Annotated in this window: 99 protein-coding genes and 4 pseudogenes; 64 read left to right on the top strand and 39 right to left on the bottom strand. The window is 73.5% G+C overall.

The genetic code is table 11. The features are described 5' to 3' along the window. Window positions 1-204 (bottom strand): annotated as a pseudogene (locus tag VIG76_RS12340) (preprotein translocase subunit SecY); the annotation flags it as partial. A gap of 2 nt (window positions 205-206) precedes the next feature. Between VIG76_RS12340 and VIG76_RS12335 the strand changes: the two are divergent. The 5 genes and pseudogenes from VIG76_RS12335 to trmD all read left to right on the top strand — a co-directional run. Beyond that, a pseudogene (locus VIG76_RS12335) lies at window positions 207-317 on the top strand (NAD-dependent epimerase/dehydratase family protein); the annotation flags it as partial. 205 nt (window positions 318-522) lie between these two features. Beyond that, the gene (gene rpsP, locus VIG76_RS12330; RefSeq protein WP_331954546.1) at window positions 523-993 is read left to right on the top strand and encodes a 30S ribosomal protein S16; all 471 of its coding nucleotides are present in this window, start codon (window positions 523-525) and stop codon (window positions 991-993) included. Further along, window positions 993-1,229 (top strand): RNA-binding protein, encoded by a 237-nt coding sequence (locus VIG76_RS12325; RefSeq protein WP_331954544.1) that lies wholly within the window; start codon window positions 993-995, stop codon window positions 1,227-1,229. The genes rpsP and VIG76_RS12325 overlap by 1 nt, the downstream gene beginning before the upstream one ends. Beyond that, a complete protein-coding gene (gene rimM, locus VIG76_RS12320) occupies window positions 1,230-1,889 on the top strand; it encodes a ribosome maturation factor RimM (protein ID WP_331954542.1) in 660 nt (219 codons plus the stop codon). It abuts the gene before it with no gap. Window positions 1,890-1,891: 2 nt separating this feature from the next. Further along, a complete protein-coding gene (trmD, locus tag VIG76_RS12315; protein ID WP_331954540.1) occupies window positions 1,892-2,575 on the top strand; it encodes a tRNA (guanosine(37)-N1)-methyltransferase TrmD in 684 nt (227 codons plus the stop codon). 123 nt (window positions 2,576-2,698) lie between these two features. Here the strand turns inward: trmD and map are convergent, their stop codons facing one another. Continuing rightward, window positions 2,699-3,466 carry a type I methionyl aminopeptidase gene (gene map / locus VIG76_RS12310; protein WP_331954538.1) on the bottom strand — a complete coding sequence of 256 codons (768 nt, stop codon included), beginning with the start codon at window positions 3,464-3,466 and terminating at the stop codon, window positions 2,699-2,701. Between the two features lie 106 nt (window positions 3,467-3,572). On the opposite strand from map, the gene VIG76_RS12305 reads away from it, so the two are divergent. The 6 genes from VIG76_RS12305 to VIG76_RS12280 all read left to right on the top strand — a co-directional run bounded on the left by VIG76_RS12305 (window position 3,573) and on the right by VIG76_RS12280 (window position 7,824). Continuing rightward, window positions 3,573-4,070: a hypothetical protein gene (locus VIG76_RS12305; protein WP_331954536.1), complete on the top strand. Its 498-nt coding sequence runs from the start codon at window positions 3,573-3,575 to the stop codon at window positions 4,068-4,070. A 150-nt stretch (window positions 4,071-4,220) separates the two neighbouring features. Further along, window positions 4,221-4,571: a 50S ribosomal protein L19 gene (gene rplS, locus VIG76_RS12300; RefSeq protein WP_331954534.1), complete on the top strand. Its 351-nt coding sequence runs from the start codon at window positions 4,221-4,223 to the stop codon at window positions 4,569-4,571. Between the two features lie 106 nt (window positions 4,572-4,677). Continuing rightward, a complete protein-coding gene (gene lepB / locus VIG76_RS12295; RefSeq protein ID WP_414640644.1) occupies window positions 4,678-5,421 on the top strand; it encodes a signal peptidase I in 744 nt (247 codons plus the stop codon). After that, window positions 5,418-6,119, top strand: a complete 702-nt coding sequence (locus VIG76_RS12290) for a ribonuclease HII (protein ID WP_331954532.1) — start codon at window positions 5,418-5,420, stop codon at window positions 6,117-6,119. Before lepB ends, VIG76_RS12290 begins: the two co-directional genes overlap by 4 nt. Before the next feature lie 11 nt (window positions 6,120-6,130). Continuing rightward, window positions 6,131-6,454, top strand: a complete 324-nt coding sequence (locus tag VIG76_RS12285; protein WP_297344813.1) for a DUF2469 domain-containing protein — start codon at window positions 6,131-6,133, stop codon at window positions 6,452-6,454. A 149-nt stretch (window positions 6,455-6,603) separates the two neighbouring features. After that, on the top strand, window positions 6,604-7,824 hold the full coding sequence (locus VIG76_RS12280) for an MFS transporter (protein WP_331954528.1): 1,221 nt from the start codon (window positions 6,604-6,606) through the stop codon (window positions 7,822-7,824). Window positions 7,825-7,873: 49 nt separating this feature from the next. Here VIG76_RS12280 and VIG76_RS12275 read toward each other — a convergent pair whose 3' ends face one another. Beyond that, complete coding sequence (locus tag VIG76_RS12275) at window positions 7,874-8,692, bottom strand: hypothetical protein (protein WP_331954526.1); 819 nt, start codon at window positions 8,690-8,692, stop codon at window positions 7,874-7,876. A gap of 177 nt (window positions 8,693-8,869) precedes the next feature. Here VIG76_RS12275 and VIG76_RS12270 point away from each other — a divergent pair, with 177 nt between their 5' ends. The 6 genes from VIG76_RS12270 to VIG76_RS12245 all read left to right on the top strand — a co-directional run bounded on the left by VIG76_RS12270 (window position 8,870) and on the right by VIG76_RS12245 (window position 15,762). Beyond that, complete coding sequence (locus tag VIG76_RS12270) at window positions 8,870-9,229, top strand: YraN family protein (protein ID WP_331954524.1); 360 nt, start codon at window positions 8,870-8,872, stop codon at window positions 9,227-9,229. Continuing rightward, window positions 9,226-10,764, top strand: a complete 1,539-nt coding sequence (locus VIG76_RS12265; protein ID WP_331954522.1) for a YifB family Mg chelatase-like AAA ATPase — start codon at window positions 9,226-9,228, stop codon at window positions 10,762-10,764. The genes VIG76_RS12270 and VIG76_RS12265 overlap by 4 nt, the downstream gene beginning before the upstream one ends. Further along, window positions 10,761-11,942 (top strand): DNA-processing protein DprA, encoded by a 1,182-nt coding sequence (gene dprA, locus VIG76_RS12260; RefSeq protein WP_331954520.1) that lies wholly within the window; start codon window positions 10,761-10,763, stop codon window positions 11,940-11,942. The genes VIG76_RS12265 and dprA overlap by 4 nt, the downstream gene beginning before the upstream one ends. Before the next feature lie 91 nt (window positions 11,943-12,033). Further along, complete coding sequence (locus tag VIG76_RS12255; protein ID WP_331954518.1) at window positions 12,034-13,938, top strand: serine/threonine-protein kinase; 1,905 nt, start codon at window positions 12,034-12,036, stop codon at window positions 13,936-13,938. A gap of 31 nt (window positions 13,939-13,969) precedes the next feature. Beyond that, window positions 13,970-14,812 (top strand): metallophosphoesterase, encoded by an 843-nt coding sequence (locus VIG76_RS12250; RefSeq protein WP_331954516.1) that lies wholly within the window; start codon window positions 13,970-13,972, stop codon window positions 14,810-14,812. 20 nt (window positions 14,813-14,832) lie between these two features. Continuing rightward, a complete protein-coding gene (locus tag VIG76_RS12245; protein ID WP_331954514.1) occupies window positions 14,833-15,762 on the top strand; it encodes a tyrosine recombinase XerC in 930 nt (309 codons plus the stop codon). A 78-nt stretch (window positions 15,763-15,840) separates the two neighbouring features. Here the strand turns inward: VIG76_RS12245 and VIG76_RS12240 are convergent. Continuing rightward, a pseudogene (locus tag VIG76_RS12240) lies at window positions 15,841-16,437 on the bottom strand (murein hydrolase activator EnvC family protein); the annotation flags it as partial. A gap of 118 nt (window positions 16,438-16,555) precedes the next feature. Between VIG76_RS12240 and rpsB the strand changes: the two are divergent. The 9 genes from rpsB (at window position 16,556) to VIG76_RS12195 (ending at window position 23,579) form a co-directional block, all read left to right on the top strand. Next, window positions 16,556-17,680 (top strand): 30S ribosomal protein S2, encoded by a 1,125-nt coding sequence (gene rpsB, locus VIG76_RS12235; protein ID WP_331954512.1) that lies wholly within the window; start codon window positions 16,556-16,558, stop codon window positions 17,678-17,680. A gap of 132 nt (window positions 17,681-17,812) precedes the next feature. Further along, the gene (gene tsf, locus VIG76_RS12230; RefSeq protein ID WP_331954510.1) at window positions 17,813-18,640 is read left to right on the top strand and encodes a translation elongation factor Ts; all 828 of its coding nucleotides are present in this window, start codon (window positions 17,813-17,815) and stop codon (window positions 18,638-18,640) included. A gap of 121 nt (window positions 18,641-18,761) precedes the next feature. Further along, complete coding sequence (pyrH, locus tag VIG76_RS12225; protein ID WP_331954508.1) at window positions 18,762-19,460, top strand: UMP kinase; 699 nt, start codon at window positions 18,762-18,764, stop codon at window positions 19,458-19,460. Between the two features lie 67 nt (window positions 19,461-19,527). Continuing rightward, a complete protein-coding gene (gene frr / locus VIG76_RS12220; RefSeq protein ID WP_331954505.1) occupies window positions 19,528-20,082 on the top strand; it encodes a ribosome recycling factor in 555 nt (184 codons plus the stop codon). 4 nt (window positions 20,083-20,086) lie between these two features. Next, on the top strand, window positions 20,087-21,082 hold the full coding sequence (locus VIG76_RS12215) for a phosphatidate cytidylyltransferase (RefSeq protein ID WP_331954503.1): 996 nt from the start codon (window positions 20,087-20,089) through the stop codon (window positions 21,080-21,082). 15 nt (window positions 21,083-21,097) lie between these two features. After that, on the top strand, window positions 21,098-21,652 hold the full coding sequence (locus tag VIG76_RS12210; protein WP_331954501.1) for a DivIVA domain-containing protein: 555 nt from the start codon (window positions 21,098-21,100) through the stop codon (window positions 21,650-21,652). A gap of 268 nt (window positions 21,653-21,920) precedes the next feature. Next, the gene (locus VIG76_RS12205) at window positions 21,921-22,517 is read left to right on the top strand and encodes an aggregation-promoting factor C-terminal-like domain-containing protein (protein WP_331954499.1); all 597 of its coding nucleotides are present in this window, start codon (window positions 21,921-21,923) and stop codon (window positions 22,515-22,517) included. 10 nt (window positions 22,518-22,527) lie between these two features. Further along, complete coding sequence (locus VIG76_RS12200; RefSeq protein ID WP_414640641.1) at window positions 22,528-22,812, top strand: hypothetical protein; 285 nt, start codon at window positions 22,528-22,530, stop codon at window positions 22,810-22,812. Then, window positions 22,809-23,579: an alpha/beta hydrolase gene (locus VIG76_RS12195; RefSeq protein ID WP_331954497.1), complete on the top strand. Its 771-nt coding sequence runs from the start codon at window positions 22,809-22,811 to the stop codon at window positions 23,577-23,579. Before VIG76_RS12200 ends, VIG76_RS12195 begins: the two co-directional genes overlap by 4 nt. On the opposite strand, the gene VIG76_RS12190 is transcribed toward VIG76_RS12195, so the two are convergent. Both VIG76_RS12190 and VIG76_RS12185 read right to left on the bottom strand, forming a co-directional pair. After that, on the bottom strand, window positions 23,539-24,603 hold the full coding sequence (locus VIG76_RS12190) for an AI-2E family transporter (RefSeq protein ID WP_331954495.1): 1,065 nt from the start codon (window positions 24,601-24,603) through the stop codon (window positions 23,539-23,541). The two genes, VIG76_RS12195 and VIG76_RS12190, sit on opposite strands and share 41 nt — an antisense overlap. Before the next feature lie 16 nt (window positions 24,604-24,619). Further along, entirely contained in the window at window positions 24,620-26,008 is a 1,389-nt protein-coding gene (locus VIG76_RS12185; RefSeq protein WP_331954493.1) for a DivIVA domain-containing protein, read from the bottom strand. A gap of 248 nt (window positions 26,009-26,256) precedes the next feature. Here VIG76_RS12185 and VIG76_RS12180 point away from each other — a divergent pair, with 248 nt between their 5' ends. Both VIG76_RS12180 and VIG76_RS12175 read left to right on the top strand, forming a co-directional pair. After that, window positions 26,257-28,011, top strand: a complete 1,755-nt coding sequence (locus tag VIG76_RS12180; RefSeq protein ID WP_331954491.1) for a DUF8094 domain-containing protein — start codon at window positions 26,257-26,259, stop codon at window positions 28,009-28,011. Window positions 28,012-28,016: 5 nt separating this feature from the next. Next, window positions 28,017-28,970: a co-chaperone YbbN gene (locus VIG76_RS12175; RefSeq protein WP_331954489.1), complete on the top strand. Its 954-nt coding sequence runs from the start codon at window positions 28,017-28,019 to the stop codon at window positions 28,968-28,970. Window positions 28,971-28,980: 10 nt separating this feature from the next. On the opposite strand, the gene VIG76_RS12170 is transcribed toward VIG76_RS12175, so the two are convergent. From VIG76_RS12170 to VIG76_RS12155, 4 genes are all read right to left on the bottom strand, one after another. Beyond that, window positions 28,981-29,613, bottom strand: coding sequence for an arsenate reductase/protein-tyrosine-phosphatase family protein (locus VIG76_RS12170; RefSeq protein ID WP_331954487.1), 633 nt, complete (start codon window positions 29,611-29,613; stop codon window positions 28,981-28,983). Between the two features lie 97 nt (window positions 29,614-29,710). Next, window positions 29,711-31,186 (bottom strand): sugar transferase, encoded by a 1,476-nt coding sequence (locus VIG76_RS12165; RefSeq protein WP_331954485.1) that lies wholly within the window; start codon window positions 31,184-31,186, stop codon window positions 29,711-29,713. 461 nt (window positions 31,187-31,647) lie between these two features. Further along, the gene (gene glgB, locus VIG76_RS12160) at window positions 31,648-33,993 is read right to left on the bottom strand and encodes a 1,4-alpha-glucan branching protein GlgB (protein ID WP_331954483.1); all 2,346 of its coding nucleotides are present in this window, start codon (window positions 33,991-33,993) and stop codon (window positions 31,648-31,650) included. A gap of 28 nt (window positions 33,994-34,021) precedes the next feature. After that, window positions 34,022-36,130 carry an alpha-1,4-glucan--maltose-1-phosphate maltosyltransferase gene (locus VIG76_RS12155; protein WP_414640640.1) on the bottom strand — a complete coding sequence of 703 codons (2,109 nt, stop codon included), beginning with the start codon at window positions 36,128-36,130 and terminating at the stop codon, window positions 34,022-34,024. Window positions 36,131-36,316: 186 nt separating this feature from the next. Here VIG76_RS12155 and glgP point away from each other — a divergent pair, with 186 nt between their 5' ends. Further along, entirely contained in the window at window positions 36,317-38,911 is a 2,595-nt protein-coding gene (gene glgP, locus VIG76_RS12150) for an alpha-glucan family phosphorylase (RefSeq protein WP_331954481.1), read from the top strand. A gap of 165 nt (window positions 38,912-39,076) precedes the next feature. Here glgP and glgX (VIG76_RS12145) read toward each other — a convergent pair whose 3' ends face one another. Then, window positions 39,077-41,149 (bottom strand): glycogen debranching protein GlgX, encoded by a 2,073-nt coding sequence (gene glgX, locus VIG76_RS12145; RefSeq protein WP_331954479.1) that lies wholly within the window; start codon window positions 41,147-41,149, stop codon window positions 39,077-39,079. Between the two features lie 20 nt (window positions 41,150-41,169). Between glgX (VIG76_RS12145) and VIG76_RS12140 the strand changes: the two genes are divergently transcribed. The 8 genes from VIG76_RS12140 (at window position 41,170) to VIG76_RS12105 (ending at window position 52,819) form a co-directional block, all read left to right on the top strand. After that, a complete protein-coding gene (locus VIG76_RS12140) occupies window positions 41,170-42,321 on the top strand; it encodes a cysteine desulfurase family protein (protein WP_331954477.1) in 1,152 nt (383 codons plus the stop codon). A gap of 164 nt (window positions 42,322-42,485) precedes the next feature. Then, window positions 42,486-43,589 (top strand): tRNA 2-thiouridine(34) synthase MnmA, encoded by a 1,104-nt coding sequence (gene mnmA / locus VIG76_RS12135; RefSeq protein ID WP_331954475.1) that lies wholly within the window; start codon window positions 42,486-42,488, stop codon window positions 43,587-43,589. A gap of 89 nt (window positions 43,590-43,678) precedes the next feature. Beyond that, complete coding sequence (gene ligA, locus VIG76_RS12130; protein WP_331954558.1) at window positions 43,679-45,970, top strand: NAD-dependent DNA ligase LigA; 2,292 nt, start codon at window positions 43,679-43,681, stop codon at window positions 45,968-45,970. A 152-nt stretch (window positions 45,971-46,122) separates the two neighbouring features. Then, entirely contained in the window at window positions 46,123-47,385 is a 1,263-nt protein-coding gene (locus VIG76_RS12125) for an alpha/beta hydrolase (protein WP_331954473.1), read from the top strand. A 40-nt stretch (window positions 47,386-47,425) separates the two neighbouring features. Continuing rightward, a complete protein-coding gene (gene gatC, locus VIG76_RS12120; protein ID WP_331954471.1) occupies window positions 47,426-47,743 on the top strand; it encodes an Asp-tRNA(Asn)/Glu-tRNA(Gln) amidotransferase subunit GatC in 318 nt (105 codons plus the stop codon). Continuing rightward, window positions 47,743-49,341: an Asp-tRNA(Asn)/Glu-tRNA(Gln) amidotransferase subunit GatA gene (gene gatA, locus VIG76_RS12115; RefSeq protein WP_331954468.1), complete on the top strand. Its 1,599-nt coding sequence runs from the start codon at window positions 47,743-47,745 to the stop codon at window positions 49,339-49,341. Before gatC ends, gatA begins: the two co-directional genes overlap by 1 nt. Window positions 49,342-49,355: 14 nt before the next feature. Then, a complete protein-coding gene (gene gatB / locus VIG76_RS12110; protein WP_331954556.1) occupies window positions 49,356-50,852 on the top strand; it encodes an Asp-tRNA(Asn)/Glu-tRNA(Gln) amidotransferase subunit GatB in 1,497 nt (498 codons plus the stop codon). Between the two features lie 29 nt (window positions 50,853-50,881). Beyond that, entirely contained in the window at window positions 50,882-52,819 is a 1,938-nt protein-coding gene (locus tag VIG76_RS12105; RefSeq protein WP_331954466.1) for a DUF5107 domain-containing protein, read from the top strand. A gap of 7 nt (window positions 52,820-52,826) precedes the next feature. On the opposite strand, the gene VIG76_RS12100 is transcribed toward VIG76_RS12105, so the two are convergent. Continuing rightward, on the bottom strand, window positions 52,827-53,180 hold the full coding sequence (locus tag VIG76_RS12100; RefSeq protein WP_331954464.1) for a PRC-barrel domain containing protein: 354 nt from the start codon (window positions 53,178-53,180) through the stop codon (window positions 52,827-52,829). Between the two features lie 77 nt (window positions 53,181-53,257). Here VIG76_RS12100 and VIG76_RS12095 point away from each other — a divergent pair, with 77 nt between their 5' ends. Next, window positions 53,258-53,506, top strand: a complete 249-nt coding sequence (locus VIG76_RS12095) for a hypothetical protein (RefSeq protein WP_331954462.1) — start codon at window positions 53,258-53,260, stop codon at window positions 53,504-53,506. A 16-nt stretch (window positions 53,507-53,522) separates the two neighbouring features. Here VIG76_RS12095 and VIG76_RS12090 read toward each other — a convergent pair whose 3' ends face one another. The 11 genes from VIG76_RS12090 to VIG76_RS15195 all read right to left on the bottom strand — a co-directional run bounded on the left by VIG76_RS12090 (window position 53,523) and on the right by VIG76_RS15195 (window position 61,817). After that, window positions 53,523-54,020 (bottom strand): hypothetical protein, encoded by a 498-nt coding sequence (locus VIG76_RS12090; protein ID WP_331954460.1) that lies wholly within the window; start codon window positions 54,018-54,020, stop codon window positions 53,523-53,525. After that, window positions 54,017-54,580, bottom strand: a complete 564-nt coding sequence (locus tag VIG76_RS12085; protein ID WP_331954458.1) for an RNA polymerase sigma factor — start codon at window positions 54,578-54,580, stop codon at window positions 54,017-54,019. The genes VIG76_RS12090 and VIG76_RS12085 overlap by 4 nt, the downstream gene beginning before the upstream one ends. A gap of 23 nt (window positions 54,581-54,603) precedes the next feature. Beyond that, complete coding sequence (locus VIG76_RS12080; RefSeq protein ID WP_331954456.1) at window positions 54,604-55,488, bottom strand: DUF4349 domain-containing protein; 885 nt, start codon at window positions 55,486-55,488, stop codon at window positions 54,604-54,606. A gap of 32 nt (window positions 55,489-55,520) precedes the next feature. After that, window positions 55,521-56,027 (bottom strand): HIT family protein, encoded by a 507-nt coding sequence (locus tag VIG76_RS12075; protein ID WP_331954454.1) that lies wholly within the window; start codon window positions 56,025-56,027, stop codon window positions 55,521-55,523. Between the two features lie 31 nt (window positions 56,028-56,058). After that, window positions 56,059-57,030 (bottom strand): endonuclease/exonuclease/phosphatase family protein, encoded by a 972-nt coding sequence (locus VIG76_RS12070; protein WP_331954452.1) that lies wholly within the window; start codon window positions 57,028-57,030, stop codon window positions 56,059-56,061. Window positions 57,031-57,078: 48 nt separating this feature from the next. Continuing rightward, entirely contained in the window at window positions 57,079-57,735 is a 657-nt protein-coding gene (locus VIG76_RS12065; RefSeq protein WP_331954450.1) for a DUF1345 domain-containing protein, read from the bottom strand. A gap of 69 nt (window positions 57,736-57,804) precedes the next feature. Continuing rightward, a complete protein-coding gene (locus VIG76_RS12060) occupies window positions 57,805-57,960 on the bottom strand; it encodes a hypothetical protein (protein ID WP_331954448.1) in 156 nt (51 codons plus the stop codon). A gap of 68 nt (window positions 57,961-58,028) precedes the next feature. Next, the gene (locus tag VIG76_RS12055) at window positions 58,029-59,282 is read right to left on the bottom strand and encodes an HNH endonuclease signature motif containing protein (protein WP_331954446.1); all 1,254 of its coding nucleotides are present in this window, start codon (window positions 59,280-59,282) and stop codon (window positions 58,029-58,031) included. Between the two features lie 285 nt (window positions 59,283-59,567). Beyond that, window positions 59,568-60,731, bottom strand: coding sequence for a hypothetical protein (locus tag VIG76_RS12050; protein WP_331954444.1), 1,164 nt, complete (start codon window positions 60,729-60,731; stop codon window positions 59,568-59,570). Window positions 60,732-60,745: 14 nt separating this feature from the next. Then, on the bottom strand, window positions 60,746-61,633 hold the full coding sequence (locus tag VIG76_RS12045) for an alpha/beta hydrolase family protein (RefSeq protein WP_331954442.1): 888 nt from the start codon (window positions 61,631-61,633) through the stop codon (window positions 60,746-60,748). A 106-nt stretch (window positions 61,634-61,739) separates the two neighbouring features. Beyond that, window positions 61,740-61,817 carry a hypothetical protein gene (locus VIG76_RS15195; RefSeq protein ID WP_414640643.1) on the bottom strand — a complete coding sequence of 26 codons (78 nt, stop codon included), beginning with the start codon at window positions 61,815-61,817 and terminating at the stop codon, window positions 61,740-61,742. 250 nt (window positions 61,818-62,067) lie between these two features. Between VIG76_RS15195 and VIG76_RS12035 the strand changes: the two genes are divergently transcribed. From VIG76_RS12035 to VIG76_RS12025, 3 genes are all read left to right on the top strand, one after another. Then, window positions 62,068-62,454 (top strand): VOC family protein, encoded by a 387-nt coding sequence (locus VIG76_RS12035; RefSeq protein WP_331954440.1) that lies wholly within the window; start codon window positions 62,068-62,070, stop codon window positions 62,452-62,454. Window positions 62,455-62,883: 429 nt separating this feature from the next. Then, on the top strand, window positions 62,884-64,392 hold the full coding sequence (locus tag VIG76_RS12030) for a DUF7059 domain-containing protein (RefSeq protein ID WP_331954438.1): 1,509 nt from the start codon (window positions 62,884-62,886) through the stop codon (window positions 64,390-64,392). Window positions 64,393-64,871: 479 nt separating this feature from the next. Continuing rightward, window positions 64,872-65,375 carry a hypothetical protein gene (locus VIG76_RS12025; RefSeq protein WP_331954436.1) on the top strand — a complete coding sequence of 168 codons (504 nt, stop codon included), beginning with the start codon at window positions 64,872-64,874 and terminating at the stop codon, window positions 65,373-65,375. 3 nt (window positions 65,376-65,378) lie between these two features. Here the strand turns inward: VIG76_RS12025 and VIG76_RS12020 are convergent, their stop codons facing one another. After that, window positions 65,379-65,864, bottom strand: a complete 486-nt coding sequence (locus VIG76_RS12020; RefSeq protein ID WP_331954434.1) for an FBP domain-containing protein — start codon at window positions 65,862-65,864, stop codon at window positions 65,379-65,381. 64 nt (window positions 65,865-65,928) lie between these two features. Beyond that, window positions 65,929-66,204: a GNAT family N-acetyltransferase gene (locus tag VIG76_RS12015; protein WP_331954431.1), complete on the bottom strand. Its 276-nt coding sequence runs from the start codon at window positions 66,202-66,204 to the stop codon at window positions 65,929-65,931. A gap of 125 nt (window positions 66,205-66,329) precedes the next feature. On the opposite strand from VIG76_RS12015, the gene VIG76_RS12010 reads away from it, so the two are divergent. The 3 genes from VIG76_RS12010 (at window position 66,330) to VIG76_RS12000 (ending at window position 69,799) form a co-directional block, all read left to right on the top strand. Further along, on the top strand, window positions 66,330-67,766 hold the full coding sequence (locus VIG76_RS12010) for a phytoene desaturase family protein (RefSeq protein ID WP_414640642.1): 1,437 nt from the start codon (window positions 66,330-66,332) through the stop codon (window positions 67,764-67,766). A 93-nt stretch (window positions 67,767-67,859) separates the two neighbouring features. Next, window positions 67,860-69,338, top strand: coding sequence for a purine-cytosine permease family protein (locus VIG76_RS12005; protein WP_331954427.1), 1,479 nt, complete (start codon window positions 67,860-67,862; stop codon window positions 69,336-69,338). After that, window positions 69,335-69,799 carry a nucleoside deaminase gene (locus VIG76_RS12000; protein WP_331954425.1) on the top strand — a complete coding sequence of 155 codons (465 nt, stop codon included), beginning with the start codon at window positions 69,335-69,337 and terminating at the stop codon, window positions 69,797-69,799. The genes VIG76_RS12005 and VIG76_RS12000 overlap by 4 nt, the downstream gene beginning before the upstream one ends. Window positions 69,800-69,811: 12 nt before the next feature. On the opposite strand, the gene VIG76_RS11995 is transcribed toward VIG76_RS12000, so the two are convergent. Then, window positions 69,812-70,552, bottom strand: coding sequence for a DUF72 domain-containing protein (locus VIG76_RS11995; protein ID WP_331954423.1), 741 nt, complete (start codon window positions 70,550-70,552; stop codon window positions 69,812-69,814). Next, window positions 70,549-71,358 (bottom strand): NAD-dependent epimerase/dehydratase family protein, encoded by an 810-nt coding sequence (locus tag VIG76_RS11990; protein ID WP_331954421.1) that lies wholly within the window; start codon window positions 71,356-71,358, stop codon window positions 70,549-70,551. The genes VIG76_RS11995 and VIG76_RS11990 overlap by 4 nt, the downstream gene beginning before the upstream one ends. Before the next feature lie 111 nt (window positions 71,359-71,469). Between VIG76_RS11990 and VIG76_RS11985 the strand changes: the two genes are divergently transcribed. After that, a complete protein-coding gene (locus VIG76_RS11985) occupies window positions 71,470-72,306 on the top strand; it encodes a DUF3097 domain-containing protein (RefSeq protein ID WP_414640639.1) in 837 nt (278 codons plus the stop codon). Window positions 72,307-72,405: 99 nt separating this feature from the next. Here the strand turns inward: VIG76_RS11985 and VIG76_RS11980 are convergent, their stop codons facing one another. Next, on the bottom strand, window positions 72,406-72,906 hold the full coding sequence (locus VIG76_RS11980) for a metallophosphoesterase family protein (protein ID WP_331954419.1): 501 nt from the start codon (window positions 72,904-72,906) through the stop codon (window positions 72,406-72,408). Window positions 72,907-72,959: 53 nt separating this feature from the next. On the opposite strand from VIG76_RS11980, the gene VIG76_RS11975 reads away from it, so the two are divergent. Together VIG76_RS11975 and VIG76_RS11970 are read left to right on the top strand one after the other, a co-directional pair. Continuing rightward, window positions 72,960-73,631, top strand: a complete 672-nt coding sequence (locus VIG76_RS11975) for an HAD family hydrolase (RefSeq protein WP_331954417.1) — start codon at window positions 72,960-72,962, stop codon at window positions 73,629-73,631. A 53-nt stretch (window positions 73,632-73,684) separates the two neighbouring features. After that, entirely contained in the window at window positions 73,685-73,909 is a 225-nt protein-coding gene (locus tag VIG76_RS11970; RefSeq protein ID WP_331954415.1) for a DUF3072 domain-containing protein, read from the top strand. Window positions 73,910-74,185: 276 nt separating this feature from the next. Here VIG76_RS11970 and VIG76_RS11965 read toward each other — a convergent pair whose 3' ends face one another. Beyond that, window positions 74,186-75,172: a TIGR03557 family F420-dependent LLM class oxidoreductase gene (locus tag VIG76_RS11965; RefSeq protein ID WP_331954413.1), complete on the bottom strand. Its 987-nt coding sequence runs from the start codon at window positions 75,170-75,172 to the stop codon at window positions 74,186-74,188. 330 nt (window positions 75,173-75,502) lie between these two features. Here VIG76_RS11965 and VIG76_RS11960 point away from each other — a divergent pair, with 330 nt between their 5' ends. After that, window positions 75,503-76,420, top strand: a complete 918-nt coding sequence (locus VIG76_RS11960; RefSeq protein WP_331954411.1) for an oxygenase MpaB family protein — start codon at window positions 75,503-75,505, stop codon at window positions 76,418-76,420. Window positions 76,421-76,466: 46 nt separating this feature from the next. Continuing rightward, a complete protein-coding gene (locus tag VIG76_RS11955; protein WP_331954409.1) occupies window positions 76,467-76,904 on the top strand; it encodes an OsmC family peroxiredoxin in 438 nt (145 codons plus the stop codon). Here the strand turns inward: VIG76_RS11955 and VIG76_RS11950 are convergent. Further along, window positions 76,876-77,121, bottom strand: coding sequence for a hypothetical protein (locus VIG76_RS11950; RefSeq protein ID WP_331954407.1), 246 nt, complete (start codon window positions 77,119-77,121; stop codon window positions 76,876-76,878). The two genes, VIG76_RS11955 and VIG76_RS11950, sit on opposite strands and share 29 nt — an antisense overlap. Before the next feature lie 77 nt (window positions 77,122-77,198). On the opposite strand from VIG76_RS11950, the gene VIG76_RS11945 reads away from it, so the two are divergent. From VIG76_RS11945 to VIG76_RS11910, 8 genes are all read left to right on the top strand, one after another. Continuing rightward, entirely contained in the window at window positions 77,199-78,296 is a 1,098-nt protein-coding gene (locus tag VIG76_RS11945; protein WP_331954405.1) for a type III polyketide synthase, read from the top strand. 12 nt (window positions 78,297-78,308) lie between these two features. Then, complete coding sequence (locus VIG76_RS11940) at window positions 78,309-78,869, top strand: isoprenylcysteine carboxyl methyltransferase family protein (RefSeq protein ID WP_414640638.1); 561 nt, start codon at window positions 78,309-78,311, stop codon at window positions 78,867-78,869. Next, entirely contained in the window at window positions 78,866-79,897 is a 1,032-nt protein-coding gene (locus tag VIG76_RS11935) for an NAD(P)/FAD-dependent oxidoreductase (protein WP_331954403.1), read from the top strand. Before VIG76_RS11940 ends, VIG76_RS11935 begins: the two co-directional genes overlap by 4 nt. Next, on the top strand, window positions 79,894-80,391 hold the full coding sequence (locus VIG76_RS11930; RefSeq protein ID WP_331954401.1) for a GNAT family N-acetyltransferase: 498 nt from the start codon (window positions 79,894-79,896) through the stop codon (window positions 80,389-80,391). The genes VIG76_RS11935 and VIG76_RS11930 overlap by 4 nt, the downstream gene beginning before the upstream one ends. Window positions 80,392-80,431: 40 nt before the next feature. After that, complete coding sequence (locus VIG76_RS11925) at window positions 80,432-81,685, top strand: DNA polymerase IV (protein ID WP_331954399.1); 1,254 nt, start codon at window positions 80,432-80,434, stop codon at window positions 81,683-81,685. Between the two features lie 131 nt (window positions 81,686-81,816). Beyond that, window positions 81,817-83,814, top strand: a complete 1,998-nt coding sequence (locus tag VIG76_RS11920; RefSeq protein WP_331954397.1) for a hypothetical protein — start codon at window positions 81,817-81,819, stop codon at window positions 83,812-83,814. Between the two features lie 14 nt (window positions 83,815-83,828). After that, window positions 83,829-84,683 (top strand): DUF4397 domain-containing protein, encoded by an 855-nt coding sequence (locus tag VIG76_RS11915; protein WP_331954395.1) that lies wholly within the window; start codon window positions 83,829-83,831, stop codon window positions 84,681-84,683. Then, window positions 84,683-85,381: a class F sortase gene (locus tag VIG76_RS11910; RefSeq protein ID WP_331954393.1), complete on the top strand. Its 699-nt coding sequence runs from the start codon at window positions 84,683-84,685 to the stop codon at window positions 85,379-85,381. Before VIG76_RS11915 ends, VIG76_RS11910 begins: the two co-directional genes overlap by 1 nt. 110 nt (window positions 85,382-85,491) lie before the next feature. Here the strand turns inward: VIG76_RS11910 and treZ are convergent, their stop codons facing one another. From treZ to glgX (VIG76_RS11895), 3 genes are read right to left on the bottom strand one after another with little or no spacing between them, the layout of a single operon-like run. After that, window positions 85,492-87,243: a malto-oligosyltrehalose trehalohydrolase gene (gene treZ / locus VIG76_RS11905; RefSeq protein WP_331954391.1), complete on the bottom strand. Its 1,752-nt coding sequence runs from the start codon at window positions 87,241-87,243 to the stop codon at window positions 85,492-85,494. Then, on the bottom strand, window positions 87,240-89,603 hold the full coding sequence (gene treY / locus VIG76_RS11900) for a malto-oligosyltrehalose synthase (RefSeq protein ID WP_331954389.1): 2,364 nt from the start codon (window positions 89,601-89,603) through the stop codon (window positions 87,240-87,242). Before treY ends, treZ begins: the two co-directional genes overlap by 4 nt. After that, window positions 89,600-91,816 carry a glycogen debranching protein GlgX gene (glgX, locus tag VIG76_RS11895; protein ID WP_331954387.1) on the bottom strand — a complete coding sequence of 739 codons (2,217 nt, stop codon included), beginning with the start codon at window positions 91,814-91,816 and terminating at the stop codon, window positions 89,600-89,602. The genes treY and glgX (VIG76_RS11895) overlap by 4 nt, the downstream gene beginning before the upstream one ends. 179 nt (window positions 91,817-91,995) lie before the next feature. Between glgX (VIG76_RS11895) and VIG76_RS11890 the strand changes: the two genes are divergently transcribed. Continuing rightward, on the top strand, window positions 91,996-92,325 hold the full coding sequence (locus tag VIG76_RS11890; RefSeq protein WP_331954385.1) for a hypothetical protein: 330 nt from the start codon (window positions 91,996-91,998) through the stop codon (window positions 92,323-92,325). Window positions 92,326-92,368: 43 nt separating this feature from the next. Then, a complete protein-coding gene (locus tag VIG76_RS11885; protein WP_331954383.1) occupies window positions 92,369-93,889 on the top strand; it encodes a molybdopterin-dependent oxidoreductase in 1,521 nt (506 codons plus the stop codon). A gap of 7 nt (window positions 93,890-93,896) precedes the next feature. Here VIG76_RS11885 and VIG76_RS11880 read toward each other — a convergent pair whose 3' ends face one another. Continuing rightward, the gene (locus tag VIG76_RS11880; protein WP_331954381.1) at window positions 93,897-94,433 is read right to left on the bottom strand and encodes a GNAT family N-acetyltransferase; all 537 of its coding nucleotides are present in this window, start codon (window positions 94,431-94,433) and stop codon (window positions 93,897-93,899) included. Further along, window positions 94,430-95,350 (bottom strand): LLM class F420-dependent oxidoreductase, encoded by a 921-nt coding sequence (locus VIG76_RS11875; RefSeq protein ID WP_331954379.1) that lies wholly within the window; start codon window positions 95,348-95,350, stop codon window positions 94,430-94,432. The genes VIG76_RS11880 and VIG76_RS11875 overlap by 4 nt, the downstream gene beginning before the upstream one ends. A 176-nt stretch (window positions 95,351-95,526) precedes the next feature. Between VIG76_RS11875 and VIG76_RS11870 the strand changes: the two genes are divergently transcribed. From VIG76_RS11870 to VIG76_RS11850, 5 genes are read left to right on the top strand one after another with little or no spacing between them, the layout of a single operon-like run. Then, window positions 95,527-96,123, top strand: a complete 597-nt coding sequence (locus tag VIG76_RS11870; protein WP_331954377.1) for an ECF transporter S component — start codon at window positions 95,527-95,529, stop codon at window positions 96,121-96,123. Between the two features lie 3 nt (window positions 96,124-96,126). Next, a complete protein-coding gene (locus VIG76_RS11865; RefSeq protein ID WP_331954375.1) occupies window positions 96,127-97,575 on the top strand; it encodes an ABC transporter ATP-binding protein in 1,449 nt (482 codons plus the stop codon). After that, complete coding sequence (locus VIG76_RS11860; protein WP_331954373.1) at window positions 97,572-98,330, top strand: energy-coupling factor transporter transmembrane component T family protein; 759 nt, start codon at window positions 97,572-97,574, stop codon at window positions 98,328-98,330. The genes VIG76_RS11865 and VIG76_RS11860 overlap by 4 nt, the downstream gene beginning before the upstream one ends. Further along, a complete protein-coding gene (locus VIG76_RS11855; RefSeq protein ID WP_331954371.1) occupies window positions 98,314-98,925 on the top strand; it encodes a nucleoside/nucleotide kinase family protein in 612 nt (203 codons plus the stop codon). The genes VIG76_RS11860 and VIG76_RS11855 overlap by 17 nt, the downstream gene beginning before the upstream one ends. 34 nt (window positions 98,926-98,959) lie before the next feature. After that, window positions 98,960-99,244, top strand: a complete 285-nt coding sequence (locus VIG76_RS11850; RefSeq protein WP_331954369.1) for a hypothetical protein — start codon at window positions 98,960-98,962, stop codon at window positions 99,242-99,244. Window positions 99,245-99,318: 74 nt separating this feature from the next. Here VIG76_RS11850 and VIG76_RS11845 read toward each other — a convergent pair whose 3' ends face one another. From VIG76_RS11845 to VIG76_RS11830, 4 genes and pseudogenes are all read right to left on the bottom strand, one after another. Next, window positions 99,319-99,996: a DUF222 domain-containing protein gene (locus tag VIG76_RS11845; RefSeq protein ID WP_414640637.1), complete on the bottom strand. Its 678-nt coding sequence runs from the start codon at window positions 99,994-99,996 to the stop codon at window positions 99,319-99,321. A gap of 86 nt (window positions 99,997-100,082) precedes the next feature. Then, window positions 100,083-100,679: pseudogene (locus VIG76_RS15190) on the bottom strand (DUF222 domain-containing protein); the annotation flags it as partial. Between the two features lie 437 nt (window positions 100,680-101,116). Then, window positions 101,117-101,395, bottom strand: a complete 279-nt coding sequence (locus VIG76_RS11835; protein WP_331954548.1) for a metallopeptidase family protein — start codon at window positions 101,393-101,395, stop codon at window positions 101,117-101,119. A 71-nt stretch (window positions 101,396-101,466) separates the two neighbouring features. Continuing rightward, on the bottom strand, window positions 101,467-101,806 hold a 340-nt coding region (locus VIG76_RS11830; RefSeq protein WP_331954365.1), incomplete at its 5' end, for a class I SAM-dependent methyltransferase.

The following is a 101,806-nucleotide window of genomic DNA, read 5'->3' as shown; positions in this document are numbered from 1 at the left end:
GATCGCGACCTCCGGGCTCTGCGCCTGACCGATCGCGATGATCGACTGCGGGAAGCGGGCCGCGATCGAGGTGAAGATCAGCAGCGACATGCCGTTGCCGACGCCGCGCTCGGTGATGAGCTCGCCCATCCACATGATGAGGCCGGTGCCGGCGGTCATCGTGATGACCATCAGCACCATGGCCCACCAGGCCTCGTTGGTGATGGCTCTCCACCGCCCACTGGTTCGACCAGCGGCGCACCCGGCGCGACCTCGCCTGGACGCCCGAGGTGGGCCTGACCCGCGGCCTGCAGCGCCTCGCCGCCGCCTCGGCGTGACGCCGACGCGCCGCGAACCTCCCGGTTCTCCCGCTTCGTCGCCGTCGGCGCCCGGGATCTGGCAGAATGGTCCGTCGGGTCCGCGAGCCCCGACCCTCTATCCGGGCACGCGGGCGGATCGTCTTGCTTCCGCACCGGGTGTGCCCCACGCCCCCGGACCGCCGGATGCTCTCAAATTCGTCTCGCATGTGAGGAACACCAGACCGTGGCTGTCAAGATCCGCCTGAAGCGGCTCGGCAAGATCCGAGCCCCCTACTACCGCATCGTCGTCGCCGACTCGCGCACCAAGCGCGACGGCCGCGTCATCGAGGAGATCGGGAAGTACCACCCGACCGAGCACCCCTCCGTCATCGAGGTCGACTCGGCCCGGGCGCAGTACTGGCTCGGCGTCGGCGCGCAGCCGACCGAGCAGGTCGCCGCGCTCCTCAAGCTCACCGGTGACTGGGGTCGCTTCAAGGGTGACGCGAACGCCCAGAACCGCGTCGAGGTGAAGGGCGAGAAGGTCGCCTTCCAGCCCGACGCCAAGAAGAACCCGGTCGTCCGTCCGAAGTCCGAGGTCAAGGACGCCGTCGCCGCCGTGCAGGCCGACGCCGAGGCCGACGCGGAGCGCGTCGACGAGGCCGAGTCCGGCACCACCGTCGTGCACGAGACGCCCGAGCAGGCCGACAACTCCTGATGCTGAAGGCCGCGCTGCTGCACCTCGTCAAGGGGATCGTCGACCATCCGGACGCCGTCCAGGTGGACTCGCGGTCGACCCCCCGCGGCGAGCTGCTCGAGGTGCGCGTCGACCCGGCCGATCTCGGCCGGGTCATCGGCCGCGCCGGCCGCACCGCGAAGGCGCTCCGCACCGTGATCGGTGCGCTCGCCGACGGTCGCTCCGTGCGCGTCGACGTCGTCGACGTCGACAGGTAGGTGGCCGCCGCACGGGCCCGTTCCGCGCAGACGCAGCTGCGGGTCGGGCGCCTCACGAAGCCGCACGGCCTGAAGGGCGGGCTGAAGCTCGAGCTCTTCACGGACGACCCCGACCGGCGCTTCACGCCCGGCGCGTCGTTCTCGCTCCAGGTCCCCGAGACCTCGCCGTGGCACGGCAAGCGCCTCGAGCTCGCGGAGTTGCGCTGGTACAACGGGCACCCGGTCGGCTTCTTCGCCGGCGTGGGTGACCGCACGGCCGCCGAGAGCCTGACGAAGGCGATCCTCTGGATCGATCAGGACCCGGCCGAGGCCGCTGAGCCCGACGCGTGGTACGACCACCAGCTGGTCGGCCTCGACGTCGTCCGCGACGGCGCGGTCGTCGGGGTGATCGATCGGCTCGAGCACTTCCCGGCGCAGGACCTGCTCGTCGTGAAGGTGGGGGACCGCGAGGTGCTCGTGCCGTTCGTGCGGGCGATCGTCCCGGAGGTCGACGTCGAGCGCCGCCGCATCGTCGTGACGCCGCCCGACGGCCTCTTCGAGGAGCTGCCCGACGACGCGCCCAGGAACCCCGACGAGCAGGCGCCGGACGAGCAGGCCGTCGGCGAGACGCCGGTTGAGACCGCGGTCGCCGAGGCGGATCCGCCCGCCGACCAGGACTGACCGTGCGGATCGACGTCGTCACCATCTTCCCGGAGCTGGTGGCGCTGCTCGACGTCTCGCTCATCGGCAAGGCCCGCCAAGGCGGCTTGCTCGACGTGCGCGCCGTCGACCTCCGCGACTTCACCCACGACCGGCACCGCACCGTCGACGACACCCCCTACGGCGGCGGCGCCGGCATGGTGATGCGGCCGGAGCCGTGGGGCGAGGCGCTCGACACGCTCGTCGACGACGATCCGCTCGTCGTGTTCCTCACGCCCGCCGGGCAGCCGTTCGACCAGGCGACCGCCCGCCGCTTCGCCGCCGAGCCGCACCTCGTCTTCTGCTGCGGCCGCTACGAGGGCATCGACCAGCGCGTGGTCGAGCACACCGCCGCCCGTGCCAGGGTGCTCGAGGTGAGCCTCGGCGACTTCGTGCTGAACGGCGGCGAGGTCGCCGCGCTCGCGATGATCGAGGCCACCGCCCGCCTCCTGCCGGGCGTGCTCGGCAACCCGGCGAGCCTCGACGAGGAGAGCCACGAGGACGGGCTGCTCGAGTACCCCTCGTACACGAAGCCCGCCGTGTGGCGCGACCTCGAGGTGCCGGCGGTGCTCCGCTCCGGCGACCACGGCGCCGTCGACGCCTGGCGCCGCGCGCAGGCGCTCGACCGCACCCGCCGCATCCGCCCCGACCTGCTGCCGCCCGCCTGAGCCGGAGCTCCGTCGGGCTCGGCCCGCGTCTGCTGTCTGTGCGGACATCTGTCGGTGATTCAGCGGCACCAGTTGTCCGTGCGGACAGCACTCGTGGGAGCGCCGGCGCCCGGTGGCGGGCGGTCAGCCGCGGGCGGTGAGGACGATCGGATCGCCGTCGGTGATCGCGACCGTGTGCTCCGAGTGCGCGCCCCGGGAGCCGTCGACGCTGCGGAGCGTCCAGCCGTCCGGATCCGTCCTGATGCGGTTCGTCGACTCGAGCAGCCACGGCTCGATCGCGATGACGAGCCCGGGCCGCAGCTTCAGCCCGCGGTTGCGACGCCCGTCGTTCGGCACGTGCGGGTCGCCGTGCATGGTGTGCCCGACGCCGTGGCCGCCGAACTCGAGGTTCACGGTGTAGCCCGCGTCGTGGCAGACGGCGCCGATCGCGCCGGAGACGTCGCCGAGGCGGTTGCCCGGCCGGGCCTCCGCGATGGCGGCCGCAAGGGCCTCCTGCGTCGTGGCGATCAGCCGCTCGTCCTCCGGCCGCGCCGTGCCGGCGATGACCGTGATCGCGCTGTCGGCGACCCACCCGTCGACGCTCGCGGCGAAGTCGAGGCTGACGACGTCGCCGTCCTGCACCCGGTAGTCGTGGGGGAGGCCGTGCAGCACCGCGTCGTTGACGGAGGTGCAGAGCACCTTGCCGAACGGCATCGCGCCGAACGAGGGGTGGTAGTCGATGTAGCAGCTCTCCGCGCCGCGCTCCCGGATCATCTCGTGTGCGATCCGGTCGAGGTCGAGCAGGTTGATGCCGACGCGCGTCTCGGCGGCGAGCCGTTCGAGCACGCTCGCGACGAACCGACCGGCGGGCCGCATCGCCTCGATCTCGGCCTGGGTGCGCAACTCGATCACGGGATCCGACCCTAGACCGAGGCCGCGGGCTGCTCGTGCGGGGATCCTCAGCACGCCCTGGGCGAACCCGGTACCCCTGCCGAGCGGCCGGATCTACGCTTCCGGCATGTCAGACATGATCCGCACGGTCCCAGGCGCCCTGATCGGGCGCGCGGCGTTCGTGTGGCAGTTCGCGGCCGTGGTCGTGCTGCCGCTCTGGGTGCTGACGGGTTACGCGATCTGGGGCGGCGGCCTCGGCGGCTTCCTCAGCGTCACGCTGCTCGCGCCGCTGCTCGCCGTGGCGCTGCTCGCCCTCGCCGCGATCTTCACGGCCCGCGCGACGGTGCGGAGGCGCCGGATGCTCGGAGCCGCGGACAGCGCCGTCATCGCGGTGCTCACCGTCGTCCTGACCGGCTTCGGCTTCTTCGGCGCGGCGACGGCCTGGTTCGGCGTGCTCGCCGTCGCGGCGCTCATCGGCGGCTTCTGGCTCGCCGGCCGGGAGCTCGTCACCGATGTCCGCACCCGGATGCGGCAGACCCTCGCGGCCTTCGGCTACGCGTCGCAGCCGGCGCGCACCCCGATCGACGCGGGGGAGTACGTGGTGATCAAGCCGTCCGATCGCTGAGGGCGCCCGGGCTGTGGCAGAATGGTGGATCGTGCCGCGGCCGGTCCTGCCGCAGGGGGACCTTCTTCTCAGTCCAGCGGCCTCCTCTTCAGCGGCGCCGACCGGCGCCACGATCCGGGACGACCGGCGGCGAGCCCAGGGAGACATGTCATGAGCCAGCTTCTCGACGCGGTCGACGCCGCGAGCCTCCGATCCGACGTCCCGGAGTTCCGTCCCGGTGACACCGTGCGCGTGCACGTGAACATCGTCGAGGGCAACCGGAGCCGTATCCAGGTCTTCCAGGGTGCCGTCATCCGCCGCTCGGGCGCCGGCGTGCGCGAGACCTTCACGGTCCGCAAGGTCAGCTTCCAGGTCGGCGTCGAGCGCACCTTCCCGGTGCACTCCCCGGTGATCGACCACATCGAGGTCGTCACCAAGGGTGATGTGCGCCGCGCGAAGCTCTACTACCTGCGCGAGCTGCGCGGCAAGAAGGCGAAGATCAAGGAGAAGCGCGACGCCTGATCGCGCGGGCGGGCCTCGCCGGTCCGCCTGACGACCCCCTTCGGGCCGGGTCGTACACTGGCCCGCGGTGCGGGTCCGTCGCCGTGCCGGGGAGGCTTCGCACGTGATCGAGAGCCCTCCGCAGAACCCGGCGGACCGGCGCCCGCGTCGACGCGAGGGCAGGCGGGACCGGGGGACCGCAGCGTTCCTGCGCGACCTCGTCGTGATCGTCGTCGTCGCCGTCGTCGCTTCGTTCCTGATCAAGACGTTCCTGATCCGGTCGTTCTACATCCCGTCGGAGTCGATGGAGAACACGCTCCAGGTGAACGACCGGATCCTCGTCGACGAGCTCGTGCCGGGCCTCGTCCCGCTGCACCGCGGCGACGTCGTCGTGTTCAAGGACCCGGGGGAGTGGCTCGAGCCGACGGTCGCCGCGCCGCAGACCCCGATCGAGGCGGTCGCGGACCAGGTGCTCTCACTGGTCGGGATGTCGTCGCGGGACGCGAACGATCACCTGATCAAGCGCGTGATCGGCCTGCCCGGCGATCACGTCGTCTGCTGCAACGCCCTCGGTCAGATGAGTGTGAACGGCACCCCGCTGGACGAGCCGTACGTGCTGAAGCAGCCGGGCACCACCGCCGTCTCCGGCACGTCGTTCGACGTGACGGTGCCGAGCGGTGACCTCTGGGTGATGGGCGACAATCGGTACAACTCGAAGGACTCCCGCTACAACACCGACACCCCGAGCCACGGGTACGTGCCGATCAAGGACGTCGTCGGCCGCGCCTTCGTCATCTCCTGGCCGATCAGCCGCTGGAGCGTGCTCTCGAACTACCCCGACACCTTCGCCGGGGTCCCGAAGGCCGGATGAGCGCCGGCCGTCCGCCGGGACTCGCGCTCGAGCGGTCGCTCGTCGCGGCGGGCGCGACGGTCGTCATCGGCTGCGACGAGGTCGGCCGCGGCGCCATCGCGGGGCCGCTCGGCGTCGGTGTGGCGGTGCTCGATCCGACCCGGAAGCGCATCCCCGCGGGGATGCGCGACTCGAAGCTGCTGCCCGAGCCGCAGCGCGTCGCCCTCGCGCCCCGCGTCGCCGGCTGGGCCGCCGCATCCGCCGTCGGGCTCGCGACGAACGCGGAGATCGACGGGCAGGGCCTCACCCGCGCGCTCGGGCTCGCCGGCGCCCGAGCGATCGTCGCCCTCGCCGCGGCCGGCGTCGCGATCGACGGCGCGGTCGTGGTGCTCGACGGCAACTGGGACTACCTGACCCCCGGCCTCGTCGCCCTCGGCGTCGCGGTCCTGCCCAGGGTGGTGACCCGTATCAAGGCCGACCGCGACTGCGCGACCGTGTCGGCGGCATCCGTCATCGCCAAGGTGCATCGGGACGGCCTGATGATCGAGCGGCACGAGACCCATCCGGTCTACAACTGGCGCAGCAACAAGGGCTACGCGTCCCGGGACCACTACGCAGCCATCCGGGACCACGGCCCCTGCGACTGGCACCGCACGACCTGGCTGCACGCCGTCCCCGAGGACGCTGCGGAGCCCGGCGTTCCCGGCGCGCGACCGTAGACTTGGGTCCGATGGACGACGACGAGATCGAGGACTACGACCGTGAGGTCGAGCTGGCCCTGTATCGCGAGTACCGCGACGTGGTCAGCCAGTTCAAGTACGTCGTCGAGACCGAGCGGCGCTTCTACCTCGCGAACGAGGTGGAGCTCACGCGCCGCGACACCGAGCACGACTTCTACTTCGAGCTGCAGATGCACGACGTGTGGGTGTGGGACGTGTACCGGGCCGACCGCTTCGTGAAGAGCGTCCGGGTGCTCACGTTCAAGGACGTGAACGTCGAGGAGCTCTCCGCGAAGGAGCTCGAGCTGCCCCAGGAGCTCGCGCTCGACGAGTAGCGCGCACTCGCGCTGCGTGGATCCTGAGCGGTCCGCGTGTCGGCCGGATCCGTCCGGTTGAATGTTCCCGACGACGGCGTCATCTTCCAGCGCTGCAAGCGCCCGGCCGCATCGACGGTCGCCTCCTCTCGAATCCGATCGGTCCTGTCGTGTCCACGCGTGCGTCCTCGCCCTCAGTCCTCCCTCCGTTCCCGTGGGTCGGTCTGCTGACCCTCGCGGGCGCGATCTTCGTGTCGGTGACGAGCGAGTTCCTGCCGACCGGGCTGCTGCCCGACATGGCGAAGGGCCTCGGCGTCGGGGTCGCCACGACCGGGTTGCTCGTCTCGATCTTCGCCGGCACCGTCGTGGCGGCGACCACGCCGCTCACCACGCTGACCCGCCGCTTCTCGCGGAAGCGTCTCGTCGTCGTGGTGCTCGCCGTGATCGCCGTGGCGAACGTGCTCGCCGGGCTCGCTCCGAGCTACGGGGTGCTCGTCGGGGCGCGGATCCTCGGCGGGGCGGCGCACGGCTTGTTCTGGGGAGTCGTCGCCACCTATCCCGCCTACCTCGTCGCCGGTAAGCGGCTCGGCCGCGCGATCGCGATCACCGCGGCGGGCGGATCCGCGGCGTTCGTGCTCGGCGTGCCTGTCGGGACCGCGATCGGCCACGCCCTCGGCTGGCGAACCGCGTTCGTGCTCATCGGCGGCATCGTGCTGGTGCTCGCGGTCGTCGTCGTGGTCTTCCTGCCGCCGGTGCAGCACCGGCAGCCGCTCGCGACGGGCGAGATCGCGCTGCCGCTGCGCGAGGACCGCTCGCTGCGCGGCGTGATCCTGCTCTGCGCGGCGATCCTCACGCTGATGATCGGGCAGAACACGCTCTCGACCTACGTCGCGCCCTGGCTCACCGGGGCGGTGCACCAGCCTGCGGCATCCGTGCCGATGCTGCTGTTCCTGTTCGGCGGCGCGGGTGCCGTCGGCCTCGTGCTCGCCGGCTTCGTCGCGGACCGCGTGCCGAAGCGCGGCTTCGTCGCCATGGTGCTCGCGGTCATGGCCTCGGTGCTGGTGCTCGCCCTCGCGGTGCGCAGCACTCCTGTGGAGCTCGTCGCGTTCGCGGTGTGGGGCGTCGCCTTCGGCGGGGTGCCGGCGATGCTGCAGACGCGGATGATGCGGACCGCGTCGCCGCGGACCCGTGACGTCGCGGGCGCCCTCCAGACGACGGCGTTCAACGTGGGGATCGGGGGTGGAGCCCTGCTCGGCTCGGTGCTGCTCGACACCGCCGGGCTCGGTTCGCTGCCGGTCGCGATGATCCTCTTCCTCGCCGTGGGCCTCGCGCTCGCGTTCGCGCCCGAGCTGCGCCGGTTCGGGGTGCGGCGGCTCGCGCTCGCCGACTGACACGCGACCGCCCCGGGGCGCGGGGCCCCGAGGCGGTCGCGCCCGGTGATCAGCGCAGGTCGATGAGGCGGAACATCCCCATCACCGCGTGCGGCACGCCGTTCGCGTCCGGCCACCAGCACATGAGGGCGTAGTGGCCCTTCGGCAGGTCGTAGGTCGAGAGCTGGGCGTGGTGCGGCGACATCACGCCGGTGTCGTACACCGCGGCGGTCGGCGACGAGATGGTGCTCGGGTCGCCGTTGCTCTCGATGACGTCCTTCAGCTGCTGGTAGGTGACGCCCGGCTTCAGCTGCAGCAGCTCCGCGAAGTGCCAGTCGCTGCTCGCGTTGACGAACTGCAGGGTGCCCTCGTGGCCGATCGTCTTCGGCCACTTCGCCCAGCTCATCTCGCCGACGGCGGTGACCGTGCCCGTGATCCGCGGCGACCTCGTCGCGACGCGGTCGCCGCAGACCTTCACGACGGTGACCAGCTTCGTCGTCAGCGTCGGCACCGCGGTCGACGCCAGGTAGTAGGTGCCCGGGCTGAGGCGGACGAAGAGGTCGGTGCCCGTCCCGCTCCCGCCGACCGCGGTGAAGTCGCGCTCGAGGCCGCTCGCGTCGCCCCTGTTCACGGCGTTGCCGTCGCGGACGAGGTCGGCGACCGACGCGCCGTGCCGCGGATGGACGATCTGGACGTTCTGGCCGACGGCGCCGTTCACATCGAGCTTCAGGAAGCCGGACGGCAGCGAGCGGGCGATCCGCACGGAACCGGTCGACGAGACGTCGACCTGGATCGTCGAGCGCGGCGAGGCGTCGGCGGCACCGGCGGCGCCGACCGTGAGGGCGACCGCGGCAGCGGAGGCGAGGAGGAGGGTGAGTGACCTGCGCATCGGGTTCGAGCGCTCCTTTCGAGGTGGGGTGCGCTCATGCTCGGACGCCGGATCTCCGGCGCTCAATACCGGAAATCACGCACATCCGCTCCTCCACAGCCGATCCACCCGGGCATTCCCGGGCAACTCGTGCACGTCCGCGACCGGCCGCCACCCCCGGCAGCCCAGGCTGCCCCCGTGACCGCGAAGGACGACCTGGGCCGGCTCGGTGAGCAGCTGGCCGCCGACCACCTCAGCCGCATGGGCTGGCGGGTGCTCGACCGCAACTGGCGCTGCCCGGCCGGCGAGGTCGACATCGTCGCCCTCGACGACGGCGAGCTCGTGATCGTCGAGGTGAAGACGCGTCGCAGCCGCGCGTACGGGGACCCGCTCGAGGGGGTGACGGATGCGAAGCTCACGCGGCTCTGCGTGCTCGCCGGCGCCTGGCGGCGGGCGCATCCGGCCGTCCGGGCGCGCTCGACGCGCATCGACCTGATCGGCGTGCTCGCGCCGCTCCGCGCGCCGGCGAGCATCGACCACCTGCGGGCAGCGGCATGAGCGGCGCTCCGGGCCGGGCGACGGCGGTGGCGCTGCTCGGCCTCACCGGCCGGCTCGTCGACATCGAGGCGGCCCTGACGAACCAGAAGCCGGGCCTGAAGCTGGTCGGCCTGCCCGACGCGGCGCTCCGCGAGGCGCAGGCCCGCGTGCGGAGCGCGATCGAGCACTCCGGCTTCGAGATGCCGACCCGGCATCTCACCGTGAACCTGTCGCCGGCAGCGCTGCCGAAGCACGGCTCGGCCTTCGACCTCGGCATCGCCGTCGCCGTGCTCGTCACGCAGGGGGTGATCGACGCCGGAGCGATCGACGGGGTCGTGCACATCGGCGAGCTCGGGCTCGACGGGCGGCTCCGGCCGGTGCCGGGTGTGCTCCCGTCGGTGCTCGCCGCCCGCGCGAACGGGCGCCGCACGGTCGTCGTCCCCACCGCCAACGAGGCGGAGGCCTCCCTGGTCTCCGGTGTGCGGATCCTCGCCGTGCCCAGCCTGCGTGCGCTCGCCATCGTGCACGGGGCCGAGCTCGAGCCGGTCCCCGTGGATCCGGTGCCCGACCGGTCGATCGAGGTGGCGGAGCCGCCGGCGCCCGACCTCGCCGACGTGGTCGGCAACGACGAGGCTGTGGCCGCCCTGCTGGTCGCCGCGGCAGGGGCGCATCACGTGCTCATGGTCGGTCCGCCCGGTGCCGGCAAGACGATGCTCGCCACGCGCCTGGCCGGCCTGCTGCCCGACCTCGACGAGGCGGCGGCGCTCGACGCGACCTGCATCGCCTCGCTCGCGGGTGAGGCGGTCGCCGGCGGGCTGCGCCGTCGGCCGCCGTGGCAGGCGCCGCACCACACGGCGACCCCGGCAGCGATCGTCGGCGGCGGCAGCGCCTGGATCCGGCCCGGCGCCGCCGCCCGGGCCTCCGGCGGCATCCTCTTCCTCGACGAGGCACCCGAGTTCACCCCCGCCGCGCTCGACGCCCTCCGCCAGCCGCTCGAGTCCGGGCGCATCACGATCGAGCGGGCAGCTGCCACGGCGAGGTTCCCGGGCCGGTTCCAGCTGGTGCTCGCCGCCAACCCGTGCCCCTGCGGGCAGTTCGGCACCAAGGACGGCGAGTGCAGCTGCCCGTCGGTCGCCCGGCGCCGCTACCTCGACCGCCTCTCCGGGCCGCTGCTCGACCGGATCGACATCCGGCTGCGGGTCGATCGCGTCTCGGCCGCGCAGCTGCGGATGCGGGACGAGCAGCCCGGGATCCCCACGTCGGAGGCGAGGGCCCGCGTGGAGACGGCCCGCGCCCGGTCCGCCGCCCGGCTGGCCGGCACGCCCTGGACGGTGAACGGCGACGTGCCCGGGCCGTGGTGGCGGCATCCGGACCGGCGGCTGGCGCCGGAGGTGCGGGCGCCGCTCGACCGGGCCCTCGAGAAGGGACACCTGACGATGCGCGGCTACGACCGGGTGCTCCGGCTGGCCTGGACCGTCGCCGACCTCGCGGACGTGCCGCGGCCCGGCCGCCGGGAGCTCGGCACCGCGCTCAGCCTCCGGGCGGACGTCCGATGAGCGGCCTGCTCGGCCGGAGCGACGACGAGCTCGTCGCCGCCGTCGCCGGCGTGCGGCCCGACGCGGGCGATCCGGTGCGGGCGCCCGAGGCGTTCGCACGTGGGGCCTGGACCGGCATCACCGAGCCCGGCGACGGCGTCGCCGGCGCCTTCGTGGGCGCCTTCGGTGCCGCCGAGGCGCTCGCCCTCCTCGACGGAGGCGCGCCGCCGTCGGAGCGTCGCGAGCTCGTCGAGGGCTTCGACCGCTGGCGGTCGCGCCTCGACGGCGACACGGCGCTCCGCGCGTTCCGGAACGCCGCCCACCTCGGCATCCGGCTGCTGCTGCCCGGGGACGACGCGTGGCCCGTCGGTGTCGACGACCTCGGCGTCCACGCGCCGCTCGCGCTCTGGTGCCTCGGCGACCCGGACGCGGTCGCGCGCCTTGGCCGGTCGATCGCGCTCGTCGGCGCGCGCGCCGCCACCGGCTACGGCGAGCGGGTGGCCACCGATGCGGCGGCGGGCCTCGCCGATCGCGGCTTCGCGGTCGTCTCCGGCGCCGCCTACGGCATCGACGGCACCGCCCACCGCGCCGTGCTCGCGAGCGGCGGCACGACCGTGGCCGTGCTCGCGGGCGGCCTCGACCGCTTCTACCCGAGCGGCCACGAGCAGCTGCTGCGCCGCATCGCCGCCGAGGGTGCCGTGCTCGCCGAGCTGCCGTGCGGCTTCGCGCCCACCAAGTGGCGCTTCCTCCAGCGGAACCGGCTCATCGCCGCGGCGAGCCGCGCGACCGTGGTGCTCGAGGCCGGAGCGCGGTCCGGATCCCTGAACACGGCCGGCCACGCCGCGGCGCTCGGGCGCCCGCTCGGCGCGGTACCCGGCTCGGTCTACTCGGCGACCTCGGCGGGCTGCCACCGGCTGCTGCGCGAGTACGACGCCGTCTGCGTCCGCGACGCCGCGGACATGGCGGAGCTGGTCGCGGATCCGGACGACGCACCGACGCTGGATGGGCTCGAGCCACCGGCCGATCCGATGGAACGACGCGTGCTCGACGCGCTCGGCGCCCGCTCCCGGTCGACGGCCGACGTCGCACGACGGGCCGGTCTGAGCGTCGTGGACACCGCCGGCGTGCTCGGGATGCTCGCGCTCGAAGGTGTCGCTGAGCAGGCCGGCGACGGCGGATGGCGGCGAGTCGGTCGCTGAGCGACGTCCTGCGACACTCCCACCTCCTCCCCGGCATGCACCCCTAGGCTCGCCCCGCTCGCAAGGGATCGGGCGAGGGGAGTGGCCGACCGTGGAACTGCGCTCCGCCCTCCTCAGCGAGCGGTACCGCCTGGTCAAGGTCATCGCCGCCGGCGGCATGGGGGTCGTCTGGGAGGGCTGGGACGAGCTGCTCGAGCGACCCGTGGCGGTGAAGCAGCTCCGCACCCAGGCCGGCGTCTCCGACGCCGAGGCGGAGCTCGCGAAGAACCGCGCGATGCGCGAGGCGCGGATCGCCGCCCGCCTGCACCATCCGAACGCCGTGCCCGTCTTCGACGCCGTCGAGCAGGACGGGCAGCCGTGCCTCGTCATGCAGTACGTGCCGTCGACGCCGCTGTCGGCCCTGCTCCGCGAGCACGGCCCGCTGCCGCCTCGCGAGGTCGCGCACATCGGCGCGCAGATCGCCTCGGCGCTCGCGGCCGCCCACGAGCTCGGCATCGTGCACCGCGACGTCAAGCCCGGCAACGTGCTGATCGCCGAGGACGGCCGGGCGATGATCAGCGACTTCGGCATCTCCCGCGCGCTCGGTGACACCACCCTCACGTCGACGGGCCTCGTGCACGGCACGCCGGCGTACCTCGCGCCGGAGGTCGCGCGCGGCGACGACTCCACCTTCCTCTCGGACGTCTTCTCGCTCGGCTCCACCCTCTACGCCGCCGTCGAGGGCGAGCCGCCGTTCGGCACCGACCTGAACTCCATCGCCGTACTCCACCGAGTCGCGATGGGCGAGTTCACGCCGCCTCGGCACGCCGGAGCGCTCGGGCCGCTGCTGCTCGACATGCTCGCCGCGGATCCCGCGCGCCGCCCGACCATGCGCGAGGTCGCCGGCCGCCTCGACCTGCTGCAGCACTCCGCGGAGTCCGAGCCGATCACGCAGCCCCTGCCCGGCCGCGACGTCGAGCCCGAGGCCACGTCCGCGTGGCACGAGGACGACGACGCCCCGACCGCTGTCCTGCCCGCAGCCGCCGTGGCGGCGGCCGCGGCAGCGGCGGCCGAGCCGGAACCGGAGCCGGAACCGGAACCGGAACCGGAACCGGAACCGGAACCGGAACCGGAACCGGAACCGGAACCGGTCGAGGATGTCCAGCCGGAGCCGGAGCCGGAGCCGGAGCCCGAACCCGGGCCGGAGACCGCGCCGGTGGCCGCCGGGGGCCAGATCGCTGCTGCGGCCGTGCTCGCCCCTGCGCAGGATGCGGCCGCAGCGCCCGTCGCGCCACCGGATGTGGCGACTCCGTCGCCGGCTGCCCCGGCCGCGCCGATGGTGCTCGCCGAGGACCCCGCGCCCCCCGCGCCGCCCGCCGATGAAGCCGACGACGCCGGGGGAGACGGCCCCCGTCGAGGCCTCACAGCCCTGATCGTCGTCCTGGCGATCATCGTGCTCACCGCGCTCGTCGGCGGCGTCGCGCTCATCGCGCAACGCCCGTCACCGGCGCCGAGCACCTCGGCGAAGGCGCCCGCGCACTCGTCCGCACCGGCGTCCCCCAGCCCGCGCCCCACCTCCGCCTCCCCGAGCCCGACGCCGTCGCCGGCGTCGCCGAGCCCGACGCCGACCGAGACGCCCTCCGCCACGGCGACGCCCACGTCGAAGCCGACCGCCTCGTCGAGCTCCGCCCCCGCGACCGGCAGGCCGACGAGCGCGCAGCTCGCCGACGCCATCCGGAGCTACTTCGCCTTCTTGCCCGGCAACACCGACGCCGGCTGGAACCGCCTCACGGCCGCCTTCCAGCAGGGCAAGGCGCAGGGGCGCGCGTACTACGACGAGTTCTGGGGGCAGTACAGCAGCGTCACGGCGACCGGCGTCAGCGGTAGCGCCCCGGATGCGGCGAGCGCCACGCTCACCTACGTCGCGAAGGACGGCACGCGTACCGTCGAGCACGACACGTTCCGGCTCGTGCGGCAGGACGGCGTGCTGAAGATCGACTCGGAGACCACCGGCTGACGCGTCCGGGGTCCTCGCTACAGTGACGGCCATGAGCCGGGAGCCCGCAGCGACCCATCGCATCGGCCACATCAGCGACAGCCACTTCACCGCCTCGGGGCTGCTGCACGGCCGCGTCCGCACCGGCGACACCTTCGCGGCGGCGCTCGACGCCCTGGCCCGCAGCGGCGTGCCGGTCGACGCCGTCGTGCACACCGGCGACGTGGCCGACGAGGGGGAGGCGGACGCCTACCGGGCGGCGAGAGCCGTGCTCGACGCCGCAGCCCTCGGCGTGCTCCCCGTGCCCGGCAACCACGACGACCGCGCGGCGATGCGCGAGCACCTGCTCGGCCTCCCGCCCTCCGCCGATCCCATCGACGCCGTGCACGACGTGCGAGGCCTCCGGCTCGTGCTGCTCGACACGTCGATCCCCGGCCGGGTCGAGGGCGGCCTCGACGACGAGCAGCTCGACCGGCTCCGCGCGGTGCTCGCCGAGCCCGCCGAGCACGGCACCGTCATCGCCCTGCACCATCCGCCCGTACCGGTCGAGGTGACCGGCCTGCAGCGGCTGCACCTCACGGGGCAGGACCGGCTCGCCGCCGCCCTCGCCGGCACGGACGTGCGGGCGATCCTCGGCGGCCATCTCCACTACGCCACGACCAGCGTCTTCGCGGGCGTCCCGGTGTTCGTCGCCCCGGCGACCGCGTACACGATCGCCCTCCGTGCGCCGGGCGGCGGTGTCGCCGGCCTCGACGGGGGCCGCGCGGTGGGCGTCCTCACCTGCTACGACGACGGCCGGGTCGGCTGGTCGCTGCTGCCGGCCGACGGCACCGAGGTGATCGCCGAGACCCCGGATGCGGTCTTCGACGGCATGGGCGTCGACGTCGAGGCCTGACCCGCCGCATCCTGGTCGGCATGCTCCTTCCCGAGGCGCTCGAGGCACATCGGCTGCACCTCGAGCACGAGCGCGGCTACTCGGCGCACACGATCGGCTCGTACGGATCCGACCTCGCCGACCTCGCCCGCTTCGCCGCGAACCGCGAGGTCACCGACGCCGCCGACCTCGACCTCGAGCTGCTGCGGGACTGGCTCTGGGCGGCCAGCAGCGCGGGCCTCGCCCGCGCCACCCTCGCGCGCAGGGCGGCCGCCGCCAGAAGCCTGACCGCGTGGCTGCACCGCTCGGGACACGCCCCGACCGACGCCGGAGCCCGGCTGCGCGCCCCCAAGGCGCAGGGCAGGCTGCCGCGCGTCGTCGGCGGCGAGCAGATGCGCGAGCTCTTCGAGGGGCTCGAGGGCCGGGCGGCGGAGGGGGCGCCCGAGGCGCAGCGCGACCTCGCGATCGTCGAGCTCCTCTACGGCTCCGCCCTCCGCGTCTCGGAGGCGTGCGGCGCCGACGTCGACGACCTCGATCTCGGCGCGCTCACCGTGCGGGTCACGGGCAAGGGGGACAAGCAGCGGGTCGTCCCGTTCGGCGTGCCGGCGGCCAGGGCGCTGTCGACCTACCTCGAGCGCGGGCGGCCCGCGCTGGCGGCCCGCGGCGACGGCCCCGGCGCCGCCCTCTTCCTCGGCGACCGCGGCGCGCGCATCGGCCCGCGCAGCGTCCACCGGCTCGTGTCGCGCCTGCTCGAGGCGGTCCCCGGGTCGGGGCCGTCCGGGCCGCACACCCTGCGGCACTCCGCCGCGACCCACCTGCTCGACGGCGGCGCCGACCTGCGCGCTGTGCAGGCGATCCTCGGCCACGCGAGCCTCGGCACGACGCAGATCTACACCCACGTCTCCATGGAGCGGCTCACCGAGAGCTACCGGCTCGCGCATCCGCGCGCCGTCCAGGAGGAGGCCGGATGACGGTCCCGCGGGTCCGTCGTCGAGCGGCAGCAGCACCGCCCGCTCCAGACCGCCGAGGAAGGTGAGCGGCGACACGTAGCCGTCGCCCGTCCTCGCGCCGAGGTGCAGCACCCCGGGCGGATGCGTGCCCCCGGCCGCAACGCGGCCGATCGGCTCACCCCGCCGCACCGCCTGACCCCGGACGACGAGCGGCTCGACCGGCTCGACGCTCGAGCGGATCCCGCCGCCGTGGTCGATCGACACCACCCCTCGGTCGACGATCCGGCCCGCCCAGAGCACAGTCCCGTCGTCCGGGGCGGTGACGAGGGTGCCGGGTGCGGCCTCGACGTCGATGCCCCGGTGCCCTGCGCCGTACGGGGAGGCCGGCGCGACGAAGCCGCGGACGATCCGATGCGGCGCCGGGACGGGCCACACCCAGGCGGGCGCGCGGTTCGCGGCCCCGGCGGGCGTCACGAGCAGCGCGGCGGCGAGGAGAGCGGCGAGCACGGGCCGATGGTGCTCCCGGCGTCCCGCACCGGCGAACGGCGCGTGCGGCACATCGGCAAGAGGACCCCGTGCGGCGCCTGGGGAGGAGCGGACGCCCCGGCCGGCCGCGTCCCGGCGAGTTGCTAGACTGCTGGCCGCACCCCGTCCGCGGGGTGACTTCGCGCGCCCGATCGCGCGAGCGCCGTCCATCGGTCCCTCGGTCACGAGGGCGGACGCGCCGCAGGGCGCCAGGGCCGGACCGCGCGCCTGCGTCTCCGGCGGCAACCGCAACCGCACCCCCTGTCGGGTGCAGAGAAGAGGAACGGCCGTGGCCGTCGTCACCATCCGCCAGCTGCTCGACAGCGGCGTGCATTTCGGACACCAGACCCGCCGGTGGAACCCGAAGGTCAAGCGCTTCATCCTGACCGAGCGCTCCGGCATCCACATCATCGACCTGCAGCAGTCGCTGGCCTACATCGACAAGGCCTACGACTTCGTCAAGGAGACCGTCGCTCGCGGTGGCACGGTGCTCTTCGTCGGCACGAAGAAGCAGGCCCAGGAGGCCATCGCCGAGCAGGCCACCCGCGTCGGCCAGCCTTACGTCAACCAGCGCTGGCTCGGCGGTCTGCTCACGAACTTCCAGACCGTGCACAAGCGCCTCAACCGTCTCAAGGAGCTCGACCTCGTCGACTTCGACGACACGACGAAGGGCTACACGAAGAAGGAGCTGCTGATCCAGCGCCGCGAGCGCGACAAGCTCGAGAAGACGCTCGGCGGCATCCGGAACCTCTCCAAGACCCCCTCGGCGATCTGGGTGATCGACAGCAAGCGCGAGCACCTCGCCGTCGACGAGGCGAAGAAGCTCGGCATCCCCGTGATCGGCATCCTCGACACGAACGCCGACCCCGACGAGCTGGCCTACCCGATCCCGGGCAACGACGACGCGATCCGTTCCGTCGCGCTGCTCACCCGGATCATCGCCGACGCCGCGGCCGAGGGCCTCATCCAGCGCCACCAGGGCTCCAGCCAGGACGAGGCCGAGCCGCTGGCCGAGTGGGAGCGCGAGCTCCTGCAGGCGAACGAGAACGCCGAGCAGGCCGCCCCCGCGGCCGAGGCGCCCGCCGCTGACGCGTCGACCGAGGATGCGGCCACCGAGGATGCGTCCACCGACGCGCAGCCGACCGCTGAAGCGGCCGAGCCCGTCGCCGAGACCGCGGAGCCCGACGCCGCCCAGCCCGAGGCCGCCGAGGCCCCGGTCGAGGAGAACGACGCGGACGCCCAGGCGGACGCCGACCTCACGGCCGAGGCCGTCGAGGGGCTCGTCCCCGCGCACGCCCCGCAGACCGAGGCGGACGTCGAGGCCGAGGAGCTCGCGAAGTCGAAGCCGGCGCAGCGCCGCCCCAAGAAGGTCACCGACCCGGCCGCGACCGAGGACCCCGAGCCCTCCGCCTGATCCTCCCGGACCACCGGCCGCGGGCCGTCCGTGCAGCGCGAGGATCTCGCGGCCGGGCGGCCTGAAGCCGTTCCCCCTCGACCAGAGGGCCGGCGTCCCCGCCGACCCGTCGCATTGAAAGGAGTGTCAGCCATGGCCGCATTCAGCGCCGCTGACGTGAAGACCCTGCGTGACCGCCTCGGCGCGGGCATGCTCGACAGCAAGAACGCCCTCGTCGAGGCCGACGGCGACATCGAGAAGGCCATCGAGATCCTTCGCGTGAAGGGCCTGAAGGGCGTCGAGAAGCGCTCCGGCCGCGCCACGACCGCCGGTCTCGTCACCGCGAAGGCCGGCGACGGCGTCGCGACCCTGATCGAGCTCGCCAGCGAGACGGACTTCGTGGCGAAGAACGACCGCTTCATCGCCCTCGCCGAGACCGTGCTCGACGCGGTCGCCGCGGCGGGCGCCGCCGACGTCGAGGCCGCCAAGGCCGCGCCGCTCGAGGGCAAGACCGTCCAGGGCTACATCGACGACGAGGCCGCGCTGCTCGGCGAGAAGGTCGAGCTCCGCAGCGTCAAGCAGGTCACCGGCGAGCAGTTCGCCATCTACCTGCACAAGACGAGCAAGGACCTGCCGCCCCAGGTCGGTGTGGTGCTCGGCTACGCCGGGAACGACGCCGAGACGGCCCGCTCGGTCGCGCAGCACATCGCGGTCTACGACCCGCGCTACACGACCCGCGAGGAGGTGCCGGCGGATGTCGTCGAGCACGAGCGCGAGATCGTCACCGAGACCGCGAAGAACGAGGGCAAGCCCGAGGCGCAGCTCGCGAACATCGTGAACGGCCGCCTGACCGGCTTCTTCAAGGAGGTCGTGCTCGTCGACCAGCCCTACGCCCGCGACAGCAAGGTCGCGACCGGCAAGGTGCTGAAGGACGCGGGCCTCACGGTCAGCGGCTTCGCCCGCACGAAGGTCGGCGCGTAGCCGGCTCCGCCACGAAGCGCACGGCACCGGTTCTTCCGGTGCCGTGCGCTTCCTGCGTCCGGGCGGAGGCCGACGAGCCGCCCGCTAGCCTTGGGCGACCCGTTGAAGTCCGAGGAGGAACATGCGCCGCGTCGTCCTGAAGCTGTCCGGTGAGGCCTTCGGAGGTGGCGCGCTCGGTGTGGCGCCCGACGTGGTGCAGTCGATCGCGCGGCAGATCGCCGCGACGGCGGGTCGGGCGGAGGTCGCCGTGGTGGTCGGCGGCGGCAACTTCTTCCGCGGGGCGGAGCTGAGCCAGCGCGGCATGGACCGCACCCGTGCGGACTACATGGGCATGCTCGGCACGGTCATGAACGCCCTCGCGCTGCAGGACTTCCTCGAGCAGGGCGGCGCGGCGACCCGCGTGCAGTCGGCGATCTCGATGACGCAGGTCGCCGAGCCGTACATCCCGCGGCGCGCGATCCGGCACCTCGAGAAGGGCCGCATCGTGATCTTCGGCGCCGGCGCCGGCCTGCCGTACTTCTCCACCGACACCGTGGCCGCGCAGCGGGCGCTCGAGGTGCACGCCGACGAGGTGCTCGTCGCGAAGAACGGCGTCGACGGCGTGTACACCGCGGATCCGCGCACCGATCCGACCGCCGTGAGGCTCGACTCCGTCACCTACTCCGACGCGCTGCAGCGCGGCCTGAAGGTCGTCGACTCCACCGCGTTCAGCCTCTGCATGGACAACGGCATGCGGATGCGCGTCTTCGGCATCGACGGCGACGACACGATCACCCGGGCGATCCTCGGCGAGGAGGTCGGCACGGCCGTCTCGCCGTGAGCCCGGTCAGCGGTCGCTCGGGGCGTGCCCGACTAGACTTCAGGCGCAATCGAGGGAAGGACACCACGTGATCGCGGACGTGCTGACGGAGGCGGGCGATCGGATGGCGAAGGCCGTCGACGTGGCCCGGGACGACTTCAACACGGTGCGCACCGGACGGGCGAACCCCGCCCTGTTCCAGCGCATCCTCGTCGACTACTACGGCACGCCCACGCCGCTCGGCCAGCTCGCGGCCCTCCAGGCCCCCGAGGCCCGGATGCTCGTGGTGACGCCGTACGACAAGACCGCGCTGAAGGACATCGAGCGGGCCATCGCGACCGCGCCGAACCTCGGTGCGACGCCGTCCAACGACGGCACGCTGATCCGCGTGGTCATGCCGGAGCTCACCGAGGACCGCCGCCGCGAGTTCGTCAAGATCGTGCGCGGCAAGGGCGAGGACGCCAAGGTGTCGGTGCGCAACATCCGCCGCCGCGCGAAGGACGACCTCGACGCGCTGAAGAGCGAGGTCGGCGACGACGACGTCGCCCGGGCCGAGAAGGAGCTCGAGGCGCTCACGAAGCGGCACGTCGACGCGATCGACGAGGCGCTGAAGCGCAAAGAAGCCGAACTGCTCGAGGTCTAGGCCCGTGGACGACGAGGGCCGGCGGACCCCTCGACGGCGCCCCCGAACGACGGCGGAGCTGCAGGAGCAGATCCGTGCCACCCGGTCGGACATCGCCGACCAGGTCCGGCACAGCCGTGAGCAGTTCGACGAGGCGAACGCCCGCATCGCCGCCCGCACCGGCCGCAACCTGATCTTCGCGATCCTCATCGGGCTCGCGCTCGGCGCGGCGCTGATCCTCAGCCTGGTCTTCGCCAAGCAGCTGTTCCTCATCGTCGCGGTCGTGCTGGTCGGCTTCGGCACCTACGAGCTCGCGGGAGCGCTGCGGCACACCGGCATCCACGTGCCGAAGGTGGGCTCCGCAGCGGCGGCCGTGCTGGCTCAGCCCGTCGCCTACTTCGCGATGGTGCCCGGCGCCGACGGGCAACCGGTGCTGGCGGCCGGATGGCTGCTCGCCGTGATCGGCGCGGTGGTGCTCGCCGTGGCCTGGCGCGTCGCGGAGGAGGCGCTCTCCCGCACCCGGCGCGGCCCGCTCGCGCGGGACCTCACCTCGACGGCCTTCGTGCAGCTCTACGTCATGGGGCTCGGCACCTGCGCGACCGTGCTGACGGCGCAGGACGGCGGCCAGTGGTGGACGCTGTCGTTCGTCTGCGTCGTCGTGGCCACGGACGTCTTCGCCTACTTCAGCGGGCTGCTGTTCGGGAAGCACCCGATGGCGCCGCGGATCAGCCCGAAGAAGACCTGGGAGGGCTTCGCGGGCGCGGCCGTCGCCGCCATCGTGGTGGCGACGGTGCTCTCGCCGTGGCTGCTCGACCGCCCGATCTGGTTCGGTCCGATCCTCGGCGTGATCATCCTGCTCTGCGGCACGCTCGGCGACCTCGGCGAGTCGATGATCAAGCGCGACATCGGGGTGAAGGACATCTCCGGGCTGCTGCCCGGCCACGGCGGGTTCCTCGACCGGATCGATTCGATCCTTCCTTCCGCCGCAGCGGCGCTGCTCCTGCTCTTCCTCACGCGCTGACGGCAGGATGTCGCCATGGCGACGACCACACCATTCCCGCGCGTGCGGGGCCGGCGCTTCGGCTACGACGTCGAGGAGGTCGAGGACTTCCTCGCGGCGGCGAGAGCCGCCTACGACGACAAGCGGACCAACCCCGGCGTCTCGGCCGCGGACATCCGGCGCACCGCGTTCTCGATGCAGCGCGGCGGCTACGCGACCGCGGCGGTCGACGCCGCGCTCGAGCGGCTCGAGGACGCCTTCGCGACCCGCGAGCGCGACCGCGTGATGCGCGGCTCGGGGGAGCGGGCGTACTACGCGGAGGCACGGACCCTCGCGAAGGAGATCATCGCGCGGATGGACCGGCCCGACGGCCACCGGTTCGACCGGGTGGGCGCCCTCGCGCTCGGCTACAGGACCAAGGACGTGGACCGCTTCGCGGAGCAGGTGCGGGCCTACTTCGAGGAGGGCGCCCCGCTCTCGGTCGAGGAGGTGCGCGCCGTCGCGTTCCGGCCCGCCCACCGCGGCTACCGCGAGGCGCAGGTCGACCTGCTGATCGACGGCCTCATCGAGGTCATGCTCGCGGTCCGCTGACCTGAGGAGGGCGACGCTGTGACGGATGTGACTCGTGTGACGGACGGGGTGTCGGTCGAGGCCTTTTTCACCCTTTTGCTAGGGTGACGGGATCGTGGGCAGGCATACGGATACCCCTACCGTTCCGTCCTCGGAGCGCACCCATGACGCGCGCTCGCGAGCACGGGACGTCCGGCGACCCGTCGGGACGTCCGAGCGACGGGCGGCGACGCGCGTCGCCGAGCCGGCGCGGCCGGTCTACCGCAGGCCCTTCTCGCGCGGCCGGCGGGTGCTCGGCGCGTTCGCGATGGTCGCCTGCGCCTGCATCGCCTTCGTCACCGTCACCGACCCGTACGCCGGCCAGACCGCCGAGGCCGCGCCCTCGCTGACGGGCGCGAGCGGCCACGGCGACTACAAGGTCCAGCGCTTCCCGATCCAGGGCGGCTACGTGCTCGTCTCGGTCACCCGCGACAAGTTCAAGGCCGTCAAGCCGGTCATCGTCGTGCACGACACCACCGCTGCCGCATCGGGTGGCGGAGGCGGTGGCGGCGCCTCCTCCGGCGGCGGCGCGAGCTACACCACGCCGGTCGGCACCGCGCAGACCTACGCCGCCCAGCTCGTCGCCGGCAACGGCTGGGGCGCGGGGGAGTTCTCCTGCCTCGTGAACCTCTGGAACCGCGAGTCGAGCTGGGATACGCACGCCTACAACCCGAGCGGGGCCTACGGCATCCCGCAGGCCCTGCCCGGCAGCAAGATGTCGACGTTCGGCGCCGACTGGCAGAACGACTACCACGTGCAGATCCAGTGGGGCCTCAGCTACATCAAGGGCTCGTACGGCACCCCGTGCGGCGCCTGGGCGCACTCGAACGCCTACAACTGGTACTGATCCGCCGCTCGTGCCACGCCGCAACCGTCCGCGGGAACCCGCGGACGACGAGGAGAGCGCACCGCTGCGCGCCGGCCCGGTCTTCCGGGTCGAGACGCGTCGCGGCCGCCGGTGGAACGTGCAGCCCGTGTCGGGCGCGCAGGCGCTGAAGCAGTACGTCTGCCCGGGCTGCGGCCTCGCGATCCCCGAGGGCCTGGCGCACGTGGTCGTGTGGCGCGCCGACGGCGTGCTCGGCGAGACCGTCGACCTCGAGGCGCGGCGCCACTGGCATCCGCACTGCTGGCGGATCTCGTGAGCGAGGCCGTGCCGATCCGCAGCGGGACCGAGCTCGTCGCCGTGCGCGAGGACGTCGAGCTCACCACCGTCGACGGGCTCGCGCTCGTCGGGGAGCTGGCGACCCCCGTGGCCGGGCCGCCGCTGGCGACCCTCGTGTGCCTGCATCCGCTGCCGACGGCGGGAGGGTTCATGGACTCCCACGTGCTCCGCAAGGCCGCCGCGCGGCTGCCCGCTCTCGCCGGTCTCGCCGTGCTGCGCTTCAACACCCGCGGCACGTCGAGCCCCAGGGGGACGAGCGAGGGCGAGTACGACGGCGGGATCGCCGAGCGCTACGACGTCGCCGCCGCGCTGTCGTTCGTGGCCGAGCGTGGCCTCCCCGCACCGTGGCTGCTCGGCTGGTCGTTCGGCACGGAGCTCGCGCTGAAGTACGGCCTGTCCTCCCCGGTCGAGGGCGCCGTGCTGCTGTCCCCGCCGCTCCACCGCACGAGCGAGGCGGAGCTCGCCGCCTGGCACGGCTCCGGCAAGCGCCTCGTGGTGCTCGTGCCCGAGCTCGACGACTACCTGCGGCCCGCGGCGGCCGCGGAGCGCTTCGCGGTCGTCCCCGAGGCGCGGCTGGTGCCCGTCGAGGGCGCGAAGCACCTCTGGGTCGGGGAGAACCAGGTGCGGCGCGTGCTCGACGAGATCGTCGCGACGGTCGCCCCCGGCCGTGCGCCGCTGCCGACCGAGGTGCCCGCCGACCTGGTCGCTACGCCTCGGCCTGCCGGGGGAGCACGACCTCCTCGATGATGAGGAGGACCGCGGCGGCCACCGGGATCGCGATGAGGGCGCCGAGGATGCCGAGCAGCGTGCCGCCGATGAGCGCCGCGATCACGACGACGACCCCTGGCACCTTCACCGCCCGGTTCATGATGTTCGGGCTGAGGATGTACGCCTCGACCTGCATGTAGACGATGTAGTAGATCGCCACGATCAGCCAGGTGGGCAGTCCACCGTGCGCCGGCCAGATGGAGTCCGCGAGCAGCAGCTGGCCCGCGACGATGATCACCGCTCCCGTGATCGTGCCGACGAGGGGGATGAGGCTGCCGAGGAACGCGATGAACGCGAAGACCGCCGGTAGCTTCGCCCCGACGACGGTCAGGAAGATGAAGCTGAGGACCCCGTTGATCAGCGCGAGCGAGACCTGACCGATCACGAAGCGGCCGACGGACTGGAAGATCCGCTCGGCGAGGTCGGAGAACCGCTCGCGCCGCGACATCGGGATCAACCGGTAGAGCGACGCCTTGAAGACGGGCATCGACGCGGTCAGGTACAGGGTGAGGATCACGACGATGATCCCGCCGGCGACGCCGCTCGCGATCCCGAGCCCCACCGCGAGCACGCCGCCGGTGATGTTCCCGGCGTTCTGCTGCACGAACTTCGTCACCTGGTTCGCGATGCTCGCCACGTCGACCGCCGGGACGGCGGCCTGCACCTGTCTCAGGAACGCCTTGTAGCTGAGGCCGTTCGTGTAGTCGGCGATGCTCGAGATGAGCTTCGCCGTCTGGTCGACGATCACCGGCACGACGAGCAGCAGGATCAGCGCGAAGATCCCGAGCACGATGACGAGGACGACGATCATCGCCAGCCAGCGCGGCATCTTCAGCCGCTGCAGCTGCGTGACCATCGGGTCGAGCCCGAGCGCCAGGAAGATCGCCGCTCCCACGTAGGTGAGGATCGTGGCGAGGTGGGTGACCATCCCGCCGATCGCGAGTGCGACCAGAACCCCGAGACCGCCTGCGAGGCCTGCGCGGAAGGCGTTGCGGATCCTCACCGTCGGGCCCGGATGCTCAGGACTCGACGTCGATGCGCTCGCTCGACCCGAGGGCCGAGCGCAGCGACTCGAAGTACTGGGCGATGCCGTCGCGCTCCTCGCGCAGCTCGGCGAGGCGCTCCTCCGCGTCGCGGACGAGGGCGGCGGAGCGCTCCTCGGCCTCGCTCACGATCGCGGCGGCCCGCTCGCGGGCCTCGGCGACGAGGCGCGCGGCCTCGGTCTCCGACGCCTCGCGCCGCTTGCGGCCGTCGACCTCGATCGTCATCTCGAGCGCGTCCGCCTCGAGCCGCTTGTCGGCCGCGCGGCGGATCGCGTCCGCCAGCTGCGCGTTCGCGTCGTCCAGGTAGCGCTGGGTGGAGGCGACCGCCTCCTGGTGCCGGGCGAGGTAGTCCTGCTCCGCCTCGTCGCGCCGCGCCTTCATCTCGACGTCGAGGTCGAGGCGGGCCTGCTCGACCTCCTTGGCCGTCTGCGCCCGGAGCTCGTTGAGGTCCTGCTCGAGCGCCGCCCGCGTCGCCTCGTGCTCGCGCGACTGGGCGACGCGCGCCTCCTCGAGCTCGTTGCGCAGGTCGCGCCTCGCCGCCTCGGCCTCGCGGGCGATGTCCGCCCTCGCTGCCTCCGCCTCCCGGTCGAGGTCCGCGCGGGTGCGCTCGAGCTCCACCTGCGCCTCGGCGCGGAGTCGCTCGAGCTCCCGGTGCGTGTCGGCGCGCTGCGCCTCGAGCTCGCGCTGCAGCTCGGCACGGGCGTAGTCGCTCTCGCGGAGCACGCGCTCCGCCTCGTCGCGCGCCGCGGCGGTCTCCCGCTCGACCACGACGCGCAGCTCGGCGGCCTCTCGCTCGGCGGCGGCGCGGATGGCGGCGGCCTCGCGCTTGGCGGTGCCGCGGGTCTCCGCGGCCTCGGTCGCGACCGCGCCGCGGATGGCGGCGGCCTCCCGCAGGGCGTCCTGCGTGGTCGTCTCGGCCCCGAGCTCGGCGCGGTGCGTGGTCGCGTCCGCCTCGGAGTGCGCGGACTCGAGGATCGCTGCCGCCTGGGAGCGGGCGTCGCCCAGCTGCCGCTCGGCGAGCTCCGCCGCCTCGACACGGAGCCGGTCCACATCCGCCTGGGTCGTGGAGCGCAGGCGCTGCGCGTCGATGTCCGCCTGCCCGATCACGCGCGTCGCCTGGTCCTCGGCGAGGCGCAGCAGGCTCTCCAGGCGGTGCCCGAGCCCGGCGTAGGTCGGGCTGCCGACCTCCTCGAGCTCCGAGTCGAGCTCCTCGACGCGGGACGCGAGGCGCTTCACCTCGCGCTGGGCGTCGGCGAGGCCGCTGTTCGCCTTGATCAGCTCGCGCCGCAGCTCCTGCATCGCGCGGTCGACCTCGTCGCGGTTGTAGCCGCGCATCGCGGTGGTGAAGCCGGACTCGTCGGACACGTGTCGCTCCTCATCAGCAAGAGACGTCCATGGTGGCGGCGTGTCGCGCCGGGGCCCAGTGTAGGTGCGGCAGGCTCCTCCACCCGGGAGCGGCGGCCCCGTGGTTTCGGGGGTCCGCGGCTACACTGTCGGGGATCCGCCGCCCCCCGGATGCGGGGCAACGCCGACGGGACTCCCGGGTGCGCACCCCTCGCACACCTACCATCGGCGCGGCGTCCTCGCGCCGCATCTACGGAAGGAGCCGATCCGTGCGCTTCGTGCTCGCCCTGGTCACCTTCGTCGTGGCGGCCGCCCTGATCGCCCTCGGCGTCGCCGAGCGGACCGTGCTGCGCCCGGCGGACCACGTCACGCTCTCGGCGTCGGCGCCGAAGGACGTGCGGTACGTCGTCGTCCCCGGATCCGTGCTCACCGCGCATCCGGGCGTGCAGCGGGTGCACCTCGCAGGCGGCAGCACCGCCTTCGCGGCCTACGGCCGCACCTCCGACGTCACCGCCTGGCTGTCCGGCCAGCGGTACGCGGTCGCCCGCGTCGCCGCCGACGGCACGCCCCTGCCCGCCGTCGTGCGCACCGCACCGGTCGTGGCGGGCCTCACCGGCGGGCATCCGGATCCGAACGGGTCCGACCTCTGGCTCGACCAGGCGCGCGCCTCCCGCAGCCTCGACTGGTCCGTCAACGTGCCCGACAGCGTCTCGCTGCTCGTCGCCGCGGACGGCACGGCCCCGGCCCCGGCCGCGCAGGTGCGCTGGTCCATGCGGGTCTCGACGCCGTGGGCGACGCCGATGATCGTCACCGGGAGCGTGCTCGCGCTGCTCGGTCTCCTCCTCTACATCTGGGCGCTCGTGCACCTGCGGCGCCGTCGCGGGCCCCGTCGCAAGCCGCCGCAGCGGATGCCGAAGCCGCCCGCCCCGCCGAAGTACCGGCCGACCCGTCAGCCCGCCGTCGTCGCGTCGAAGGGGCGCCGGTCGGTGCGCAACTTCTCGGTGCTGCTCGCCGGGGGCGCCGCGAGCGCGGTGCTGCTCACCGGGTGCCAGGGCGCCGTCGCGGCCGCGCCCGCGCCGACCACGACAGTGGATCCGGCCTCGGTGGTGGCGCCCGTCGCCGTGACGGAGGAGCAGGGCACCCGCATCGTGGCGCGGGCGGCCGCCGTGGAGCAGCGGGCGGATGCGTCGCTCTCGAAGTCGACGCTGTCCGAGCGCTTTGGCGGGGCGGCGCTCGATCTCCGCGCCGCCGCGTACAGCATCCACAAGGGCGACAAGAAGCAGGCGCTGCCGCAGCAGATCCCCACCGCCTTCTCGATGCGCCTCATCCTCCCCGAGGCGACGCGCGCCTGGCCGCGCACCCTCTTCGCGGTGGTCTCCGACCCCGCGGATGCGAAGGCGGCGCCGCTCGCCCTCACGCTCGAGCAGCAGACGCCCCGGGACCCGTACCGCGTCGAGTACGCGCAGGAGCTCCTGAAGCCGGCCGGCAGCGCCTCCGACCTGCCGAAGCTGCCGTCCGCGGTGCTCGGCGCCGCGCGGCTGAAGCCCGACACCCAGCTGCTCAGCGTTCCGCCGGGGCAGCTCGCCGCCGACTACGGGCTGCTGCTGCAGCAGTCCGACGCGCCGGTCGGCAAGGCCTTCGACACCGCGGCCGACCCGCTGCTGAAGGCCGCCGGACAGGCGGCGAAGGCGGCCGTGAAGAAGGGGCTCGGCAGCACGGCGAAGGTCGCGTTCTCGGACGGGACCACCGACCCGGCGTCCGTCGTGGCGCTCGTGACGGCCGACTCCGGCGCGCTCGTGTCGGTGCAGCTGCAGGAGACGTGGAAGGTGACCCCGACGAAGTCCGACGTGAAGGTGAAGCCGTCCGGCGCGACGAGGATCCTCGCGGGGACCGGCTCCACCACGAAGGGGATCAGCTCCACCTACGGCTACCAGCTGCTGTTCTCGGTGCCGCCCGCCGGCTCGAAGGAGCGCATCGAGCTGCTCGGCTACGCTCAAGGGCTGATATCCGCGAAGGAGTTGTGACGCACGTGGCCGCAGTACCCGGCGCTCCCATCAGCGGCCTCCGCGGCGCGATCGACCTCGCGCCGCTCGTGGCCCGCCAGACCCAGCAGGCGCAGCAGGCGACCGGCCGTGCGCCCGCCGCTCCGGCGCCCGCCTCCGGCGTCGTCATCGAGGTCGGTGATGCCGAGCTGCCCCGCCTCGTCGAGCTCTCCCGCACGGTCGCGGTCGTGCTCGCCGTCGTCGCCGAGTGGAGCACCCCGTCGGCGCAGCTGCTGCCCGCGCTGCAGCGCGTGGTGGAGTCCGCCGAGGGCCGGCTCGTGCTCGCCATCGTCGATCACGACAGCAACCCGCAGATCGTCGAGAGCCTGCAGGCGCAGTCCGTGCCCACCGTCGTGGCGGTGATCGCCGGCCGTCCCGTCCCGCTGTTCGCGGGTGCGGTGCCGGAGGAGCAGCTCCGGCCGCTCTTCGAGCAGGTGCTCGAGCTCGCCGCGCAGAACGGCGTGACCGGCTCGGTGCCGACCGGCGCCGCGGATGCGCAGGGCGCGCCGGCCGAGCCGGAGCCCGAGCCGCTGCCGCCGCTGCACGCCGAGGCGTACGAGGCCATCGAGCGGCAGGACTACACCGAGGCGGCCCGGCTGTTCCGCACCGCGATCGCGCAGGACCCGCGGGACGCGGCGGCCGTCGCCGCCCTCGCCCAGGTCGAGCTGCTCGGCCGGCTGCAGACCGTGCCGGGCGACGCCCGCACGCGCGCGGCCGAGGACCCGAAGGACGCCGAGGCGGCGCTCGCCGTCGCGGATCTCGACATGGCCGGCGGGCACGTCGAGGACGCCTTCACGCGCCTCCTCGACACGTTCGCGGCCGTCCCGGCGGGGGACCGGGAGCCGCTCCGCGCCCGGCTGCTCGACTACTTCGCCCTCACGGGCAACGACGACCCGCGGGTCGCCGCGGCGCGCCGCCGGCTGGCCATGCTCCTCTACTGAGGCGGTCCTCTCAGGCCGTGCGGCTCGCGCCCACCGCGGCGCGGGTGCCCGTGAGCACGGCGATCTCGCCGACGAGCGCGTGCGTGGCCGCATCGAGCATCGCGGCGACCGTCTCGTGGATGTCGAGGCTGTAGGCGTACGGATCGAAGACGTCCCACTGGTCGTCCGCCGGCGCCTTCGCTGCGCGCTGCCGCGTCGCCGCCGCGGTCACAACGAGCCGCAGCTTCGTCTCGAGGCGCTCCCCGCGGCCGATCGTCTGGCGCCGCGGCGCCGCGATCGCGTCCTGCAGCAGCGAGGTCAGCTCGATCAGCGAGAACGTGCGGGCCCGCAGCGCCGGGTACTGCAGCACGAGCTGCGCCCGCTGCGCCCGGGTCATGGTGAGCACGAGATCGGCGCGCTCGGCGAGCCCGTCGCTCATCCCGGTCGCGCGGTGGGCTCCGAGGTCGAGTCCGCGCCGCTCCGCGACGGTCTCCAGGGGGATGGGGACCGACATCCAGACCGCGGCGTCCACGCCCGCGCTGAGCACCGCGACCTCGTCGGCGCTGCGGGGCCAGATCCGGCGCAGCTCGCGAGCGGTCAGCGCGGCGGCCAGGGGGCTGCGGCCGACGTTGCGGCTGCCGACGAACAGGATCGTGAACGTCATCTGCGACTCTCCTCGAAGGACGGCGTGGCTCCCAGCGTATCGATCACGATGCGGTAACGACGACGCCTGCCGTGACGGCGGGACGGGCCGGCAGCGGTCAGTACGCCCCGTTGGAGCTCACCACCGCCTTCACCGTGCGCCAGAGGATCTGCAGGTCCTGCGTCATCGACCAGTTCTCGACGTAGTAGAGGTCGAGGCGGATGCCGTCTGCCCAGCCGAGGTTCGACCGGCCGCTCACCTGCCAGAGGCCGCTGAGGCCCGGCGTCACCGCGAGGCGGCGGAGCTCGCGACGGTCGTACTCGGACACCTCGCTCGGGAGGGCGGGCCGCGGGCCGACGAGGCTCATCTCGCCCCGGAGCACGTTCACGAGCTGGGGCAGCTCGTCGAGCGAGTAGCGGCGCAGCACCTTGCCGATCGGCGTGATGCGGGGGTCGTCGACGAGCTTGAACAGGCCCTTGTCCATGCCCTCCGTGAGCGCCGCGCGGCGTGCATCCGCATCCGCGCACATCGAGCGGAACTTGAGGATGGAGAACGGCTCGCCGTTGCGGCCGATGCGCTCCTGCCGGTAGAACACGCCGCCCTCGCTGTCCCGGGCGATCAGGATCGCGACGGTGGCGAAGACGGGGGCGAGCACGACGAGCAGGCCGGTGGCCGCGAGGACGTCGAACGCGCGCTTCGCGAAGCGGCCGGCGCCGCGGTAGTGCGGCGTCTCCACGTGGATGAGCGGCAGGCCGGCGGCCGGGCGGAGGTGGATGCGCGAGCCGCCGACGTCGGTCAGGGCCGGGGCGAGCACGAGCTCGTGCCGGCGCGGCTCGAGCTGCCAGGCGAGGTCGCGGATGCGCTCCGGGGGGAGGTGGTCGCTGCTCGTCGCCATGACGGTGTCCGCGCCGACGCCGCCCAGCACCTGCGGCACCTCATCGACAGGGCCGACGATCGGCAGGTCGCCGAGCGACCCGGTGGACGCGCCGTCGGTGAGCGCGACGCCCACCACGCGGTAGCCGTGACCCGGCTCGCGGGCGAGGTCGGCGGCCGTCTGGCGCACCGAGGCGGTCGAGCCGACGAGCACGACCCGGTGCGAGAACTCGCCGGCGATGCGGCGGCGCACGAGCCACCGGCGCCAGAGCCAGCGCGACACGAGCAGCACGGCGGTCCCCGCCGGGTAGACCGCGATCACGTAGCCGCGGGAGAGGTTCAGGCCGAGGAAGAAGGCGAGCACGATCGTGACGGCGAACGCGGCGAAGCCGGTGCGCAGCACGCGGCGGTACTCGGTGCTGCCGTTACCGATCTCGCGCTCGTCGCGGGTGTCCAGCACGGCGAGCAGCGCGATCCAGAGGACGGCGACGAGCAGCGAGATCTGCGGGTAGGTGAGCCGCAGCAGCTCGGCGTCGTGCGTGGGGATCGGCAGCGGTGCGGTGCCGAGGAAGAGCAGGTGGCACGCCAGCACCGAGACGGCCACGGCGGCGACGTCGGTGACGGCGAGGCGGCGGGCGTATCGGACGGCCCAGCGGCGGGCGGCGGGGACCGCTGATGCTGCGGCGCGGTGGGCGGGTACGGAGAGGGGGGAGGAGGTCATGATCCTTGGCGGTCCATCGGGTCTGGACACGGATCGCCGACGCGGGGTCGTCGGTCGTCCGGCTGGGTGCTCTTCGGCGTGAAGGGCCTGGGGTCGCGGCTGGGGCGACCCGTCAGGAGGAGCGGGAGTCGGACGGAGAGGGCAGCGGGGGACTGCTGAGCATGGGCGGGCTCGATTCGGGATGCGTCGGGACGCGGTGCACGGATGCACTGCACGCGGTGGGTGGGGGATCGCCGGGGAGCGATGCGGACTTCGGCGCTGAGCCGATGGGTGTCGGCCGGTGGGAGCGCTTCGCCGGTTCTCCGACCGTACCGAGGGGCGCATCCCCCGGCAAGGGGACGAACCGGCCCGAACCACCCCCTCTTCGGGGCACCGCCGAATCGGTCACTCGGTGGATCGCCACTTCCGGCCCTCGAAGCGCGGCTTGAGGGCGGGAAGGGGCAACCCGCCTCAGGAGCGCGCTACTTGCGGCGCTTGGGCCGGAGGTAGAGGGCCCCGAGCGGCGGGAGGGTGAGCACCACCGACGCCGGGTGGCCGTGCGACGGCTCGTTCTCCGCCACGACGGAGCCGTAGTTCCCGACGCCGGATCCGCCGAACTCCGCGGCGTCCGAGTTCAGCAGCTCCTCCCACGTGCCGGCGAAGGGCAGGCCGATGCGGTAGTCGCCGACGGGGCGGCCGGAGAAGTTGAACAGGGCGGCGACCGGGTTGCCGTCGCGGTCCCAGCGCAGGAACGCGAGCACGCTGTTGGCCGCGTCGCTGCCGTCGATCCAGCTGAAGCCCGCCGACGACGAGTCCTGCTGCCAGAACGACGGGTTCTCCCGGTAGACGCGGTTCAGCTGGGCGACGAACGACAGCAGGCCGCGGTGCGCGGGCTGGTCGAGGATCCACCAGTCGAGGCTGCGCTCCTGGCTCCACTCGGACCGCTGCCCGAACTCCTGGCCCATGAACAGCAGCTGCTTGCCCGGGTGGGCCCACTGGAACGCGAGGTACGCCCGCACGTTCGCGAGCTGCTGCCACGGGTCGCCCGGCATCTTGCCGATGAGCGAGCCCTTGCCGTGCACGACCTCGTCGTGGCTGATGGGCAGGATGAAGTTCTCGCTGAACGAGTAGAGGAACGAGAAGGTCAGCTCGTTCTGGTGGTAGTTGCGCCACAGCGGATCGTTGGCGATGTAGCGCAACGAGTCGTTCATCCAGCCCATGTTCCACTTGAGCCCGAAGCCGAGCCCGCCGTTGGAGGTGGGATGGGTGACGCCGCCCCAGCTGGTCGACTCCTCGGCCATCATCATCACGCCGGGGTGCAGCTTGTAGGCGGTCGCGGTGGTCTCCTGCAGGAAGCTGATCGCCTCGAGGTTCTCCCGCCCGCCGTAGCGGTTCGGCAGCCACTCGCCGTCCTTGCGCGAGTAGTCGAGGTACAGCATCGACGCCACGGCGTCGACACGCAGGCCGTCGACGTGGAACTCGTCGAGCCAGTACAGGGCGTTCGCCACGAGGAAGTTGCGCACCTGGCTGTCGCCGAAGTTGAAGATCAGCGTGCCCCAGTCCTGGTGCTCGCCGAGCCGCGGGTCGCTGTGCTCGTACAGCGGCTGGCCGTCGAAGTTCGCGAGCGCCCACGCGTCCTTCGGGAAGTGCCCCGGCACCCAGTCCATGTAGACGCCGATGCGCGCCTGGTGCAGCCGGTCGATCAGGTACTTGAGGTCGTCCGGATGCCCGAACCGCGAGGTCGGCGCGTAGTAGCCCGTCACCTGGTAGCCCCACGACGGCTCGTACGGGTGCTCGGCGAGCGGCAGGAACTCGACGTGGGTGTAACCGGTCTCGTGCAGGTAGTCGATGAGCTGGTCCGCGGCGTCGCGGTAGCCGAGACCCTGGCGCCACGAGCCGAGGTGCATCTCGTACACGCTGATCGGCTGGTCGTTCGGGTTCTGGGCCGCGCGGGCGCTCATCCAGCCGGAGTCGCCCCAGCGGTAGCTGCTCTCGGTCACGACGGACGCGGTCGCGGGCGGCGTCTCCGTGTGCCGGGCCATGGGGTCGGCCTTCTCGATCCACTCGCCCGCGGCGGTGAGGATCTCGAACTTGTATGCGCTGTAGGGGGCGAGGTCGGGGACGAACAGCTCCCAGATGCCGTGCACGTCCATCCGCCGCATGGCATGGAGCACGCCGTTCCAGTTGTTGAAGTCGCCGATCACCCGCACGGCCCGCGCGTGCGGCGCCCAGACGGCGAACGCGGTGCCCCACGTCTCGCGGGCGACGCCCGACATCGTGCGGTGGTGCGAGCCGAGCATCTCCCAGAGGCGCTCGTGCCGGCCCTCGCCGAAGAGATGCAGGTCGATGTCCCCGACGGTCGGGAGGTAGCGGTACGGGTCGTCCGCCGTCCAGGTGATGTCGTCCTCGTACGTCGTCTCGAGCACGTAGTCCTGGAAGCCGGCCACCGAGACGCCCTGCCAGACGCCGTGGCCGATGTGCGCCAGCTCGACGCGTGCGCCGCTGTCGAGCACGGCGACGACCTCGCGGGCGAGCGGGCGGAGGGCGCGGATCACGACCGCGTCGGCGTCGGGCAGGCCCGCCGGGTGCTGGCCGAGCACCGAGTGCGGCCCGGTGTGGGTGCCCTCCGCGATCTGCGCGAGCACCTCGTCCGACGGCACCGTCGGCTCGGGCGCGGCCGACGGCGCCTCAGGCGCGGTCACCGCCGCGCCGGTCGCTCCTGCGCTCGCCGTCTCGGGCGTCGTCGCCTCGCTGGTCGCCACCCGGGGCGCGTCGACCTCGGGCACGACCGCCTCGGGCGTCGTCGTGCTCTGCTGCTTCTTCGGCATCGGATGCCTTCCTTCCGCTGGGGGCGCCTCAGGACTCGACGTGCAGGATGTGCACCGGCTCGGCGTACGGGTCGAGGCGGACGTAGTCGTCCGTGCCCCACTGCCAGACCGAGTCGGTGATGAGGTCGTGCGCGGCGAACGTCTCGCCGGGTGTGCGACCGAACAGGGTCGGGTCGAGGTGCACGGTCGTCTCCCGGCTGCCGTGGGGGTCGAGGTTCGCCACGACGACGATCGCGTCCGACCGTCCGGAGTCGGTGAAGGCCCCGTCGAGGTACTTGCTGAACACGAGCACGGCGTCGTCGTCGCTCCAGTGGAAGCGGATGTTCCGCAGCTGGCCGAGGGCGGGGTGCCCGCGCCGGATCGCGTTCAGCCGGGTCAGGTACGGCGCGAGGGTGCGGCCGAGCATCGCGGCCTTCGCCCAGTCCCGCGGCCGGTACTCGTACTTCTCGTTGTCGATGTTCTCCTCGGACCCCGGGCGGGCGACGTCCTCGTACAGCTCGTAGCCGGAGTAGACGCCCCAGGTGGGAGCGGAGGTCGCGGCGATCGCCGCGCGGATCTTGTACGCCGCCGTGCCGCCGAACTGGAGGTACGGCGTGAGGATGTCGTGCGTGTTGACGAAGAAGTTGGGCCGCAGGTAGTCCGCGGATTCGGTCGACAGCTCCGTCAGGTACTCGGTGAGCTCCGCCTTCGTGTTCCGCCAGGTGAAGTAGGTGTAGCTCTGCTGGAAGCCGACCTTCGCGAGGCCGCGCATCATCGGCGGCCGCGTGAACGCCTCCGCCAGGAAGATCACCTCCGGATAGGCGCTGTTCACGTCGTGCAGCAGCCGCTCCCAGAAGCCGAGCGGCTTCGTGTGCGGGTTGTCGATCCGGAAGATCCGGATGCCGCGGTCGATCCAGTGCTGGAAGATCCGCCGCATCTCGAGGTAGCTGCCCTCGGGATCGTTGTCGAAGTTCAGGGGGTAGATGTCCTGGTACTTCTTCGGCGGGTTCTCCGCGTGGGCGATCGAGCCGTCGGGGAGCGTCGTGAAGAACTCGGGGTGCTCGGTGACCCACGGGTGGTCCGGCGAGGCCTGCAGCGCGATGTCGAGGGCGATCTCGAGGTCCAGCCGGGCGGCCGCGTCGAGGAAGTAGGCGAGGTCCTCGTCCGTGCCGAGGTCGGGATGGATGGCGTCGTGGCCGCCCTCCGCCGAGCCGATGCCGTAGGGGGAGCCGGGGTCGTTCGGGCCCGCGGTGAGCGTGTTGTTCGGGCCCTTGCGGTTCGTTCGGCCGATCGGGTGGATCGGCGGGATGTAGACGACGTCGAAGCCCATCTCCGCGATCGCGGGCAGGCGCTTCGCGGCCGTGCGGAAGCTCCCGGAGGTCCACGAGCCGTCCTCGTGCTGCACGGCGCCCTCGGACCGCGGGAAGAACTCGTACCAGGAGCCCCGGCCCGCACGGGTGCGCTCGACGCGCAGGGTGCGGCGCGGGCCCTCGGTGATGAGGCTGCGGATGGGGTCCGCGTCGATCAGCGACGCGACTCCCTCGGAGGTGGCCAGCCGGAGCCGGACCACGGGGTCGGTGTCGCGGTCGCGCAGCGCGCCCGCGGCGTCGGTGAAGGTGCGGCGGGCGTCGTCGCTGCGGCCGTCCTCGCCGGTGGCGCGCTCGAGCAGCCGGGCACCGGCCTCGAGCATGAGCTCCACGTCGATGCCCGCGGGCACCTTGATCCCGGCGTCGTGCAGCCAGGATGCCCAGTCGTCCGACCAGGCGCGCACGTACCAGGTCCACACGCCGGTGCCCTCGATGCGGTGCAGCGCGGTCCAGCGGTCGACGCCGGGCTCGATCAGGGCCATCCGCCTTCGGGTCGTCGTGCCGGCCGGGTCCTCGATCACGACCTCGGCGCCGAGCCGGTCGTGGCCCTCGCGGAACACGGTCGCCGAGAAGGGCAGCACCTCGCCGTCGAACGCCTTCGCCGGCCAGAGGTCGTCCGGCTGCTGGGGGGAGAGGTCGAGGATCGGGATGCGCCCGAGCACCGGCTGCCACGTCTCGCCCTTCGGGCCGCCGCGTCGCACCTCCGTGCTTCGCGCGCTCGTGCTGCCGCCGCGGCCCTGCCGCGTCGTACCGGTCCGGGCCGTGCCCTCGCTCCGCTGAGTGTCAGCCACGAGCCCACTCTAGGAGCGGGGGGCGTCCGCCGGACTGGGGGTTCGCTCAGGCTCGGGCCGTCCGGCGCCTGGGAAGGCCGCGGATGTAAACGTGTGCATTCCGCGCCATGGGCCTCTCTTCCGCGGTCCGAGTCCTGTCGTATGGTGATCGCGGCCGACCTTCAGACGAGTCAGGGGACCACCGCCGTGAAAGCCATCCGCCGGTTCACCGTGCGCACCGTTCTGCCGCAGTCGCTGGGGGCGCTCGACGCCCTCGCGGCCAACCTCCGCTGGTCGTGGCACGAGCCCACCAGGCAGCTGTTCGCCGAGATCGACCCGGTGATCTGGCAGGACATCGCGGGCGACCCGGTCGCCCTGCTCGGGGCCGTCAGCCCGGCGCGGATCCAGGAGCTGGCCGACAACGCCGCCTTCGTCGCGCGGGCGAACGCGCTGAAGGAGGACCTCGACCGGTACACCACCGAGCCGCGCTGGTACCAGTCGCTCGCGTCCGCGCCGAAGCACATCGCCTACTTCTCGCCGGAGTTCGGCATCGCGGCGGCCCTGCCGCAGTACTCGGGCGGCCTCGGGATCCTCGCCGGCGACCACCTGAAGAGCGCCTCCGACCTCGGCCTGCCGCTGACCGGCCTCGGCCTCTTCTACCGGTCGGGCTACTTCAAGCAGTCGATCTCGAGCGACGGCTGGCAGCAGGAGGCCTACCCGGTCCTCGACCCCGACGGCCTGCCCCTCACGCTCACCCGGCACGCGGACGGCACCCCGGCGCTCGTCTCGCTCGCGCTGCCGTTCGGCCGCACCCTGCACGCCCGCATCTGGCAGGTCGCGGTCGGCCGCGTCACCCTGCTGCTGCTCGACACCGACATCCCCGAGAACGAGGAGTCGCTCCGCGGCGTCACCGACCGCCTCTACGGCGGCGGCGGCGAGCACCGCCTGCTGCAGGAGCTGCTGCTCGGCATCGGCGGTGTCCGCGCCCTGCGCATCTGGACCGAGCTGACCGGCGCCCCCGAGGCCGAGGTCTTCCACACCAACGAGGGCCACGCGGGCTTCCAGGGGCTCGAGCGCATCTCCACCCTCATCTCGGAGGGCCTCACCTTCGCCGAGGCGCTCCAGGTGGTGCGCGCCGGCACGGTCTTCACGACCCACACCCCGGTCCCGGCCGGCATCGACCGGTTCGACCGCGGCCTCGTGCAGCAGTACTTCTCCGGCGACCTCCTGCCCGGCGTCGACGTGTGGGAGGTGCTCGCGCTCGGCGCGGAGACCTACCCCGGCGGCTCGCACGACGTCTTCAACATGGCGGTCATGGGCCTGCGCCTCGGCCAGCACGCGAACGGCGTCTCCCAGCTGCACGGGGAGGTGAGCCGCGGCATGTTCGCCGGGCTCTGGCCGGGCTTCGACGCCTCCGACGTGCCGATCACCTCGGTCACGAACGGCGTGCACGCGCCGACGTGGACGGATCCGCTGCTGCTGAAGCTCGCGGAGGACAAGCTCGGCACGTCCGACACGACCGCCGCGGAGTGGTCGTCCGGCGCCGTGACCGACGCGGAGCTCTGGGCCGTGAAGGGGCGGATGCGGGCCAACCTCGTCGCCGACGCGCGCCGCCGCATCACCGAGGCCTGGCACGAGGAGAACCCGGGCGCCTCCGCGCCCGCGTGGTTCGACGAGGTGCTCGACCCCGACGTGCTCACGATCGGCTTCGCCCGCCGCGTGCCGACGTACAAGCGGCTCACCCTCATGCTCGAGGACGAGAAGCGGCTCATCTCGCTGCTCACCTCGAAGAAGCGCCCGGTGCAGCTCGTGATCGCGGGCAAGTCGCATCCGGCCGATGACGAGGGCAAGCGGCTCATCCAGAAGCTCGTCCGCTTCGCGCAGGACCCCGAGCTGCGCCGCCGGCTCGTCTTCCTGCCGAACTACGACATCGCGATGGCGCAGGTGCTCTACCCGGGCTGCGACGTGTGGCTGAACAACCCGCTGCGGCCGCTCGAGGCGTGCGGCACGTCGGGGATGAAGGCCGCGCTGAACGGCGCGCTGAACCTGTCGATCCTCGACGGCTGGTGGAACGAGTACTACGACGGCGAGGACGGCTGGGCGATCCCGTCCGCCGACGCCGCCGGCGATGCCGCCGAGCGCGACAAGCTCGAGGCGGAGAGCCTCTACGACCTCATCGAGAACCAGATCGCGCCGCGCTTCTACCGCCGGGACGACAAGGGCGTGCCCTCCAGGTGGATGAAGTCCGTGCGGCACACGCTCGACACCCTGTCGCCCGAGCTGTCCGCCGACCGGATGGTTCGGGAGTACGTGCAGCGGCTCTACATGCCCGCGGCGAAGGCGGCCGAGGCCATCAGCGAGGGCGACTTCGCCGGCGGCCGCGAGCTCGCGCAGTGGAAGAGCCTCGTGCAGAGCGCGTGGGGCGGTGTCTCCGTCGTGCACGTCGAGAGCGGCGGTCTCGCGCCGGTGCCGCAGGTCGGCGACGCGCTGTCGGTGCGGGCGCAGGTGCAGCTCGGCACGCTCACGCCCGACGACGTCGCCGTGCAGGTCGTCTACGGCACGTCCCGGGAGGGCGACGACCTCGTCGACACCGCGACGGTGGAGCTCGCGCCGCTGCAGGACGACGCGCTCGACGCGCACGACCCGATGACCGGCACGCTCTTCCTCGACGGCTCGACGACGTTCGCCGGCACCGTCACGCTGCAGCGCCCGGGCTCGTTCGGCTACAACGTGCGCGTCGTGCCGAAGAACCCCTACCTGGTCAACCCGGCCGAGATGGGCCTGGTGGCGGTCGCCCACTGACCGGGCATCCAGCCGACCCCCGGCGAAGGGTTGCCACTGGTGGTGACTTCTCGGGCCCGCAAGTCACCACGAGTGGCAACTCCCGAGCTTGCATGACCGGCTGCTGCCACTATCTGCGACCTTGAGCGTCTCAAGACCGCAGAAGGTGGCAACAGCCGGAGTTCGCTAGTCGGCGCGGAAGAGCAGGAGCGCCGGGCCGTCGACCGTCACGGCGCCGCCCGCCTCGGTGACCGTGTCGCGCGCCTCGTCGTCCGCGCTCGACCAGAGCAGCGTGTAGCGGACGATGGCGTCGTGCTCCGGGAGCACGACCGTCTTCTCGGTCTCCTCCCCGTGCAGCACGACGAGGGTGCTGCTGCGCTCGCCGTCCACCGGCACCGCGCGGGCCAGGTACTGCAGGGTCCGGTTCTCGGGCGCGGTCCAGGTCGCGTGGTCCATCCGCGCGCCGGTCGCGTCGAACCAGTGCATCTCGGTCGCGCCCGGCAGCTCCTCGTCGAGCCGGGCGTAGCGCGTTGGCCGCAGCGCCGGGTTCTCGCGGCGGAGCGCGATGAGCCGCTTCGTCACCTCGAGCAGGTCGCGCTGCCAGTCCGCGAGCGTCCAGTTCACCCAGGTCAGCCGGGCGTCATGGCAGTAGGCGTTGTTGTTGCCGCGCTGGGTGCGGCCGAGCTCGTCGCCCGCCACGAGCATCGGCACGCCCGCGGACAGCAGCAGCGTCCCCAGCAGGTTCCGCATCGCGCGGCGCCGTGAGGCGAGGGTCCGCTCGTTCCGGGTCGGTCCCTCCGCCCCGAAGTTGAACGAGTGGTTGTTGTCCGTGCCGTCGCGGTTCGACTCGCCGTTGCCGAGGTTGTGCTTCGTGTTGTACGCCGTGAGGTCGGCGAGGGTGAAGCCGTCGTGGGCGGTCACGAAGTCGATCGAGGCGAGCGGGCCCCGCGCCTCGCTGAAGCGGGAGCTCGAACCGGCGAGCCCGTCGGCCATCGCGCCGACGGAGGTGCGCGGGTAGCCGTCGTTGCGGAGCACGTGCAGGTCGGTCAGCCAGAAGTCGCGCACCGTGTCGCGGTAGCGGTCGTTCCACTCGGACCAGCCGTCGGGGAACCCGCCGGTCTGCCATCCGCCGAGCCCGACGTCCCACGGCTCGGCGATGAGCTTCACGCCGGCGAGCGCGGGGTCGTCGCGGAGCGCGGCGAGCAGCGGCGACTCGGGGGAGTACGCCCCGCCCCCGTCGCGGCCGAGCGTGACCGCGAGATCGAAGCGGAAGCCGTCGATCTGCACCTCCTGCGCCCAGTACTTCACCGAGTCGAGCACGAGGCGCTGCACGGCCCCCTGGCTGAAGTCGAGGGTGTTCCCGCAGCCGGTGGTGTCGAGGTAGCGGCCGGAGTCGTCCTGGCGGTAGTAGGTGCTGTTGTCGATGCCGCGGAAGCCGAGGGTGGGCCCGTCGAGGCCCTCCTCCGCGGTGTGGTTGTAGACGACGTCGAGGATCACCTCGATGCCCGCCTCGTGCAGCAGCCGCACCATGCCCTTGAACTCGGTGAGGACGGCCTGGGGGCCGCCGCGCTGCGCGGCGAGCGTCGCGTACTGCATGTGCGGGGCGAAGAAGCCGACCGTGTTGTAGCCCCAGTAGTTGGCGAGGCCCTGCTTCACGAGGCGGCGCTCGGAGGCGAAGGCCTGCACCGGCAGCAGCTCGACCGCGGTGACGCCGAGCTCGGTGAGATGGGCGACGGTCGCCGGATGCGCGAGGCCGGCGTAGGTGCCCCGGAGGTGCGGTGGCACCGCGCGGAGCTGCTTCGTGAGGCCGCGCACGTGCGCCTCGTAGATCACCGTGTCCTTCAGCGGGGTGCCGGGCCGGCCGACGCCGCCCCAGTCGAAGCCGTCGTCGACCACCACGCCGCGCCAGGCGCCCTCCTCCACGCGGACGAGGCCGCGGGCGTAGGGGTCGAGCAGGTGCGTGTCGCGGGAGAACGCGTGGCGAGGACCGTCCGGGCCGTCGACCCGGATCGAGTAGCGGCGGCCGGGCGTGAGCAGCGACGACGAGGCGGCCCAGACGCCGTCGCCGGCGCGGCGCATCCGCACCGTCCGCTCGACCCAGCCGGGATCGCGGTCGTCGAGGAGGCACAGCTCCATGCGCGTGGCGTGCTCGCTCACCACGCGGAGCGTGCCGCCCTCGGGTCCGGCGCGGACGCCGAGGTCGCGGAGCGGATCCGACACACGGACCGTCGCGCTCTCGAGGACTCCGGTGGCCAGCACCCGCCTACCCTATTCACGCCATGGCCGTCTACCTCGATCACGCCGCAGGCACGCCGATGCGCCCTGCCGCGGTCGCGGCGCTCGCCGAGGCGGCCGGCCGCGTCGGCAACCCGTCGTCGGTGCACGGGCACGGCCAGGCCGCCCGCGCCGCGCTCGAGGAGGCGCGGGAGCGGCTCGCCGCGGTGCTCGACTGCGACCCCCTCGAGGTCGTGCTCACCTCCGGTGGCACCGAGTCGGTGAACCTGGCGATCACCGGTTCGTACCGGGCCGCACGCGGCAGGAGCGACCTGCTCGTCCCGGGCGGCGAGCACGCCGCGACCGTCGAGGCCGTCGACGCGCTCGTCGCGTCCGAGGGCGCCCACCTCGTCCCGCTCGCGGTCGACGCCCATGCCCGGCTGGCGCCCGCCGTGCTCGCCGATGCGCTCGACGAGCATCGGACGACCGCCGCGCTCGTCAGCCTGCTCTGGGCGAACAACGAGGTCGGCACCCTGAACCCCGTGCCGGAGCTCGCCGCCCTGACCCGCTCCTCGGACGTGCCGCTGCACGTCGACGCGGTCGCCGCGTTCGGTGCGATCCCGGTGTCGTTCCGGGCGTCGGGTGCCGACCTGCTCAGCGTCTCGGCGCACAAGGTCGGGGGACCGGCCGGCGTCGGGGCGCTCGTCGTGCACCGCCGGGCGGCGCTCTCGCCGCTGCTGCACGGCGGCGGCCAGGAGCGGGGGCTGCGCTCCGGCACGGTCGCCGTGCCGCTCGCGGTCGCCTTCGCCGTCGCGGCCGAGGAGGCCGTCGCCGACCTCGCCGCAGCGACCGCGCACACGGCCCGCTTGCGCGACAGGGCGCTGGCGGGACTGGTGGCGGGGCTGCCCGGATCCGTCGTCCGCGGCGCGGACACCGCGGTCCCGGGTGCCCGGCTGCCGAACAACCTCCACGTGACGGTGCCGGGCGCCGACGGGGAGGACCTGCTGCTGCTGCTCGACGCCGCCGGCGTCTCGGTGAGCACCGGATCCGCCTGCCTCGCGGGCGTCGCCCGGATCTCGCCGGTGCTGCTCGCCATGGGCCTGCCCGTCGACGAGGCCCGCGGTGCGCTCCGCATCACCTTCGGCCACACCTCGAGCGAGGCGGACGTCGACGCGCTGCTCGCCGCCCTCCCGCGCCTCGCCGCCGCCGTCCGCTGAGGGACCCCGCGTCCGGTGTGGGTTGCCACTTCTGGCCCTCGAGGGCGCGCGTGGAGGGCGGATGGTGGCAACTCAGCTGGTGAGGCCCGGTTCGCGGGGCTTCACCTGGGGTCGCAGCACCTGATCCACGCCGTCCCCGAGGCAGCCGCGCCTACCCTGGTCGCATGAAGGTGCTGGCGGCGATGAGCGGCGGCGTGGACTCCGCGGTCGCCGCGGCGCGCGCCGTCGACGCCGGCCACGACGTCACCGGGGTGCACCTCGCGCTGAACCGCAGCCGCGGCACGCTCCGCGAGGGCAGCCGGGGCTGCTGCACGATCGAGGACGCGATGGACGCCCGCCGCACCGCGGACGTGCTCGGCATCCCCTTCTACGTCTGGGACTTCAGCGACCGCTTCTCCGAGGCCGTCGTCGACGACTTCGTCGCCGAGTACGCCGCCGGCCGCACGCCCAACCCGTGCCTGCGCTGCAACGAGCGGATCAAGTTCGCCGCCCTGCTCGACAAGGCCGTCGCCCTCGGGTTCGACGCCGTCTGCACGGGGCACTACGCGCTCGTCACGACGGATGCCGAGGGTCGCCGGGAGCTGCACCGCGCCTCCGACGAGGCGAAGGACCAGTCGTACGTGCTCGGCGTGCTCACCGCCGACCAGCTGGCGTACGCGATGTTCCCGCTCGGCCGCACGCCGTCGAAGGCGCTCGTCCGCGCCGAGGCCGAGCGCCGCGGCTTCCGCGTCGCGAGCAAGCCCGACAGCCACGACATCTGCTTCATCCCCGACGGCGACACCCGCGGCTGGCTCGCCGACCGGCTCGGCAGCGCTCCCGGGCCCGTCCTCGACACGGACGGCGTCGAGGTCGGCCGGCACGAGGGTTCCCATGCCTACACGGTCGGCCAGCGCCGCGGCCTGTCCCTCACCCGTCCGGCGCCCGACGGCCGGCCGCGCTTCGTGCTCGAGGTGAAGCCCGCGTCGAACACGGTCGTCGTCGGATCCCGTGAGCAGCTCGCCATCGGCGAGCTCGGCGGCGAGCGGTGGTCCTGGTCGGGCGAGGCACCCGCCGGCCTCGACGCCGGCTTCCGCTGCCACGTGCAGGTCCGCGCCCACGCCGACCCTGTGCCCGCCGTCGCCCGGATCACTGCGGAGGGCGTCGTCGTGCGCCCGGACGAGCCCATCCTCGGCCTCGCGCCGGGCCAGAGCGCCGTGCTCTACGACGGCACGCGGGTGCTCGGCCAGGTGACCGTCGACCGCACCGTGCGCGTGCCGGTTCCCGCCTGATCGCAGGCCGCTTTCCTGCAGAATCCGCACAGCGGCGGCCTCTGCCGGACGTCGGTGCCCGCTCCTACACTCGCGGTGTGAGCGATCCCATGACGACCGACGCCACGGCTCCTGTGGACGAGATGCGTGCCCTCACGGAGCGCATCCGTGAGCTGCGGCACGAGTACTACGAGGGCAACGCCTCCACCGCGTCCGACGCGGAGTACGACGGGCTCGTGCACCGGCTCGAGCGGCTCGAGCAGGAGCACCCCGACCTCGCGGCGCCCGACAGCCCCACCCGCACCGTCGGCGGCGCTGCCGAGACCGCGCTGTTCGCGCCCGTCGTGCACGCCGAGCCGATGCTGAGCCTCGACAACGTGTTCAGCATCGAGGAGCTGCAGGCGTGGGCTGCGAAGGTCCGGCGCGATGCGGCGAAGGTCGCGCCCGAGCGGCCCGTCCGCTGGCTCTCGGAGCTGAAGATCGACGGGCTCGCGATCAACCTCCGCTACGAGCGCGGCGTGCTCGTCTCCGCGGCCACCCGAGGCGACGGGATCACCGGCGAGGACGTCACGCCGAACGTGCGGATCATGGGCACGATCCCCGACCGCCTCGCGGGCGCCGGGCACCCCGACGTCGTCGAGGTGCGGGGCGAGATCTTCTTCCCCGTCGCCTCGTTCGACGAGCTGAACGCGATGCAGGCCGCCGCGGGGGAGCGGGTCTTCGCGAACCCCCGCAACGCGGCGAGCGGATCGCTGCGGCAGAAGGAGGAGGGCAAGTCGGAGGCGCGCCTCGCCCTGATGCGCGACCGGCTGCAGCGGCTCCGGATGCTCGTGCACGGCATCGGCGCCTGGCCGGTCGAGCAGATCGAGCGGGAGACGCCCGTCACGGCGCAGAGCGAGGTGTACGACCTGCTCGCGGAGTGGGGGCTGCCCACCTCCACCCACTACCGCGTCTTCGGCACCGTGGAGGAGGTCGAGGGCTACATCGAGCACTACCGGTCCGCGCGGGCGTCCGTCGAGCACCAGATCGACGGCATCGTGATCAAGGTCGACGACCTCGACCTGCACGTCGCCCTCGGCGCGACGAGTCACGCGCCCCGCTGGGCGACCGCGTTCAAGTACCCGCCGGAGGAGGTGCACACGAAGCTGCTCGACATCGTCGTCTCCATCGGCCGCACCGGCCGCGCGACCCCGTTCGCGGTGATGGAGAAGGCGCGCGTCGCGGGCTCCGAGGTGCGCCAGGCGACCCTGCACAACCAGGACGTCGTCAAGGAGAAGGGCGTGCTCATCGGCGACACGGTCGTGCTCCGCAAGGCCGGCGACGTCATCCCCGAGGTGCTCGGACCCGTGGTCGAGCTGCGCACCGGCGAGGAGCGCGAGTTCGTCATGCCCACGCGCTGCCCCGAGTGCGGCACCGAGCTGCGGCCGGCGAAGGAGGGCGACGTCGACCTGCGCTGCCCGAACGCCCGCAGCTGCCCGGCGCAGGTGCGGGGCCGGGTCGAGCACATCGGATCCCGCGGCGCGCTCGACATCGAGGCCCTCGGCGAGGTGGCCGCCGCCGCGCTCACGCAGCCCGACGAGCCGGCCGTGCCGCCGGTCGTCACCGAGGCGGACCTGTTCGACCTCACCCTCGACGACCTGCTGCCCATCCGCACCGTGGTCCGCGATCCGGAGACGGGCCTGCCCCGCCTGAACGACGACGGCTCACCGAAGCGCGTCGCCCCGTTCCGCCGGCAGCTGAACGCCGAGGAGAAGCGGATGGCGCGCGCCGAGGGGAGGAGCCTCGACGGCACCGAGACGGCGCCGTCGAAGCAGGCGACCGACCTGCTCGCGAACCTCGAGCAGGCGAAGACGCGCGACCTCTGGCGCTTCCTCGTCGGGCTGTCGATCCGGCACGTCGGTCCCGTGGCCGCCCGGGCGCTCGCCGCGCACTTCGGCTCGATCGCGGCGATGCGCGCCGCGAGCGTCGAGGAGCTCGCCGCCGTGGACGGCGTCGGCCCGATCATCGCCGAGGCGCTGGTCGACTGGTTCGCCGTCGACTGGCACGTCGAGATCATCGACCGGTGGACGGCCGCGGGCGTGCAGCTCACGACGCCCGGGCATCCCGGACCCGGCGAGGCGACGACCGAGCAGGGGCTGCTCGCCGGCCTCAGCGTGGTCGTCACCGGCACCATCGAGGGCTTCTCCCGGGAGGAGGCGGAGGAGGCGATCCTCGCCGCAGGCGGCAAGGCGGCCTCGAGCGTCTCCAAGCGCACGGCCTTCGTCGTCGCCGGTCCGGGCGCCGGCACGAAGCTGCAGAAGGCCGAGTCGCTGGGCGTCCCGCTGCTCGATGCGGAAGGGTTCCGCATCCTGCTCGAGCAGGGGCCGGAGGCGGCGCGGGCGACGCTCGGCACGACCGGCTGAGCGCTGCCAGGGCGACACGCCGACGACCAGGTCGCCGTACCCGGATCGTGTCCTGACGGGGGATAGCGCCCCCACTTCGGGTCCCCCTACTGTGGGGGTCACGCGACCGCCTCGGCCCGGCCGTCGCGCGAGGTCGGGGGATCGGGGGGCGCATGCGCACACGCGTCCTCGTGCTGCTCGCAGCCGCCCTGCTCACCATGGGCGCGGTCGCGGTACCGAAGGCGGGTGGCGATCCGTACCACGCGCCCGACCGCGCCGCCGTGCAGCACGACCTCGGTCTCCTGACCGCCGCCGCGGCCCGGGGCAGCGCCGCCCCGGCCGCGGTGCGCTCCCTCGTTCCGCGGCTCACCGCCTTCGCGGACGTCTCGCCGGCGCCGAAGACGGTCGCCGCCTGGTGGGCGGGCCTGGCGCCGACGACCCGCTCGGTCGTGCTCACGGACGCGCCGGGGATCGTCGGGAATCTGGAGGGCGTGCCCTACACGGTCCGCGACGCGGCGAACCGCGCGGTGCTCGCGGCGGACCTCACCGCGATCCGCGGCTCGCTCGCCGGCTCGACCGGCCGTGGCCGGTCGCAGTTCCTCGCCGAGCGCCTGCGGACCCTGGAGCAGGTCGAGGCGGCGCTGCAGCGCGCGCCGGGGGGCCCGGCCCGATCGCTGATCGCCCTCGACCCGATCACGGGGCAGCGGGCGGCCATCGCCATCGGCGACATCGCCTCGGCGGACTACGTCGACTTCCTCGTCCCCGGGATGTACTTCACCGTCGAGGACCAGATGGTCGACTGGACGAACACGGCCGCCCGCATCCAGGGGGAGCAGCAGCAGTGGCTGCGCCGGTTCCGCGACACGCGCACCTCCGCGGTCGTCTCGTGGATCGGGTACCGCACCCCGAACGTCTTCACCGTCGCGAGCTTCGGCCTCGCGCAGGAGGGCGCTGCCCGGCTGACGGATGCGGTGAACGGCCTGCGGTCCGCCCGCGCCGGGCACGAGCCGTACGTGGCCGTGCTCGCCCACTCCTACGGGGCGACCGCGGCGCTGCTCGCCCTGCAGGCCAAGGCGTTCTCGGTGAACGCGCTCGCGATGGTCGGCGCGCCCGGCAGCCCCGCCCAGTCGGTGCACGAGCTCTCGGTGCCCGCGAAGGACGTCTTCGTCGGGCAGGCGGTCTGGGACGGCATCGCCACGAGCGGCTTCTTCGGCAGCGACCCGGCCGCGCCCTCGTACGGCGCGACCCCGCTCGGGACGTCCGGCGGCGTGGATCCGATCACGGGCGCCGCCCTGCTGCCGGCGCTCGGCCACAACGGCTACTTCGCGCCGGGCAGCGAGGCCATGCGCAACCTGGCGCTCGTCGGCATCGGGCTCGGCAAGGACGTCACCGCGGGGATCGATCACACCTCCGGCACCCTCGCCCTCGCCCGCTGAGCGCGGGGAGCCCATGGCGGCGCTTCGTAGGATGAAGGTCATGACCGACGCGCCCGAACCGGTGGTGATCACCGCCGCCGACGTCCAGCACCTCGCCGGCCTCGCCCGAATCGCACTCACACCCGAGGAGATCGAGCATCTCGCGGGGGAGCTGACCGTGATCGTCGACTCGGTGGCGAAGGTGCGCGAGGTGGCGACGCCCGACGTGCCGGCCACGAGTCACCCCGTGCCGCTCGTCAACGTGCTGCGGCCCGACGTGCCGGGCGCCGTGCTGACGACCGAGCAGGTGCTCTCCGGCGCGCCCGACGCCGCCGACGGCCGCTTCCGCGTGCCCGCCATCCTCGGTGAGGAGCAGTAGTGGCCGCCGCGAACGAGCTGATCCGCGCCACCGCCGCCGACCTCGCCGACCGCCTCGCCTCGGGCGAGGTGTCGAGCGTCGAGGTCGTCCGCGCCCACCTCGATCGGATCGCCGAGGTCGACCCAGACGTGCACGCCTACCTCCACGTCGCGGGCGAGCCCGCGCTGGCGCGCGCCGCCGAGCTCGATCGGCTGCGCGCCGCCGGGGAGGCACCGAGCCCGCTCGCCGGCGTGCCGGTGGCGATCAAGGACGTGCTCTGCACGTCCGACATGCCCTCGACCGCCGGCTCCCGCATCCTCGAGGGCTGGGTGCCGCCGTACGACGCCACCACGGTCGCCCGGCTGCGCAGCGCCGGCCTCGTGCCGCTCGGCAAGACGAACATGGACGAGTTCGCGATGGGCTCCTCCACCGAGCACTCCGCGTACGGCCCGTCGCGCAACCCGTGGGATCTCACCCGCATCCCCGGCGGCTCGGGCGGCGGATCCGCGGCCGCGGTCGCCGCGTTCGAGGCGACCGTCGCGCTCGGCAGCGACACCGGCGGCTCGATCCGCCAGCCCGCCGCCGTCACCGGCACGGTCGGCGTCAAGCCCACCTACGGTGGCGTCTCCCGCTTCGGCGCCATCGCGCTCGCCTCGTCGCTCGACCAGGTCGGTCCCGTCTCCCGCACCGTCCTCGACGCCGCGCTCGTGCACGACGTCATCGGCGGCCACGACCCCAACGACGCGACGAGCCTCGAGGACCTCTGGCCCTCCTTCGCCGCCGCCGCCCGCGAGGGCGCCGCGTCCGGCTCGCTGAAGGGCCTGAAGGTCGGCGTCGTGCACCAGCTCGACGGGTCGGGCTTCCAGGGCGGCGTGCGCCGGCGCTTCGGCGAGGCGCTGAAGCGGATGGCCGAGGCCGGCGCCGAGATCGTCGAGGTGCAGGCGCCGCACTTCGAGTACGCGCTCGCCGCGTACTACCTGATCCTCCCCGCGGAGGCGTCGAGCAACCTCGCGAAGTACGACGCCGTGCGCTTCGGACTCCGGGTCGACCCCGGCAACTCGACGATCGAGCAGGTCACCGCGCTCTCCCGCGAGGCCGGCTTCGGGCCCGAGGTCAAGCGCCGCGTCATCCTCGGCACCTACGCGCTCTCCGCGGGCTACTACGACGCGTACTACGGCAGCGCACAGCAGGTGCGGACCCTCGTGCAGCGCGACTTCGACGCGTGCTTCGCGCAGGCGGACGTGCTCGTCTCACCCGCCGCGCCCACCACCGCGTTCAAGATCGGCGAGAAGATCGACGACCCGCTCGCGATGTACCTGAACGACATCACGACCATCCCGGCGAACCTCGCCGGCGTCCCGGGGCTCGGGATGCCGATCGGGCTCGCACCCGAGGACGGCCTGCCCGTCGGGCTGCAGATCATGGCGCCGGTCCGCGAGGACGCGCGCCTCTACCGCGTCGGCGCGACGCTCGAGGCGATCCTCGAGCGGGAGTGGGGCGGCCCGCTGCTCCAGCACGCGCCGGAGCTCGGCGCCGTCCGCGGCGACCGCATCCGCACGACGCCCGGCACCGCACCCGTGCCCGGGGCCGGCACCGAACCCGACGGGGGGACCCGATAGTGGCCGATGTGCTGATGGACTACGACGAGGCGCTGTCGAAGTACGAGCCCGTGCTCGGCTTCGAGGTGCACGTCGAGCTGTCGACCCGCACGAAGATGTTCTCCTCCGCGCCGAACCCGGCCGCGGCGGACAGCGAATCGGCGGGCCCGAACACCATGGTCGCGCCGGTCGACATGGGCCTGCCCGGGTCGCTGCCGGTCGTGAACGAGCAGGCGGTGCGCTACTCGATCTCGCTCGGGCTCGCGCTCGGCTGCTCGATCGCCGAGACCTGCCGCTTCGCCCGCAAGAACTACTTCTACCCGGACCTCGGCAAGAACTACCAGATCAGCCAGTACGACGAGCCCATCGCCTTCGAGGGGTCCGTCGAGGTCGAGCTCGAGGACGGCACCATCTGGACCGTCCCGATCGAGCGCGCGCACATGGAGGAGGACGCCGGCAAGCTGACGCACGTCGGCGGCTCCACCGGCCGCATCCAGGGCGCCGACTCCTCGCTCGTCGACTACAACCGGGCGGGCGTGCCGCTCGTCGAGATCGTCACGAAGCCGATCGTCGGCGCCGGCGCGGCCGCCCCGCAGCTCGCGAAGGCGTACGTCGCCACGATCCGCGACATCGTCCGCTCCCTCGGGATCTCCGAGGCGCGGATGGAGCGGGGCAACCTCCGCTGCGACGCGAACGTGTCGCTCCGCCCCCGGGGCCAGGAGCGCTTCGGCACCCGCACGGAGACGAAGAACGTGAACAGCCTCCGCTCCGTCGAGCGGGCGGTGCGCTACGAGATCCAGCGGCAGGCGGCGATCCTCGGCGCCGGCGGCACGATCATCCAGGAGACCCGGCACTGGCACGAGGACACCGGCATGACCTCCGCCGGGCGGCCGAAGTCGGATGCGGACGACTACCGCTACTTCCCGGAGCCGGACCTGCTGCCGATCCAGCCGTCGGCCGAGCTGATCGCCGAGCTGCGCGCGGCGCTGCCCGAGTCGCCGACGCAGTTCCGCAAGCGCCTGCAGGCCGACTACGGGTTCACGGACAGCGAGTTCCGGGACATCCTGAACGCGAACGTGCTCGTCGAGCTCGAGGAGACGGTCGCGAAGGGCGCCGCTCCGGCGCAGGCGCGCAAGTGGTGGCTCGGCGAGATCCTGCGCATCGCGAACGCGCGCGGCGTCGAGCCGGGCACCCTCGTCTCGCCGCTGCACGTCTCGGAGCTCATCGCGCTCGTCGAGAACGGGGACCTCACCGACCGGCTCGCGCGCCAGGTGCTCGAGGGTGTCGTCGCGGGGGAGGGCTCGCCCGAGCACGTCGTGCAGGCCCGCGGGCTGGCGGTCGTCTCCGACGACACGGCGCTGCTCGCGGCGATCGACACGGCGCTCGCCGCGCAGCCCGACGTGCTGCAGAAGATCCGCGACGGCAAGGTGCAGGCAGCAGGCGCGGTCATCGGCGCGGTCATGAAGGCGATGCGTGGCCAGGCGGATGCGGCTCGCGTGCGCGAGCTCGTGCTGGAGCGCGCCGCGGGCTGAGCGGGATCGGGGAGGCGACGGTGGACGTGATGGAGCCCGCGCGGGCCTCGGTGCGCGTCGAGTCGCGGCGCGTGCGCATGGCGGAGCTCGGGCCGGAGAACCCGCTGCCCATGGTCGGCGAGCCGCTGCAGGTGCCCGTGTCCTTCGACGCCTCGGTGCCCCGCGAGATCGTCGAGCGCGCGGGGACCGGGTACCCCCGCTGCCTGCATCCGTACCGCGCGCAGGACGGCTACTCGCGCGTCCGCATCGAGCGGGAGCTGCGGGCGGTCGTGCTCGAGAACGAGCGCCTCACGGCGGTGTTCCTGCCGGAGCTCGGCGGCCGGCTGTGGGAGCTCGTCGACCGCACGACCGGCACCTCGCTGGTGCACACGCCCCAGGCGATCCAGTTCGCGAACCTGGCCCTCCGGAACGCCTGGTTCGCGGGCGGCATCGAGTTCAACATCGGGACGAGGGGGCACTCGCCGACGACCTGCTCGCCGCTGCACGCGGCGCTGCTGCCCGGGCCGGACGGCACCGAGGTGCTGCGGATGTGGGAGTACGAGCGCCTCCGCGGGGTCGTGACGACCATCGACGCCTGGCTGCCGCCCGGGTCACCGTCCCTGTACGTGCGGGTCACCGTGCGGAACCCCGGCGACGCCGCGGTGCCGATGTACTGGTGGACGAACGCGGCCGTGCCCCAGCTGCCGGGGACCCGCGTCGTGGCCCCCGCCGACTCCGCGTTCCGGACCGACTACGAGGGCGGGGTCACGCGGGTCGATCCGAGGGACGACGACGGCGTGGACTGCACCTGGCCCGCGCGCAGCCCCGCCGCCCGGGACTTCTTCTTCGACCTCCCGCCGGGCGCGCTGCCGTGGATCGCCGCCGTCGACGAGCACGGCGGCGGCCTCACGATGCTGTCGACGCGAGCGCTGCCCGGGCGGAAGCTCTTCACCTGGGGGAGCGGCCCCGGCGGGCGACGGTGGCAGCGCTGGCTGAACCCCGAGGACGACGGCGACTACTTCGAGATCCAGTCCGGCCTCGCGCCCACCCAGTTCGAGCACGTCCGGCTGCAGGGCCGGGCGGAGCTCGCCTGGACCGAGGCCTACTCGACCGCGGGCGTCGACCCCGCCGTGGCGCACGGCGACGACTGGTCCGCGGCGGTCGCCCACTGCGGCGAGCGGCTCGCCGCGCGCTCGGCCGCGCTCGCCGCCGCCGACGAGGCGCTGCACGGGATGCGGGACCGTCCGCCCGTCGTGCCCGTCCTCGCGGGCAGCGGCTGGGGCGCCCTGGAGGACCGTCGCCGCCGTGCGTCGGGGGACGCGCCGCCCGCCGTCGATCCGGGCGCACCGTTCGGCGACGACACCCTCGGGGACGCGCAGCGTCCGTGGCTGGAGCTCCTCGAGCGCGGCCGGTTCCCCGGTGCGGCACACTTCGTGGCCGGCGCCGGCTGGAGGGCGCTCCTCGAGGCCGCGCAGGCCGACGCGGCGACCCTGCTGCACCGCGCGACCCTCGCGCACGCCGAGGGGCGCGTCCATGACGCAGCGGAGTGCTACACCGCATCCCTCGACGCCGGCGCGAGCGCTCCCGCGCATCGCGGCCTCGCCCTGGTGCTGCTCGAATCCGGGGACGTGGACGGCGGCGCCGGCCACCTCGAGGCGGCCTGCGCCCTCGATCCCTCGAGCAGAGCGCTCCTGGTCGAGGCCGCGACGGCACTGCTCGCGGCGGGACGCCCGGACCGCGCGCTCGCGCTCCTCGACACCATGGCGGTGCCCGCAGTGGCGGAGGGGCGGACCGGCTACCTGCTCGCGCTCGCGGCGACACGCACCGGGGACACCGCCAGAGCGGCCGAGATCCTCGACGCGGGACTCGAGGTGCCGGACCTCCGGGAGGGCGAGGACTCGCTCGCCGACCTGTGGCGGGAGGTACGGCCGGGCGTCGAGGTCCCCGCCGTCCTGCGCTTCGACATGCGCGAGACGGACGGGGCCTGACGAGGTCTCAGCGGCGGCCGAGCCGCCGGTCCGCTCCTGCGAGGTCGTAGGGCAGCCCGTAGTGTGCGAACACCGCGGCCTCCTGGTCACGGGTGAGCTCGCCGTCGGTCGGGATGGACGGCGAGTCCCGCGCGAGCTTCTTGTCGATCTGCACCTTCACGTAGCCGGGAGCCACGACGCCGCCGTGCAGCGGCACGAAGATCAGCTTCTTGCCCACGAGACCGATCTGCACGCCGCCGAACGCGGGCTCGTCGATCCCGGTGTCGTAGTAGATCGATTCCAGCGAGCCGATCTTGTCGCCCTTGGGGTCGACCACGTCGTGACCGACCCAGAGGCGGATGTTCTCTGCGGGGAAGCTCATGTGGGAACTCTCGAGGATCCTGCTGACCGTCGGCTGCGCATCCGCTATGGACGGCGGCGCTGCCCCAGACTGGGGCGATGGCCCGGCTCTGGTTCGCGATCGCGGCGGGCGTCGGCGTGCTGGCGGCCGTCGCCGGGCTGGCGATGATCCTGGTCGCGCCTGCCCCCGCATCGTTCGGGTGGACCGCCTACGCGCCGCTGCCGAAGACGGTGTACGCCCCGCCGTCGTCCCACCAGCCCCTCGGGCTGCTGCTCGTGGTGGCGGGGTCGGCGATGGCCGGCTCCGGGCTCACGGGCGTCGTGCTCGCCCGGCGCGGGCGACCCTGACCGCGCCGGCACCTCCTCATCCGGCCGTGAGGCCGTCCCGCCTGCAGAGCGTCGTCGGATGCGCGTCCTTCGGGAACACCTCGAACGCACCGTCCTTCGTACGGCAGACGACGAGCTCGGATGCCGGTGCGGCCGTGCTGGAGCCCGACGTGTCGTACGCACCCTTCGACACGGCGCCGGCGCAGGCGGCCGCCACCGCCGCGGCGTCGGCGTGGGCCGGCAGCGGAGCGAAGGTGACCTTCGAGCGGGCCTCACTCGTCGCGTGGCAGGCGATCCCGCCGGCCGAGGACGCCGCCGAGGTGCCGCCGCCGGCCGCCGACCCCGAGCTGCCCCCAGCGCTGCCGAAACCGGTCGAGAGCACGGGGTGCACGAGCACGACCGCGCCGACGAGGATCGCGACGCCCGCCGCGCTCGACGCGACGCGGGTGCGGATCGCCGCACGGCGTCGGATACGGGTCAGCACCTGCTGCTCGACGGCCCGCAGCCGTCGCTCGTCGGGGAGTCCGTCGCTCATCGCATCCCCCGTTCCTCGGCGAGCTCGCGGCGGAGCCGCCCGCGCGTGCGGCTCAGCCGGTTGCGCACCGCGGACTCCGTCAACCCCGACCGGACCGCCGCCTCCGCGTAGCTGAGATCCTCGACGAGGCAGAGCCGGGCCACGAGCGCGTCGAGCTCCGGCAGGCGCGCGAACGCCCGCTCGAGGTAGTCGTCGACCTCGGGCGCCTCGACGGCGGCGAGTGCGAGTGCGCCGTCGCCCGCCTCGTGCCGCTGCCGACGCTGCATCGCCCGCCGCCGGTTCGCGGCGAGGTGCTTCACGGTCACGATCAGCCAGGGGAGCGCCGACTCGCCCACGAACCGCAGTCGGGCCCGCTTCGTCCAGAGCAGCACGAACGCGTCCTGCACGAGCTCCTCCGCATCCGCCACCGTGCCCACCTGCCGGAACGCCACCGCGTAGACGACGCCGCTGTGCCGCTGCAGCACCTGCTTGAACGCCGGTTCGGCCGCACGGCCGGCGGCGGCGAGCAGCACCCGATCCGAAGGCGCGGGCGCCTCCGGCTCGCTGGGCTCCAGCGCCACACCGCCTCCGATCGTGCTCGGCCTCACGCCCCGGGCGCTCCTGCGATGCGGCGGCGGCGCCGCACCTGGCGAACGGCCCACCATCCCACGAGGGCGAGCAGTCCGACCACGACGACCCACGGGAGCAGCAACCCGACGATCACGGCGAGCGTGGCGAGCGTCCTCCCCAGCGCGGTGAGCCCCGCGAGGAACCCGGCGACGAACGTCCCCGGGCCGCTGCTCCGCACCAGCGGCGGCGACTCGACAGTGATGCCGAGGGTCGCGTAGGACACCTGATCCGCGAGGTCCTTCTGCTGTGCGAGCAGCTGCTCGAGGTCCGTCTGCCGGGTCGTGAGGCTCGACTCGATCTCCACGAGGGCGCCGGTGTCGGTCGCTCGGGCGAGCAGCGTCTGCAGGCGGGCGATCGACGTGCGGAGGTTCGCGATGCGGACCCCGTAATCGGTCACCTGTGAGGTGACGTCGGTGCTGTGGACGCTCACGGATCGCGTCCTCCCGTGGTGCTCGATCGCGGTCAGGGTCGAGTCGAAGACCGCCGAGGGGATGCGCACCGTGAGGTCGGTGGACGCCTGGCCCTTCGGCTGCTCGCTGAGCGACTGCACGCGACCGCCGGCGCCGGTGACGACGGTGCTGATCGCGTGGGACGCCGCGATGGGGTCGGATGACAGCAGGTCGAGGTTCCCGGTGGTGACCACGGCCCGGTCGTCGGCCGTCGCGCTCGAGTGGCCGGCCGCCGCGCCGGTGGTCTTCCCTCCGGCGTCGGACGCGCCCACCGCATAGCCGCCCGATCCGGCGGAGGATGCCGAGGAGCCGCCGCTGCCGGAGCCGGTGCAGCCGGCGAGGGCTCCGGTGAGGAGGACCGTGCTCGTGGCGAGCAGGACGATGGTGAGGCGACGCGGTCGGGCGTTCATACCCGGACATGTGCGGTGCGTCCTCGTCCGTCTCAGGGGTTATCGGATCGTGATCGAGTGCCTCCCCGCTCCGGACGGATGCGGTTCAGCTCGGCCACGAGGTCGGCGCAGAGTCCGTCGTGCCTCGGACCGAGGGCGGTGCTCGGGTCGCTCCATCGCTCGTCCGGGTACCGCCACACCGGCCGATGCACGAGCTCCGGCGGCTCCCACGAGTAGCGGGGCCAGACGTGGGCATGGAGGAACTCGTCCTGGTTGCCGAGGATCTCGAGGTTCACCCGACGGAACGCGGGATCTCGGGCGCGGCAGACGCGGGTGACGGCCTCGCCGAGGTCAGCGAGATCGGTGAGGAACGCGATCCGCGACGTCCGATCGAGGTCCGACAGCGTGCTCACGCCTGGCCGGTCGGTGAGCAGCACGCAGTAGCCGGGGAGCCACTGCACGTCGCCGATCACCGCGAAGCCGGCGTCGAGCCGGGTCAGCACGGTCGGGTTGCGTCCTGCGAGCGCTGACCCGACCCGGTCCGTCCGCCAGTCGCTCATTCGTCCTGGGTAGCAGGCCGGCCTGGGCCTCTCATCGCCGGGCGAGCACCGCGAGGATCGGCCGATGTCGCGCGCCGGAGCCGTCCTCGGTGGTGAGCACCGAGAAGCTGCGCACCTGCCAGCGCGCGCCGAGCAGCACGTGATCGATCGGCATCGCCAGCAGCGGCGGCACGGCCGTCGGCCAGGTGCCGAGCGATGCGTCGCCGCGGAGCGCCGCCGCATCGCGGCAGCCGCCGATCCGCGGGCCGCCGAAGTCGTCCAGCGTGCCGTTGAAGTCGCCGACCACGACGACGTCGGGTGACTCGCAGGCGGCGGCCACCTCGTCCAGCTCCGCGTTCCAGAGGCCGTTGCCGAACAGGGAGGGCTGTGCCGCGTGCAGCGCGACGACGATCGGGAGCCGGGCGTCCGTCGGCTTCGCGATCGCCGACGTGCCAGGCGCCACCCGCAGCCCGCCGCCGTCCCGGTAGGACGCGAGCCGGCCTGCGACGAGCACCTCGGTCGCAACCCGGCTCGTGCCGATCGACGGTACGGCGGTCACCGGGAGCGCCGCGGCCGCGAACGCCGGGATCCAAGCGGCGCCGTTCTCCGCGGGCGTGATCTCCGGGAGCACGACCACGTCCGCGTGCTCCCGCGCGGCGACGCGAGCGACGAGAGACGGCTGCACGAGGTCGCCGTTGATGTTCCAGGACAGGACCCGGATCGTGCCGGGCGCGGGAGGGCCGGCGGTCTCGATCCTCGTTCCGCGGCTGAGGCCGATCACCAGGCCGACGGCCGCGACGAGCACCAGCGCGACGCCGGCGAGCAACACGAGCCGCCTGGTTCGTCGACGGACACCGAGCAGCAGCAGGACGACCCCGAGCACCGCCATCACGGCGGTGATCGCGTTCCGCGGAGCGACGAGCGCGGCGACGACGGGCAGGCGCCCGAGGCCGAGCGGACCGGCCAGCTGCAGCGCGAGGCCCACCAGCAGCAGGGCCACGCCGAGCGCGACGCCGCGTCTCACCGGCGGTTCACCGAGATCCTCATCTCCTGCTCGCCCGCAGCACCCTCGTCACTGGATGAGTCCGGAGACCAGGTTGATCGCCGTCGCGAGCACGACGGCGCCCGTGAGGTAGGAGAGCAGGCCGTGGCGCAGCACGGCGCCGCGGATGCGGTGCGAGTCGATGGCGGTGTCCGAGACCTGGAAGGCCATGCCGATGGTGAAGGCGAGGTAGATGAAGTCGCCGTACGCGGGCGGCGTGCGCTGGTTGAAGTCGATCCCGCCGCCCTCGTCGAAGTAGAGCGCGGCGTAGCGGAGCGCGAAGAGCGTGTGGGTGACCAGCCACGACAGCGCGACCGTGCCGAGGGCGAGCGCGACCATCCCGATCCGCGTGGCGCCGGAGGTCGTGCCCGCCCCGATCAGCAGCAGGGCCACCGCGCCGAAGCTCGCGATCGTGGCGACGGCGACCAGCACGTGGGACGCCGTACGGCTGCCATCCTCGCGCGTCGCGTGCGCACCCGTTTGGGTCGGCGGGATGCGGCCGATCGTCACGGCGATGACGAGCAGGAAGGTGCCCGCCGCGGCGGCCCATCCGGCGGCCGGCGCCACGAGCCAGCCACCACCGCCGAGACCCACGCCGAGCGTGGCGACGGTACCGACCACGGCCATGAGCACGACCCGGACCCAGGAGTCGAAGCGGTTCCGGTCGTAGGTGTTGACGCTGGACATGCGGACACCGAACCACGACGGGGAGCCCCTGGGCGGCGGGCAGGGGCGTGTCGCCGGTCGGAGGTGGCCCTACTGCTTCCTGCGGATGAAGAACACGACCCCGGCGACGATCACGACGACCACCAGGATCAGGATGACCACGAGCGCGACGTTGATCACCGGGGTCGAGGTGCCGGCCTGCAGCACGCCGATGGTGGACAGGGTGGCGAGGGTCTCCAGCGGCATGGCCGAAACCTAGGGAGCGATTCCGGACACCCGCCGAGCGGATGCTGACGAGTGCTTCCGGCGGAGCGTCAGATGCGGGCGCGCACCGCGGGTTCGGTGGTCCGCACCGTGCCCCAGCGGGAGCGCCATTCCATCCGGCCTCCGGGCAGCAGGGTCACCGTCCAGCAGCCGTCGTCCTTCACGGCGTGATGCCCTCGGCAGAGGCAGACCAGGTTGTCGGGTGAGGTGGGGCCGCCGTGCTCGTACCGGCGGACGTGGTCGATGTCGCATCGGTTCGCCGGCCGCCCGCATCCGGGAGCCCTGCAGGTCTCGTCCCGCACGATCAGCCAGCGCTTCAGCACTTGGGGGATCCGGCGCGCCTCCGCGTCGACCGCGGCCAGGTCGCCGGTGATCGGGTCGGTGAAGACCCGGGTCCAGCTGTCCGCGTCGCCCGCCAGGCGCTTCGCGGTCTCGATGTCGATCGGGCCGTACCCCGCGAGGTTCGGGCACTCGTCGCCGAGGCCGAGCAGGGTGAGCGCGGGGATGGTCAGGATCACGGTCGGCGTGACCGCCTTGCGAGCCGGCTCGCCCGCGCCGGGGCCGGCGTCCTGGCAGAGGCCCTGCAGCAGGATGTCGGTGGCGACGTCGAAGCGCAGGGCGCCGAAGCAGCGGTCCTCGCCCGGCAGGCCGTGCAGCGCGACCGCCTGCTGGTGGACGCCGTCCTCGATCGCCGCGAGCACGTGCGCGGGCCCGATCAGGGTCCATGCGGCCTGCCCGTCGGGCAGCGGCTGGATGGTGGAGTGCCGCGACCGCGCTGCGCGGGCTGCGCGTTCGGGCGCCGCTCCGGGGTCCAGTCGTTCCCGGAGCCGATGGAGCCGTTGCTTCAGGTCCGGGGCCGACAGCGTGGAGAGCAGCAGCGCCGCGGCCTCGTCGAACCGTCGCCGCGGCTCGCCCTCCAGACCGTCCGCCTGCTGGTGTGTGAGATCGAGCAGGCGCCAACTGCATTCGCCGGCGAGGAAGACCTCCCAGGAGCGGGGGAGCGACCCGCGCACCGCGGATGCGGTGTCGAGCAGGTGCGCGGCGCCCCGCTGCGACATCCGCAGCACCGTGCCGGCGGCGACGAGGAAGCCCTTCGCCACGTAGCGATCCCGGCTGGTCGGCTCGCCGGCGATCTCCGCGTCCTCCATGGTGACGCGGTAGGCCTCGAGCAGCGCGACGATCCGCGCCGCTTCAGCGATCTGCAGCTCGCGCTGGCGATCCCCGACGTGCTGCATCACCGCGGCGAGCACCGCTCCGGGCTCCGGGAGCACCGGTTCGGGGAACGACGGCTCCTGGTCGAGCATGACCTGCCTCCGGACGGATGAGAACTGATCCATCGGGTGGCACGATCCCGTTGACGACGAGTCTAGAACACGCGTTCGAATGTCGCAACTCCGAACCGGGTCTTCCGGGGCGGGATAGCCAGTGGGCGGAGTGGGTGGAGCGACCTGAGCGGGTGGTGATCTTCAGCTCTCAGCGCCGCGTTCGACGCGGCCCGATCGCGAGCAGCGATCCGACCGGCGAGCAGGCTCCACGGCGCTCGCCAGTCCGAACGCTGCTCGGGGGGCCCGTGGCGACGAGCGCGCGGGTCAGTACCCCGCGCAGGAGACGTCGAAGTCGAAGGATCCCGAGACGTACTGCGTCAGCGTGATCGCCCCGCCCGTGAAGGGCTTGACGCCGCAGTTCGACTGCGCGCCCTTCAGGTTCGACGCTCCGGCGCCCCACTCGGGCAGGCCGATGAGCGGGTTCGTCTCGCCGTCGGGCAGGTTCGGGACCGCGCTGCCGGTGCCGCCGGTGATGGTCACGTACTGCGCCGTCGACGAGTAGACGCCGACGCGGGTCGTGCCGTCGGACGAGGCCCGGGCGAGCGCGGTCGCGGCGCCGGCGAGCGAGGCCGCGTTGGCGGTCGTGCTGCCCGCCCAGGTGTTGCTCGTCTCGGTGTCGAGCCACCAGCGCAGGGTGCCCGAGTACGAGCTCCCGAGCGTCTCCTCGGCGTACTCGACCGCCTGCATCGCCCGGACGTAGCCGTAGACGTAGGAGCAGGCCGGACCGTACGGATCGGACGCCGGGCTGCATCCGACGGCGCTGCCGTTCGGATACGTGACCGGTGCGGTCGGGAGGGACGCGGTCGGACCTGGGACGGTGCGGTCGATCGGCGGACGATCCGAGTCGGACGAGGGCCACCAGGAGCCCTGGCCGGCCGGGTTCGCGGTGTTGATGTACAGCGATGCGCGGTCCTGCTGGGAGCCGCCGATCGTCTGCGTCGCCCAGGTGAACTGCTTCGCGAGGCAGGGGTTGAAGTCCTTCGCCGTGCCGCCGTTCACGCCGATCACGCCGAACAGCCGGTTCGACGGCGGCGTCAGGGAGCACTGCGGATAGGAGATGTCCGAGCCCGTGGTCGCGGTCGGCGTCTTCGCCGGCGCAGGGGCGGTCTTCGCGGGGGCGGTCTTCGCCGGGGCGGCCTTGGTCGGCGCCGACGTCGCGGTGGTCGTCGCCGACCGCCGCGTGGCCGGTGCGGTCGGCCGCTTCGAGGCGCTCGCGTGCTTCGGAGCCGTCGGATCCGTCGTCGCCACGCGCGGGGCGGGCGCGGTCGCCACGGCGGGATCCGCCTGCGGTGCGACGAGGGCCGACACGGGGATGGAGCCGCCGCCGCCGGGCACCGTCTGATTCGCGAAGGCGGCCTGGGGCAGCGCCACGAGAGCCGCTGTCATCAGCGCCGCCGCAGCGATCCCGCGGGCGAGGGAGCGGTGCATCGGAACAGTGTGGGTCACGGGCGGGGGATCGCGGAGGATTTCTCCACCGCGGTTCGTATCCCATTCCGGGGGGCGAGGTGCGCATCGAAGAACGCGAGCACCTCCGCCGGGTGGAAGTTCGACCGGTCGCCGTGGTTCCCGGTGGTGCGGATGTAGGTCACCGAACCGCCCGCGGCCCGGCCCTCCGTGACGCAGACGGCGGCGTTGCGAGACGCGTCGACGACGGTGTCGTCGGGTGAGGCCCAGACCATCATCGGGACGGGAGGCACCTGCACCGGGGAGACCGCGCTGCGGTCGAGGCCGGCCCAGGCCTTCGTGATCGCCGCGGCGAAGGCCGGCTTGTGCTCCATCGTGCGGAGGTCGCAGACGGGATACCACGCGGTGACGGCCGCGACGTCCTGCATCCGCGCGGCGAGCTGCATGGTCGCGAGGCCGCCCATCGACTCGGCGACCAGGTCGACCTGGTGCACGTCGTACCTCAGCTCGGCCCACGTGATCAGCCGCTCGTACTCCTGGACGCTGGCCGGGTCGCCCCAGGCCCGGTCGTCGGCGTCGGCCGCGAGCACCACGTAGCCGTGCCGAGCGAGCTCCTGCGCGACGGCGCGGTCGTGGTCGATCGTCAGGATCGCGTCGTGCGTCTGCCCGCTGCCGTGCACGAAGACGGCCAGGGCCCGTGGGTGCGCCGGGACGAGCAGCACCGACGACGTGTGCGGCTCGTCGACCGTCGTCGCCGCCACCGCTGCGGCGGCGGACCGGGCCGAGATCGGCGCGGGTGCCGGGCCGCTCAGGCCCGTGCCGGAAGGCGTCGTGGCCGCGCAGCCGGACAGCGCGGCCGCTGTCACGACCATCGCCGTGAGCGCGCCGACCAGGCGGCTGCTGAGATGGGGGAGCGGGGCGGGCACCGCGCCATTCTGCGCGACTCGGACGGGGTCCGCACGCATCGGCGTGGAACAGGAATCCCTGGACAGCGGCGCCTCAGGGTCGACGTTCAGGGAACGCGGCCGGGGCTCAGAGGATCGGCTTGCCGCCGGTCACGGCGACCCGCGCACCCGACATGCAGCTCCCCTCGTCGGATGCGAGCAGCACGTACACGGGGGCGACCTCAGCCGGCTGGACGGGCCGGCCGAAGGGCACCAGCCGCGGGATCGGCTCGAAGTACCTCGCGACGCAGGTGCTGCCGCTCGAGCAGGGCAGCCACGGCTACGACATCTTCAAGCACAAGAAGGAGGGCGGCCTGCGGCCGGTCTTCACGCCCTGACCGCCTCTTCCGGCTGTCGCACGCCGGGTCTAGGTTCGCGCCACAGGACGGAGCGGTTCCGTTCGTGGACGGAGCCACATGTTCGAGCAGGCCACGACCTTCGGCGGGATCTCCGTCGACGACCTCGACGCCGCCCGGCGCTTCTACGGGGAGACGCTCGGGCTGCGCATCCACGAGGGCACGGGCGGCGTGAACGTCGAGCTGCCCGGCGACGACCACCTCTGGGTGTACCCGAAGGCGGACCACCGGCCGGCGACCTTCACGGTGCTGAACTTCTCGGTGCCCGACATCGACGCGGCGGTCGACGCCCTCGCCGCTGCCGGCGTGACGATGACCGTCTACGACGGGTTCCACCAGGACGAGCGGGGCATCGCCCGTGGCCGTGCCGCGGGCTACGGACCCGACATCGCCTGGTTCACCGACCCGGCGGGCAACATCCTCGCGGTGCTGCAGGAAGGCGACTGACGGGGCTCGACACGCCGGGCCGACGGGGTTCCGGGGTACTTCCCCGGGGTTCCCAGGGCACCCTCCGAGGGCCCGATCAGGCGGGTTCTCGGAGGCGGTTCGAATCGTTATCCAAACCCCCCGGAACGGGGTGCACGACATGGATCCGACGCTCCGTCCGGCCCGGATAGTGTCCTTCCAGACGCCACGGAGACAGCTTCTCTCTTCACTCTTCATCCGGGCGTCCTCGACCGCCGGGGGACCCACCCCTGCTGCGGCGCCGCGGGATGCGCGGTGCACCGTGAGACCGTGCGCCGCGCATCCCGCCGACTCGCTCCACCGGTTTCAGGCCCGGGGAACGGGCCGGCAGGCGCGCCCTGAAGCGGACGTCGACGCCTCCGCTCCGTGCACGGGATGCGACCGCGGCGCGTCGGCGGGGAGGATGGGGGCGTGCAGGACGTCGCCGATCCCGAGCTGCTCTCAGCGCTCCGCGCCGACCTGGCGGGCTTCACCGTCGAGGGCCTCGAGGAGGCGTGGGGCCCGGTGGCCGCTGCGGCGCTCGGCCGTGACGACCCCGTGCCGGCGTTGCTCGAGCTCGACCGGCGCGAGCCCAGCCGGGTGCGGCTGCTCGGCCGGCTGTTCGTGCTCGGCGGCAGCGTGCGTCTCGAGGAGGCCGCCACCGCTTTCCCGCGGCTCGGACTGGACGGCGCGGTCGCGCTCGGCCTCGTCGAGGTCGACGGCGACGGGGTGCGCGCGATCGTCGACCTGCGACCCTCCGCGATCGCGGATGAGCACGGCGTCGCGTCCTGGTGGATCGTCTCCGACCTCGGCGAGCTCGCGCTCGGCGGCGAGCTGCCCGACGAGCACGTGCTCGGCGCGGGCGCGGCGTCCTCGACGCTCGCGGGCATCACCGTGCCGGCAGACGGCGGTACCGTGCTCGACCTCGGCACCGGCAGCGGCATCCAGGCCCTGCATGCGCTCCGCACCGCGTCGCGCGTCGTCGGCACGGACGTGTCGCCCCGCGCCATCCGCTTCGCCGGCCTGAACGCGGCGCTGAACGGCGTCGAGATCGACCTGCGGCTCGGGGACCTCTACGCGCCCGTCGCGGGGGAGCGGTTCGACCGGATCGTCTCGAACCCGCCGTTCGTCATCACGCCGCGCGGCGCGGACGGCGTGCCCGCGTACACCTACCGCGACGGCGGCGCTGTCGGCGACGGGCTGGTCGCCGCGGTCGTCTCCGGCGCCCGCGAGCACCTGGCCCCGGGCGGGATCGCGCAGCTGCTCGGCAACTGGGAGGTGCGCGGCGACGAGGCTGCGGCCCGGGACCGCGTGCTCGGCTGGGCGGCCGGCCTCGACGTCTGGGTCGTGCAGCGCGACCTGCTCGACCCCGCGGAGTACGCCGAGACGTGGGTGCGCGACGGCGGCGCGCATCCCGGTACCGCCCGCTGGCGCGCGCTCGTGCGGGCCTGGCTCGACGACTTCGCAGATCGCGGCGTGACCGCGATCGGCGCGGGCTACATGACGCTGCGCGCCCCGGGTCCGGGCACCGCGCCGATGCGGCGCTTCGAGCACCTCGACGCGCCCCTCGCCGGCGGCGTGGCCGAGGCGATCGCCGCGGGGCTCGCCGCGCACGACTGGCAGGCCGCGCGCCGCGACGACACGCTCGCGGGCGCACGCCTCGCGGTCGCCCCGGACGTCACCGAGCACCGGCACCACTGGCCCGGCGAGGCCGACCCGACGGTGCTCGAGCTGCGCCAGGGCTCCGGCTTCGCGCGCGTCCGGCGGGTCGACACCGTCACGGCTGCGGTCGTCGGCGCCTGCGACGGTGAGCTCGCGCTGGAGGACATCGTGCGCGCGGTCGCCCGCATCCTGCAGGTCGACGGGGCCGAGACGCTGCACGACGTGCTGCCGGTGGTCCGGGAGCTGTTGGTGGAGGGCTTCCTCCGCATCCCGTCCTGACCGCGCCGCCCCGAACCGTTCATCTGCCGCGTCCCGGCCGTAGGGGATCGTCGCGGGCGGAGGCCGACACGCCGCATCCGGCGCTACACCCGGCACGGATGCCTACATCCGGCGCATCCACCGGCCCTGTCGCGTCGCCAACGGAGGACTCCGTCGCCCACGGATGACGGAACCGGCCTCGACGTCCTCCGCTCCCGACCGCATCCTCCGTTCGCAGCGCACCCATCCACATCCCTGCCGCTCATCGGGCTCGAGAGGCCGTGACCAGGTGCGGATGGTGCGCCCACCAGGCGTCGGCACCCCTCGCCATCCGCCGCGTCCCGGCGGTAGGGGACCGTCCCGGGTGGAGGCCGACACGCCACATCCAGGCATACGCCCGGCACGGATGCCTCCATCCGGCACATCCGGCACATCCGCCCGCAGGCCACAAGCCGTCTCCCATCGATTCGGAGTACACCTGCACCGAGGAGGGCGGATCCATGCGCAAGGCGGTGCTGAGGACGGTGCTCGCGGAGCACCTGGCGGTGCTGCACCGCCGGGAGGCGGAGCTCGAGCGGATCCTGGCGGGCGACTCGCGGCTCTTCGCGGCCGGCGCGGGGCCGTCGCAGTTCCAGGAGGACCTCGACCGGGTGCGGCTCGTCATCCGCGGGTTCGACGAGCTGCTGCCGGAGGCCTGGGAGCTCGAGCCCGGCTCACCGCCGCGGCGCGAGGTGAACCGGGTCGTCGAGGCGAAGGTGCTCGTGCGGGCGCGGGCGACCGCGGCCGTGATCGCGATGACGCTGCAGCAGCCGGACCGCGACCACCGTCCCGCGGACGCCGACCGCCTGCAGGTCGCGACCGCGCTGTTCCGCTACCTCCGCGACCAGCTCGACGCGATCGCGACGGCGGGGTCCGAGGTCGACGAGGACCGGCAGGCCAGCATCTACCGGATCGCCGCGGTGGCGGCCACCCCCGGGTTCTCCGGCGGCGGCGTCGGGTTCTAGCGCCTACGCGGCGCCGAGCACGCCGTCCGTGAAGGCGCCGAGCCGTTTCTCGAGACCCTGGATGCGGCGCTGCACGACCTCCTCCGGCGGCAGCTGCATCGGCGCTGCCGGGGGAGCGATGCGGATGATCGCGGAGCAGCCGAGATCCGCGCAGATGTAGGTGCCGATCGTGTCGCCGTTGCGGCCCGCCTCACCGGACCTGGGCGCCGCGAACAGCGTCACCTGGCCGCCCGGCTGCGGCATCTGGCAGAGCGAGCACATCGCGCTGATGCCGCTGCGGATGCGCCGCTCCGCGCTGCGCAGCACGAACGACACCGGCCGGTCGCCCTTCCACACCGTGAGGTACGCGCGGCGCGGAGCGCGGGCGTCGTGCCAGCCGAGGTACTCCCGCTCGTCCCAGACCACCTCGTGCAGACCGGGCATCGGCACCTTCGCCGCGTCCCCCTTCGACACGTTCACGAACGACTCGCGGATCTGGGCTTCGGTCAACGGCTGCATGGTGTGGATGCCGTCTCGGAACGGCCCGTCCAGTGTACGACCGCGTGCCCGAGCGTCAGCGGCGGGCGTAGTCCGGGTGCTCGGCGAGGAAGTTGCGCACCATCGAGCACTGCCCGATCGGCTTCAGCCCGGCGCTCCGGGTGTCGTCGAGGGCGGCCCGCACCATCTGCGTGCCGTAGCCCTGGTGCTCGAACGCCGGGTTGATCTCGCTGTGGGTGAAGATCCGGCCGTCCTCCGTGTCGCGGTACACCGCCTCGCCGATCACCTCGCCGTCGAGGGACGCGAGGTAACGGGAGTGCACGTCGTCGTGCACGGTGGTGATCTCCGGCATGCGGTCATCCTGCCTCCCGGCGTCTGCCCCGGCAAACAGGGGTCACACCGGTTGTGCCGCCGGGGTGCGGCCGGGGAGGATCGGGGGATGCCCGCACCCCGTCCGGTCGTCCGACGGCGGTGAGGATCCCGGATGCGCTGATCGTCGGCGCCGGCCCCAACGGCCTCGCCGCCGCGGTGACGCTCGCCCGGGCGGGGCTCTCCGTCACGGTCGTCGAGCGCGGCGAGACGATCGGCGGCGGCGCCAGGACGGCCGAGGTGACGCTGCCCGGCTTCCGGCACGACCTCGGCTCGGCCGTGCATCCGATGGCGCTGGCCTCGCCGTTCTTCCGCCGGTTCGGCCTGGCCGCCAAGGTGCCGTTCGTCACGCCGGAGCTCTCCTACGCGCATCCGCTCGACGACGGACGCGCCGGCCTCGCCTGGCGCGACCTGCGGCGCACCGCGAACGGGCTCGGCGCCGACGGCCCCGCGTGGAACCGGCTGCTCGGCCCGCTCGTCGCCCGCTCCGCGGAGGTCGCCCGGTTCACGCTCGGCCCGGTGCTGCGCGTGCCGCCGGACCCGGTCACGGCGGTGCGCTTCGGGCTGCGGGCGATCGAGCAGGGCAGCCCCTCCTGGGACCGCCGCTGGCGGACCGAGGAGGCGCCTGCGCTCCTCACCGGGGTGATGGCCCACACCATCCGGCCGATGCCGGCCCTCGGGCCGGCCGCCGCCGGGCTGGCGCTCGCGGTCACCGGGCACGCCGGTGGCTGGCCGGTGCCCGTCGGCGGCAGCCAGGTGATCGTGGACGCCCTCGCCGCGGACCTCATCGCGCACGGCGGGCGGATCGAGACCGGCCGCGACCTGCGCGGCCCCGCCGACCTGCCGGCCGCCGCCGTCGTGCTCTTCGACACGAGCGTGCCCGCGCTGCTGCGCATCGCCGGGCGCCGCATCCCGGCGCCGCTGCGCCTGCTGCTCGGCCGCTTCCGGTTCGGCGACGGCGTCGGCAAGGTCGACTTCGCCCTCGACGGGCCCGTGCCGTGGACGAATCCGGAGGCCCGCGAGGCCGTCACCCTGCACCTCGGCGGCAGCCGCGCCGAGATCGCCGCGGGGGAGCGCGACGTGGCCGCCGGGCGCGTGCCCCCGCATCCGTACGTGCTCGTGTCGCAGCCCACCCTCGTCGATCCGAGCCGGGCGCCGGCCGGCAAGCACGTGCTCTGGACCTACACGCACCTGCCGAACGGGGCGCGGATCGACCCGATGGAGCTCGTCACCGCGCAGATCGAGCGGTTCGCGCCCGGCTTCCGCGATCTCGTGCTCGCCACGAACGCGCGCAGCGCCGCGGACATGGAGCGGTACGACCCGAACTACGGCGGCGGCGACATCGCGGCGGGCGCGGTGGACGTGCTGCAGCTCGTCGCCCGGCCGCTGCCGTCGTCCGACCCCTGGCACGTCGGCCGCGGCGTCTATCTCTGCTCGTCCGCTGCGGCACCCGGGCCCGGGGTGCACGGCCAGGCCGGCTACCTCGCCGCGAGGAGCGCCCTGCGGCACGAGTTCGGCATCCGGACGCCGCCCGTCCTGCGCTGATCCCGGCCCCGTGTTTCGGGCCGGTTACCAGTGCCTCGCGGAACGGTCACGGCGGCGGCGCGCGCCCCCGAACGCTGTCTAGGCTCTGATCCTGTGACAGCCACGAGCACCACGACCGCGCGAAAGTCCATCGTCGAGGCGGGTGGGATCGAGGCGATCCCACTCGAGGCACGGCACGGCTCGCCGTGGCAGCTGCTCGCGACCTGGACGGCGCCGAACCTCGAGTTCGCGACCATCTACGTCGGGATCATCGCGGTCGCGTTCTTCGGCCTCGGGTTCTGGCAGGCGATGGGCGCGCTCGTGCTCGGCAACCTGCTCGGCAGCCTCACGCAGGGCATCCTCTCGAGCTGGGGCCCGCGCGACGGCGTCGCGCAGATGGTGCTCGGCCGCACGGCCTTCGGGACGCGCGGCAACATCCTCCCGGCCGCGCTGAACACCGTGCTGGCGGGGCTCGGCTGGTTCGCGACGAACTCGGTCAGCGGGGCGTTCGCGTTGACCAGCCTGACGGGCATCCCGATCTGGCTGAGCCTGCTGATCATCGTGGTCGTGCAGGTCGCGGTCGCGTTCATCGGGCACGATCTCGTGCAGGGCTTCGAGCGGTACGCCTCGATCGTGCTCGGCATCATCTTCCTCATCGCCACGATCTACGCCGTCTCCTCGGGGCACCTCTCGGGCGGCGCGAACGGCGGCCCCGGCGGGATGACCGCCGGCTTCGGCGGCTTCACCGTCGCGATGGCCGCTGCCTTCGGCTACGCGGCCGGATGGAACCCGTACGCCACGGACTACTCCCGCTACCTGCCCGCCCGCACCTCCGCCGTGAAGACCGGCGTCGCGGCCTTCCTCGGCGACTTCGTCTCCTGCACCGTGCTGATGGCGGCCGGCGCCGCGGCGGCCACCATCGTCGACTTCGGCAAGGGCACGCCGACCGACCTCTTCACCTCGACGGATGTCATGCCTGTGCTGGTCGGCAAGCTGACGCTGCTCGCGATCTGCGTCGGCGCGATCGCCGCGAACGCGCTGAACATCTACTCGGGCGCGATGAGCTTCCTCGCCGCGGGCGTCCGCATCCCGTTCTCCCTGCGCCGCGGCATCGTCGCGGTCGGTTTCGGGGTGATCGGCTTCTTCATCGCGCTCGCGGCGAGCGCCGACCCGAAGGGCACCTACGAGAACTTCCTCCTCGTCATCGCCTACTGGATCGCCCCGTGGCTCGGGGTCGTGCTCGCGGACCGCTACATGCGCCGCGGCACCCGCATCGCCGCGTTCCTCGCCGACGACGCCCGGTACACGAACTGGCCGGGCTTCATCGGGCTCGTGGTCGGCATCGTCGTCTCGATCTGGCTGTTCTCGAACCAGACGCTGTACACCGGCCTGCTCGTCGCGCCGACGGAGAAGTTCAGCGGCGGCTTCGTGTCCGACTACGGCATCGGCGACCTGACGCCGCTGGTCGGCTTCGTGCTCGCCGCCGGGATCTACCTGCTCCTCTTCCCGGTGTTCAAGCCCCGGCTCGGCGGCGCGCTGCCGAAGGACGGCTACGAGGTGCCGGCGCACACCGACGCGGCGAGCGCGGCGTGAGCGACGAGCGGCGATACGTCACCGACGAGGAGAAGCTCGCGGTCGCCGCGGAGCAGGCTCGGATCGGCGCCCGCGAGGGCGGCATCCCGATCGGCGCGGCGCTCTTCGATCGCGAGGGGCGCCTGCTGGGGGCGGGCCACAACCGGCGGGTGCAGCACGACGACGCGTCCGTGCACGGCGAGACGGATGCGTTCCGCGCGGCCGGCCGGCAGCGCTCGTACCGGGACACCACGATGGCGACGACCCTGTCGCCCTGCTGGTACTGCTCCGGGCTCGTGCGCCAGTTCGGCATCGGGCGGGTCGTCGTCGGTGAGGACGTCAACTTCATGGGCGGTCAGGACTGGCTCGCCGAGCACGGCACCGAGGTCGTCGTGCTCGAGGACCCGGACCTCATCGCGATGATGGCGGACTACATCCGGGTCAATCCCGAGGTGTGGAACGAGGACATCGGCGAGGAGTGACCCCGCCGCGGCTCAGCCGAGCAGCTCCGCGAGCCGCCAGGCGTTGCGGACCGCGTGCCCCTCGCCGTCGTTGTTGAAGTAGGCGAACACCTCGTGGCTGCCGTCCTGCCACTCGCGGATGCGGTCGGCCCACCAGCGCAGGTCGTCGTCGCTGTAGGAACCGGCGTAGAGCGATTCCGCGTCGGGGCCGTGGAACCGCACGTAGACGGTCTGCGCCGTCGCCCGCAGGATGCACGGCAGGCGGGCGCCGCTCATCACGCAGTAGGCGGCGCCGTGCTCCTCGAGGATGCCGAACACCTCCTCGACATGCCACGACGGGTGCCGGAACTCGACGGCGACTCGGATCCAGTCGGGGACGTGCGCGAGGAAGTACCGCAGCCGGGCGTCGTCGCGCTCGTGCTTCGGGTGCAGCTGCACCAGCAGGATCGCCCGCGCCGGCCCGAGCTCGTGCCAGCCCGCGGCGATCCGCTCGATCCACTGCTCGGGCTCGAGCAGGCGCTTGGCGTGCGTGAGACCCCGCGGTGCCTTCACCGACAGCAGGAAGCCGGGCGGCAGCCGCTCGCGCCAGCCGGCGAAGGTGCGGGCGGGCGGCCAGCGGTAGAAGCTCGCGTTCAGCTCGACCGTTGGGAAGCGCGTCGTGTACACCTCGAGGCGGCGCCGGGGCGGCAGCTGCGGCTCGTACAGCACGCCGCTCCAGTGGTCGTAGCTCCAGCCGGAGGTGCCGATGTGCGCCGCGCCGGGCTGCGGCGTCACCAGGGTCGCCCGAGCGGGCGCGCCGGATCGGCGACCTCGCCGCCGAGCGGCTCGTCGCCGAGGGGCGGGATCGCGGCTGCGTCCGGCAGCCCGAGCTCGCCTGCCACGTCGTCGGCCCAGCGCTCCGCGTCGTCCTCCGGGCGGTAGCCGAGCGCGAGGCCGGCCTCGAGCGACACCGGCCGCCGCGTGTTCGCCGAGACGCCCCAGACGATGCGGTGGCCGACCGGGGCGGCCTGCGCGGCGACGACCAGGCGCGCGAGGTCGGCGGGGGAGACCCAGGTGCCGAGCGCCCTGGCCGTCCGGGGCCGCTCGTCGAACGTGAGGATGCGGGCGGAGACGATCCGCATGCCGAAGTGGTCCGCGTAGAGGCTCGCGAGCGCCTCGCCGGCGGCCTTCGCGAAGCCGTAGAGGCTGTCGGGGCGGGGGTACGGAACGGTGTCGCCCACCTCGGACGCCGGCGTGTACCCGACCGCGTGCCCGGAGCTCGCGAGCAGCGTCACCGGCACGCGGGCCTCCCGCGCCGCCTCGAGGACGACGTGCACCGACTCGAGGTTGACGTCGATCATCCGCCGCCACTCGCGGTCGGTCGGGAAGCTCGCGAGGTGCAGCAGCAGGTCGACGCCCTCCGCGGCCTCGCGCACGAGCGCCTCGTCTGTGACGGAGCCGAGCACGACCTCGTCGGCGTCGGTCACGGCAGAGGGCTGCTGCAGGTCGAGCAGCCGCAGCTGGAAGCCCTGCTCGCGCAGCAGCGGGGCGAGCGCCGTGCCGATGCGGCCGGCGGCGCCGGTGATGAGGATCCGGGACATCGTGCGCCTCCCGGACCGACGCTACCCGGCAGCCGCTGAGGGCCGGCCCGACCTTCGGACGCGCGGCGCCGGATCCCGGCGGCCGCGGATCCGGCGCCTACCGTCGAGCGGGTGAGCATCGATCGATACGGCGCGGACGTGCTGGCGGACGGCGGCTGGAAGAAGAAGGCCCCGCCGCCCAAGGTGGTCGAGGCGGTGCGCGACCTCGTCGTCGAGGAGGTCGCGAGCGGCTTCGTCGGCGCGGTCGTCGGCGTGGAGGGGCGGATGGTGCGCCTCGAGGACCGCCGCGGCAAGGTGCGGGTGTTCCCGATCGGGCCGGGCTTCCTGATCGACGGGCAGGCGGTCGCGCTGCGGGTGCCCAAGGTGGGGCCGGCGTCGTCCCGGCCGCTGCGGAGCGCATCCGGGTCCTACGCGGTCGCGGATGCGAAGGCCCGGGTCGCGCGCGGCAGCCGCATCTTCGTCGAGGGCCGCCACGACGCGGACCTCATCGAGAAGGTGTGGGGCCACGACCTGCGGATCGAGGGCGTCGCGGTCGAGTACCTGGAGGGCGTCGACCACCTCGACGAGGTGCTGAAGGTCTTCAAGCCGGACCCCGAGCGGCGCGTCGGCGTGCTCGTCGACCACCTCGTCGCGAACAGCAAGGAGAGCCGCATCGCCGCCGCGGCGACGAAGCCGTGGGGGAACACCGTGCTCGTCGTCGGGCACCCCTACATCGACATCTGGCAGGCCGTGAAGCCCGAGCGGCTGGGGATCAAGGCCTGGCCGGTGATCCCGCGCGGCATCGAGTGGAAGCACGGCATCTGCGCGGCGCTGAAGTGGCCGCACGAGGACCAGGCGGACATCGCCGCCGCGTGGAAGCGCATCCTCAGCCGCGTCGACCACTACGGGCACCTCGAGCCGGCGCTGCTCGGCCGGGTCGAGCAGCTGATCGACTTCGTCACCGCGTAGCCCGGAATCGCGCCGTTCCGGAGTTCCTGCGCGACACGCCGGGTCCGGCGCTCTTCGGGCGGCGTGTCGTCCGATTTCTCCGGAACGGCGCGATGGGGGTCAGGCGCCGAGGCGGTGCAGGGCCCAGTCGATGCGGCCAGCGTCGAGGGTGAGCACGCCGTAGGTGCGATGCGGCTGGCGTCGCCGGTCGGTGGGGGAGCCGGGGTTCAGCAGGCGCAGCCCCGCCGGTGTCGTGGAGTCCCACGGGATGTGGCTGTGCCCGAAGACGAGCACGTCGGTCTCCGGGAACCGGGCCTCCATCCGCGGCTCGCGGCCCACGGATGCGCCGGTCTCGTGCACGACGGCGAGTCGGACGCCCTCGAGCTCGCGCCGCGCGACCTCGGGCAGCCGCCGGTGCAGCTCGGGTCCGTCGTTGTTGCCCGCGCAGCCGAGCACGAACGGCGCGCGTGCCTCGAGCAGGTCGAGGGTCGCCTCGTCCACCCAGTCGCCCGCGTGCACGACGCCGTCGGCGGTCGCGAGCTCGGCCAGCACCTCGTCCGGCAGCACCTTCGCCCGCTTCGGCAGGTGCGTGTCGGCGAGGACGAGGAGACGGACCGGCATCTCCCCATCCTGGTCCGGGTGCCCGTGCAGGTGCCTCTGCTTTTCTCGCCTGCATGGCCGACGCCCGATACACCGCGATCCTGTTCGACATCGACGGCACCCTCGTCGACTCCAACTACCTCCACGTCGACGCGTGGGCCCGCGCCTTCGCGGATGTCGGGCACCCGGTGCCGGTCTGGCGGATCCACCGGGCGATCGGGATGGACTCCGGCAAGCTGCTCGAGGTGCTGCTCGGCGACGACCTCGACCGGCTCGGCGACGAGGCGAAGGAGCGGCACTCGACGCACTACAAGCGCGACGCCGAGCGGCTGCGCTCCTTCGAGCAGGCGCAGGAGCTGCTCCGCGAGCTCGCCGGCCGCGGTCTGAAGGTGGTGCTCGCCACCTCCGCGCCGCAGGAGGAGTTCGAGGTGCTGCAGCAGGTGCTGCAGATCGACGACGCGGTGGCCGAGTACACGACCTCGGAGGACGTCGCGGAGGCGAAGCCCGCACCCGGCGTGGTGCAGATGGCGCTGAAGAAGGCGGGCGTCGAGCCGGGGGATGCGCTGATGGTCGGCGACGCGGCCTGGGACATGCAGGCGGCGAAGAAGGCGGGGGTCGACGGGGTCGGCGTGCGCACCGGCGGGATCGGCCCGGGGGAGCTGACGGATGCGGGCGCGATCGCCGTGTACGACGACGTCGCCGACCTGCTGCAGCGCCTCGACGAGAGCCCGATCTACCGCGGCTGAACGGTCGTGCGGCGCTCGGCGGACGCTCATCCGCCGTTCGTACTCTCGAACACATGAGCGATGACACGACGGAGATGCTGGGCGGACCCGAGGGCTCCAGCACCGAGAAGGACCCGAGCGACTGGGTGACCGGCGACGAGCCCGCGACCGGCGCCCAGAAGAGCTACCTCGACACCCTGGCGCGCGAGGCGGGGGAGCAGATCCCCGCTGACATCACGAAGGCGGAGGCGTCGGAGCACATCGACCGCCTCCAGGACAAGACGGGCCGCGGCCAGTAGGCCCAGCCGTCACGACGACGGCGATCCTGCCGGCAGACGGCCGGATCGGGCTGATCCACGGTCTTCCGGCCGGATCGCCGTCATCCGGATGCGCCCTCGTCCCGGCCGTAGGCATCCGTCCCGGCCCTAGGCCGACACACCGCACGACGGCCTACACCGGGCACACCGCCCTACACGCGGCACGGCCGGCCCGCCATCCATGCCGAACCCGCGCCCGCCGACGCCCGCAGCGCGAGGTTGCGGGCCCGGACGGCGTGAGCGCACCGGCAGTGCGCGTCACCCCTTCGCCGCCGCCGCCCGCAGCTTCTCGAGGAGCGGCTCGGCGACCTCGTCGAGGAAGCGCTGCTGCAGCCGGTCGCCCACCTGCACGACGGCGATGTCGGTGAAGCCGGCCTCCCAGAGCGGTCGCACGCCCTCGACGAGCTCGTCGAGGTCGGGGCCGCAGGCGATGCTCTCGGCCACGTCCTCCTTGCGGACGAACCTGCTCGCCGAGGCGAAGCCGTGCGGCGTCGGCAGGTCGGCGTTCACGCCCCAGCCCCCGCCGAACCAGCGGAACTGCTCGTGCGCGAGATCGATGGCCTGCTGCTTGTCGGGCGCCCAGCAGATCGGGATCTGCCCGATCTTCCGCGACGCGGGCGCATCCGATCCGCGGGCGTCGTCCCAGCCCCGCAGCAGCTCGGGCTTCGGGTCGGTCGCGATCAGGTGGTCGGCGAGCGGCGCGAACCGCCCGACCGAGGAATCTCCGGAGACCGCGAGGCCGATGGGCACGCCGCCGTCGGGCGCATCCCAGATCCGGGCGGAATCGACTCGGAAGTACTCACCCTCCCAGGTCACCAGCTCGCCCGTGTGCAGCGCGCGGATGATGTGCACGGCCTCCTCGAGCATGTCCTGGCGCTGCTGCACCGGCGGCCAGCCCTGGCCGACCACGTGCTCGTTGAGGTTCTCGCCGGCGCCCATGCCCAGGATGAAGCGGCCGTCGGAGAGCACCTGCATCGTCGCCGCCTTCTGCGCGACGACGGCCGGGTGGTAGCGGATGGTCGGGCACGTCACGTAGCTCGCGAGCTCGACCCGGCTGGTCGCGTGGGCGACCGCGCCGAGCATCGTCCAGGCGTAGCCCGCGTGCCCCTGCTCGGTGAGCCAGGGCGAGTAGTGGTCGCTGGAGACCTCGAAGTCGAAGCCCACCTCCTCGGCGCGGATGCCGTACGAGACGATCTCCTTCACGCCGCTCTGCTCGGTCATCAGGGTGTACCCGAACCTCGTCATGACTGCTCCTCCCGTGTCGGTCGCGGGTCACGCTAGGAGCCGCGCCGGGCAGGCGGATGGGACCGGCCTGAGTGCCGGCCGCGGGTGCGCCGTGCGCTACGCCCTGCGCAGCGCCAGCCGATCCCTCCTGCGCAAACGACGGAGAAACCGCATCAGGGCACCTGTTCATGGGGATCCAGGGGCCTTGCGTGCGAGAACTCCGTCGATTGCGCAGCGAATCGCAGGGGTCGCGGGCGAGAAGGGCTGCAGGCGGCCCCGTCCGCTCGAAGACGGCTGGGAGCGGACGGCCGCGGGAACGAGGGCGACCGCCCGGCGTCGCAGAATGCTGAGGTGACCCCGGCCGGCCTCCTGCGCGCGAAGCTGCTCGAGGTGCTGTCGGGGCAGCCCGCCGGCATCCCTGAGTGGACGCGGGCTCTGTCGGACGGCGAGGACGCCGGCTACTTCGAGCCGGACGGCGCGGTGTGGGCCGTCCACCGCGACATCGCCACCCTCGTCGCCGGTCCCCGGGCCCTGCTGATGCAGGCCCTGCACCCGGGCGCGATGGCCGGCGTGCACGACCACTCCCGCTACCGGGAGGACCCGTTCGGGCGCCTCGACGGCACCATCCGCTGGATCACGACGGTGAGCTTCGGCAGCACCGGCCAGGCGCGGGGGGCGAGCGCGTGGGTGTCGAGGATCCACGAGCGGGTGCGCGGCACCTACCTCGACGCGTCGGGGAAGCCCGTGCCCTATGCGGCCAGCGACCCCGACCTGCTGTCCTGGGTGCACCTCGCCTTCGCCGACTCGTTCCTCCGCACCCACCTGCTCCTCTCCACGAATCCGATCCCCGGCGGAGCCGACGCCTACGTGCGCGACTGGGCGCTCGCGGGCGAGCTGATGGGGGTCGCGGATCCGCCCCGGTCGGTCGCCGAGCTCGACGCGCAGCTCGACGCGGTCTGGGCGAGCGGCGTGCTCAGGGCCGACGACCGGGTGCGCGACGCCGTGCGCTTCATCCGCCGGCCGCCCCTGCCCCGGCTGCTCCGGCCGAGCTACCCGCTGCTGTTCAACGGCGCCGTCGCCGCCCTGCCGCCGCGGGCGCAGCGGATGCTCGGGCTGCGTCCCGCGGGGTCGATCGGGATCGCCGCGACGCGCCGGGTGCTCGGCATGACCGCCGCGCTGCTCGGCCCCGCCGCGGCGGTCGGGCAGGCCCGCGAGCGGCTCGCCCGCCTCGAGACCACACAGCAGCCGGTCGGCGGCCGCACGGAATAGTCGGTCCCGCTTCCGGGCCGTCGCCCTCGAGCAGAAGGAGATCCACATGCCCACTCGCACCGCACGCACCGCCTGGGACGGCGGCCTCATGGACGGCTCCGGCCACGTCGAGCTCTCGAGCTCCGGCGTCGGCACCTACGAGGTGTCGTTCCCCCGCCGCACCGCCGACGAGGCGCAGGGCGTCACGAGCCCCGAGGAGCTCATCGCCGCGGCGCACTCGGCCTGCTACGCCATGCAGCTCTCCGCCGTGATCGCCGAGGCCGGCGGCACGCCGCACTCGCTCGACGTGAAGGCGGACGTCTCCCTCGGCCCGGACACGCAGGGCTTCCGGATCACCGGGATCGTCATCACGGTGCGCGGCGAGGTCGAGGGCCTCGACGCCGACGGCTTCGCGAAGGCCGCCCAGGACGCGAAGGACACCTGCCCGGTGAGCAAGGCGCTGACCGGCACGACGATCACCGTCGACGCGGCACTCGTCTCCTGACCACGAGCACCTGAGCAGGCTGCCAGCGCTTCAGCGCGGCCAGGGGATGCAGCGCGAACTCGTCCGCGACCGCGCGCAGCTCGGCCTCCGACGGCCGGTCGAGGCCGATCCACCCGGACCCGTGCCGCTGCTCGACGAGGTCGACGATCTCCTCAAGGCTCGACGGATCCGGGGTGCGGCGGCCGTCCACGTACACGGCGTTGTCGACGATCGGCATGCGGCAGAGCCTGGGAGCAGCAGGGAGGACGTCCGCCTCGGCACGAGGGCTCTGCCACGGCGTGTAGCCTCCGGAAAATGACCCGGATCGCCGCGATCGCGACGGCCCTGCCGGGCCACGCCTACGCGCAGGGCGAGATCACGGACCTGCTCGCGCCGATGGTGACGCAGGATCCGCGGAAGCAGGCCGTGATGCGCCGCATCCACTCCTCGGCTCACGTGGCCACGCGCCACCTCGTGCTGCCGCTCGAGCAGTACCGCACGGCGCTCACGTTCGGGCAGACCAACGACCGGTTCGTCGGTGAGGCCACGCGGCTCGCGGCCGCCTCGCTGCAGGAGGCGCTCGACGCCGCCGGCGTCGCGCCCGACGAGGTCGACTTCATCGTCTTCACCTCCGTCACCGGCATCTCGGCGCCGTCCGTGGACGCGCTGCTCGTGCCGCTGCTCGGCCTCCGGGAGGACGTGAAGCGGATGCCGATGTTCGGCCTCGGCTGCGTCGCCGGCGCCTCCGGACTCGCCCGCGCGCACGACTACCTGGTCGGGCATCCGAACGAGGTCGCCGTGCTGCTGTCCGTGGAGCTCTGCTCGCTGACCGTGCAGCGCGACGACGACTCGATGGACAACATCGTCGCGAGCGGCCTGTTCGGCGACGGCGCGGCGGCGGTCGTGCTCGTCGGCGAGGAGCGGGCCGAGCGGCTCGGCACCCGCGGGCCGAGGGTCGTCGACACCCGCAGCCGGCTCTACCCGGGCAGCGTGAGCACGATCGGCTTCCGGCCGAGCGAGACGGGCTTCCGCGTGATCCTCACCGCCGGCGTCGTCGACGTGATCGACGCGAACTTCCCGGGCGACGCCCGGGCGTTCCTCGGCGCCCACGGGCTCACGATCGGGGACGTCGGCGCCTGGATCGCCCATCCCGGCGGCCCGAAGGTGCTCGAGTCGTTCCAGCGGGGGCTCGACCTGCCCGACGGCGCCCTCGCGCGCAGCTGGGAGTCGATGGCGAAGGTGGGCAACCTCTCGTCGTCGAGCGTGCTCCACGTGCTCGCGAGCGAGCTCGGCGCGCCCCACCTGCGCGACGAGTACGGCCTGCTGTTCGCGCTCGGCCCCGGTGTCAGCGCCGAGTTCGTGCTGCTGCAGTGGGGCGACCCGGCCGCGCTCCCGCTGCCGACCGCGGCCTGATCGGCGTCCGCCGTGGCCGCATTCACGCACGACTGGTGGATCGCCTACTGGTGGTACCTCGCGCTGCTCGCCGGTGCGGCCGCCGAGCGGTTCCTCGAGCTCGTGATCTCACGCCGCAACCTGGGGTGGGCGCTGGCCCACGGCGGCCGCGAGGAGGGCATAGGCCACTTCCCGGCGATGGTCGCGCTGCACTCCGCGCTCGGCGTCGCCTGCGTGCTCGAGCCGCTGCTCGCCCCGCGGCCGTTCCTGCCCGCGCTCGGCATCACGGCCGTCGTGCTCGTGCTCGCCTCGCAGGCGCTGCGCTACTGGTGCATCCTGACCCTCGGCCACCGCTGGAACACCCGCATCGTCGTCGTGCCCGGCCTGCCGCTCGTACGCCGCGGCCCCTACCGGTTCCTGTCGCATCCGAACTACGTCGCGGTCGCGCTCGAGGGGATCGCGCTGCCGCTCGTCTTCACGAGCTGGGTCACCGCCGTCGCCTTCACGGTCCTGAACGCGGTGCTGCTGCTGCGGTTCCGGATCCCAGCGGAGGAGGCGGCGATGTCGCGCGCGCTCGCCGAGAGCCGCTCATGATCCCCGACCTCGTCATCGTCGGCGGCGGCCCGGTCGGCCTCGCGACGGCGATCGCCGCGCGCCTGCGGGGGCTCGAGACGGTCGTGCTCGAGTCCCGCACCGGCCTCATCGACAAGGCCTGCGGCGAGGGCCTCATGCCCGGGGCGGTCGCGGTGCTGGCCCGCCTCGGCGTCGATCCGCCCGGGGTCCCGATCACCGGCTTCCTATACGCGGATGCGCGCCGGTCCGTCGCCCACCGCTTCCCGGGATCACCGGGCCGGGGCGTCGAGCGCCTCGCACTGCATGGCGCGCTCGCCGCGCGCGCGACCGACCTCGGCATCGAGGTGCGCCGGGCGAAGGTGGCGGGGCTCGAGCAGGACGCCGACGGCGTGACGGTCGCCGGCATCCGCGCCCGGTACGCGGTCGGCGCCGACGGGCTGCACTCCGCCGTGCGCCGGGCCGTCGGGCTCGCGCGGCCGGCCGCCGGCCGCGACCGGTACGGGCTGCGCCGGCACTTCGCCGTCGCGCCCTGGACCGACCTGGTCGAGGTGCACTGGCGGGCGGCCTTCGAGCTCTACGTCACGCCGGTGCGGGCCGACCTCGTCAGCGTCGCGGTGCTGGGCGGCCGGGGGCTCGACCTCGCCGCGGCGCTCGCCTCCTGCGCGGACGTCGCGGCCCGCCTCGCCGGGGCGAGCGCCGCGGATCCGGTGCGCGGCGCCGGTCCGCTCCGGCAGGTGACGGTGCGGCGGGTCGCGGGCCGGGTCGCCCTCGTCGGCGACGCCGCCGGCTACGTCGACGCGCTCACCGGCGAGGGCCTCGCGGTCGGGCTGGCGGGCGCCGAGCGGGTGGCGGCCGCGGTCGCCGGCGGGGACCTGCGTGGCTACGACCGGGACTGGTCCCGCGCGACGCGGCCGCACCGGCTCGCCACCGAAGCGGTCCTGCGGCTGGCCGCTTCGCCGGTGCGGGGCTCCGTCGTGCCGCTGGCCCGCGCGGTGCCGCCCCTCTTCGGCGCCGTCGTCGACGTCCTCGCGAAGCCGGTGGCCCGATGACGGCCGCGTTCCTCATCCGCTCGCCCGACGAGGAGGACTGGCGCGAGGTGCGGGACCTCCGCCTCGAGATGCTCGCCGACACCCCGATCGCGTACCTCGAGACGCTCGCTGCGGCACGCAAGCACGACGAGGCGTACTGGCGGCGCCGCGCCCGGCCCCGCGGGGACGGCTCGATCTCCGTCGTCGCGGTGCACGAGGACGGCCGGTGGATCGGCACCATGGCGGGCGTCCCCGGCGCCACCGGGCCCGTGCTCGTCGGGGTCTACGTCGCCCCCGGGTACCGCGGGCGCCGCGCGGGGGTCACCGACGCCCTGCTCGGCGCCGTCGAGGACTGGGCGCGGCGCTTCTCCGACGTGCTGCGGCTCGAGGTCAACGAGCTGAACACGCGGGCGCGCGCCGCGTACGAGGCGCGCGGCTTCGTGCTGACCGGCGCGACGAGCCCGTATCCGCTCGACCCGCCGTCCCTCGAGCTGGAGATGATCAAGCGCCTCTGACGCGCCAGGGGATGTCGGTGCCCGGAGGGAGGATGGGCGTGTGACGGTCAAGGGCGGTCAGGGCGAGCGCCAGGTGTCCGCGCCCGACGTCGACAGCTCGCGCGCCACCGTGCTGCACGTCGACATGGACGCGTTCTTCGCGAGCGTGGAGCTGCTCGAGCACCCCGAGCTGGTCGACAAGCCCGTCATCATCGGCCACGACGGCGGCCGCGGCGTCGTCTCGTCCGCGAACTACGCCGCCCGCCGCTTCGGGGTGCGCTCGGCGATGCCCGTCGGCCGGGCGCTCCGCCTCTGCCCGCAGGCCGTCGTGCTGCGGCCCCACTACGAGAAGTACCGCGAGGCGTCCGCGGCCGTCATGACGATCTTCCGGTCGGTCACGCCGATCGTCGAGCCGCTGTCGATCGACGAGGCGTTCCTCGACGTGGCCGGGGCGGTGAAGCTCTTCGGGCCGCCCGCCGTCATCGCGGCCGAGCTGCGGCGGCGCGTGCACCGCGAGACCGGCCTCACCTGCTCGGTCGGCGCCGGCGCGTCGAAGTTCATCGCGAAGCTCGCCTCCACCCGCTCGAAGCCCGACGGCCTCCTCGTGGTACCGCCGGACCGGGTGCTGGAGTTCCTGCATCCGCTGCCGATCGACGCGCTCTGGGGCGTCGGCCCCGCCACCCGGGACGCCCTCCAGCGGCGGGGGATCCGGCTCGTCGCCGACCTCGCCGCGACGCCGCCCGACGTCCTGACGAAGTGGGTCGGGCCGGCCGCCGGCACGAAGCTGCACGACCTCGCCTGGGCGCGCGACCCGAGGCGGGTCTCCACGCACCGCGTCGAGAAGAGCATCGGGCACGAGAACACGTTCGGCCAGGACATCCGCGACGAGGAGCAGCTCCGCCGCGAGCTGCTCGAGCAGGCCTCCCGGGTCGCCGTGCGGCTGCGTGCCGCCGGCTACCGGGCACGGACGATCTCGCTGAAGCTGCGGTTCGCGGACTTCACGACGGTGAGCCGGTCGCACACCCTCGCCGAGCCCACCGACCTCGCGAAGCGCATCCACGAGGAGACGACCGCGCTGCTCACGGCGGAGCGGCTGCGCGGCCGCGCGGTGCGGCTGCTCGGCACGCGGGCCGAGCAGCTGATGCGCGCCGAGGACGAGATGCTCGGCCTCTGGTCCGACGACGAGCAGTGGCGGGGTGTCGAGTCCGCCGCGGACCGCGCCGTCGCCCGCTTCGGTGCAGGTGCCGTGCGGCCCGCCGCGCTGCTGCATGCACGCGGCCGGGACCGCGAGCGGCTGGTCGACACCGAAGGCTGACCGCTGGTTCCCAGCCGGCATCAGCACACTGTCAGCATGGCGGGGGTCCGGGGGCCACGCGTGGGCAGCCGCGCGTCGGCGCGGGGGAGTGGGGGGAGGCGGCCGTCGCCGTCGCGTCCACCTGCGAACCCGTGAGCGCCGTGTCGGTCGTCGAGCCCGCCCGCGGTCGGCGGAGGGAGTCGTCGCGGCATCGCACCTCCCGGTCCGCAGGGCTGCCCGGCTGGTTCGCCTGGATGCTCCGCAGCGGCACGCCGCTCGTGTCGCTGCTGCCCGCGCTGGTCGCCGTCGTGCTCGTGCAGTCGCTGTCGCCCGCCGCGCAGCGCCTGCCGACCGGCGACGCGCGCTTCGCCCTTGCCGGCGGATGGGCGGCCACGTCGGCGGGCGGCCTCCACGGCTACGGCCACTGGTTCACGACCCCGGTCATCGGCTGGCTGCAGCTCGGCGCCCTCGACCGGCTGCTGCTCGGCGGCGACGCGCAGACGGTCCTCGCCGCGGCGCACGGGGGGATGCTGCTGACGACGCTCGCGGGCGTGGCGCTGCTCTGGTTCGTGCTCCGGCGCGCGGGCGCCAGCGGCCTCGCGGCCGGCGCCTCGACCGCCGCCTTCGGCATCGCACCGGTCGCGATCGCGGTGCACACCCAGGTGGTGCCCGTGAACGTCGCCCTCGTGTGGCTGCTCATCGCCGCGCTGCTCGTGCTCGGCCGCCGCGGCATCGGCGGGTCGGTCGCCATCGGCGCCCTGGCGGCCACCGCGGTGCTCACCGCCCCGATCGCGCTCATCGCCCTGCCCGGCCTCGTCTGGGCGTACCTGCTCCCGCACGACCGACGGGAGCGCACCCTGCTCCGGGCCGTGGGAGCGCCGCCCGTGCAGCCGTCCCGGCGACCCGCGATCGGCGCGCTCGCCGGCTTCCTGGTCGTCCTGGCCATCGGCCTGCTGGCCGGCCTGCTGGTCGCCCGGTCCGGCGGAGCTGCCGGCTCCGCGGATGCGATCGGCGCGGCCGCCGCCGGCCAGGCCGCGTTCCCGGCCCTCGGCGCCGCCAGTGCTGTCGCCTGGCTGCGCGCCGATCCGCTGTCCCTCCTGCTCGGCCTCGTCGCGGTCGTGCTCACGGCGCGGTCCTGGAGCATGGCGCCGGTCACGCTGCTCGCGGCCCTCACCGCGATCGTCGCGTTCTGGCCGGACGGCCAGGACCCGGTGGGGCCGATCGTGCTGCTGCTGCCCGTCTTCACGCTCGCGACCGCCGTCGTGATCGACCGCGCGGTCGTCGCGCTCGGAGACCCGCGGTTCGCCGTCAGCGCCATCGGCTCCGGATGGTTGATGGGCGTCCTCGCCCTCATCGTGGTGGCCGTCGTCGTCTGGGTCGGCGCGCTGCCAGCGCTGCAGCCCGGCGCCCGGCAGCCCGTCGTCCGCGCGGAGGGGTGGGTGCGGCGGTCGGTGCCCGCCGGGCAGGTCGTGCTCGTCGACCTCGGCACCTGGCCCGACCTCGTGACCGGCACCCGCGCCCGCGTCGGCTGGTTCGCCCCCGCCGAGGACGCGCCCGCGCCGAGCTCGGCCCCGTGGTCGACCGCCGATTACCTCGTCACCACGGGTCCCGAGCTCGCCGCATCCACGGGCGCCTCGCAGGCCGTGCTCGCCCGGTCGCTGCCCGTCGCCCGGTTCGGCGTCGGCGCCGGCGCGGTCGCGGTACGGGCCGTCCGCAGCACCCCCGCCCCGACGCCGTCCGCGACGCCGCCGACCGCGGCGGAGCGGCGCGCCGCGGACGCGAGGAAGCGCACCGGCGCCGAGCTCGCGCAGAACCCCCGCCTCACCGTCGACGGCCCCGACCGCGCGCTGCTGCAGGGCGGGGAGGTCGACAGTCGCATCGCGATCGTCCTCGGGCAGCTGCTGTCCCAGCACACCGTCACGATCGGCGGATTCCCCGCGCTCGCAGGCGACACGGGTACCGTCCGCAGGCAGGCCGTGATCAGCGCGATCGACGGCCGCCCGGTGCCCGCCGACGCGGACGCCACCGGCACGGTGCTCCGGTACCTGTCGTCGCTCCGCGGGGACTACGCCACATCGACCATCGACGCCACCGACGCGGGCGTGCTCGCCACGTTCGCCCCAGATCCCACCTTCGTTCCATCGCCCTGACCGAGGAGCTCCCCATGTCCGTCCGATCCCGCCCCCTCGCCGCGGCCGCCGCGCTGCTCGCCGCGGCGCTCGTCGCGCTGCTGCCCGCCCTGCCCGCCGCCGCGGCGTCGGGCGACACCGGCTGGGTCCGTGTCGCGCACCTCTCACCCGACACGAAGCAGGTCGACGTCACCCTCTCGAGCCTCTCCGGCGGCACGACGCTCTACAAGCTGTCGAGCGTCGGGTACGGGGCGGTGTCGCAGTACATCAAGCTGCCGCCCGGCACGTACGCGATCGCGATGGTGCCCGCCGGAGCGCCCGCCGGCAGCACGCCGGTCGTCAAGGCCTCGGTGACCGTGGACGCGGGCAAGGCCTCGACCGTGGCGGCGCTCGGGCTGAACAAGGACCTCCAGACGCACGTCTACGCCGACGACCTCACCGCGCCCGCGTCGGGCAAGTCGCGGGTGCGGGTGCTGCAGGCGTCGACGAAGCACGACACCGTCACCGTGAAGGTCGGCTCGCAGGCCGTCGCGTCCGACCTGTCGTTCGCGGCCGCCAGCCCCTACACGGACGTGTCCGCCGGATCCCAGCCCGTCACCCTGACCGGCGGCGGGGCCTCGAAGACCTCCACCGTCTCGCTGCCGGCCGGGAGCGTGCACACGCTCTTCGTGCTCGACAACGCCTCGGGCGGCCTCACGGTGAGCCCGATCCTCGAGAGCTCCGCGGCGGCGGTCACGCCGACCGGTGCGATCGACACCGGGGCGGGCGGCCTCGCCGGTGCCGGTGCGACCCCGGCGCTCGCCGGTGGGCTCGCGGCGCTCGCCGGCGTCGGCGGACTCGCGGCGGGCGGCGTGCTCCTGCGCCGCCGGACGGCGAGCCCCCAGCACTGATGCTCGGGGGCCGGTGGAACGGTGATGCGCGGCGACGACTCGTCGCCGCGCTGATCGCCGTCGCCGTGCTCGCGGACGGCGGCGTCGCCGCGGTCGCGCTCGCGGCGACCACCGCGCAGGCGAGCGCCCACGCCGCCGCGGTCCACCGAGCGGCGGCGCTGAAGGTCGCGGCGGCGACCGAGGCCGAGCACGTCGCCCGTGGCGCGGCCCGCGGGCTGCAGGACCCGCAGCCCGCACCGACGACGTCGCGCTCGACGGCGAGGCCGATCCGGGTGCTCATCCCGTCGATCGGCGTCGACGCCCCGCTCGAGACGCTCACCCGCGACGCGAAGGGCGTGCTGCAGCCTCCGACGGCGTGGGCCGACGCCGGCTGGTACGCGAAGGGTGTGGTGCCGGGCGACGTCGGGGCCGCGGTGATCGCGGGGCACCTCGACACGACGAAGCGGGCCGCGGTGTTCGTCGACCTGCGGCAGCTGCGCGCAGGGGACCGCATCCAGGTGCGGATGTCGGACGGCCGCACCCTGCACTTCAGCGTCACGGCCGCGAAGGTCGTGCAGAAGGCGCTGTTCCCCACCTCCGCCGTCTACGGCGCGACGCCCGACGCGGAGCTGCGGCTGATCACATGCAGCGAGCCCTTCGACGAGGTGCACGGCATCTACGCCGACAACCTGGTCGTCTTCGCCACCCTCGACGCGTAGGCCCGGAGCCCGGCCACCCGGGCCGCGAGCGCTGTCCGCACGGACAACTGTCGGCGATGTAACGGCAGCAGTTGTCCGTGCGGACAGCACACGGGTCGGGCGAAGAGGGCTCAGGCGGCGACGGTGATCGCGGCCGACTCTGCGGGCAGCACGAGCGTGCCGCTGTCGAGCGCGACGCCCTGCGCGGTGGTGAGCACCAGCGACCCGGCCGCCTCGACGCGGGCCTCGGCCTCGCCGAGGTTCACGGCGACGCTCACGCCGCCGCGGCGGAGCACCAACGTGCCAGCCGCGTCGTTCGCGACGGCAGTGATCGTCGGGAAGCGTGGATCCGTCAGCTCCGGCAGCCGGTGGCGGAGGTCGATGAGCCGGCGGTGCAGGTCGAGCAGCGCGGCGTGCGCCCCGCCCTCGGGCTCCGTCCAGTCGAGCTTCGAGCGCGTGAACGTCTCCGGATCCTGCGGGTCCGGCACGATCGCCGGGTCCCAGCCCATCTTCGCGAACTCCGCGATGCGGCCCTCCGCCGTCGCCTTCCCGAGCTCGGGCTCGGGGTGCGAGGTGAAGAACTGCCACGGCGTGGACGCGCCCCACTCCTCGCCCATGAAGAGCATCGGCGTGAACGGCGTCGTGAGGTTCAGCACCGCGCCGATAGCGAGCCGGGCGGGGGAGAGGGTCTCGGACAGTCGGTCGCCGGTCGCCCGGTTGCCGATCTGGTCGTGGTCCTGCGCGAAGGTGACGAGGCGGTGCGCCGGCAGGGTGAGCCGGTCGATGGGCCGGCCGTGGTGCCGCTCCCGGAAGCTCGAGAAGGTGCCGTCGTGGAAGAAGCCGTGGGTCAGCACCCGCTGGAGCACGCCGAGCCCGGCGAAGTCCCCGTAGTACCCGGTCGTCTCGCCGGTCAGGGCGACGTGGAGCGCGTGGTGGAAGTCGTCGCTCCACTGCGCGTCGAGCCCGTAGCCGTGCGCCTCGCGCGAGGTGATGAGCCGCGCGTCGTTCATGTCCGACTCGGCGATGAGGGTGAGCGGCCGGCGCAGGTGCGCCGACAGCACGGCGACCTCCTCGGCCATCTGCTCGAGCACGTGCTTCGCACGGTGGTCCACGAGCGCGTGCACCGCGTCGAGGCGCAGGCCGTCCACGTGGTAGTCGCGCAGCCACATCAGCGCGTTCTCGATGATGTACGCGCGCACCTCGTCGGAGTCGGGGCCGTCGAGGTTCACCGAGGCGCCCCAGGTGTTGCCGCCGGCCTCCGCGAGGTAGGGCCCGTACTCGGGCAGGTAGTTCCCGGATGCGCCGAGATGGTTGTAGACCACGTCCTGGATGACGGCGAGGCCGCGCTGGTGGCAGGCGTCGACGAACCGCTGGTAGGCGGCCGGGCCGCCGTAGGTCTCCTGCACGGCGTACCAGAGCACCCCGTCGTAGCCCCAGTTGTGCGTGCCGTTGAAGGCGTTGACCGGCAGCACCTCGACGAAGTCGACGCCGAGCGCGACGAGGTGGTCGAGTCGCTCGATGGCGGAGTCGAGGGTCCCCTCGGGCGTGAACGTGCCGATGTGCAGCTCGTAGATCACGCCGCCGGCGAGCGGGCGGCCGGTCCAGGCGTCGTCCTGCCACCGGTGCTCGGCCGGGTCGAAGCGCTGTGAGGACTCGTGCACGCCGCGCGGCTGGCGCCGGGAGCGCGGGTCTGGCAGCACCCGGTCGTCGTCGCCGAGCAGGTAGCCGTACTCGGCGTCGGGCGCGACGTCGGCGAGCCCGCCCTCGGCGGGCGCCCACCAGCCGTCGTCCCCGCGGACGAGGTCGTGGTCGGCGCCCAGCACGCGCACACGGACGCGCTCCGGCTTCGGTGCCCAGACGGCGAGCGGGTGACGGATCGTCACGGCTTCCCTCCTTCGGTGACGAGCAGCGCGACGGGGTACTGCGCGAGCAGGTCGGCGACGCGCAGCGCGCCGCCCGGGTGCTCGTGCCCGGTGAGCACGTCGCGGACGGGCGCGGAGCCGACGTCCAGCGTGGTGTCGCCCCAGCCGCCCGCCTCGGCGAGGTGCACGGGCAGGCGCGTCGCGAGGGTGATCGCGCCGCCGCGGTCGAACGCGACGAGGTGGTCGGCGGCGGGGCCGGACGCGGTCAGCGGCGTGTACCCGGTGAACAGCTCGGGCCGGGCTCGGCGCAGTCGGAGCGCTTGCGCGACGACGAGCAGCTTGACGGCACCGGTCTCGTCGATCGGCGGCAGCGCGCCGGCGTCGATCTCGCGGAGCAGCTGCCGGCGCCTCGCGTAGTCGACCGGGCGCCGGTTGTCGGGGTCGACCAGCGACGTCTCCCAGAGCTCGCTGCCCTGGTAGACGTCGGGCACGCCCGGCGCCGTGAGCTGCAGCAGCTTCATCGAGAGGCTGTTCGACCACCCGGCCGCGGCGAGGCTCGTGGCCACCCGCTCGACGAGCGCGTACACGGCGTCGTCGTCGTAGACGAGGTCGACCGCGGCGTGCATCCGCGCCTCGAACTCCTCATCGGGGGCGGTCCACGTCGTCGAGACGCCGGCCTCCCGGGAGGCCTTCTCGGCGTAGGCGTGCAGCCGGTCGCGCTCGATGGGCCAGGCGCCGACGGCGGCCTGCCACAGCAGGTTCGCGAAGGTCGTATCTCCGATCGGTGCCGCGGCCTCGAGCGCGGCGAGCGCCTCGGCCCACTCGGCCGGCACCTCGGCCAGCACGTCGATCCGGGCGCGGACGTCCTCGCCGCGCTTCGTGTCGTGCGTCGACAGCGTGGTCATCGCCGCGGGCCACTGCTCCTGCCGCCCGGCCATGCGGGCGTGGAATCGGTCGACGTCCTCGCTGAACATGTTCGGCTCGCCGCCGACCTCGGTGAGGCTCGTGAGGCGGGAGTAGCGGTAGAACGCGGTGTCCTCCACGCCCTTCGCCATCACCATGCCGGAGGTCTGCTGGAAGCGCTTCGAGATCGGCGAGTCGACCTCCTTCAGCAGCCGGACGACGGACGCCACCTCGGTGGCGAGGTCGGGCCGGCGCCGGCTCGCCTCGGCGGCCGCCTCGTCGAGGTATGCCTCGCCGAAGGGCAGGTAGGTGCGGTACACGGGGAAGCAGGTGAGCAGCTCGCCGACCGCGTCGGCGAGGCGCTCGGGGTCGTCGTCCGTCTGCCACACGCCCTCGCGCACGAGGCGGAGCACCTCGGAGTGCAGGATGCCGTCGGCGACCTCGCGCTTGGTGGTGTGGATGAGGTCGTGCCAGTCGACGGGCTCGTCCGCGAGCCGGTCGGCGAGCTCGGTGAGCGGCCGCTCGCCCGACGGGTCGACCAGCACCCGGTCGAAGTCGCCGAGCGCGTCGTAGCCGGTGGTGCCGTCCGTCGCCCAGAAGTCGGGCAGCGGCTCGTCGCCCTCGAGGATCTTCTCCACGAGGACGTAGACGCCCTCTCGGGGTGTCTGCCCATCAGGCGCTGCGACGCCGCCCGTCGCCTCGGCGAGGCGGTCGAGGTACGCCCCCGGGTCGAGCAGCCCGTCCGGGTGGTCGATCCGCAGGCCGTCGACGAGGCCGCGGCGCACCCAGTCGAGGATCGCGGCGTGCGACTCGTCGAACACCCACGGCACCTCGACCCGCAAGCCGGCGAGGGTGTTCACCGCGAAGAACCGGCGGTAGTTCAGATCGGCGTCGGCGCGGCGCCAGTCGACGAGCTCGTAGTGCTGCCGCGCGTGCACCGTCCGCGCATCCGCTCCGTCGTCGGCGGTGCCGGGCGCGATCGGGTACCGGTCGTCGTAGTAGGCGAGCCGGCCGTCCTCGATCGTCAGCGCGCTGAGGTCCTCGGCGCTGCCGAGCACCGGGATCCGGATGCGCCCGTTCCCGAAGTCCCAGTCGACGTCGAACGCCTCGGCGTACTTCGACTCCCGGCCGTGGGTGAGCAGGTCCCACCACCACGGGTTCGCCTTCGGCGTCGCGACGCCCATGTGGTTCGGCACGATGTCGACGAGCACCCCGAGCCCCGCCCCGTGCGCCGCGTTCGCCGCCTCGACGAGGCCTTCATCCCCACCCCGCGCCGGGTCGACCCGGTCGTGCCGGATCACGTCGTAGCCGTGGTCCGAGCCCGGCTCCGCCTCGAGCAGCGGCGACAGGTAGACCCAGTCCGCCCCGAGCTCGGCCAGGTAGTCGGTGAGCTCGGCGACCGAGTGCAGGTCGAAGGCGTGCCGCACCTGCACCCGGTAGGTCGAGACGGGCGTGCGCGGGGTGTGACGCGGGCTCATCGAGCGGCCGTCCCTCCGGTGGTGCTGGTGGTCGCGTTCGAGGCGCCGGTGCCGGCGGCGAACCCGGCCAGCGACGCGGCGACCGAGTGGTCCGGCTCCACGTCCGGCTCCTGGTGGGCCTGCAGCACGACGAGCGACCGGGCGTCGACGGTGAGCGTCTTGCCCGCCTTCAGCGCGCCCTGGTCGACGTTGCGGCCACCGGTGTCGACGACGACGTCCCACGCCGCGTTGAAGGAGCGCGCAGGCAGCTTGCACTTGACCGCGCCCTCGGCGGCGTTGAAGTAGAGCAGGAAGTCGGAGTCGGTGATCCGCTCGCCGCGTGCATCGCGGTCCCGGATGCCCTCGCCGTTCAGGTAGACGCCGACCGCCTTGCCGAACCCGCTGTCCCAGTCCTCGGATTGCATCTCGGTGCCGTCGGGCCGGAGCCACATGATGTCGGGCTTCGGGGCGCCCTCCTCCCGCTTCGCCGGGCGGCCGGTGAAGTAGCGCCCGCGGCGGAAGATCGGGTGCTCGCGGCGCAGCCGGGAGACCGCGGCCGTGAACTCGATGAGCGGCTGGTCGGCCTGGTCCCAGTGCACCCAGCTGATCTCGCTGTCCTGCGCGTAGGAGTTGTTGTTGCCGCCCTGCGTGCGGCCGAGCTCGTCGCCGTGCAGGATCATCGGCACGCCCTGGCTGAGCAGCAGGGTGCCGAGGAAGTTGCGCTGCTGGCGCGCACGCAGCGCGAGCACCGCCTGGTCGTCGGTCTCGCCCTCCACGCCCGAGTTCCAGGAGCGGTTGTGCGACTCGCCGTCGTTGCCGTCCTCGCCGTTCGCCTCGTTGTGCTTCTCGTTGTAGGAGACGAGGTCGCGGATGGTGAACCCGTCGTGCGCGGTGACGAAGTTGATCGACGCGACCGGGCGGCGGCCGGAGTTCTCGTAGAGGTCCGCGGATCCGGTGAGCCGGGCGGCGAACTCGCCGAGGGTCGACGGCTCGCCGCGCCAGAAGTCGCGCACGGTGTCGCGGAACTTGCCGTTCCACTCCGTCCACTGCGGGGGGAAGTTGCCGACCTGGTAGCCGCCGGGGCCGATGTCCCACGGCTCGGCGATGAGCTTGACCTGGCTGACCACCGGGTCCTGCTGCACGAGCTCGAAGAAGGTGGAGAGCCGGTCGACCTCGTAGAACTCGCGCGCGAGGGTGGCGGCGAGGTCGAAGCGGAAGCCGTCGACGTGCATCTCGGTGACCCAGTAGCGCAGCGAGTCCATGATCAGCTGCAGCGCGTGCGGGTGCCGCACGTTGAACGAGTTCCCCGTGCCCGTGTAGTCCATGTAGTAGCGCTTGTCGTCGTCGACGAGGCGGTAGTAGGCCGCGTTGTCGATGCCGCGGAACGACAGGGTCGGGCCCATGTGGTTCCCCTCGGCGGTGTGGTTGTAGACCACGTCGAGGATCACCTCGATGCCGGCGGCGTGCAGAGACCGCACCATCGACTTGAACTCCTGCACCTGCTGACCGAGCTGGCCGGTGGCCGCGTACTCGTTGTGCGGCGCGAAGAAGCCGATGGTGTTGTAGCCCCAGTAGTTGCGGAGGCCCTTGTCGAGCAGCGTGGAGTCCTGCACGAACTGGTGCACCGGCATCAGCTCGACCGCGGTGACGCCGAGCTTCTGCAGGTGCTCGATGACCGCGGGGTGGGCGACGCCGGCGTAGGTGCCCCGGTCCTCCTCGGGGACGTCGGGGTGCAGCTCGGTGAGGCCCTTCACGTGGGCCTCGTAGATCACCGACTCCTTGTAGGGGATGCGCGGGGTGCGGTCGCCCGTCCAGTCGAAGAAGGGGTTGATGACCACGGAGAGCATCACGTGGCCGGCCGAGTCCTCGTCGTTGCGGGAGTCGGGGTCGCCGAAGGTGTACGAGAAGAGGGACTGGTCCCAGTCGAACTCGCCGACCGTCGCCTTCGCATACGGGTCCATCAGGACCTTGTTGCGGTTGCAGCGCGAGCCGTTCTCGGGGTCGTACGGGCCGGTGATCCGGTAGCCGTACCGCTGGCCGGGCTGCACCTGCGGCAGGTAGCAGTGCCAGACGTACGCGTCGACGTCGATCAGCTCGACGCAGGTCTCGGTGCCGTCCTCCTCGAAGAGGCACAGCTCGACCTTCTCGGCGACCTCCGAGTAGATGGCGAAGTTGGTGCCGCTGCCGTCGAACGTCGCCCCGAGGGGATAGGCGGTACCGGGCCAGGTCTGCACGGGAGATCTCCTTGTCCTGTCGCGCACGCCATCGACGATGGCCGGGGCGCGGGCGACGGATCACGGTACCGGGGCCCCACGACGGGAATCACCGGATCCGCTGGACCCCGGCGCTCACCCAGGAACGTCTCAGGAACGCGATCGGCGGCGCACGGGAGGGCAGGGCTAGCGTGCTGGTCATGAGTGATCTCGCCGTCCAGCTCGCGAACACCGTCAAGTCCTTCGGGGTGAAGGCCGTCTACGGGGAGTCCCAGGACATCGAGGGCACCACCTTCGTTCCCGTCGCCCTCATCGCCTACGGCTTCGGCGCCGGGGAGGGCGACGACGGCGAGGGCACCGGCAGCGGCGGTGGCGGCGGCGGGTACACGCTGCCGATCGGCGCCTACGTCGGCGACAGCCTCGGCGTGCGCTTCCAGGCGAACCCCGTCGCGCTGCTGGCCGTCGGCATCCCGTTCGTGTGGGTGGCGGGCAAGTCCCTCGCCCTCGTGATCAAAGCGCTGAAGAAGTAGCCCGCGGCGCAGGGCCGACCTCCCTGCATGCCTAGAATCCGGCGTGACCGAACTGGGGACGCGCCGAGCGCTCGCCTGCGCGGCAGGCGTCGCTGCCGCTGCTGCCGCGATCGGCGCGGGGGAGCTCGTCGCGGCGGTGCTGCATCCGTCCGCGAGCCCGCTGCTGTCCGTGGGGTCGTTCGTGATCGATCTCACGCCCGGGTTCCTCAAGGAGACCGTCATCCGCGCCTTCGGGACCGGTGACAAGCCCTTCCTCCTCATCGTCCTGCTCGTGCTGCTGCTGGTGCTCGGCGCGGTCGCCGGGCTCCTCGAGCTGCGCCGCGCGCCGCTCGGACGCGTCCTCATCGTCGTGGTCGGCCTCGTGGCCGCCGGCGCCGCGGCGACCCGCCACGGTGCGTCGGTCGTCGACGTGACGCCATCGCTCGTCGACCTCGTGGTCGGGGTGTTCGTGCTCGCGCTGCTGGTGGGGCGCCTCCGCCCGCGCGCGGCGGGCGAGGCCGGGCCCACGCGACGCGGTCTCGTGATCGCGACGGTCGTGACCGCGGCCGCCGGCGCGCTCGCAGGCTGGGGCGCATCCGCCGCGACCGCGGGGAGCCGCCGGGTCGCGAGCGCGATCGCCCGCGTGCGCCTGCCGAAGCCCGTGGCCACCGTGGAGCCGCTGCCCGCCGGCGTCTCGGTCGGTGTGCCGGGGGTCGCCCCGTTTCTCACCCCGACCGCGGACTTCTACCGGATCGACATCAGCCTCTCGCCGCCCCAGGTCGACCCGTCCAGCTGGCAGCTCGAGGTCACCGGAGAGGTCGAGCAGCCGTTCCGCATCACCTACGCCGAGCTGCTCGCGATGGGGCTCTCCGAGAGCCGGACCACGCTGATGTGCGTCTCGAACGAGGTCGGCGGCGGCCTGATCAGCACCGCCACGTGGCTCGGGGTGCCCATCCGCGACCTCCTCGCGCGGGCGCGCCCGAAGGCGGGCGCGGACATGGTGCTGTCGACCGGCGCTGACGGCTTCACCGCGAGCAGCCCGCTCTCCGCGCTCACCGACGGCCGGAACGCGATCCTGGCCGTCGGGATGAACGGCGAGGTGCTGCCGAACCTGCACGGCTTCCCGGTGCGGATGGTCGTGCCGGGTCTCTACGGGTACGTGTCGGCGACGAAGTGGCTGCAGTCCCTCCAGGTCACCCGCTACTCGGAGGCGACGGCGTACTGGACGAACCGCGGCTGGTCCGAGAAGGGGCCGGTGAAGGTGTCGAGCCGGATCGACGTTCCCGGGCGCTCCGTCGCACCCGGCGTCGTGGCGGTCGCCGGCGTCGCGTGGGCGCAGCACACCGGGATCGCCCGGGTGCAGCTGCAGATCGACGACGGGCCCTGGCGCGACTGCGAGCTCGGCACCGAGGCGTCGATCGACGTGTGGCGGCAGTGGAAGTACCGCTGGATCGCCGAGCGCGGCACCCACACGCTGCGGGTGCGCGCCACCGACCGGAACGGGCTCGTGCAGACGGCGAAGGTCGCGGACGTGGTGCCGGACGGTGCCACCGGCCTGCACACCGTGCAGGTGCAGGTCGGCTGAGGCCGGGTCAGACCACGAGTCCGTAGAGCGCCGCGTCGTAGCGCTCGGCGCCGACGCGGAAGGCGCCGGTCAGCACGCCCTCGAGCGCGAAGCCCGTCCGCTCGGCGACGGCGCGGCTCCGCTCGTTGTGCACCGCCGTGCGGATCTCGAACCGGCGGATGCCGCGTTCCTCGGCGAGGTGCCGCACGACGGCCCGAACCCCGCGGGTGACGAGACCGCGCCCCTCGAAGCCTTCGTCGATCCAGTACCCGAGCTCGGCGCTCTCGCGCTGCAGATCGATCCGGGCGCCGAGGCTGCCGACGAGCGCGCCGCCCTGCAGGATCGCCAGCGGCAGGGCTCGGCCCTCCGCGAACGCAGCCAGCTGGATGCGCGTGTAGGCGCGGGTCGCCCCGTCCTGGAGGTCGGGGATCGCCCAGTCCTCCCAGTGCCGGAGCCGGTCGAGGTTCGCCGCCGTCAGCCGGTGCATCGGGGCCGCGGTGGTGAGGTCGCGGAGGGCGAGCGCGCCGCCGTCACCCAGTTCGTGCTGGAGGAACGCCACTGTCACAGCAGCCCGTCGGCGAGCTCCGCGAGGAGGTCGAGGTCGGACATGTCGATGGTCTGCAGGTAGACGCGGGCGGCGCCGAGCTCCGCGTAGCGGCCGATCCGGTCGGCGACCTCGCTGATCGTGCCGCCGAGGTTCACGGCTCGCAGGTGCTCGGGGTCGGCACCGATCCGCTCGGCCCGCGCGCGGAACGCGCCCTCGGTGCGGCCCACGGCCACGGGCTGGGCGATCGAGTAGCGCAGGTCTGTCCGGCTCCGGCCGGCCGCTTCCGCCGCGTCACCGACGCGGCGGAAGGCCGCCTCGATCGTGGGCTCGTCGACGAAGCCCGCGTTGTACTCGGCGGCGTAGCGGGCGGCGAGCGCCGGGGTCCTGGTGGGGCCGAGGCCGCCGACGATGAGCGGCAGCGGCCGCTGCACCGGCTTGGGCAGCGCGGGGGAGTCGGTGAGCCGGTAGTGCTCGCCTTCGAACGAGAAGGTCTCCCCGAGCGGGGTGGACCAGAGGCCGGTGACGACGGCGAGCTGCTCCTCGAGCAGCCCGAAGCGCTTCGCCGGGAACGGGATGCCGTAGGCCTGGTGCTCGGCCTCGAACCAGCCGGTACCGAGCCCGAGCTCCGCCCGGCCGCCCGACATCGCGTCGACCTGCGCGACCTGGATGGCGAGGATCCCCGGATGCCGATAGGTCGCGCTCGAGACGAGGGTGCCGAGCCGCACACGCTCGGTCTCGCGGGCGAGGCCGGCGAGCGTCGTCCACGCATCCGTCGGGCCCGGCATGCCGTCCGTGCCGCCCATGTGGCCCATGTGCAGGTAGTGGTCGCTGCGGAACCAGCCGTGGAAGCCGAGCTGCTCGGCGGTGCGCGCGTGCGCGAGCTGGGTCAGGTAGTCGGCTCCCTGCTGGGGCTCCGTGAAGACGCACAGTTCCATGCCCGCCAGCGTATGCTCGGCCCTTCACGGGAGTCCGGTGAGCCGGGCTGAGAGGAAGCTGATCCAAGCTTCGACCGTGGGGCTGCGGGGGACCGCGCCCCGGAACCTGATCCGGATCATGCCGGCGCAGGGAGGCTCTCCATCCGCCCGTGCCTGAGGAAGGGCACGTGATCCATATGACTGTTCTCGACCGTCCACGGACCACCTGGCGGGTGGTCGACATCGTCGTGGCGAGCGTGATCGCCGCCGCCTGCAGCGTCGTGTTCATCGCCTGGGGCGTCGCCTACCAGGGGCCCGCCACCCTGCTGACCCCGCTGCTGCCGGGCCTGCAGGGCCTGGTCAACGGGCCGTGGCTGTTCGCCGGGGTGCTCGCGGGCCTCATCGTGCGCCGCCCCGGTGCGGCGATCTACGCCGAGCTCGTCGCCGCAGTGATCGAGGCGCTCGTCGGCAACCAGTGGGGCGTGACCACGCTGATCTCCGGGCTCGCGCAAGGCCTCGGCGCCGAGCTGGTCTTCGCGGTGTTCCTCTACCGCGGCTTCGGCCCGGGCGTCGCGTTCCTCGCCGGCGCCGGCGCGGGACTCGGCGAGACCGTCGTCGACCTGCTCCTCTACTACCCGGGCTCGAAGCCGGTGTTCGTCGTGGTCTACGCGATCTCGACGATGCTCTCGGGCGCGGTGTTCGGGTTCCTCTCCTTGCTGCTCGTGCGGGCGCTGGCGCGCACCGGCGCGCTCGCCCGCTTCGCCGCCGGTCGCGACGCGAAGCGCGTCGGCTAGCGGATGACCCGGCCGGCCGCGATCGAGGCGCGCGGATGGGGATGGCGGCACGCCGGCCGCCGGCCCTGGGCGCTCGACGGCCTCGACCTGGCTGTGCAGCCGGGGGAGCGCGTGCTGCTGCTCGGCCCTTCTGGCAGCGGCAAGTCGACGCTGCTCGCCGCGCTCGCCGGGGTGCTGGCCGAGGACCAGGGTGAGTCGCGGGGCAGCCTGACGATCGACGGACGCCCACCGCGGTCGGTCCCGGGCCGGGCGGGACTCGTGCTGCAGGACCCGCAGTCGCAGGTGATCCTGCCCCGCGTGGGCGATGACGCCGCGTTCGGCGCCGAGAACCTCGGGGTGCCCGCGGACGAGGTGCGCACGCGGGTCGCCGCGGCGCTCGCCGCGGTGGGCCTGGACGTGCCGCTCGACGCATCCGCGACCCGGCTGTCGGGCGGGCGGCAGCAGCGCCTCACGCTCGCCGGGGTGCTCGCGATGCGGCCGGGCCTCGTGCTGCTCGACGAGCCGACGGCGAGCCTCGATCCCGACGGCGTCACCGAGGTGCGCGACGCGGTGGCTGCGGCGGTCCGCGCCACCGGCGCCACCCTGCTCGTCGTCGAGCACCGCGTCGCCGTCTGGCGGGACGTCGTGGACCGCGTGGTCGTGCTCGGCCCGGGCGGCGCGGTGCTCGCCGACGGGGCGCCGGCGGCGGTGCTCGACACGGCCGGCGAGCGGCTCGCGGCGCAGGGGATCTGGGTGCCGGGACGGTCGCCGGTGGTCTCCCGGCCGCAGGCTCCCGCCGCGGAGGCGCTCCTCGGGACGCACGACCTGGTCGTCGGGCGTGACCGGCGGCCCGTGCTCGGCGTGGACGACCTCGCACTCGAGTCCGGCCGCCTCGCCGCCATCACCGGGCCGAACGGCGTCGGCAAGACCACGCTCGCGCTCACGCTCGGCGGCCTGATCCGCCCGGTCGCGGGGGAGGTCGTGCCGTCGGCCGCGCTCGCCGCGGGACTCCGCGGGGGACCGGTCACCTGGCGCTCGCGGCAGCTGCTGTCCCGGATCTCGGTCGTGTTCCAGTCGCCGCAGCACCAGTTCCTCGCCGGTACCGTGCGCGACGAGCTCGCGATCGGCCTCCGCGCGCTCCGTCGGTCGCCGGCCGAGGTGGCGGCGCGCGTCGACGAGCTGCTGGAGCGACTCGACCTGGTGCGGCTGGCCGAGGCGAACCCGTTCACGCTGTCGGGCGGGCAGCAGCGGCGGCTGTCCGTCGGCAGCGCGCTCGCCGCCGCACCGCGGCTCCTGCTGCTCGACGAGCCGACCTTCGGGCAGGACGCGCTCACGTGGGCGTCGCTCGTCACGTTGCTGCTGGAGGCCGTCGCGGACGGCTCCGGCGTGGTGGCGGTCACCCATGACGAGGAGCTCGCGGCGCTCGCCGGCGACCGCATCGCCCTCGCGCCGGTGCGGGCGGTGCTGGCGTGACCGCGCTCGTCGAGCGGATCAACCCGCTGACGGCCCTCGGAGTCGCGCTGCTCGTCGACCTCGTGCTGCTCGCGAGCGTCGATGTCGTCACCGCCGCGACCGCCGTGCTCCTGGAGCTGCTCCTCCTTCCGCTGAGCGGTGTGCCGGTGCGCACCCTCCTGCGTCGATCGGGGGTGCTCGTGGTGGCCGCACTGGTCGCGGGCGTCACGATCGCGCTCTACGGGCGCACGGCCGGCGTCGTGCACCTCAGCTGGGGGCTGGTCGAGGTGAGTGACGGGTCGCTGCAGCTCGCCCTCGCCATCGCCCTGCGGATCCTCGCGATCGGCCTTCCCGCGGTCGTACTGCTCTCAGGCATGGACGCGACGCGGCTCGCCGACGCGCTCGGTGGCCGCCTGCGCCTGCCGGCCCGCTTCGTGCTCGCGGGGCTCGCCGCCGTGCGGCTCGCCGAGGTGTTCGGCGAGGACTGGCGCACGATCGCCCTCGCCCGACGGGCCCGCGGCGTCGGCGACGGGAACCGCATCCGCCGGCTGCCGTCCCAGGTGTTCGCGCTGCTCGTCGTGGCCCTGCGCCGGGCCACGCTGCTCGCCACCGCGATGGAGGCGAGAGGTCTCGGTGCCGCCCACCACCGCACCTGGTCGAGGCCGTCGCCGTTCGGGCGGCCGGACGTGGGCGTGCTGGTCGCCGGGCTGCTGGTCGCCGGGGTGGCCGTCACGGTCGGCGTCGCGACCGGGAGCTACCGTGTCGTCCTCACCTGAGGACGCCGTCGGACGGATCGGCGCCGCAGCGCTGCTCGATCAGGTCCGGGCGCGATTCGGCGCGGGCGTGCTGCTGATCGACGGCCGATCGGGCAGCGGCAAGACCACGCTGGCACGGTGGCTGGCGCCGCGGCTCGGGGCCCGGGTACTCCAGATGGAGGAGCTCTACTGCGGCTGGGACGGTCTGGACCGGGCCGCCGGGGTGCTCGCCGAGCGGGTGCTGCCCGCGTTCGCGGCCGGCCGTGTGGCGTCGTGGCCTCGGTGGGACTGGGCGGAGGGCCGGGTCGACGGCACCGGCTTCCTGCGACCCGGTGGCCGGCTGATCGTCGAGGGCTGCGGAGCACTCACTGCGGCGTCCCGGCCGTTCGCCGGGCTCGCGCTGCTTCTCGACGTGGACCCGGTGGTGCGCTCGTGGCGGATCCGCCGGCGCGATCCCGCGGGCGCGCTACCCGGCCACCAGCGGTGGGCCGCGCAGGAGCAGCGGCAGCGCGCGCGGGAGACGATGCGTGCCCTTGCGGATCTCGTGCTGGTCGGCGGGGTGGGTCTGCCGATGCGCTTGCCGGACGAGCCGGCCCTCCCTGCAGATCTCTGCTGAGCATCCCGACAGCCCGCTGCGCTACCGTCGCGGCATGACTGCGAGCATCCCGTCCGCCGAGCCCAACCGATACGTCGCCGAGTACGTCGACGGGCCGCTCGAGGGCACCACGGAGCACCGGTACCTCATCGACGGCAAGACCGAGGAGCGCGTCACCCAGATGGCGCTCGTCGACGGCACCGACGGCCTCTACGACTACGTCGCGGGCGACCGACGCGAGCTGAACGGTGAGCAGTACGTGCAGTTCCGCTTCGACCCGAAGGACAGCGACACGCTGCAGGGTCAGGCGAACGCCAACGAGGAGTCCCGCCACATCTGACCCGCCTCATCGGCGGGGTCGGCTCTCTGGCACGGACGGCGCCGGCGCCCCTCGCCGGAGCCTCGGTCCGAGCATCAGCCCGGGGGCGCAGTACTCCTCGCCGTGCGGATGCGGTGCTGCTGCATCCGGTGGCGTTTCAACGGTGTCCCGCCCCAGCGTTTCGGGACGAGGTGGGGGACGTGTTCGTGGATGCGGATCTCCCACTCGTCGGTGGAGTGGATGAGGTGGTGGTGGAACGAGCAGAGCAGGATGCCGTTCTCGATGTCGGAGCGGCCGTGGTCGCGTTTCCACCACGCGATGTGGTGTGCCTCGGTCCAGGCGACCGGGGCTCGGCAGCCGGGGAACGCGCACCCGCCGTCTCGGGCGGCCAGTGCCCGGCGTTGGGCGCGGCTGAAGCCGCGCTTCTTCCGGCCCAGGTGGAGTGGTTCGCCGTCCTTCCCGGTGACCACGAGTCGGGTCCGTCCGGCGCATTCGAGTCGTTCGACCGAGGGGATGGAGATGCGGCCGAGGACCCCGTCGATCCAGCCGCAGCCTTCCCGGTTGGCGAGGTCGGCCGCGTCGACGTGGATCACGACCTCGGGCTCGGGTGCCTTGCTTGGTCGGTCGGGGTCGACGCCGAGGCCGGCTCTGAGGATCGCGAAGATGGGCCCCCGCTGCCGGTTCCGACGCGCCGCGGAGCGGCGTGGCGGCCGTGCAGTAGGGGAGCGTGGTCGAACTGGGCCTTCGTCCTGTCGTCGCCGACTTCGTGCCATTCGGTGTCGTCGTCGCAGTCCTCGGCCGGTTGCTGCTTCCACTGCACACCCCGCCGGTTCGCGTCGAAGATCGCCCGCAGCAGCGCGGTCTCCTCCGTCGCGGTCAGCAGCACACTGCGGGTGATCCCGTCAGGGCCTTCGATCCCGACCTTCACTCCCCGGTTCCGGTGCGCGGCGTCCTCCGCCGGCTTCGCCCCGTCGGGGTCGAGGCGGGCCTGCCACACCTCGGCCTGCACCCGCAGCAGATCCGGTGACGTCGACGTCGCGCTATCGACCAGTGCCTGCTCGGCGATCTCGAGTTCGGCAGCGTCAGCCCGGCGGGCGATCGACCCGAGTGCGTCCACGATCACGCGGGCGGCGTCGACGGTGATCGAGCCCGCTTGAAGTGCGGCGCCCACGTGTGCCCACCTGCCGGGCAGCTCTTCGCCTTGCATGGACAGTCGCGACCGGACCCGGAGGCCAAGTGCGGTGCGCTTCCGGGCTTCGCGTCCGCTGATGAGCAGCTCGCGGGCGAGCAGGTCGGTCGCGTCCCGGTCACCGGAACGTCGGGCGAGGCCGTGCTCACCCAGCTGCTCCCTCGACCGCCAGGCGATCTCCCCGGCGATCGCGACGCGACGGGCGTCGACGAGCCGGCCCAAGGCTTCCCACGCTTCGGCGTCCTCGAGCAGCTGCCGGTCACCCATCCCCACCGGACCGCACGGGACTTCACCGACGACGGTGGTCGCCTGCCCGAGCTCTCCGTGGTTCTGCATGCGCACATCGTGACACCGGCCACCGACACTCCCCAGCACTCGAGACACGCGATCGACCAGGGATTCGTTCTCCCCGGCAGTCCCGCCGGAAGACGCCTGTGGAGGAGAGGATCCGGCATGAACATGCGGCCATCCGCGGCCTCACGAGCCTGGGCCTACATCCATCCGACCGTCGCGCGGTACTTCTGGCGTCGCGCGGTACGCATGCGTACCGCTTGTTGCCATCCCCGTCGCACGGCCGTCACGCCGCTTCGCGTCGCGCCGGAACCGGCTCCGTGGGCCCACCAACCGCGCGACGGGCTCGGCGGTGCGATGAGCGCGGCTGGCGCGGAGCGCCGCTGAGGTGAGCGACGCGTGGATGGAACCGCTCAGGCCCACCCGAGCTCATGAAGGCGGTCGTCGTCGATGCCGTAGAAGTGCCCGATCTCGTGCACGAGCGTGGTGTGGATCTCGTCGCGCAGGTCGTCCTCGGTGTCGCACGCGGCGAGGTGCGGCAGGCGGAACACCACGATCCGGTCGGGCAGCTCCCCGAAGCCGTACCGGTCACGATGCGTGAGGTCGACGCCCTCGTAACGCCCGAGGAGGTCCTCGCCGTCCTCCGGCTCGTCCTCGATCACGAAGGCGACGTTCTCGAGGCCGTCCACCATCTCGTCGGGGAGCGCGTCGAGCTCGTCGATCACGATCGCTTCGAACGCCTCCGCGGAGAGCCAGGGCTCGGTCACAGCCGGCTCCGACTGACGACGAGGTAGCGCTCGTCCTCGGTCGGGGCGCCCCACAGCGCCGGATCCGGCAGTGGCGTCGTCGCGGCGGTCCGGCCCATCGTCTCGAGCATCCGCTCCACCTCCCCCGCGGCGAGCCCGCCGCCGGTCCACCAGCGGCCCTCGACGAGCACGAGCACACCGCCCGGCTTCAGGAGTGTCGACCACGCCTCCAGCGCAGCGGCCGGGTCGGGCATCGCCCAGAGCACGTGCCGCTCGAGCACCACGTCGAACGTCCCGGGCGCCAGGGGAGGGGCGGCGGCGTCGCCCAGGTGCCAGGCGATCTGCAGCCCTGCGGCG

It is taken from the genome of Amnibacterium sp. (genome assembly GCF_036559085.1).
Lineage (GTDB): Bacteria > Actinomycetota > Actinomycetes > Actinomycetales > Microbacteriaceae > Amnibacterium.
Note: the sequence above shows the minus strand (reverse complement) of the source record. Positions and strands in the feature narration are given on the sequence as shown.

Bases quoted from the DNA above. Each gene is read 5' to 3' on its own strand.
- pyrH (WP_331954508.1), top strand. From the start codon at position 18,762: ATGCGCCGCGTCGTCCTGAAGCTGTCCGGTGAGGCCTTCGGAGGTGGC.
- VIG76_RS11850 (WP_331954369.1), top strand. From the start codon at position 98,960: ATGACTGCGAGCATCCCGTCCGCCGAGCCCAACCGATACGTCGCCGAG.
- VIG76_RS11835 (WP_331954548.1), bottom strand. From the start codon at position 101,395: ATGGTGGACGGCCTCGAGAACGTCGCCTTCGTGATCGAGGACGAGCCG.
- VIG76_RS11945 (WP_331954405.1), top strand. From the start codon at position 77,199: ATGACCCGGATCGCCGCGATCGCGACGGCCCTGCCGGGCCACGCCTAC.
- VIG76_RS12100 (WP_331954464.1), bottom strand. From the start codon at position 53,180: ATGAGCTTCCCCGCAGAGAACATCCGCCTCTGGGTCGGTCACGACGTG.
- VIG76_RS12275 (WP_331954526.1), bottom strand. From the start codon at position 8,692: ATGCGCAGGTCACTCACCCTCCTCCTCGCCTCCGCTGCCGCGGTCGCC.
- VIG76_RS11915 (WP_331954395.1), top strand. From the start codon at position 83,829: ATGTCCGTCCGATCCCGCCCCCTCGCCGCGGCCGCCGCGCTGCTCGCC.
- VIG76_RS12305 (WP_331954536.1), top strand. From the start codon at position 3,573: ATGTCAGACATGATCCGCACGGTCCCAGGCGCCCTGATCGGGCGCGCG.
- VIG76_RS11890 (WP_331954385.1), top strand. From the start codon at position 91,996: ATGAGTGATCTCGCCGTCCAGCTCGCGAACACCGTCAAGTCCTTCGGG.
- VIG76_RS12170 (WP_331954487.1), bottom strand. From the start codon at position 29,613: ATGACGTTCACGATCCTGTTCGTCGGCAGCCGCAACGTCGGCCGCAGC.
- VIG76_RS12125 (WP_331954473.1), top strand. From the start codon at position 46,123: ATGCGCACACGCGTCCTCGTGCTGCTCGCAGCCGCCCTGCTCACCATG.
- VIG76_RS11975 (WP_331954417.1), top strand. From the start codon at position 72,960: ATGGCCGACGCCCGATACACCGCGATCCTGTTCGACATCGACGGCACC.
- VIG76_RS11875 (WP_331954379.1), bottom strand. From the start codon at position 95,350: ATGGAACTGTGCGTCTTCACGGAGCCCCAGCAGGGAGCCGACTACCTG.
- VIG76_RS12105 (WP_331954466.1), top strand. From the start codon at position 50,882: ATGGAGCCCGCGCGGGCCTCGGTGCGCGTCGAGTCGCGGCGCGTGCGC.
- VIG76_RS12285 (WP_297344813.1), top strand. From the start codon at position 6,131: ATGGACGACGACGAGATCGAGGACTACGACCGTGAGGTCGAGCTGGCC.
- tsf (WP_331954510.1), top strand. From the start codon at position 17,813: ATGGCCGCATTCAGCGCCGCTGACGTGAAGACCCTGCGTGACCGCCTC.
- VIG76_RS12060 (WP_331954448.1), bottom strand. From the start codon at position 57,960: ATGCCGCTGGAGACCCTCGCCACCCTGTCCACCATCGGCGTGCTGCAG.
- gatC (WP_331954471.1), top strand. From the start codon at position 47,426: ATGACCGACGCGCCCGAACCGGTGGTGATCACCGCCGCCGACGTCCAG.
- treY (WP_331954389.1), bottom strand. From the start codon at position 89,603: ATGAGCCCGCGTCACACCCCGCGCACGCCCGTCTCGACCTACCGGGTG.
- VIG76_RS12055 (WP_331954446.1), bottom strand. From the start codon at position 59,282: ATGCTCGACCAGGAGCCGTCGTTCCCCGAACCGGTGCTCCCGGAGCCC.
- gatB (WP_331954556.1), top strand. From the start codon at position 49,356: ATGGACTACGACGAGGCGCTGTCGAAGTACGAGCCCGTGCTCGGCTTC.
- VIG76_RS12080 (WP_331954456.1), bottom strand. From the start codon at position 55,488: ATGAACGCCCGACCGCGTCGCCTCACCATCGTCCTGCTCGCCACGAGC.
- VIG76_RS12210 (WP_331954501.1), top strand. From the start codon at position 21,098: ATGGCGACGACCACACCATTCCCGCGCGTGCGGGGCCGGCGCTTCGGC.
- VIG76_RS12075 (WP_331954454.1), bottom strand. From the start codon at position 56,027: ATGAGCGACTGGCGGACGGACCGGGTCGGGTCAGCGCTCGCAGGACGC.
- VIG76_RS11845 (WP_414640637.1), bottom strand. From the start codon at position 99,996: ATGGCACGAAGTCGGCGACGACAGGACGAAGGCCCAGTTCGACCACGC.
- VIG76_RS12245 (WP_331954514.1), top strand. From the start codon at position 14,833: ATGCTCCTTCCCGAGGCGCTCGAGGCACATCGGCTGCACCTCGAGCAC.
- VIG76_RS11980 (WP_331954419.1), bottom strand. From the start codon at position 72,906: ATGCCGGTCCGTCTCCTCGTCCTCGCCGACACGCACCTGCCGAAGCGG.
- ligA (WP_331954558.1), top strand. From the start codon at position 43,679: ATGACGACCGACGCCACGGCTCCTGTGGACGAGATGCGTGCCCTCACG.
- VIG76_RS12165 (WP_331954485.1), bottom strand. From the start codon at position 31,186: ATGACCTCCTCCCCCCTCTCCGTACCCGCCCACCGCGCCGCAGCATCA.
- VIG76_RS11990 (WP_331954421.1), bottom strand. From the start codon at position 71,358: ATGTCCCGGATCCTCATCACCGGCGCCGCCGGCCGCATCGGCACGGCG.
- mnmA (WP_331954475.1), top strand. From the start codon at position 42,486: ATGAAGGTGCTGGCGGCGATGAGCGGCGGCGTGGACTCCGCGGTCGCC.
- VIG76_RS12265 (WP_331954522.1), top strand. From the start codon at position 9,226: ATGAGCGGCGCTCCGGGCCGGGCGACGGCGGTGGCGCTGCTCGGCCTC.
- VIG76_RS11970 (WP_331954415.1), top strand. From the start codon at position 73,685: ATGAGCGATGACACGACGGAGATGCTGGGCGGACCCGAGGGCTCCAGC.
- VIG76_RS11965 (WP_331954413.1), bottom strand. From the start codon at position 75,172: ATGACGAGGTTCGGGTACACCCTGATGACCGAGCAGAGCGGCGTGAAG.
- VIG76_RS12035 (WP_331954440.1), top strand. From the start codon at position 62,068: ATGTTCGAGCAGGCCACGACCTTCGGCGGGATCTCCGTCGACGACCTC.
- VIG76_RS12065 (WP_331954450.1), bottom strand. From the start codon at position 57,735: ATGTCCAGCGTCAACACCTACGACCGGAACCGCTTCGACTCCTGGGTC.
- dprA (WP_331954520.1), top strand. From the start codon at position 10,761: ATGAGCGGCCTGCTCGGCCGGAGCGACGACGAGCTCGTCGCCGCCGTC.
- VIG76_RS11870 (WP_331954377.1), top strand. From the start codon at position 95,527: ATGACTGTTCTCGACCGTCCACGGACCACCTGGCGGGTGGTCGACATC.
- VIG76_RS11955 (WP_331954409.1), top strand. From the start codon at position 76,467: ATGCCCACTCGCACCGCACGCACCGCCTGGGACGGCGGCCTCATGGAC.
- VIG76_RS12290 (WP_331954532.1), top strand. From the start codon at position 5,418: ATGAGCGCCGGCCGTCCGCCGGGACTCGCGCTCGAGCGGTCGCTCGTC.
- VIG76_RS12095 (WP_331954462.1), top strand. From the start codon at position 53,258: ATGGCCCGGCTCTGGTTCGCGATCGCGGCGGGCGTCGGCGTGCTGGCG.
- VIG76_RS12050 (WP_331954444.1), bottom strand. From the start codon at position 60,731: ATGCACCGCTCCCTCGCCCGCGGGATCGCTGCGGCGGCGCTGATGACA.
- VIG76_RS12140 (WP_331954477.1), top strand. From the start codon at position 41,170: ATGGCCGTCTACCTCGATCACGCCGCAGGCACGCCGATGCGCCCTGCC.
- rplS (WP_331954534.1), top strand. From the start codon at position 4,221: ATGAGCCAGCTTCTCGACGCGGTCGACGCCGCGAGCCTCCGATCCGAC.
- glgB (WP_331954483.1), bottom strand. From the start codon at position 33,993: ATGCCGAAGAAGCAGCAGAGCACGACGACGCCCGAGGCGGTCGTGCCC.
- VIG76_RS11935 (WP_331954403.1), top strand. From the start codon at position 78,866: ATGATCCCCGACCTCGTCATCGTCGGCGGCGGCCCGGTCGGCCTCGCG.
- VIG76_RS12090 (WP_331954460.1), bottom strand. From the start codon at position 54,020: ATGAGCGACGGACTCCCCGACGAGCGACGGCTGCGGGCCGTCGAGCAG.
- VIG76_RS12325 (WP_331954544.1), top strand. From the start codon at position 993: ATGCTGAAGGCCGCGCTGCTGCACCTCGTCAAGGGGATCGTCGACCAT.
- VIG76_RS11910 (WP_331954393.1), top strand. From the start codon at position 84,683: ATGCTCGGGGGCCGGTGGAACGGTGATGCGCGGCGACGACTCGTCGCC.
- VIG76_RS12015 (WP_331954431.1), bottom strand. From the start codon at position 66,204: ATGCCGGAGATCACCACCGTGCACGACGACGTGCACTCCCGTTACCTC.
- VIG76_RS11930 (WP_331954401.1), top strand. From the start codon at position 79,894: ATGACGGCCGCGTTCCTCATCCGCTCGCCCGACGAGGAGGACTGGCGC.
- VIG76_RS12250 (WP_331954516.1), top strand. From the start codon at position 13,970: ATGAGCCGGGAGCCCGCAGCGACCCATCGCATCGGCCACATCAGCGAC.
- VIG76_RS11865 (WP_331954375.1), top strand. From the start codon at position 96,127: ATGACCCGGCCGGCCGCGATCGAGGCGCGCGGATGGGGATGGCGGCAC.
- VIG76_RS12025 (WP_331954436.1), top strand. From the start codon at position 64,872: ATGCGCAAGGCGGTGCTGAGGACGGTGCTCGCGGAGCACCTGGCGGTG.
- VIG76_RS11950 (WP_331954407.1), bottom strand. From the start codon at position 77,121: ATGCCGATCGTCGACAACGCCGTGTACGTGGACGGCCGCCGCACCCCG.